Below are 115,343 nucleotides of genomic sequence, written 5' to 3' on the forward strand. Positions count from 1 at the left end.
ACGCCCGGTTACATTTCGAACCCGGAAGCTAAGCCTTTCAGCGCCGATGGTACTGCAGGGGGGACCCTGTGGGAGAGTAGGACGCCGCCGAACAATTTTTCAGCTCCGGTCCCTGAACCTTCTGGTTCAGGGACCGGAGCTTTTTTGTTTTTGCCGTGCAGTCCGTCGCGTAACTTTATGTTCACTTTATGTGGTCAGGATCCGCGGTATGGGGACAGTGGGAACGCTCAGGTCGGCCGGTGTCCGCGGTGGCGACGAAGTGGTGGTGCCGGCGTACGGCAACCCCGAAGTCGCGGAGGCGGTGCTGGAAGTGGGGGCACTGCCGGTCTTCGCCGAGGTCGACGGGGACAGTTACTGCCTCGACCCGGCCGCGGTGGCCGACGCGGTGACCCCGCGGACGGCGGCCGTCGTCGCCGTACACCGCTTCGGGCGGCCGGCGGACACGGGCTGGATCCGGGAGATCGGGCAGCGGCACGGGTTGCTGGTGGTCTTCGCGGACGACGCCGGCGCCGGGCAGGCGGACCAGGACTGCGTACGGCGGCGGCGGGACCGGGCCGCGTACCTGGACGGGCGGTTGACCGGTGTGCTGACGCCGCCGGCCGTCGCGGGGCACACGTACGAGGAGTACGTGGTGCGGGTGCCGGGGAACGGGCGCCCTGACCGGGACGCCTTCGCTCGCGCGCTGCGGGCGCGGGGCGTCTCGTGCCGCGTACCCGTACAGGCCCCCGTGTACCGGCTGCCGGTGATCCGGCGCGATGTGTACCTGCCGCAGACCGAGCGGGCGGTGGACGAGACGCTGGCGCTTCCGGTGCGTGCGGAGCTGTCGCGGCGGGAGCTGCAGCGGATGGCCGCGGCCTGCAACGCGCTCGGCGGACTGCTGCAACCGGCGTTCTGAGTCCGCGGTGGGTACCAGCGGGTCCCCCTTTCGAGGGACCGTGTGTCCCTTTTACGGAGGAGCGGGGTGCTCTCTTTCGGGTGAGTGGGAAGCGATTCGGACTGCGGCCGGAATTCCTGTATGATCTATCCCGTTGCCGCGCCCCAATAGCTCAGTCGGCAGAGCGTCTCCATGGTAAGGAGAAGGTCTACGGTTCGATTCCGTATTGGGGCTCCAGAGCAAAAGGCCCCCGCCGGACGGCGGGGGCCTTTTCGCGTTGCGCGGGGCCCGGCGGGCCCCCGGGGTCACGCGTTGAGCGCGACCTCGGGGACGCGCATGGCGAGGATGGCCATGTCGTCGGACGCCGGTTCGGCGGCGAAGCGTTCCACCGCGCGCAGGATGCGGGCGGCGACGGCGCCGGCGGTCAGGCCCGTACACGTCGTCAGCACGTCCGTGAGGCCGTCGTCGCCGAGCATGCGGGTGCCCTCGCGGCGTTCGGTGACGCCGTCGGTGACGCACAGCAGGACGTCGCCCGGGTCGAGGGTGACGGTCTGCTCGTACAGCTCCAGGTCGTCCATGACGCCCAGCAGGGGCTGCGGCTCGGCGGCCGGCTCGACCGTGCCGTCCTGGCGCAGGCGCAGCGGCAGCGGGTGGCCCGCGCAGACCACCTTCAGGACGGCGCTGCCGTCGCGCTGCGGCCACAGCTCGCCGTACAGGAGCGTCAGGAAACGGCTGCGGGCGCCCTCGTCGAGGATCGCGGCGTTCAGGCGCTCCAGGACGGCGGGGCCGCCGAAGCCCTCGCGGGCGAGCAGCCGCAGCGCGTGCCGGGCCAGGCCCGTGACGGCGGCGGCCTCCGGGCCCGTACCGCAGACGTCGCCGATGGCGAAGCCGTACGCGCCGTCCCGGATGGGGAACAGGTCGTAGAAGTCGCCGCCGACCTCGTTGCCCTCGCCGGCCGCGCGGTAGATGACCTCGACCTCGACGCCGGGGACCTCGGGCAGCTCGGGCGGCAGCAGGCTGCGCTGGAGCGACTGGCTGATGGCCGTGCGCTCCGAGTACAGGCGCGCGTTGTCCAGGGCGAGGGCGGCCCGGCGGGAGAGGTCCTCCGCGAGCTCCAGGATCTCTTGGCGGAAGTGCTCCTCGCTGGGCTTGCCGAGGGTGAGCATGCCGATGACGCGGTTGCGGGCGACCAGCGGCAGCACGACGGTCTCGCCGCCGACCGCGGAGGCGGTGGCGAGGGAGGCGCCGGGGCCCTTGGCGGGGCGGGCGGAGTTGCCCAGGCCCAGGCTGCGCAGCGAGGTGCGCAGGGCCGCGTCGTGGGCGGCGTCGGTCGGCGCGTTCCACAGGCGGGCGCCGGGCGTGGGTACCGGCTCTGGCGGGTCGACCTTCATCAGGAGCGTCTTGAGGCCGTCGATGCGGTCCTCGTCCTCGTGGAGCACGTACGACAGCTCCGGCTCGGACGCCTGGTCGGCGACGGTGTAGACGGCGCACCAGGTGGCGAGGGTGGGGACCGTCATCTGGGCCATCAGGGCCAGCGTCTGGTCGCGGTCGAGGGTGCCGGCGAGCAGGTCGGAGGCCTCGACGAGGAAGGACAGGGAGCCGCGGCGCAGCCGTTCCAGTTCGGTCAGGCGGGCGCGTTCCACGGCGAGCGCGATGCGGTCGGCGGCGAACTGGAGGCGCAGGGCCTCCTCGTTCGTGTAGCGGCCTGAGGCCTCGGCGGCGACGCCCAGGGAGCCGGTCAGGCGGCCCTCGACCTTCAGCGGGACCGTGACGACCGAGCGCATGCCCGTACCGGAGAGCAGGGGGACGGCGCCGGGCACGGCCGTCAGGTCCTCGTGGACGGCCGGCATACGGGCCGAGCCGTAGCGTCCGGACCCTGCTTCGACCGGGACCCGGGCGAAGCGCTGGCGGGCCGAGGGCAGGCCGGTGGAGGCGCGTACTTCCAGCTCGGTCTCGTCGTCGGTGGCCAGCAGGAGGTACGCGGCGTCGCCGTCGAGCATGTCGCGGGCGCGTTCGACCGTGCGCTGGAGCAGGCCGTCCAGGTCGTCGGGGGCCGGCGAGCCGATGAAGACCTCGAACGGGTCGGCGGGGCCGCGGCCCTCGGGCCGCTGCGCCGCGGTGTCGGGCGCGGGGGAGCGCAGCGGGCTCTGCAGGACGGCGCGCTCGTGGTCGCGCACCAGGAGGCAGACCGTGTACGGCTCGCCGTCGGCGTCGCGGACGCGCAGGTGGGAGGCGTACACCGGGACGACCCGGCCGTCGGCGCCTCGTATGCCGTACGAGCCCTCCCAGCGGGAGAGCAGCAGCGCCTCGGCGATGCCGGTGCCGGTGCCGGGGGTGTGCGGCCAGGCGGCGAAGTCGGTGAGCGGTTTGCCGATGACCTGCTCGGGCTCGTAGGCGAAGAGGTCCTTCGCGTCGTCGTTCCAGAAGCTGATGCAGCCGCCGCGGTCGATCTGGACGACGGCGACGCGGACCCGGCTGTCGGCGACGGGCAGCGAGTCCACGGGGAGCGCGGGGCCGGCGGAGCGGGTGCCGGCGGGGCGTTCGGGCAGGTCGAGCTGGAACCAGACGTGTTTCTGCGCCGCGGTGTACTCCACGCCCCAGCGGCTGGCCAGCGCGCCGCACAGCAGCAGTCCGCGGCCGCCCTCGCGGTCCGGGTGGGCGAACGCGCGGCCGGCGTTCTGCAGCGGGATCTCCCGCTCCGGGTAGCGGTCCGCGACCTCGATGCGCACCCCGTCCTCGGAACGCAGGCACAGTACGTCGGCGGCGGTGCCCGCGTGGACGACGGCGTTGGTGACCAGTTCGCTGGTCAGGACGACGGCGTCGTCGACGATGTCGCCGTAGCCCCAGCCCTGGAGGGTGTCCCGCACAAAGGCGCGGGCGGTGGCGACCGAGCGGCCGACCGGCTCGAACGTGGCAGCGGCCCGCGCGGTGATCACTGGTCTCCTCATGCGTGTGTCGGTGATCTGCTCTCCCACCATGGCGGCGCCCCTTACGAAAACCTGGTGTGCTCGCCCACTGCCCGTGCTGGACGGCCAGGGCGGGTGGACAGCCGGATGCCAGGTTACTTACCTTCGCCGCGCGTGCGGATGCCGGTCACGTGTGTTTCCGCCCCGATCGTGCTCGGGACGGTATGCGATGCTGCCGAACTGTTATGGCCTGGTTGGGCCATGGTGAAACACTGGGCAAGCTCAAAGAGAAGGCCCGGGTAGAACGGTCGACCCTGCGGGAGGGACACGGTGGAGTCTGGCGCAGCGGCGCGGGGCACGAGCACGCGCGCGAAAGGCGGACGTTCCCGGAGCAACGGGACGACTGAGGTGGATACGGCTGCGCTGAACCGGCTGCTGGCTGCTCTCGTCTCGATGCGGGACGGGAATTTCCGTAAGCGGTTGACGGTCTCCGGCGACGGAGCGATGTCGGAGATCGCCGCTGTTTTCAACGAGGTGGCGGATCGCAATCTGCACCTGACGGGAGAGCTGGCGCGGGTGCGCCGGGTCGTGGGACGTGAGGGAAAACTCACGGAACGGCTGGAGGTCGGCGCCTGCGAGGGCTCCTGGGCCGCGGCCATCGACGCCTCGAACGCCCTGGTCGACGATCTCGTACGGCCGGTGTCCGAGGTGGGCCGGGTGCTCTCGGCGGTGTCCGAGGGCGACCTGGAGCAGCGGATGGACCTGCGCTCGCGCGGCACGGACGGGACGTCCGCGCATCCGCTGCGCGGCGAGTTCCTGAAGGTGGGCCGGACGGTCAACGGGCTGGTGGACCAGCTCTCGGCCTTCACGGACGAGGTGACGCGGGTCGCCAGCGAGGTCGGTACGGAGGGCAAGCTCGGCGGGCAGGCGCGGGTGCGCGGCATGTCCGGGTCCTGGAAGGACCTGACCGAGTCCGTCAACACGATGGCGTCCCGGCTGACGGCCCAGGTGCGGGACATCGCCCTGGTCACCACCGCGGTGGCCAAGGGTGACCTGTCGCGCAAGGTGACCGTTCACGTCGCCGGCGAGATGCTGGAGCTGAAGAACACCGTCAACACGATGGTGGACCAGCTCTCCTCGTTCGCCTCCGAGGTGACCCGGGTGGCGCGCGAGGTCGGTACGGAGGGCGAGCTGGGCGGCCAGGCGCAGGTGCCGGGCGTCGCGGGGGTCTGGAAGGACCTCACCGACTCGGTCAACCTGATGGCCGGCAACCTCACCGCGCAGGTGCGCGGGATCGCGCAGGTGACCACGGCGGTGGCCAACGGCGATCTGTCGCAGAAGGTCACGGTCAGCGCGCGCGGCGAGGTCGCGCAGCTCGCCGACACGATCAACACGATGACCGAGACGCTGCGGACGTTCGCGGACGAGGTCACGCGGGTCGCCAACGAGGTCGGCGCCGAGGGCCAGCTGGGCGGGCAGGCGCAGGTGCCGGGCGCCGCCGGCACGTGGAAGGACCTCACCGACTCGGTGAACAACGCCTTCCGCAACCTGACGGGCCAGGTGCGCGACATCGCGCAGGTGACGACGGCGGTCGCCAACGGCGATCTGTCGCAGAAGATCACGGTCGACGTCTCCGGCGAGATGCTGGAGCTGAAGAACACCGTCAACACCATGGTCGACCAGCTCTCCTCGTTCGGTGCCGAGGTGACGCGGGTCGCCCGGGAGATCGGCGTCGAGGGCGAGCTGGGCGGCCAGGCGGCGGTGCCGGGCGCGGCGGGCACCTGGAAGGACCTCACGGACTCCGTGAACACCGCCTTCCGCAACCTGACCGGGCAGGTCCGCAATATCGCGCAGGTGACCACGGCGGTGGCCAACGGCGACCTGTCGCAGAAGGTCACGGTCGACGTCTCGGGCGAGATGCTCCAGCTGAAGAACACCGTGAACACGATGGTGGACCAGCTGTCCTCGTTCGCCGACCAGGTGACGCGGATGGCCAGGGACGTGGGCACGGAGGGCCGGCTGGGCGGCCAGGCGCAGGTGCCGGGCGTCAGCGGTACGTGGAAGGAACTGACCGACTCCGTCAACTTCATGGCGGGCAACCTGACGTCCCAGGTGCGGCAGATCGCCCAGGTGACGACGGCGGTCGCGCGCGGCGACCTCTCCCAGAAGATCGACGTGGACGCGCGCGGCGAGATCCTGGAGCTGAAGAACACCATCAACACGATGGTCGACCAGCTCTCGGCCTTCGCCGAGCAGGTCACCAGGGTCGCCCGCGAGGTGGGCACGGACGGCAGGCTGGGCGGCCAGGCGCAGGTGCCCGGCGTCGCGGGCGTCTGGCGGGACCTGACCGACTCGGTGAACGGTATGGCCGGCAACCTGACCGCCCAGGTCCGCAACATCGCGCAGGTCGCGACGGCGGTGGCGCGCGGCGACCTGTCGCAGAAGATCGACGTGGACGCCCGGGGCGAGATCCTGGAGCTGAAGAACACCCTCAACACCATGGTCGACCAGCTCGGCTCGTTCGCCGACCAGGTCACGCGGGTGGCGCGCGAGGTGGGCACCGAGGGCATCCTCGGCGGCCAGGCCGAGGTGCAGGGCGTCAGCGGTACGTGGAAGGACCTCACGCAGTCCGTCAACTTCATGGCGAACAACCTGACGTCCCAGGTGCGCAGCATCGGCGAGGTGACCACCGCGGTCGCGCGCGGCGACCTGTCCAAGAAGATCACCGTGGACGCCAAGGGCGAGATCCTCGAACTGGTCACGACCGTGAACACGATGGTCGACCAGCTGTCCCTGTTCGCCGAACAGGTGCTGCGCGTCGCCCGTGAGGTGGGCACGGAGGGCCAGCTCGGCGGCCAGGCCAGGGTGCCCGGCGTCACCGGCATCTGGAAGGACCTGAGCGACAACGTCAACCTGATGGCCAACAACCTGACCATCCAGGTGCGCAACATCTCCCAGGTCTCGGCGGCGGTCGCCAACGGCGACCTGACCAAGAAGGTCACGGTCGAGGCGCGCGGCGAGGTCGCGCAGCTCGCCGACACGGTCAACACGATGGTCACCACGCTGTCGTCGTTCGCCGACGAGGTCACCCGGGTGGCCCGTGAGGTGGGCACCGACGGCATCCTGGGCGGCCAGGCCCGCGTACCCGGCGTCGCCGGTACGTGGAAGGACCTGACCGAGTCCGTGAACTCGATGGCCAACAACCTGACCGGGCAGGTGCGCAACATCGCGATGGTCACCACGGCCATCGCGAAGGGCGACCTCACCAAGAAGATCGACATCGATGCGCGGGGCGAGATCCTGGCCCTGAAGACGACCATCAACACGATGGTCGACCAGCTCTCCTCCTTCGCCGAGCAGGTCACCCGGGTGGCCCGCGAGGTGGGCACGGACGGCCAGCTCGGCGGCCAGGCCCAGGTGCGCGGCGTGGCCGGCACCTGGAAGGACCTGACGGAGTCGGTGAACGAGATGGCGGGCAACCTGACCCGCCAGGTGCGCGCGATCGCCGCCGTCGCCGCGGCGGTGACCCTCGGCGACCACAACGTCCGCATCGACGTGGACGCGGCGGGCGAGATCCTGGAGCTCCAGGACAACGTCAACACGATGATCGCCACGCTCCGCGAGACGACGCTGGCCAACGAGGAGCAGGACTGGCTCAAGGGCAACCTGGCCCGTATCTCCGGCCTGATGCAGGGCCGCCGCGACCTGAAGGACGTGGCGACGCTCATCATGAGCGAGCTGTCCCCGGCGGTCTCGGCGCAGCACGGCGCGTTCTTCCTCGCCGCGCAGCCCGGCGACAACAGGGAGATCGGGTCGGACGGCGGCGAGTCGGGCGCCTACGAGCTGCGGCTGATGGGCTCGTACGGCTATTCGATGGGTGCCATGCCGACGACGTTCCGGCCGGGGGAGACCCTGATCGGCACGGCGGCGGAGGAGAAGCGCACGATCCTGGTGGAGAACGTGCCCTCCGGGTACCTGAAGATCGCCTCCGGGCTCGGCGAGGCGCCGCCGGCGAACGTGATCGTGCTGCCGGTCCTCTTCGAGGACAAGGTGCTCGGTGTGATCGAGCTGGCCTCCTTCCAGCCGTTCACCCACATCCAGAAGGACTTCCTCAGCCAGATCGCCGAGATGATCGCGACCAGCGTCAACACCATCTCGGTGAACACCAAGACCGAGGTGCTGCTCAAGCAGTCGCAGGAGCTGACCGAGCAACTCAAGGAGCGGTCGGGCGAGTTGGAGAGCCGGCAGAAGGCGCTGGAGCTGTCCAACTCCGAACTGGAGGAGAAGGCCGAGCAACTGCGCGCGCAGAACCGTGACATCGAGGTGAAGAACACCGAGATCGAGGAGGCGCGGCAGGTGCTGGAGGAGCGCGCCGAACAGCTGGCCGTCTCCATGCGCTACAAGTCGGAGTTCCTGGCGAACATGTCGCACGAGCTGCGCACGCCGCTGAACTCGCTGCTGATCCTGGCGAAGCTGCTCGCCGACAACGCCGAGGGGAACCTCTCCCCGAAGCAGGTCGAGTTCGCCGAGACCATCCACGGCGCGGGCTCGGACCTGCTCCAGCTGATCAACGACATCCTGGACCTGTCGAAGGTCGAGGCGGGCAAGATGGACGTCAGCCCGACGCGTATCGCGCTGGTCCAGCTCGTGGACTACGTGGAGGCCACGTTCCGGCCGCTGACCGCGGAGAAGGGGCTCGACTTCTCCGTACGGGTCTCCCCCGAGCTGCCCGCGACGCTGCACACCGACGAGCAGCGGCTGCTGCAGGTGCTGCGCAACCTGCTGGCCAACGCGGTGAAGTTCACCGACAGCGGCGCCGTCGAACTGGTCATCAGGCCGGCCGGCGACGACGTGCCGGCGGCCATCCGCGAACACCTGCTGGAGCACGGCGCGCTGCGCGACCCGGAAGCCGACATGATCGCGTTCTCGGTGACGGACACCGGCATCGGCATCGCCTCCAGCAAGATGCGGGTGATCTTCGAGGCGTTCAAGCAGGCGGACGGCACGACGAGCCGCAAGTACGGCGGCACCGGCCTGGGCCTGTCCATCAGCCGGGAGATCGCGCGGCTGCTCGGCGGCGAGATCCACGCCGCCAGTGAGCCGGGCCGCGGCTCCACCTTCACGCTCTACCTGCCGCACAACCCGGGCGGGCTGCCGCCGCAGGGCTACCCGCAACTGGTCGCGGGCGGGCTCGCGATGGACGCCGAGGCGCGGGACGCGGAGATCGGGCGGGAGCACGCCGAGGAGGCCGCGCAGCCGGCCGAGGCGCCGGCCGCCGACAACGGCTCGGGGCCCGGCCGGCGGCGGCGCCCGGTCGCGGCCGCCGCGCGGCGCCCCGAGCTGCCGGCCAGGAACGCGCCGGCGCCGCAGCCCCCGCAGGCGCCCGCCGAGGAGCCCTGGATCGGCAACGGCCAGGATCTGGTGTCGTCCGGTTTCGAGGGCGGGTTCCACGGGGAGAAGGTGCTGATCGTCGACGACGACATCCGCAACGTCTTCGCGCTCACCAGCGTGCTGGAGCAGAACGGGCTGTCCGTGCTGTACGCGGAGAACGGCCGGGAGGGCATCGAGGTCCTGGAGCAGCACGACGACGTGGTGCTCGTCCTGATGGACATCATGATGCCGGAGATGGACGGCTACGCGACCACGGCCGCGATCCGGCGGATGCCGCAGTTCGCCGGGCTGCCGATCATCGCGCTGACCGCGAAGGCGATGAAGGGCGACCGGGAGAAGAGCATCGAGTCCGGGGCGTCCGACTACGTGACCAAGCCGGTGGACACCGACCACCTGCTGACGGTGATGGAGCAATGGATGCGTACGCGGTGACACGTTCGTCAAATGAGGCTCGTAAGGTTCCCCGCATGTTGACTCAGTGTGGCCGACCACGTGTGGGAGAGCGGTATTCGGGGAACCTTCTGGTCTCTCACTGCGTTTGTGCTACGTGCACAGTGACATCGCGGTGACAGGGTGTGGCGACAGGCGGGGTGCGGCTACCATGACCGGCACAAGGACGGGCGGCAAGACGGAGCCGTCCCCTGGGGCGGCGTCCGGTGCTTCCCCAAGTCCTTCGGACAGGGGAGGCCCCACGCCGGGGCGAGGAGGACGGGCCATGGTGCAGAAGGCCAAGATCCTCCTGGTCGATGACCGGCCGGAGAATCTGCTGGCGCTGGAGGCGATCCTCTCCGCGCTCGATCAGACGCTGGTGCGGGCATCGTCCGGGGAGGAAGCGCTCAAGGCACTGCTCACCGACGATTTCGCGGTGATTCTGCTCGACGTGCAGATGCCGGGGATGGACGGGTTCGAGACGGCCGCGCACATCAAGCGGCGCGAGCGCACCCGCGACATCCCGATCATCTTCCTGACCGCCATCAACCACGGCCCGCACCACACCTTCCGCGGTTACGCGGCGGGTGCGGTCGACTACATCTCCAAGCCCTTCGACCCGTGGGTGCTGCGCGCCAAGGTTTCGGTCTTCGTCGAGCTGTACATGAAGAACTGTCAGCTGCGGGAGCAGGCGACGCTGCTGCGACTCCAGCTGGAGAGCGGTCGCGCGGCGGACGAGAGCAGGGAGCCCGCGGGGCTGCTCGCCGAGCTGTCGGCCCGGCTGGCCGCGGTGGAGGAGCAGGCCGAGGCGCTGTCCAAGCAGCTGGACGAGTCGGCGGACGCGGCGGCCATCGCGACCGCCGCCCATCTGGAGCGCAAGCTCACCGGCTTGCGGCGGGCGCTGGACGCGCTGGAGCCGGGGACGGACAACGGGGCGGCCTGAGAGGCGCTCCAAAGGCCGCTGGGCGGCCTGCGGGCCCGCACGGTGAGGCCTGGCCCCTGGCGGGCCCCTGACGTGCCGTCATGAGCCGCGTGTGCGGCGACCGTAGTGAGCCGTCGGTGTGAAGTCACCGACAGGTGGCGCGACACGAATGGGTGAAGGCCCGAGCGCTCGTGTCACTGTGGCCGTCGCCTGTAATCTCGTCACCATGGCCTCACGTACGTCCGGCAAGGGTTCCCAGAGCACGGCGGGCCCCTCGAAGCAGCGCGCCGGACAGCCCGGGGGCGCCGCCAAGAAGGCCGCCGCGAAGAAAGCACCGGCGAAGAAGGCGCCGGCGCCGGCCAAGAGGGCGCCCGCCAAGAAGACCGCTCCGGCGAAGCGCGCGCCGGCCAAGAAGGCGGCCGCCAAGAAGGCGCCGCCCAGGCCCGCGCCGTCGCCCACCGGCGGCGTCTACCGGCTGGTGCGGGCCTGCTGGCTCGGGGTGGCGCACGGCGTCGGCGCCCTGTTCCGCGGCGTCGGGCGCGGCGCGAAGAACCTGGACCCGGCGCACCGCAAGGACGGCCTGTCGCTGCTGCTGCTCGGCCTCGCCCTGGTCGTCGCGGCCGGCACCTGGTCCAACCTCAGCGGCCCGGTCGGCGACCTCGTCGAGATGCTGGTCACCGGCGCCTTCGGCCGTCTCGACCTGGTCGTACCGGTCCTGCTCGGCGGCATCGCGCTGCGCCTGATCCGCCACCCGGAGCAGCCCGAGGCCAACGGGCGGATCGTCATCGGCCTGTCCGCGCTGGTCATCGGCATCCTGGGGCAGGTCGCCATAGCGTGCGGGTCGCCCGGCCGGGGCGAGGGCATAGCGGCCATGCAGGACGCCGGGGGCTACATCGGCTGGGTGGCGTCCAAGCCGCTGATCTTCACCGTCGGCCAGACCCTGGCGGTGGCGCTGCTCGTGCTGCTCACCGTCTTCGGGCTGCTGGTCGTCACGGCGACGCCGGTCAACGCCATCCCGCAGCGGCTGCGGCAGCTCGGCGCCCGGCTGGGCCTGGTCGAGGTGTACGGGCCCGAGCCGGTGGTCGCGGAGCCGGACGCGTACGCCGAGGAGTGGCGCGCGCAGCCCAAGGGGGGCGCGCGGCGCGCCGCCGCTGAACCGGACCCGAGCGGCGACCCGGACGCCATAGAGGAAGCGGCGCTGGCCAAGCGCCGCCGCGGGCGCCGTACGCCCCTGCAGCCCGGCGAGCGGCCCATGGACGCGGTGGACGTGGCGGCCGCGGCCGCTGCCTCGCTGGACGGCGCCGTCCTGCACGGCGTGCAGCCCTCGCCGCTGGTCGCCGACCTCAGTAGCGGCATCTCCGGCGACCGCGGCGACGACGGCGCGCAGGACGCGTCGGGACCGTGGCAGGACAGCGGCTCGGTGCCGCCTGCCAGGGACGCGGGGCAGGGGCCCGAGGACAGGCCCTCGGGCCCGGTGCCCGACTTCACGAAGGCCGCGCCGGAGCCGTCCGGCGAACTGCCCTCGCGGGCCGAGCAGCTGCTGCTGTCCAACGACATCACCTACTCGCTGCCCTCGCTGGACCTGCTCACCCGCGGCGGCCCCGGCAAGACCCGCAGCGCCGCCAACGACGCCGTCGTCGCGTCGCTGACCACCGTCTTCCAGGAGTTCAAGGTCGACGCGGCCGTCACCGGCTTCACCCGCGGCCCGACGGTGACCCGCTACGAGATCGAGCTGGGCCCCGCGGTCAAGGTCGAGAAGATCACCGCGCTGGCGAAGAACATCGCGTACGCGGTCGCCAGCCCGGACGTACGGATCATCAGCCCGATCCCCGGCAAGTCCGCGGTCGGCATCGAGATCCCCAACAGCGACCGGGAGATGGTCAACCTCGGCGACGTGCTGCGTTCGGCGGAGTCGGTGGGCGAGGACCACCCGCTGCTGGTCGGGCTCGGCAAGGACGTCGAGGGCGGGTACGTGACGGCCAATCTGGCGCGGATGCCGCACATCCTCGTCGCGGGCGCCACCGGCTCCGGCAAGTCGTCCTGTATCAACTGCCTGATCACCTCCGTGATGGCCCGCGCCACCCCGGACGAGGTGCGGATGGTGCTGGTCGACCCCAAGCGCGTCGAGCTGACGGCGTACGAGGGCATCCCGCACCTGATCACCCCGATCATCACCAACCCGAAGAAGGCCGCCGAGGCCCTCCAGTGGGTCGTGCGCGAGATGGACCTGCGCTACGACGACCTGGCGGCGTACGGCTACCGGCACATCGACGACTTCAACGCGGCGGTGCGCAGTGGCAAGGCGAAGCCCCCGGAGGGCAGCGAGCGCGACCTGTCGCCGTACCCGTACCTGCTGGTGATCGTGGACGAGCTGGCGGACCTGATGATGGTCGCGCCGCGCGACGTGGAGGACTCCATCGTCCGCATCACCCAGCTCGCGCGCGCCGCCGGCATCCACCTGGTGCTCGCCACCCAGCGCCCGTCCGTCGACGTCGTGACCGGTCTGATCAAGGCGAACGTGCCGTCCCGGCTGGCGTTCGCGACCTCCTCGCTCGCCGACAGCCGGGTCATCCTCGACCAGCCGGGCGCGGAGAAGCTGATCGGCAAGGGCGACAGCCTGTTCCTGCCGATGGGCGCCAACAAACCGGTGCGCATGCAGGGCGCGTTCGTGCAGGAGGACGAGGTCCAGCAGGTCGTCCAGCACTGCAAGGACCAGATGGCGCCGGTCTTCCGTGAGGACGTCACGGTCGGCACGGCCAAGAAGAAGGAGATCGACGAGGACATCGGCGACGACCTGGACCTGCTGTGCCAGGCCGCCGAGCTGGTGGTGTCCACGCAGTTCGGGTCCACGTCCATGCTCCAGCGCAAGCTGCGGGTGGGCTTCGCGAAGGCCGGGCGGCTGATGGACCTGATGGAGTCGCGCAACATCGTCGGGCCGAGCGAGGGCTCCAAGGCGCGCGACGTGCTGGTCAAGCCGGACGAGTTGGAAGGCGTACTGGCGGTCATCCGGGGGGAGACGCCCTCCTAGGGACCGTCTCCCCCCGGTCCGCCGCCGGGCGGGCGGCGGTCGTGGAAGAAGTCCGGGAGCCGCGCAACCCGATTACTCGAAAGAGGCCTCCGGGTCACTCGTAAGAGATCGTAAGCAACCGTTTCTTCCGTCGATACGTCAAGTTGAGGGAGGTGGTGGGAGGATGTCGCACCATTGGACCCGGACAGGGTGTCCGGCGGCCTCACGTGGCCTTCTGATGGCGTACAAAGTCCGCTCTTCCGCTTGCCCGACCCTTTCGGTACACCCCTAGACTGAACCCCCAGCAGGTGGCTCACGCTCGAAAGGCGCCCCCGTGTCCATCGGCAACTCCTCCGAAGACGACCGGCCCTCCATCGGCCGCGCCATCCAGCAGGCCCGCATCGACGCAGGACTGACCGTCGACGAGGTCAGTACCACCACGCGGGTGCGCGTGCCCATCGTGCAGGGCATCGAACAGGACGACTTCTCGCGCTGCGGCGGCGACGTCTACGCACGGGGGCACATCCGGACGCTCGCGCGCGCCGTCGGCCTCGACCCCGGTCCGCTGATCGCGCGGTTCGACGGGGACCGCGGCGGGCGCCCCGAGCCGACCCCCGCGGCGCCGCTCTTCGAGGCCGAGCGCATCCGGCCCGAGCGGGGCCGCCCGAACTGGACGGCGGCGATGGTCGCGGCCATCGTCGCGGTCGTCGCATTCGTGGGTTTCACCCTCTTCAGCGGCGGCGGCAAGGGGAACGCGGTCGCCGAGGGCGACAACACGGCGGCCCCGGTGCAGCCGTCGAAGTCCCAGCACGCGGGCAAGCCGGGCAAGGCGAGCAAGCCCACCACCGTGCCGGGCCCCGCCCCCTCGGAGAGCGCCGTCGCGGGCGTGCCGAAGGACCGGGTCACCGTCAAGATCACCGCGAAGGACGGGCAGAGCTGGATCTCCGCCAAGGACTCCAACGGACGCCTGCTGGAGGACGGCCTGCTCAAGAAGGGCGAGTCGAAGACCTTCACGGACAAGAAGCGGATCGACCTGGTCGTGGGCAACGCCGGCGCCGTACAGCTGTTCGTCAACGGCAAGGAGGTCGAGAAGGTGGGCGACAAGGGAGCGGTCGAGCGCCTGAGCTACTCGGCGGGCCCGCAGGCGGGCTGATCAGGCCGGGCCCGGGGCGCCGGGCGGACGGGGCAACCCTGGCAGCGATGGAGGTTGCCGGGACAAAGTAGGCTGACTCCATGCCCGAACGCCGTACCGTCGCCCTTGTCACTCTTGGCTGCGCCCGTAACGAGGTGGACTCGGAGGAGCTCGCAGGCCGCCTGGCAGCGGACGGCTGGGACCTCGTCGAGGAAGCCGCCGATGCCGATGTCGCCGTCGTCAACACCTGTGGATTCGTCGAGGCCGCCAAGAAGGATTCCGTCGATGCCCTGCTCGAAGCCAACGATCTGAAGGACCACGGCCGCACCCAGGCCGTCGTGGCCGTCGGCTGCATGGCCGAGCGGTACGGCAAGGAGCTGGCCGAGGCGCTGCCCGAGGCCGACGGCGTGCTCGGCTTCGACGACTACAGCGACATCTCCGACCGGCTGCGGACCATCCTCTCCGGCGGCGTGCACGCGTCGCACACCCCGCGCGACCGCCGCAAGCTGCTGCCGATCAGCCCGGCCGAGCGGCAGGACGCCGCGGGCGTCGCACTGCCGGGACACGGCGCGACGGAGCCGGCCCCGGCCCCCGCCGACCTGCCCGAAGGCGTGGCGCCCGCCTCGGGGCCCCGCGCGCCGCTGCGGCGCCGCCTGGGCACCAGCCCGGTGGCCTCCGTGAAGCTGGCGTCCGGCTGCGACCGGCGCTGCTCCTTCTGCGCCATCCCGTCCTTCCGCGGCTCCTTCATCTCGCGCCGGCCCTCCGACGTGCTCGGGGAGACGCGCTGGCTCGCGGAACAGGGTGTGAAGGAGATCATGCTGGTCTCCGAGAACAACACCTCCTACGGCAAGGACCTGGGCGACATCCGCCTGCTGGAGACGCTGCTGCCGGAGCTGGCGGCCGTCGAAGGACTGGAGCGGATCCGGGTCAGCTACCTGCAGCCCGCCGAGATGCGCCCCGGCCTGATCGACGTGCTGACGCAGACGGAGAAGGTCGCGCCGTACTTCGACCTGTCCTTCCAGCACTCGGCGCCAGGTGTGCTGCGCGCGATGCGGCGCTTCGGCGACACCGACCGCTTCCTGGAGCTGCTGGAGCAGATCCGTACGAAGGCGCCGCAGGCCGGCGCCCGCTCGAACTTCATCGTCGGCTTCCCCGGCGAGACCGAGGACGACGTCGCCGAGCTGGAGCGCTTCCTGACCGGGGCCCGGCTGGACGCGATCGGCGTGTTCGGCTACTCGGACGAGGACGGCACCGAGGCCGCCACGTACGAGAGCAAGGTGGACCCCGAGGAGGTCGCCGAGCGGCTCGCGCGCATCTCGCGGCTGGCCGAGGAGCTGACCGCGCAGCGCGCCGAGGAGCGGCTCGGCGAGACCCTCACGGTGCTGGTGGACAGCGTCGACGAGGAGGACGGTGTCGTGGGCCGGGCCGCTCACCAGGCGCCCGAGACCGACGGTGTCACTTTGCTGCGGACCTCCGCCGGCCTTGCGCCGGGTCGTATGGTCGAAGCAAAGGTCGTGGCCAGTGAAGGCGTCGACCTGGTGGCCGAGGTGGTGTCGGTGGACGACGCACCGTGTTCTGAGGAGGCGGGCAGATGACCGGAGTCCCGGCTTCCGCGGCCGGTGGGCACCAGCGCCCTGCGCCGGCCGTCCGGACGGCCGGGCTGTGGAACATCGCCAACGTCCTGACGATGGTGCGGCTGCTGCTTATACCGGCCTTCGTGCTGCTGCTGATGCACGGCGACGGCTACGACCCGGCCTGGCGCTCGTTCGCCTGGGCGGCCTTCGCCATCGCCATGATCACCGACCTGTTCGACGGCCATCTGGCGCGCCAGTACAACCTCGTCACGGACTTCGGGAAGATCGCCGACCCGATCGCGGACAAAGCGATCATGGGCGCGGCGCTGATCTGCCTGTCCGTCCTGGACGACCTCCCCTGGTGGGTGACGGGCGTCATCCTCTTCCGGGAGCTGGGCATCACGCTGATGCGCTTCTGGGTGATCAGGCACGGTGTCATTCCCGCGAGCCGCGGCGGGAAGCTGAAGACGCTCGCGCAGGGTACTGCGGTGGGCATGTACGTACTCGTGCTGTCCGGGCCGCTGGCGACGTTCCGGTGGTGGGTGATGGCGGTGGCCGTGGTGCTGACCGTCGTGACCGGGCTGGACTACGTACAGCAGGCGATCGTCCTACGGCGGGCCGGGCTGGCCGAGGCACGGGCCGTTCAGGCCGAGGAGCGGGCCAGGACGGCCGCCGAGGCGCGCGGCGAGGGGGAGTCCGCACGGTGAGACCGGTGACGGCCGCCGGGGCGACCTTCCGAAGTGGCTGCGGAAATGCACGCTGAAGCCGGTACGGAGGCGGCCTCCGCGGCCCTGGGCACGGCCGCGCGGGCGCTCGACGCGCTGGTGGCGCGCGGGCAGAGCCTGGCGGTGGCCGAATCCCTGACGGGTGGGCTGGTAGCGGGGGCGCTCACCGGGGTACCCGGAGCCTCACGGGCCTTCCGCGGCTCGGTGACGGCGTACGCGACGCAGCTCAAACGGGACGTTCTGGGCGTGGACGGCCCGCTGCTCGACGCCCGTGGGGCCGTGGACGGGGAAGTTGCCCGGCAGATGGCCCATGGTGTAAGGCGTGTGCTGGGCGCGCACTGGGGTATCGCCACTACAGGGGTCGCCGGCCCCGATCCCCAGGACGGACAGCCCGTCGGCACCGTATTCGTCGCGGCCGCGGGGCCCGGCGGTGCGGGCGCCGTGCTGCGCCTCGCGCTGGACGGCGACCGCGAGCGGATCCGCCGGGACACGGTCGTGGCGGCGCTCCGGCTGCTGGTGAGCGAACTGACAGAGAATGCGGCGGCACAGGATACGGAACAACGGGGGGAATTTTGATGTTTACAGCCCTGAGTGAACACGAACTCGCGCCCCGCACGGCCGAGGCCCGAGGCGGTACGGTGGGGCGAGAAGGATCCGGATCCGAGGTCCGAGGAGGGAGCCAGCGATGATTCTGCTTCGTCGCCTGCTGGGTGACGTGCTGCGCCGACAGCGTCAGCGCCAGGGCCGCACCCTGCGCGAGGTCTCCTCCTCCGCCCGGGTGTCGCTCGGTTACTTGTCCGAGGTCGAGCGGGGGCAGAAGGAAGCCTCTTCCGAACTGCTCTCGGCGATCTGCGACGCGCTGGACGTGCGCATGTCCGAACTGATGCGGGAGGTCAGCGACGAGCTGGCCCTCGCCGAGCTGGCGCGGTCCGCGGCCGCGAGCGACCCGGTGCCCGCACCGGTCCGTCCGAAGCTCAACTCGGTGTCCGTGACCTCGCTTGCCGGGGTCCCAGAGGACCGTGTGACGATCAAGGCGCCCGCGGAGGCCGTCGACGTCGTCGCGGCCTGAGCCCGCGGCCCCGGCGCCGAGCGAGAGCGCCCCACAGACTTCCCCGAGCCCCGTCCGGCAGCAGCCGGGCGGGGCTCGGTGCTGTCCCGGGAGGAACCGGCAGGCCGCCGTGCATTACTGCGGCTGACGCGGGTACCCGATCCGTACAGACAGGAACAATCGTTTGTACGATGGGCGAAGCAGAATCTTTCGCCTGAAAAGGAGTAAATGGATGTCTGTCGTCAAGAGCACGCTGTCCGACGACGACCGCAAGGTCGTCGGGGACGCACTGCAGGGAGCCCTCGTCGACCTGGTGGATCTCTCGCTCGTGGCGAAGCAGGTCCACTGGAACATCATCGGCCCGCGCTTCAGGTCCGTACATCTCCAGCTCGACGATGTCGTGGACACCGCCCGCGCGTACGCCGACACGGTCGCGGAGCGCGCCTCGGCGATCGGCGTGTCCCCGGACGGCCGGGCCGAGACGGTGGCGAAGACCAGCGGCATCGACACGGTCCAGGACGGCTGGATCAAGGACGCGGAGGTCGTACGCGTCGTGACCGACGCGCTCGGCGCCATCATCGCCCGGATGCGCGAGCGCATCCGCGTCACGGACGAGCCCGACCCGGTCTCCCAGGACATCCTCATCGGTCTGACCGCCGACCTGGAGAAGCACCACTGGATGTTCCAGGCCGAGTCCGCCTGAGCCGGCCGCGGCCTCGCGGGCCGTGCGACCCCGGGCGCGGGAAGAGAAGAGACGCCCCCCTGATCGTGGTCAGGGGGGCGTCGGCGGTTCGGCTGCCGCCGTGGGGAACGGTCCGCGGCCGGTTCGCGGGGCGCCGGGTGGCGTGGCGGTGACCCCGCGACGGGGCAGCGGACGATCATGGTGATAGACCCGAACGACAGATCCGCTACGTATGGAGGAGTGTCCGTCATGTCGAAACCCCCGCTGCCGCAAGAGGCGGTCGCGATGCTGAGGGAGGCGAACCCGTCCGTCATCACGACCCTGCGGTCGGACGGGCAGCCGGTCTCCACGGCCACCTGGTACCTCTGGGACGACGGCCGCGTGCTGGTCAACATGGACGAGGGCCGCAAGCGGCTGCAGCACCTGCGCAACGACCCCCGGGTGACGATCAGCGTTCTCGACAAGGACAGCTGGTACACCCACATCAGCATCATCGGCCGGGTCACCGAGTTCCGCGAGGACCGGGACCTGTCGGACATCGACCGGCTGGCCCGCCACTACACGGGCGACCGGTACCCGCAGCGCGACCGCGGGCGGGTCAGTGCCTGGATCGAGATCGACCGCTGGCACGGCTGGGGCTCCCACAAGGACAGCAGCCAGGCCGGGTGACGGCGGCCTGAGGGGCGGCGGGACGGGAACGGACGGCCTGTCCCCGGCGGCACCGCCGGGGACAGGCCGTCCGTGATCGACCGCCCGGCTGAACGGCTGCCGTTGCACAGTTTCACAGGGGTGTCCCGGTGTCGATCAGAGCGCGGGCGCCCTGGGTGAGGAGTTCGGTGGCGGCATGTGCGCCCAGGGCAGCCGGATCGTGCGGCGGGTCGCTGCGCAGGTGCACCTGGGCGAAGGCCGTGCCGTCCGGAGAGAAGACCCTGCCGCGCAGGGAGAGCTGCCCGCCGGGGCCGGTGACGCAGTACCCGGCGATGGGGCTGTTGCAGTGGCCCCGCAGGCCCTGAAGCATGACGCGCTCGGCGGTCGCCTCGGTGAGGGTGGGCTCGTGGTTGAGCTGTTCCAGCAGAGCGGCGACGGCGGTGTCGTGACGGCGGCACTCCAGGGACAGGACACCGGCACCGACGGCGGGCAGCAGCGCGTCGGTTTCGAAGACCTGCACCATCCGGTGGGCCAGGCCGAGCCGGTGCAGCCCGGCCGCCGCCAGAACCAGGGCGTCCAGCCCGGGACCGGCGTCCTCCCGCTTGCCGTCCAGAAGGTCCAGCCGGGTGCCGACGGCGCCGCGTACGGGAACGATCCGCAGGTCGGGTCGGGCGCGCAGGAGCTGGGCCCGGCGGCGTACGGAGGCGGTGCCGACCCGGGCACCGGGCGGGAGGTCGTCGAGGCCGCCGGCCGTCGAGTGTTCGGGCACGACCAGGGCGTCCCGGACGTCGGCGCGCTCCAGATGGGCGGCGACGACCAGGCCCTCGCGCAGCGGAACGTCGCCGGGCACGTCCTTGAGGCAGTGCAGGGCGAGGTCGATCTCGCCGTTCTGCAGCCGGGCGTCGATGGCCTTGACGAACAGTCCCTTGCCCCCGGTGCCGGACAGGTCGCCGTGCCAGAGATCGGCCTCGGTCTGCACCGGGACGGTCTCGATCCGCAGCGCCGGGTCCAGCCGGTGCAGCAGCTGCGCGACGTGGGCGGTCTGGGCGAGGGCCATCGGGCTCGTACGGGTTCCGATGCGCAGCTCGCGGGCGGGGGAATCGGCGCTCACGGACGGTCTCCGTTCAGTGGATGCCAGCTGTGCCTGCCGTCGGGGCGGTGATCACTCAGTGCAGCGTATGAGAAGGCGAACGGCGGACCGGGGAGGTACGGGCCGGAGCCGGAACGGTCCGCGCGCCGGGTCCGGAAGGCAGCCGGTGCGGGCGGTCTGGATGCGGCGCGTGCGGAGCCGGGCGAAAATGCCGGGAAGACAGAGATCAGTGGAGATCAGTGAGGACGGGCCGGGACGAGCAGGCCCCGTCGGTTCGTTCGCGCCGGTTGTGCCCCGGTGCGCCCTCCCGCTGGACGGCTGCGCCCGTCTAGCGTCGACCGGAGGAGGCAGCCATGAACTGGCACGCGTTCTTTGCCCGGTCCGGCATATCCCCGGCCCGGCTGGTGGCCGGGGCCGCTTTCGGGGGCTTGTGGTGGTGGGCGGTACTGCGGCTGACGCTGTGGCCCGGTACGCCCGGGATCGTCGAGGGGGCGGTGGCGGCGGGGGGGTGGGGGCTGAGCCTGTTGCCGGTGCACTGCGTGCCGCGGGCGGAGCGCGGGCGGGCCGGCGGCAGGCACCGGGACGGCGGAGCCCTCGGGCGGGTTCTGGGGCGCGCCGAGGACGTGCTGCGGGACGGCGTCACCAGGGCATGGCGACGCCGCCGTTGGGGCGGAGGATCTGGCCGGTCGTGAAGGCGGAGGCGTCCGAGGCCAAATGCAGGACGGCGTGGGCGACGTCGGCGGCCTCACCCACCCGGCCCAGGGGAGTTCTGCGGATCATGGCACTTTCGGCGTCCTGCCGTTCCCCGGCCGTGCGCCGGGCGGTCATGGGCGTGCGGACCCAGCCCGGTGCGACGGCGTTGACGCGGATGCCGTGCCGCCCGGTCTCGGTGGCGAGGGTCTTGGTGAGCTGGACGACGGCGGCCTTGGCGACGCCGTAGCAGAGCAGGCCGGGGGCGCCGGTGTCGACGGCGCCGGACGCCATGGTGACGATGGATCCCCCGGTGCCCGCGGCGATCATGGCGCGGGCGGCCTCCCGGCAGCAGTGGAGCACGCCCTTGAAGTTGGTGTCCCAGACGCGGTCGAGGTCGGCGTCGTCGGTCTCCAGGACCGGGGCGGTGTGCATGATGCCGGCGATGGCGGCCAGCACGTCCAGGCGCCCGGTGACCCGGACGGCGTCGGTGACCAGGGCGGCTACCTGGGCGCGGTCGGTGACGTCGAGGGGGTACGGGCGGGCGCAGCCGCCTGCCGCGGAGATCTCCTGGGCGGCCGCGCGGGCGCCGGGCTCGTCGCGGTCGGCGCAGTGCACGGTGGCCCCGGCCTCGGCGAGGAGAACGGCCGTGGCGCGGCCGATGCCGCCGGCGGCTCCGGTGACGATCGCGGTGCGGCCGGTGAGGTCGTACGCCGGGAGGCGGGCCTTGGAGGGCATGGCGGGACCGTACGTCGATAACTGATGGGTCGTCAATTAGCCTGCGCGTCAAGGGCCTTACGGGGCGGCGGGTGCGGGCCGCGGCCGTTACGGGGTGCGGCCGCCCGGCGGCGGGGCGACGTCGTCCGGTTGGCAGGCGGGGCACCAGAAGGTGACGCGCTCCTGGGCGGCCGGGCCCTGTTCTCCGGTACGGATCGGTGTGCCGCAGCGGAAGCAGGGGCGGCCGGCGCGGCCGTAGACCCACTGGCGGCGGTCCGGGCGGGCGCTCGGCGTCGTGACGCGGGCGAGCCGGTCCTTGTTGGCTTCCAGGAGCTTCTTGGCGAGGGCGGTCGCGCGCTCCGGGGCGGGCAGGCGGCCGATGGGCAGCCAGGGCGAGGCGCGGAGCAGGAAGCACAGCTCGCACTTGAAGACGTTGCCGATGCCCGCCAGGTTGCGCTGGTCGAGCAGGGCTTCGCCGAGGGTGCGGTCCGGGTCGGCGAGCAGGCGGCGCAGGGCCTCGGCCGGGTCCCAGTCGGGGCCCAGCAGGTCGGGTCCCAGGTGGCCGACGGCGTCCGCCTCGTCGGCGGTGCGCAGGAGTTCGAGGACGGGGAGGCGGTAGCCGACGGCGGTGCGGTCGGCGGTGGCGAGGACCGCGCGGATCTGGTGGGCGGGGCCGCCGCGCCAGCGTTCGGCCGGCGCGTAGATCTTCCAAGCGCCGTCCATGCGCAGGTGCGAGTGGAGGGTCAGGCCGCCCGTGACGCGGGTGAGCAGGTGCTTGCCGCGCGGTACCACTTCCAGGACCGTACGGCCGGACAGGTCGGTGGTGGCGAGCTTCGGCACGCGCAGGTCGCATCGGGTCAGTGGCTTACCGGCCAGCGCTTCGTGCAGACGGCGGGCGGTGCGCCAGACGGTGTCGCCTTCGGGCATGGGGCCATTGTGCCGGGTGCGGGGGCGGGGGAGTCGGTTGCGGGGTGGGCGCCGCCCTGCGGGGTCAGGGGCGGAGGCGGAAGCCGCGCGGGGTGGGGTGGAAGCCGGATTCCTCCAGGGCGGGTGCGAGCGGGGCGGTGAGGGCGGCGGTGCCGTTCACGCGCTCCACGGTGATCGTGCCGAGGGCGCCCGCGCGGGCGGCGTCGGTGAGGGCTTCGAGGGCGAGCCGGAGGCGGGTGCCGGCCGGTGAGCCGCTGTCGGGCGCGGCGTCCGGCGCGGACTGCGTCCAGGCCAGCAGCGTCTTGCCGCCGCGCTCCATGTAGAGCGTCAGCTCGCCGTCGACGAGGACGACGAGCGAGCCCGCCTTGCGGCCCGGTTTGTGCGTCGAGCCGTCGGGCGGCTCGGGCCAGGACAGGGCGGCACCGTACGCGTTCGCCGGGTCGGCGGCGGCCAGCACCAGTGCCCGCCGCGGCCCGGTCGTACGGTGGCCTCCCGCAGCTTCCCGGGGGTACTCGTCGGCGGTGCGCTCCCGGCTGGTGTTGACCGCGCGCAGCCGGTCGACCGCGCCGTCCATCGCGAACTGCGCGGCGCCCAGCCCCTCGACCACATAGCCGCGCCGGGCCTGGCCGGTCTCCTCGAAGGCGGCCAGGACCCGGTACGCGGCGGAGAACCCGCCCTCGACGCCCTCGGCGGCGACGGCGCCGCGGGTGACGACGCCGTGGCGGTCCAGGAGCGTGCGGGCCAGGGCGTGGGCGCGGTGGGTGGGGTCCGGTTCCGCGTCGGGGAGCAGGGACCAGCGTCCGGCGACGGTCGGCGGGCCGGAGCGGGAGGCGGTGGGGCGGCCCGTACGGCCGGTGGCGGCGGACAGGGTGCCGTACCGGCCGCGGGGGGCGGCGCGCTTGGCCCGGTGGGCGGTGGAACCGGACGTGCGGCCCGAGCCGAGGAGCGCGCGGAGCGGGGCGAGGGTGTCGTTGGTGAGACGGCCCGACCAGGCCAGCTCCCACAGGACGTCGGCCAGTTGGGGGTCCGTGCACTCGGGGTGGGTGGTGGCGCGGACCTGGTCGGCGAGCTGGCGGAAGAAGAGGCCGTAGCCGGGGGCGAGGGCCTGGAGGACGGAGTGGTGCAGGGGGGACAGCTCCAGCGGGTGCGGTGGCGGCAGGAGCAGCGGGGCGGTGTCGGCGAGGTACAGGGACACCCAGCCGTCCTTGCCGGGGAGCGCGCCCGCGCCGGCCCACAGCACTTCGCCGGTGGACGTCAGCTCGTCGAGCATCGCCGGGGCGTAGTCGCCGACCCGGGACGGCAGGACCAGCTTTTCGAGGGCGGAGGCGGGCACGGCGGCGCCCTGCAACTGCTCGACGGCGCGCACCAGGCCGTCGATGCCGCGCAGGCTGTACGACCCGCCGCGCCGCGCCCCCGCGCCGTGCTGTGCCGGGGGCAGCAGGGGGCCCGCCTGCTGCCACTGCGGGAGGAAGGACGCCAGCGCGGCGGGCGGCACGGGCTCCAGCTCGTGCCGCAGCGCGGCCAGGGACCGGCGGCGCAGGCGGCGCAGCACCTGGGCGTCGCACCATTCCTGGCCGATGCCGGAGGGGTGGAATTCGCCTTGTACGACGCGGCCGGCCGCGGCCAGGCGGTGCAGGGCGCCGTCCGTGACGGCCGTGCCGAGGCCGAAGCGGGCGGCGGCCTGGTCGGAGGTGAACGGGCCGTGCGTACGGGCGTAGCGGGACAGGAGATCGCCGAGCGGGTCCTTGACGGGCTCGGTGAACGACTCGGGTACGCCCACAGGCAGGGCCGTGCCCAGGGCGTCGCGCAGCCGGCCCGCGTCCTCGATCGCGGCCCAGTGGTCCCGGCCGGCGATCCGCACCGTGATGGCCCGGCGGGCCGACGCCAGCTCCCGGACCCACCCTGACTCGGCGCCGCGCTCGGCCAGCTCCTCGTCGGTGAGCGGGCCGAGCATGCGCAGCAGGTCGGCGACGCCCTCGGTGTCCTTGACACGGCGGTCCTCCGTGCGCCACTGGAGTTCGTCCTCCAGCTCGGCCAGCACGTCGGCGTCGAGCAGCTCGCGCAGTTCGGCTTGGCCGAGCAGCTCGGCGAGCAGCCGGGAGTCCAGGGAGAGGGCGGCGGCCCGGCGCTCGGCGAGCGGGGAGTCGCCCTCGTACAGGAACTGGGCGACGTAGCCGAACAGCAGGGAACGCGCGAAGGGGGACGGCTCCGGGGTGGTGACCTCGACGAGGCGGACCCGGCGGGCCTCCACGTCGCCCATCAGCTCCGTGAGGCCGGGCACGTCGAAGACGTCCTGGAGGCACTCGCGGACGGCCTCCAGGACGATCGGGAAGGAACCGAACTCGCCCGCCACCTGGAGGAGCTGGGAGGCGCGCTGACGCTGCTGCCACAAGGGCGTGCGCTTGCCGGGGGTGCGTCGGGGCAGCAGCAGGGCGCGGGCCGCGCACTCGCGGAACCGGGAGGCGAACAGCGCCGAGCCGCCCACTTGGTCCGTGACCACCCGGTCGACCTCGCCCTTGTCGAAGACGACGTCGGCGGCGCCGACGGGGGACTGCTCGGGGTCGTACTCGATGCCGCGGGCCGCCGGGTCGAAGTCGCCGGTGTCGCTGTCGAGCAGGTCCAGGCCCATCAGGTCCGCGTCCGGCAGGCGCAGCACGATGCCGTCGTCGGCGTGCATGACCTGCGCGTCCATGCCGTACCGCTCGGCGAGGCGCGCGCCGAGGGCGAGTGCCCAGGGAGCGTGCACCTGCGCGCCGAACGGCGAGTGGACCACCACCCGCCAGTCGCCCAGCTCGTCACGGAAGCGCTCGACCACGATGGTGCGGTCGTCCGGCACATGGCCGCAGCTCTGCTTCTGCTCGGTGAGGTACGCGAGGACGTTGCCCGCCGCCCAGTCGTCCAGGCCGGCGGAGGACAGCCGCTCGCGGGCGGCCTCCGGGGCGAGCGAGCCGATCTCGCGCAGGAACGCGCCCAGCGCGCGGCCCAGTTCGAGGGGGCGGCCCAGCTGGTCGCCCTTCCAGAAGGGCAGCCGTCCCGGCACGCCGGGGGCGGGGGAGACCAGCACCCGGTCACGGGTGATGTCCTCGATGCGCCAGGACGTCGTACCGAGCGTGAAGACGTCGCCGACGCGGGACTCGTAGACCATCTCCTCGTCCAGCTCCCCGACCCGGCCGCCGCCCTTCTTCGGGTCGGCGCCGGCGAGGAAGACCCCGAACAGCCCGCGGTCGGGGATCGTGCCGCCGGAGGTGACGGCCAGCCGCTGCGCCCCGGGACGCCCGGTGACCGTCTGCGCCACGCGGTCCCACACGATGCGGGGCCGCAACTCGGCGAAGGCGTCGGAGGGATAGCGGCCCGCGAGCATGTCCAGCACGCCGTTGAACGCCGACTCGGGCAGGGACGCGAAGGAGGCCGCGCGGCGCACCAGGGCCAGCAGCTCCGTCACGTCCCAGGTGTCCATCGCGGTCATCGCGACGAGCTGCTGCGCCAGCACGTCCAGCGGGTTGGCGGGGACGCGCAGGGACTCGATGGAACCCGACCGCATCCGCTCCGTGACCACGGCGGCCTGGACGAGGTCGCCGCGGTACTTGGGGAAGACCACGCCCCGGGAGACCGCGCCGACCTGGTGGCCCGCGCGGCCCACCCGCTGGAGGCCGGAGGCGACCGACGGCGGGGACTCCACCTGGACCACCAGGTCGACTGCGCCCATGTCGATGCCCAGCTCCAGGCTGGACGTGGCGACCACGGCGGGCAGCCGGCCCGCCTTGAGGTCCTCCTCCACCTGGGCGCGCTGCTCCTTGGACACGGAGCCGTGGTGTGCGCGGGCCAGCAGCGCGGGCGCGCCCTTGGCGGCACCCGCCTCGGCCATCAGCTCGGCGGGGGAGTGGTCCTCGGGCAGCGCCTCGCCGGTGGCGCGCTCGTACGCGATCTCGTTGAGCCGGTTGCACAGGCGCTCGGCGAGGCGCCGGGAGTTGGCGAAGACGATCGTGGAGCGGTGGGCCTGGACGAGGTCGGCGATTTTCTCCTCGACATGCGGCCAGATGGAGGGCTTCTCGCCGGTGTCGCCCTCCTTGACGGGGGAGCCGCCCAGCTCGCCCAGGTCCTCGACGGGGACCACGACCGACAGGTCGAACTCCTTGCCGGACGGCGGCTGGACGATCTCCACCCGGCGCTGCGGCGACAGATAGCGGGCGACCTCCTCCACCGGGCGCACCGTCGCCGACAGGCCGATACGGCGGGCCGGGCGCGGCAGCAGCCGGTCGAGCCGCTCCAGGGAGAGCGCGAGGTGGGCGCCGCGCTTCGTGCCGGCGACGGCGTGCACCTCGTCCACGATCACCGTCTCGACGCCCTCCAGCGCCTCCCGGGCCGAGGAGGTCAGCATCAGGAACAGCGACTCGGGGGTCGTGATGAGGATGTCCGGCGGCTTGGTGGCGATCGCACGGCGCTCGGCGGCCGGGGTGTCGCCGGAGCGGATGGCCACCCGGATGTCGGGCTCGGGCAGCCCGAGGCGGACGGACTCCTGGCGGATGCCCGTCAGCGGGCTGCGCAGATTGCGCTCGACGTCGACCGCTAGGGCCTTGAGCGGTGACACGTACAGCACGCGGCAGCGCTTCTTCGGCTCGGCGGGCGGGGGCACGCTCGCGAGCCGGTCGAGCGAGGCGAGGAAGGCGGCCAGGGTCTTGCCGGAGCCGGTCGGCGCGACCACGAGCACGTCGGAGCCCTCGCCGATGGCCTGCCAGGCACCCTCCTGCGCGGCGGTGGGCGCGCGGAACGCCCCCGTGAACCAGTCGCGGGTCGCGGGGGAGAACGAGTCGAGCGCTGCCTTGGCCATGCCCCCCATCGTGCTACGGACCACTGACAATCGGCGGTGACCTGCCGTTGACCAGCGGTGATGCCGGGTGTCGGCCCGTCCGCCGACTGGACGCGCGGACCGTCGGCCGCCGCGCGGGAGCACAATGACGCCATGATCGAACAGGGGGCGCAGGACACCGGACGGGCGGGCGGGGAGTGGGCCCGGCACTGGCAGTACGCAGGGCTGCCGGGCCTGGACCTGCTGCGCGCCCGCTACGTCCGGCACGCCTTCCCCCGCCACTCGCACGACGGTTACGTCCTGGGCGGCGTCACCGGCGGCGTCGAACGGGTCGGGCTGCCGGACGGCGTCCTGGAGGCCGGGCACGGCGGCATCGTCATGATCAACCCCGAGGTGCCGCACACCGCGCGGGCCGGCGCACCGGAGGGCTGGGCGTACTCCACGCTCTACCCTTCCGCGCGGCTCGTCGCCGATATCGCCGCCGAGACGACCACCCTGACCGGCACCGCCGGGTTCGCCGAGACGGTCGCCGACGACCCCGAGGCCGTACGCCTGGTGCACGGAGTGCACCGCGCGGCCGAGGAGGGCAACGCGCTGGCCGCCGACAGCCTGCTGCGGATCGTGGTCGCCCGGCTGCTGCGGCGGCACGGCGGCCCGCTGCCGATGCGTACACCCGCCGCGGCCGGGGCGCGCACGGCCGGACGCGCCAGGGCCCTCCTGGAAGCGCGGCTGACGGCGCCGCCGACCCTGGAGGAGCTGGCGCGTGAGCTGGGCACCAGCCCGTTCGCCCTGCTCCGCGCCTTCAAGAAGGCGTACGGGATGCCGCCGCACGCCTGGCTCACGGACGCCCGGGTACGCCGCGCCCGCCGCCTTCTGGAGGCCGGTACGGCGCCGGCGGACGCGGCCGTCGCCGTCGGCTTCACCGACCAGCCGCACCTGAACCGGCACTTCACCCGGATCGTGGGGGTGCCGCCGGGCGCGTACCGGCGCGAGCGGGCGGCGGGCGCAAGAACGTACAAGACCGCGGGGGACGCGCCTCCCTAGGGTCCGAAGCGTGCCACAACAGACAGAGCAAACAGAGCAAACAGGGCAGATACAGCCCACAGAGCCCACAGAGCAGCCACTGACAACAGCGCGCGAAGCGGGAGGTGAGCCGCTTCGCGCCGCGGGCAAGCCCGGTTCCGCCGTCGTCAGGGACGCGCTCGGCGTCGGGGTCGCCGTCGGGCTCTCCGGCTTCGCCTTCGGAGTGACCTCGGCGGGCGCGGGCCTGACAGTGCTGCAATCCTGCGCGCTGAGCCTGCTGGTGTTCACCGGGGCCTCGCAGTTCGCGCTGGTCGGCGCGCTGGCCGCGGGCGGCAATCCGTTCACCGCGGCGGCCGGGGCGTTCTTCCTGGGTACCCGCAACGCGTTCTACGGGCTGCGGCTGTCCGGCCTCCTCGGCTACCGGGCGGCGGTCCGGCCGTTCGCCGCCCACTGGATCATCGACGAGACCTCGGCCGTCGCCCTGGCCCAACCGGACCGGCGCAGCGCGCGCCTCGGTTTCACGGTCACCGGCCTGTCCCTGTACGCCCTGTGGAACCTCACCACCCTCGCCGGCGCGATGGGGGCGGAGGCCCTCGGCGACACGGACGCCTGGGGGCTGGACGCGGCCGGCCCCGCGGTCTTCGTGGCGCTGCTCGCGCCCATGCTGAAGCAGCCGGTGGAGCGGGTCGCGGCGGGGCTCGCGATCGTGCTCCTTCTGGTCGCGATGCCGCTGCTGCCGGCGGGAGTTCCGGTGCTCGTCGCGGCGCTGGCCGCGCCCGCCGTGCTCTTCCTGGAGGGCCGCGTGACCCGTACGCGTACCCCGGACACGGGACGGCCGGGCGTACGAGAAGCACAGGACGGCGACGCACGAGAGGCGGACGCACGATGAGCGTGTGGATCGCGATCGGCGTCACCGCCGTGGGCTGCTACCTGGTGAAATACCTCGGCCTCCTGGTGCCGGCCGGCGCCCTGGAACGGCCGCTCGTCAAGCGCCTCTCCGCCCTGCTGCCGGTGGCCCTGCTCGCCGCACTCGCCGCGCAGGAGACCTTCAGCGACGGGCAGCACCTCCTGGTCGACGCCAAGGTGGCGGGCATCGGGGCCGCGGTGGTGGCGTTGCTGCTGCGCGCGCCGTTCCTGCTGGTCGTGGCGGTCGCGGTGGCGGTTACGGCGGGAGTGCGGGCGCTGGGCGGGTGACGGCCGCGCAGGACTCCTGTAGGCGCGGGATGGGCCCCGTCCAGGTCTTCTCCTAGGCGGTCTCCCCGGCTCTCGGAAGCGTGGCTTCCGGCACCCCCAACCGCCGTGCGTCCCGCTCGGGACGCAGGAAGAGCGCCACGACCACACCTGCCGCGATCACCAGGCCCGCCATCACCCCGTACGCGCCGAGGTACCCGTCCGCGACCGTCTCCCCGGCGTCCACCAGCCGCCCCGTCAGCGGCGGCGCCAGGATGCCGGCGAGGGCGAAGACGCAGGTCAGCGTGCCGAGGGCGACGCCACGCCGCTCCGCGGGGGAGATCCGGGAAACCGAGGTCTGCGCCACCGTCATGATGATGTCCGAGACGGCCATCGGGCCGAGCAGCAGGACGGCCTTCAGCCACAGCACGTCCGTCGCGGCGAAGGCCAGGGTGGCCACCCCCGAGAAGAGCAGCACCAACCCGTTCTTCACTCCCGGGGGGAGCGGGATGTGGGCGCGCAGGCCGGCTGCCGCGCGTCGGCCCGCCCGCTGTACGAGCAGGCCGTGGACCAGCATCGCGGCGCCCTTGGCCAACGCGGCCAGCATGATCAGCAGGCTGGCCTGCCGCAGCCCGAGCCCGCCGACCTCCTGGAAGTAGTCGGCGGCCCAGGTGAGCGAGGCCGACACCGTCCAGTAGGCGGCGAAGGCACCGGCGGCGGCCGACAGCCAGGTACCGGAGAGCAGCAGCTTCCGGTACGGAACCGGGCCGCCGTCCTCGGAGACGGCACCGGCGGGCCGCCGCCCCACTGGGGGCGCCAGCGGCCCCTCCTTGCCGTACCGGTGCCAGAGCGCCGCCCACAGCAGCCCTGCCAGGCCGACCACGCCGAACGCCCAGCGCCAGCCCCAGGCGTGGGTCACCGCCCCGAGCACCGGCGCCGCGACGGCGACGCCCGCCGTCGCGCCCACCAGGAGCGCGGCGGTGGGGAGCGTACGGTCCCGCTGCTCGAACCAGCCGTGCAGGTGGTGCACGGCCACCGGCGTCGCGGGCCCCTCCGCCGCGCCCAGGAGCACCCGGGTGGCGATCAGGACCCCGAAGCCGGCCGCGGCGAACAGCATCGGCAACTGGGCCGCCGACCAAAGAAGCACCATGCCGAACAGGAGAACCGGCGTGCGTACGGTGCGGGTGAGAAACGCCCCGCCGAGCGCCGCCGGGCTGAACAGCGCGAAGAACGCGGCGGACGCGGTGCCGAACTGCTCGCGGGTGAGGTGCAGATCGGCCATCACCGGGTTCGCGACCAGGCCCATCACCGTCTTGTCGGCGAAGTTGATCAGCATGAAGACGATCAGCAGCCAGGTGGTGCGCCATGCCCCGGCGGCCCGGGGCACGTCCCCGGCGCCACCCGCGTCCGGGCTGTACCGCGTTCTGCCATCCGCCATGCCGAACGGCTCCTCACGTGCGCCGGACACCTGTGCTGGGCCGGGACCCCGGTCGGCCCCGGTGGCACGAGTCTGGTGCCCCGGCGGCCGCGGCGGCATCCGCCGCGCTCGGCGGACTTCGATCGCGTTCCCGCTCCGGGACGTGAACGGCCCCGGCGTGCAGCGCGCTACCGGGCAGTGAGGCGTCCGTAGGCGCGCAGGGTCAGCAGCGCCTTGACCGTCACCATCGGGCGGCCTTCCAGAGCGGTCCCGGGAGCCCACACGCGCCAGTTCAAGGGCCAGCCGCCGTCCTCCTCCTGGAGGGCGGCGAGGTGGCCCAGGGCCCGGTCGATCTCCGCGTCCGTGAACCAACGGCGGGCGAGCGCACCGGGCGCGGCCGCGTAGTCGTAAGCGAAGTGGTGCTCACCTGGTGCGTAGCCCTCGGAGACCGGTGTATGCGCCGCCTCGTCCGGCTCCAGGAGGGCCAGTCCTTGCTCGCGCACCAGAACCCCCAATCGATGCGCTGCCGCCTCGGCGCGCGGCCGGTCCGGCGCGCCCTCCAGGAAGGCGAGCGCCGCCTCGACTTCGTACGGGTGGGTTCTCTCCAGGGACTCCACCGCCTGCCAGCAGAAGTCCGTGGCGCGGAACAGCCAGGCGTGCCACACCTCGTTGCGGTGCAGCAGGCCCACGACGGGCCCGGTGGCCAGCAGATCGCTCGTCGGGACGTCGGGCACCGGGATCCACGGGGCGGCCGGATACCCGCGCAAGGAGGGATGCACGGCGGGTAGCGCGCCCTGCGCGGTCGACACCTCGGTCAGGTAGCGGCAGACCCGTTCGGCCCGCTGCCCGCCGCAGCGCCCGATGAGGTCGAGGACGTACAGGGCGTGCGCCGCGTGCAGCGGCTGGCTGACCGGGCCTCGCAGGTCGGGCTCCAGGGCGTGCCCGTAGCCGCCGTCGGGGTTCGCGTACGCGGCGAGCGCGGCCTCGACGCCGTCCGCCGTCCCGTCCAGGAAGTGGTACGCGAAGCGGCGCTGTTCGAGCACCCTGGCAGTGAGCCAGATGAAGCGCTCGGCTCGCGCCAGTGAGGTCGGCTGTGGTGCTCCGTTTTCCGCCATGCCCCGACGGTAGGGCCGCGGCCGCCCACCGGCAGCGGCAGCGGCGCGGCTGCACTCTCAGGGGCGGGGGGCGGGACGTACGCGGTTGACGGCCTTCCGGCAGCGGGCGCGGCTTCGGCGCGCCGACCCGGGCTTTACGCTGCGTACCTACACGCACTTCATGCCCGACGTGGGGACACGACGTCGCGCCGTCATGGCAGCGGGGGCGGTGCGGTACGAAAACGTGCAGGTCAGAGTGAGTGCGGGAGTGGAGCGTATGCGGTTGACGGTGTTCTGGGAGCGGATGGCGGAGCACTTCGGCGAGTCCTACGCCGACTCCTTCGCGCGTGATCACGTGATGTCGGGACTCGGCGGGCGGACCGTCCACGAGGCGCTGGCGGCCGGGTGGGACGCCAAGGAGGTCTGGCGGGTGGTCTGCGTGACGATGGACGTTCCGTACGACAAGCGCTGAGCCGCGGGGCGCCGGGAGGGCCGGGAGGCGCCCGCACGGAGGTATCGGGCGGTACCGGACGGACGCGGCGAGCGGGGCAGGGCGGGGGTTGTCAGTCCCGTGCGCGACACTTGGCCCGTGCCAGCGACCGAGAATCCCACCAGCCACGACGACCGACGACCCGGCGAGCCCGCAGCGCGGATGCCACGCTGGCTGCCCCGCGCCATGGTGCTGGCGCTCGCCCTCGTGGCCTGCTTCCAGCTCGCGAGCTGGGCGTTCCACCAGCTCATCTCGCTGTTGCTGAACGTGCTGATCGCCTTCTTCCTGGCCCTGGCCGTCGAGCCGGCCGTGGACTGGATGGCCGCCCGCGGCCTGCGGCGCGGGGCCGCCACGGGCCTGGTGTTCCTGGGCATACTCGTCGGTACCGCGGGCTTCTTCGCGCTGCTCGGCTCGATGCTCGCGGGACAGATCGCCACCATGGTGCAGGAGTTCCCGCAGTACCTGGATTCGGTGATCAGCTGGATCAACGCCACCTTCCACACCCACCTTTCGCGGGTCGAGGTGCAGAACAACCTGCTCAAATCCGACTGGTTGCAGAAGTACGTCCAGGACAGCGCCAACAACGTGCTGGCCGTCTCCGCGACCGTCCTGGGCAGCCTGTTCAACCTCCTGACGGTGGCGCTGTTCTCCTTCTACTTCGCCGCCGACGGCCCCCGGCTGCGCCGAGCCCTGTGCTCCGTCCTGCCGCCGTCCCGGCAGGCCGAGGTGCTGCGCGCCTGGGAGATCGCGGTCGCCAAGACCGGCGGGTATCTGTACTCCCGCGGTCTGATGGCGCTGATCTCCGGCATCGCGCACTACGTCCTGCTGGAGATCCTGGGCGTCCCGTACGCCCCCGCGCTCGGCATGTGGGTGGGCCTGGTCTCCCAGTTCATCCCGACCATCGGCACCTACCTCGCGGGCGCGCTGCCGATCCTGATCGCCTTCACCGTCGATCCCTGGTACGCGCTGTGGGTGTTCGGCTTCGTCGTGGTCTACCAGCAGTTCGAGAACTACCTTCTCCAGCCGCGCATCACGGCCAAGACCGTGGACATCCACCCGGCCGTCGCCTTCGGGTCGGTGATCGCCGGTACGGCTCTGATGGGCGCGGTCGGCGCGTTGATCGCCATCCCGGCGACCGCGACGCTGCAGGCGTTCCTCGGGGCGTACGTGAAGCGGTACGAGGTCACGGCCGACGTACGGGTGCAGGGCGGCGGGCGGCGCCGCCGCGCCTCCTCGGCCCTGCGGCGGCTGCGGCGTTCCCTGCACGCCGAGCCGCCGGCCGCGCCGCTGGAGGGGCGCGGGACCGGCGACGAGAGGGACATGGACGGCCGGAACGGAAACGGCCGGGCCGGTGAGGAGGAGGGCAAGGGCGGCAAGGACGTCTAGGGAGGCGCCGCGGGGGCCGCGGCGGCCGTGACGTCCTCGCCGGCGACGGCAGTGCGTCCGTAGTGGTGCGCTTGACACCAAAATCGAACATCTATTCTTATGAGACGTCCGACCCGTGTTTCCGCCCGAGTTCCCGGGAGTTATCCACAGGCCGGAGCCGGGTCCGGGCGCATTGTCAGTGGCAGGCGTTAGCGTCGTGGACGTGAAGCGATCGACTCAAGCAAACCGGGTGGAAGCCATGGCAGGCACTGACCGCGAGAAGGCGTTGGACGCCGCACTCGCACAGATTGAACGGCAATTCGGCAAGGGCGCAGTGATGCGCATGGGCGAGCGCCCGAACGAGCCCATCGAGGTCATCCCCACCGGGTCGACCGCTCTCGATGTGGCGCTCGGCGTGGGCGGCATCCCGCGCGGCCGTGTGGTGGAGGTCTACGGCCCGGAGTCCTCCGGTAAGACGACCCTGACCCTGCACGCGGTGGCGAACGCGCAGAAGGCCGGCGGCTCCGTCGCCTTCATCGACGCCGAGCACGCGCTCGACCCCGAATACGCCAAGAAGCTGGGCGTGGACACGGACGCGCTGATCCTGTCCCAGCCGGACAACGGCGAGCAGGCCCTGGAGATCACGGACATGCTGGTCCGCTCCGGCGCGCTCGACCTCATCGTGATCGACTCGGTCGCCGCGCTGGTGCCCCGGGCCGAGATCGAGGGCGAGATGGGCGACTCCCACGTGGGTCTCCAGGCCCGTCTGATGAGCCAGGCGCTGCGGAAGATCACCAGCGCGCTCAACCAGTCCAAGACCACCGCGATCTTCATCAACCAGCTCCGCGAGAAGATCGGCGTGATGTTCGGCTCGCCGGAGACCACGACCGGTGGCCGCGCCCTGAAGTTCTACGCCTCGGTGCGCATCGACATCCGCCGTATCGAGACCCTCAAGGACGGCACCGAGGCGGTCGGCAACCGCACCCGCTGCAAGGTCGTCAAGAACAAGGTCGCCCCGCCCTTCAAGCAGGCCGAGTTCGACATCCTGTACGGCCAGGGCATCAGCCGCGAGGGCGGCCTGATCGACATGGGCGTGGAGCACGGCTTCATCCGCAAGTCCGGCGCCTGGTACACCTACGAGGGCGACCAGCTCGGCCAGGGCAAGGAGAACGCCCGCAACTTCCTCAAGGACAACCCCGACCTCGCCAACGAGGTGGAGAAGAAGATCAAGGAGAAGCTGGGCATCGGCGTGAAGCCGCAGGACCTGGCGGAGCCCGGCGCGGACGCGGCGGGTGCGGAGGCCGGCGCGGAGGTCCCGGCCAAGTCCGTACCGGCACCGGCCGCCAAGGGCGCCAAGGGTTCCAAGGCCGCCGCGGCCAAGAACTAGTCCACCGTGACGCGGCGAACGGAATGGCCCGACGGCCACGGCTACGGCCACGGCGGCGGAGCCGGTCACGACGGGGGGCGTGACGGCGACGAAGGCCGGGCCGGGAGCGGCGGCGCCGCGGGTGGCGCCGAGAACCGTGGCCAACGCAAGGACGGCGGTGGTTCCTCCTCGTCGAGGGCCGAGGCGGGACCGCCGCGTACGCCCGAGGAGCAGGCGCGGGCCATCTGCCTGCGCCTGCTCACCGGGTCGGCGCGGACGCGCAAGCAGCTCGGGGAGGCCCTGCACCAGCGGGGCATCCCCGAGGAGGCCGCGCAGGAGGTGCTGTCCCGCTTCGAGGAGGTGGGGCTGATCGACGACGCGAAGTTCGCGGACGCCTGGGTGGAGTCCCGCCACCACGGCAGAGGGCTGGCGCGCCGGGCGCTCGCCCGCGAACTGCGGACCAAGGGCGTGGACCCGGCGACGGTGGACACGGCTCTCGGGCAGCTGGACTCCGAGCAGGAGGAGCGCACGGCCCGCGAGCTGGTCGACCGCAAGCTGCGGACGACCCGCGGCCTGGACCGGGAGAAGCGGATACGGCGCCTGGCGGGGATGCTGGCCCGCAAGGGGTACGCCGAGGGGCTGGCCCTGCGCGTGGTCCGGCAGGCGCTGGAGGAGGAGGGGGAGGACCCGGAGCTGATGGAGTATCACCTGCCCGAGGCGTGAGGGCGAGGCCGAGGCCGGTGCGAGTCCGACGTGCGGACGGGGCTCACGCGGACGGAGCGTAGGCGTAGGTGGATACGGCGTACGAAGACGTGGCGTAAGCGGACGCGACGTACTTCGCGGCGCACCGCCGAGCCATGCGCTTCCGGACGTGCACCGTCCCCGTACGGCCCGCTCCGGACGTACCCCTCTCTGGACGTACCTCTGCCCCCGCATGGCCCGCTCCGGGCAGAGATCGGGTCGGGCAGAGATCGGGCCGGGCAGGGACCGGGCCGGAAGGCCGCCCGGTCCCCGTGTGCCTCAGCCGGAGACCGGCAGGCCCGCCGCGCGCCAGGCCTGGAAGCCGCCCGCCAGGTCCGTCGCCCGGTACAGGCCCAGCTGCCGCAGGGACACGGCGGCCAGGCTCGACGCGTAACCCTCGTTGCAGACCACCACGACCGGCCGGTCGTGGCCGGTGGCCTCGGGGGCGCGGTGGTCGCCCGTGGGGTCGAGGCGCCACTCCAGCTCGTTGCGCTCGACGACCAGCGCGCCGGGGATCGTGCCGTCGCGCTCGCGCAGGGCCGCGTAACGGATGTCCACCAGGAGCCCGCCGTCCCGCTGGAGCGCCGCGGCCTGCTGCGGTGTCACCCGTTCCAGTTCGGCGCGCGCCGCCTTCAGAAGTGCGTCGACCGCGCTCACGACCAGTCCTCCGGGCGCTCGACCTCTTCGAGCCGCAGGACCGGGCCGGTGCGGCTGTAGCGCCGCATCAGCGGCAGCGGCGGGTAGTAGGCGTGCACCGAGACGGCGTGGGTGTCCTCGGAGACGTTGAGTACCTGGTGGACGTGGTGGGGACCGAAGGCGCGGCCGCGGCCGTCGGCCAGCTTGCGTTCCCGGTCCACGCCGTCCGCCAGTTCCAGCGTCTTCCAGCCCTCGGTGGGCAGTCGGGCGGTGAGCGACTGCTCGGTCAGTTCGCCCGCGGCGGCGGCGAACGCGCCGTGCGAGCCGCCGTGGTCGTGCCAGCCGGTGCCCGTGCCGGGCGGCCAGCCGATCAGCCACGCCTCGCTGCCGCCGGGCCCGTCCAGGCGGATCCAGGTGCGGCCTTCGGGATCGAGGGGGAGCGAGGCGACGAGTGCGGTGTCCGCGGCGGTGCGGCGGACGAAGTCGAGGAGGTCGGCGGCGCCGGGTCCGCCGGTGGCGGGAGGCCGCGGGCGCGCGGGAGTACGTACGTCGGGCACAGGAACCGTCCTGAATGATCGCTAAAGGGCGCGCGGGCGGCGTGGAACGCGGCGGCGCGCGGGGAAAGAAGGCGGATCAGCAGGACGGACGACATACGCAGCCCGCGTAGCGGACCAGGTCCAGATGGACCCTCCGCCAGAATCGCGAACCGTTCTCCGTCACGTTCCGGAGTCAAGCACGGGGCTTCCCGCAGGGTCAACCGCCGATCGACCGGACCTCGGCCGCGGAAACGTCCCGGGCGGCGTCCCCCTCCACATGCGGAAACGGCTCTCCGGAAGGCGGCGGCAGCTCCTCGGCCGGCCGCACGTCGGAGAACAGTCCCGGGGAAGCCGTACCGGCCGCCCCGCCCGCGGGGACGGCCAGGGCCTCGGCCCGTCCCTCCGGCCCGCCCGGCGCGCTCCCCGGCCCTTCGGGCCCCGCCGCCCCGCCCCGTACCGCGTCCGCGCACGCGTACAGCTCCGCCGGGCGGACGCCGCCCAGCGCCGCGACGAGGTGCCCGTCCGGCCGTACGACCAGCACGGTGTGCGCGACCGCGCCCGGATACGCCTCCGCGACCAGCACCTCGGCCCGCATCGGCAGTGCGGTCACCGTCTTGGACAGCCGTGGCATCAGTCCTGCGGACTTCCAGTGCCGCTGCTCCCACACGCCCGTGCCGGGCGCCACCAGCACTACCAGCAGCCCTCGGCCGAGCCGTTGGCTCAGCGGTACCTGTGAGCCGTCCGGGGCCGTCACCGGGACGTCGGCGACCGGCGCGCCGGGCCGCGTACCGACCGCCACCGTGCAGGCGGGATCGGTGACCGGCGCCAGCGGGGAGCGGGCGTACGCGGGGGGCGCACCGAGCGGCCCGCGCCCCAGGTGCCCGTCGGTGAGCATGGCCGTGTGCCCGCGGGCGGCCCCGGGGAGCACGGCCCGCCAGCGGCCGCCGCGCTCGCCGTCGCGCAGCAGCGGCAGCGCTTGGTCGGCGGCGCGCAGCCGGGCCGTGACCGCGCCCCTGCGCTCCGCCTGGTAGCTGTCCAGCAGGGCTTCGGAAGCGCCCTGGTGCCAGGCCAGCGCCAGCTTCCACGCCAGGTTCTCGGCGTCCCGCAGCCCCTCGTCCAGGCCCTGGGTGCCGAGCGCGCCGAGCAGGTGCGCCGCGTCCCCGGCGAGGAAGGCGCGCCCGCGCCGCCAGCGCCGCGCCAGGCGGTGGTGGACGGTGTGCACGCCGGTGTCGAGCAGTTCGTACGGCGGGACGAGCGGGCCGCCGGAGTCCTTGGGGGCGTGCGCCGGCGCAGCGCCGGCGCGCACTTCCGGGCCCGCGCTCGCGCCCGACCCGGTGCCCGCCGCCGCCTCGGCGGTCCACACCGCCAGCGAATCGCGGATACGGGCCACCAGAGCGTCCGGAGTGACCAGGTCCCGGCCGGGCGGCAGCAGCCAGTCCAGCCGCCACACCCCGCCGGGCAGCGGCCGGGCCGTCACCTCGCCGCCCGAGCCGCCGCCCCCCTGCCGCGCGGGCGCGCGGTGCAGCAACGCCTCTCCGGGCCAGGGGAGTTCGGTGCGCAGTGCCGCCACCGCGTGGCGCTCGACCGCCGTACGGCCGGGGAAGCGGATCTCCAGCAGCTTGCGGACCGTGGAGCGCGGGCCGTCGCAGCCGACCAGGTAACTGCCGCGCCACCAGATCCCGCTGGCGCCGCGGGTGTGGGCGCTGACCCCGCGCTCGTCCTGCCGCAGTTCGTCCAGCCGGCAGCCGCCGACGACCTGGACGAGGGGCTCGCGCGCGAGCGCGGCCCGCAGGGCCTGGGTCAGCGCGTGCTGCGGCACGTGCACGGGGGAGGGGATGTCGGGGCCGAATTCCACCCGTTCCAGCAGCCTGCGGCGGCGCACCGAGCGCCAGGCCGTCCACCGGGTGCCGGCCTGGTCCAGGGCCGGCCCGCAGCCCAGCCGGCTCAGGAGCGCGGTGGTGTCCGGGCGCAGTACGACCGTACGGGCGGGCCGGGGGTCGCCGGGGCCCGCGGCCTCGTCCAGGACGAGGCACGGTACGTCGAGGCGGGCGAGGGAGAGGGCGAGCGCGAGGCCGACGGGCCCGGCCCCGACCACGATCACCGGTTCCACGGCGCGGCCTTCCCGGTCCGCAGGTACTTACTGGACGTACGGGAACTGGCAGTTGGAGCCCGGTGCGCGATCACACAGCGTATGCAACCCATTGCGGGCGCCCGCGTCAAGTGACGGGGGCAGCGGCGCACGCGTCACTGCCCCCGTCCACGGTGTCACACCGTCAGCCTCAGGCGCCGCCGCCCGCGCCGGGGAGGTCCGGTGGCCGCCGGGTGGCGGCCGGTCCTTCCGCGTGGCCGTCGGCCACGTCCAGCGCGTCCGCCGCGGTGACCGGCTCGGCGGCGCCGGCCATCACGATGCCGGTCTTGGCCCGCCGCCCGCGCCGCTCGATCCAGTTGGCCAGCCCGGACAGCGCCAGACACATCGCCACGTAGATCGCACCGGCGACGATGATCATAGGTACGTACGGGTTCTCGTCGTTGACGACGATGGTGCTGGCCATCTGCTGGATCGTGTACAGCAGTTCCTCGAAGGTGATGACGTAGCCGAGCGAGGTGTCCTTGAGGGTCACCACCAGCTGGCTGATGATCGTCGGGAGCATCGCCCGGACGGCCTGCGGGATCAGCACCGTCGTCATGACCTGCGTCTTGCTCATGCCGAGCGCGTACGCCGCCTCGCGCTGGCCCCTGGGCACCGAGTTGATGCCGGCGCGCAGCACCTCCGCCTGCACCGATCCGTTGTAGACGGTCAGGCCGACGACCAGCGCCCAGAACTGCGGGGTGTCGCCGGTCAGGCCCAGCTCCTCCTTGTAGGAGAGCAGGATCACCCACAGGGCGTAGATCGTGATCAGCAGGGGGACGGCACGGAAGAGTTCGACGAACCCGGTCGCCAGCCAGCGCACCGGCTTGTGGTCCGAGAGCCGGGCGACGGCGAGCAGCACGCCGAGCGCCAGGGAGAGCACGGCGGCGACCGCGAAGACCTGGAGGGTCGTCAGGACGCCGTTGCGGATGTTGGTCCGCACGCCCGCGTTGTTGAAGATGTTCCACATCCCCGGCTCGAACTGGCCCTTGGCGGCCAGCCGCAGCACGACGAAGAGGATCAGGCCGAGGACGGCGAGCGCCCCCGCCACGGTGTAGACGCGGTTGCGTACCTTGGCCTTGGGCCCCGGGGCGTCGTACAGGACGCTGGTCATCGGGCCACCTCCAGGCGGCGTTCGAGCAGCCGGAAGATGCCGCTGATGGCGAACGTGATGATCAAGTAGGCGAGGGCGATCCAGAGGAAGATCCAGCCGATCGGCCGGCCCTGGTCGTTGAGGAGCTTGGAGACGTTGAACAGCTCGGTGGTGCTGAAGGCGCCCGCGATGGCCGAGTTCTTGGTGAGCGCGATCAGGATGCTGCTCAGCGGCGGGATCACGGTGCGGGTGGCCTGCGGCAGGATGATCATGCGCAGCGTCTGGATGAAGGTCATCCCGATGCTGCGCGCGGCCTCCGCCTGGCCCAGCGGCACGGTGTTGATGCCCGAGCGCACGGCCTCGCAGACGAACGAGGACGTGTAGAAGCCGAGCGCCAGGGTCGCGAGCACGAACGGGCTGGTGCCAGGGAAGAGGACCTGCGGGACGACGAAGAAGGCCACCAGGAACAGCAGGGTGAGCGGGGTGTTGCGCAGCAGCGTCACCCAGGCTGTCCCGAAGGCACGCAGCGGGGGCACGGGCGAGACCCGGAAACCGGCTATGAGGAGGCCCAGCAGGATGGCGAGCGCCGCGCTGGCCGCGGTGAGCGACACGGTTCCGAGGAACCCGTCGCGGAACTCGGGGAGGTAGTCGAGGAGTACGTTCATGGGTTCTCCGCGGTAGCGGTCAGGGTCAGCGGCGGACGGATGGACGGCCCGGCGTGGGGCGTGCGCGGTGCGCGGCGTACGGGAGTGCGGTCGGGTGTGCGGGTACTTCCGTACGCCGCGTACGGGTGTACGACGGGATACGCGGGGGCCCGGACGGCGGTACGGGTGTGCGGCCGGGGCGGAGCCTCAGGCACCCACGCCCCGTACGCCCGCCGAGGCGGCGTACGGGGCGTGCGGCTACGGAAGGCGGGTGGTGCGGGTGGCGCGGGTCAGTCGCGCGGCAGCGGCGTCTCCGGCGTGACGAAGCTGGTCCCGGACTTGCCGAGGGTGCCTTCGTAGGCCTTCTTGTAGTCGCCGTTCTTGATGTGCTTCTCCAGCGCGTCGGTGATCGCGTCCCGCAGCGCCTTGTCGCCCTTCGTCAGGCCGACGCCGTACGGCTCCTTGGTGAACGGCTTGCCGACGACCCGCAGCTTCTTGGGCCGCTCGGCCGCGTACCCCTTGAGGATCGCGTCGTCCGTGGTGACCGCGTCCACCTGGCCGTCGAGGAGCTGCTTGACGCACAGCGAGTACTTGGCCAGCTCGGTGGTGACCGCGCCGTACTTCGGCTTCTTGATCTCCTGGAGCGGGGTGGAGCCGACGATCGAACAGACCTTCTTGCCCTTGAGGCTGTCCGGGCCGGTGATCGACTTGTCGTCCTTGCGCACCAAGAGGTCGGCGCCCGCGGTGTAGTACGGGCCCGCGAAGTCGATCTGCTTCTTGCGCTCGTCGTTGATCGTGTACGTGCCGACGTAGTAGTCGACCTGGCCCTTGGAGATCGCGGTCTCGCGGACGTTGGAGTCGACCGTCTTGAACTCGATCTGCTTCTCGGAGAAGCCCAGGTCGGCGGCGATCATCTTGGCGATCTCGATGTCGAAGCCGGTCCGCTTGCCGGTGGTGTCCTGGAAGCCGAGGTAGGGCTGGTCGGCCTTGGCGCCGATGACGATCTTCCCGGCCTGCTTGGCCTTCTTCCAGGCCGGCGAGTTCACGTTCGCCTTGTCGTTGACCGGGTACGTCCCGCTGTAGACCTCCCCGCCCGACGCCTTGTCGCCGGCCGTGCCCGACTCGCCGCCGCATGCGGTCGCCGTCGCCGTCAGCGCGAGCACCACCGCACCCGCCGCGGCCGTCTTACGAATCCTCATGGTGAACATCCTTCGATTCAGCGGAAGTTGGCAATCATGATGACCGGCCGCGTGGTCAGTGGTGGAGGATCTTCGAGAGAAAGTCCTTGGCCCGGTCGCTGCGCGGGTTGCTGAAGAACTGGTTCGGCTCGGCCTCTTCGACGATGCGGCCGTCCGCCATGAAGACGACGCGGTGGGCGGCCGAGCGGGCGAAGCCCATCTCGTGCGTGACCACGACCATCGTCATGCCGTCCCGGGCGAGCTGCTGCATGACCTCCAGCACCTCGTTGATCATCTCCGGGTCCAGTGCGGAGGTCGGCTCGTCGAAAAGCATGACCTTGGGGTCCATCGCCAGGGCCCGTGCGATGGCCACCCGCTGCTGCTGGCCGCCGGACAGCTGGGCGGGGTACTTGTCCGCCTGGATGCCGACACCGACCCGGTCCAGCAGGGCCCGCGCCTTCTCCTCGGCCGCCTTCTTGTCGGTGCGGCGCACCTTGGTCTGGCCCAGCATCACGTTCTCCAGCACCGTCTTGTGTGCGAAGAGGTTGAAGGACTGGAAGACCATGCCCACGTCGGCGCGCAGCCGTGCCAGCTCGCGCCCCTCCTGCGGCAACGGCTTGCCGTCGATCGAGATCGAGCCGGAGTCGATGGTCTCCAGGCGGTTGATCGTGCGGCACAGGGTCGATTTGCCGGACCCGGAGGGCCCGATCACCACGACCACCTCACCGCGCCGGATGGTCAGGTCGATGTCCTGGAGTACGTGCAGCGCGCCGAAGTGCTTGTTCACGTTGTCCAGCACGACCAACGGGTCGCCCGCCGGCGCGGGGCCCTTGTCGCTCTTGGTCACCGATACTTCGCTCATCGGCGTACAGCTCCGTCCTCCTCGGTTGGGGAGGACCCTAATAACGCCCTGCGACCAGCGTCATTACATCTGAGCGGGATTTGAGCATAACGATACGGCCGCGGAGGGACACGCGGCGTGAAGGGGGCGCGGCCGCCTCCGCGGGCCGTGGTACCGGCTGGATAACGGAACCGTCCAACCGGGGACAGGCTCTTGACGTGCGCACCGTCCATCGTCCTAGATGCCCTGTGGCCTGTCGCTGGACGGCCGGCGCGCGTACGCCTCCGCGTACGGGCGCACACCTATGCACCCACGCGCCCGGATCTGCGCGTCCGGGTACGCGCTTACGGGAAAGGGGGGCCGATGCGGCTGCTGCTTGTGGAGGACGACGATCATGTCGCGGCCGCCCTGTCCGCGGTGCTGGCCCGGCACGGCTTCGACGTCACGCACGCGCGAAGCGGAGAGGAGGCCCTGCGGGCCCTGCTCCCCGGCGAGCAGGCGCCCTTCGGCGTGGTCCTGCTCGACCTGGGCCTGCCCGACCAGGACGGCTTCGAGGTGTGCGGGCGCATCCGGCGGATCAGCAGCAGCCCCGTGATCATGGTGACCGCGCGCTCCGACGTACGGTCGCGAATCCACGGCCTGAACCTCGGCGCCGACGACTACGTGGTCAAGCCCTACGACACCGGGGAACTGCTGGCCCGCATCCACGCCGTCAGCCGGCGCAACACGACGGCGCCGCCGGCCCCCGGCGAGCCGCCCGCCGAGGAGGGCGCCACCCAGGAGGCGCTGCGGCTGGGCACCGTCACCATCGAACTGCCCACCCGCCAGGTCTCCGTGTGCGGCACCGCCGTACCGCTGACCCGCAAGGAGTTCGACCTGCTCGCCCTGCTCGCGCAGCGTCCCGGCGTGGTCTTCCGGCGGGAGCAGATCATCAGCGAGGTGTGGCGCACGAGCTGGGAGGGGACCGGCCGCACGCTGGAGGTGCACATCGCCTCGCTGCGCGCGAAGCTGCGGATGCCCGCGCTGATCGAGACGGTGCGCGGGGTCGGGTACCGGCTCGTGGCGCCCCCGGCCGCCGTGACGCCGGCCGGCCCGGCGTCCTGAAGGCCCGCGCCGCCCCGTGCGTACCCGACTCCTCCCCCTCCTGATCGTCCTGCTGGCCGGCGTGCTGCTCGCGCTGGGCTTCCCGCTGGCCGGCATCACCGCCGGCGTCGAACAGCAGCGGGTGGTCGTCGACCGGATCGACGACGCGGCGCGCTTCGCCTCCCTCGCCCAGTACGTCACCACCCGTCCGGGCGCCGGCGGCGAGACGCCCGACGAGGACGAGCGCCAGGCGACGCTGAGCGCGGAGCTCAGGCGCTACCACGAGCTGTACGGCATCCGCGCCGGCGTCTTCTTCCGCGACCGCACGCCCATGGCGGCGGCGCCCGCCGACTGGTCCGTGCCGGACACCGGGGAGAGCGACCGGGCCTTCACCGAGGCGGTGGCGGGCCGCCGCAGCCACGACCCGCGGCAGGTCTGGCCCTGGGACGACGGCGGCCGGATCCCCGTCGCCTCGCCCGTCGTGCGGGACGGCGACGTGGTCGCCGTCGTCGTCACCGACTCGCCCACCGGGCAGATGCGCTCGCGCATCCTGCACAGCTGGCTGCTGATCGGCGCGGGGGAGTGCGCCGCCATGCTCGGCGCCGTCGCCGCGGCCTTCCGGCTCACCGGCTGGGTGCTGCGCCCGGTACGCGTCCTGGACGCGGCGAGCCACGACATCGCGACCGGCCGGATGAAGTCCCGCGTCGCCGCCGCCTCCGGGCCGCCGGAACTGCGCCGCCTGGCCCGTTCGTTCAACGAGATGGCCGACAACGTCGAGGACGTGCTGGAGCAGCAGCGCGCCTTCGTCGCCGACGCCTCGCACCAGCTGCGCAACCCGCTCTCCGCGCTGCTGCTGCGCATCGAGCTGCTGGCGCTCGAACTCCCCGAGGGCAACGAGGAGATCGCCTCGGTCCGCACCGAGGGCAAGCGGCTGGCCCGGGTCCTGGACGACCTCCTGGACCTCGCCCTGGCCGAGCACGCCGCCGCCGACCTCCAGCTCGTCGACGTCGCCGCGCTGGCCGCCGAGCGGGTCGACTCCTGGCGCCCGCTGGCCGGCGGCAAAGGGGTGCTGCTGTCCTACGAGGGGCAGCGGGCCGTGACGGGCTGGGCGGACCCCGTCGCCCTGTCCAGCGCCCTGGACGCCGTGGTGGACAACGCGCTGAAGTTCACCCCCGCCGGGGAGCGGGTCACCGTCTCCGCGGCGCCGGACGGCGAGAGCGTACGCATCACCGTCTGCGACCACGGCCCCGGCCTCACCGAGGACGAGCTCGCCCGCGTCGGCGACCGCTTCTGGCGCAGCGGCCGCCACCAGAACGTCTCCGGCTCGGGGCTGGGCCTGTCGATCAGCCGCGCGCTGCTCGCCGCGGGGGGCGCCACCATGACCTTCGCGCCGCACCGGCCGCACGGGCTGCGGGTGACCGTGGAGGTGCCGCGTACCGCGCCGTGACGGCCGTCACCCGCTCCCGGAGCCGCCCCGTCCGTACGGGTCCGACGGGAACACGGACGTGTGTTACCGTTGGCGGTGTTGCAGTTGTGGTACCCATGAACTTTGTGCGCGCCCGGAGGCTGGAAGCCCCGGGCGTTCCTTGTTTTTACCGGACCTTTCTCCGGTGTGGGGCGATCATCTCGGCGACAGGGAGGCCGTGCAGTGCGGTCTCCGGTTTGCGCCCCATGAAGGAGAAAAACATGGCTACCGGCACCGTGAAGTGGTTCAACTCGGAAAAGGGCTTCGGCTTCATCGAGCAGGACGGCGGCGGCCCCGACGTCTTCGCCCACTACTCGAACATCCAGTCCCAGGGCTTCCGTGAGCTCCTGGAGGGCCAGAAGGTCAGCTTCGACGTGACCCAGGGCCCGAAGGGCCCGCAGGCGGAGAACATCATCCCCGCCTGACGGACACAGCGTCCGTGGACGGGGCCCGCACCGGCCGGTGCGGGCCCCGTCCGCATCCGTGCGGCCTGAGGCCGTGCCCCCCGCACGTGAGCACCGCAGCCGCACGACCCGCATGCGTACGCCCCGTACCCGTGCGGCCCGAGACGGACGGCCCCATGCCGCTCGCGCTCGGCCCATCCGCCACAGAAGGGCTTTCAGTGACCCGAGCGACCGCACCGCGACAGAGCGCCGCACCGAGGACGTCCGCGCAGACGTCCCCCCAGCCGCCCGCCGTCTCCTTCGACGAGCTGCCGCTGGCCCCGGCCCTTCTCACCGCGCTGCGCGCGCAGGGCGTCACCGAGCCGTTCCCGATCCAGGCCGCCACGCTGCCCGCCACCCTCGCGGGCCGGGACGTCCTCGGCCGCGGCAGGACGGGCTCCGGCAAGACCCTGGCCTTCGGACTCGCGATGCTCAGCCGTACGGCGGGCCGGCGCGCGGACAGCAAGAGCCCCCTGGCGATGGTGCTCGTGCCCACCCGTGAGCTGGCGACCCAGGTCACCCAGGCGCTCGCGCCGTACGCCACGGCGGTCGGGCTGCGTACGACCACGGTCGTCGGCGGCACCTCCATCAACCGCCAGGTCGAGGCGCTGCGCAAGGGCGCCGAGATCCTGGTCGCCACCCCCGGTCGGCTCGCCGACCTGCTGGACCGCCGCGCCTGCAAGCTGGACCAGGTCGCCATCACGGTCCTCGACGAGGCCGACCAGATGACCGACATGGGCTTTCTGCCGCAGGTCACCCGCCTGATGGAGAAGGTGGACCCGAACGGCCAGCGGATGCTGTTCTCCGCGACCCTCGATCGCAATGTCGACAAGCTCGTCCGCCGGTTCCTGACCGACCCGGTCACCCACTCCGTGGACCCGTCGGCCGCGACCGTCACCACCATGGAGCACCACGTCCTGTACGTGGACGACACCGACAAGCGGGCCACCGCGACCGAGATCGCCGCCCGCGACGGCCGCGTGATCATGTTCGTGGACACCAAGCGCGGCGCCGACCGCCTCACCAAGCACCTGCTGGCGCAGGGCGTACGGGCTGCCGCGCTGCACGGCGGCAAGTCCCAGCCGCAGCGCACCCGCACCCTGGAGCAGTTCCGCACCGGGCAGGCCACCGCGCTGATCGCCACCAACGTCGCGGCGCGCGGCATCCACATCGACGGCCTCGACCTCGTGGTCAACGTCGACCCGCCGACCGAGGCCAAGGACTACCTGCACCGCGGCGGCCGTACCGCGCGGGCCGGCGAGTCCGGCACCGTCGTCACGCTGGTCACCCCCGCCCAGCGCCGGGACATGACCCGGCTGATGTCCCGGGCGAAGATCACTCCCGGTACGGCACGGGTCCGGCCGGGCGACAGCGAGCTGATACGCATCACGGGCGCGCAGGCGCCGAGCGGCCGGCCGGTGGTGCTCACCGTCCCCGCGCAGCAGACCCAGCAGAAGCCCGCGGGCTCCGGCGGGCGGCGGCGTCCGCGCCGCGGCGGCTCCGGCGGCGCGGCGGGCACCGGTTCCGGTGCCTCGGGCGGCGGCCGCCCGGCCAGCCGCCCCTCCCGTCCGAAGGGGCCGCGCACCCCGAGGGCGCCCAAGGCATGAGTCGCGCCGGGGCGCGTACGGCTCTCCATACGCGCCCCCGGGCTGCCGATCGGCAGCCACCGCCCTCCTAGGGCTTCTCCGACAGGTAGTAGCGCCGCGCGCCCTCGTGGAGCGGCAGGGGATCGGTGAAGACCGCGGTACGCAGGTCCACGTTCTGCGCGGCGTGCACCTGGTGCCCGATCCAGTCCCGGCTCCTTATGACGGTCTTGGTGATGGCCTCCGTCAGCACCGGGTCCTGCCGGTCGGTGGTCACCAGAAGGTTCGCGACCGCGATCGTCTTGACCGCCTGCCCCTTCTGGACCCGCGGATACGCGTCGGCCGGCATCACGGCCGCCCGGTAGTAGCGGGCGCGCCCGCCCTGCCCGTGCAGCGCCGGAATCAGGTCCGCCAGCTGGACGAGCCGTATCGGCAGCCGCGCGGCCACCTCCTGCAGGGCCGACGTCGGCAGCCCGCCCGACCAGAAGAAGGCGTCCAGCTTCCCTTCCTCCAGCAGCAGCGGCATCTGGTCGATGCCGACCCGCACCGCCTCGATGTCCTGCTCGAAGTCGAGCCCGGCCGCCGCCATCAGCCGCCGGGTGACCAGTTGTACGCCGGAGCCGTCCGCCCCCACGCCGACGCGCAGCTTCTTGAGGTCCTTGGCCGAGGTGACCGGGGAGCCCTTCGGCACCACCAGCTGTATGTAGTCGTCGTACAGCCGCGCGCAGGCCCGCAGCCGGGCCGCCTCCCGCGGGGCGAGGCGCTGCTTTTCGGCCACCGCGTCGGCGGTCGCTATCGCGAACTGCGCCCGCCCGGAGGCCAGGTGCCCCAGGTTGTCCAGCGACCCCGCGGTGTTCATCAACCGCACGTCGACCCGCGGCAGGTCCTTGCGCAGATCGTGTTCGAGCAGCTCGCCGTAGCGCGCGTACACCCCCGACCGCACACCGGTGGCCAGCGTCACCCGCCCGCTCGGGCCGGGCGGGCTGCCCAGCGGCAGCAGCCACCAGAGCAGCAGGCCGAGCGCGGCCAGCGCGGCGGCCGCCGCGAGCAGCGCCCGGCGGCCGCCGGTGCGGGGGAGTGCTGAGACCATGGACGGGATCCTGCCAGCCCCGCAACCGGAAAGGGAGGGGCGAGCCGGTGGCGGGAGCACGTACCCTGGTCGATTGAGATGAGTGCGAAGACATACGAGGTGCGCACCTACGGGTGCCAGATGAACGTCCACGACTCCGAGCGGCTGTCGGGCCTGCTGGAGGACGCCGGATACGTGCCCGCGCCCAAGGACGCCGACGGCGCCGATGTGGTCGTCTTCAACACCTGCGCGGTGCGGGAGAACGCCGACAACCGGCTCTACGGCAACCTCGGCCAGCTCGCGCCGAAGAAGGCCGCGCGGCCCGGCATGCAGATCGCCGTCGGCGGCTGCCTGGCCCAGAAGGACCGCGACACCATCGTCAAGAAGGCCCCCTGGGTCGACGTGGTCTTCGGGACGCACAACATCGGCAAGCTGCCGGTGCTCCTGGAGCGCGCCCGCGTCCAGGAGGAGGCGCAGGTCGAGATCGCCGAGTCGCTGGAGGCGTTCCCCTCCACGCTCCCCACCCGCCGCGAGAGCGCGTACGCGGCGTGGGTCTCCATCTCCGTCGGCTGCAACAACACCTGCACGTTCTGCATCGTCCCGGCCCTGCGCGGCAAGGAGAAGGACCGCCGCCCCGGCGACATCCTCGCCGAGATCGAGGCACTGGTCGGCGAGGGCGTCTCCGAGATCACCCTGCTCGGCCAGAACGTCAACGCGTACGGCTCCGACATCGGCGACCGCGAGGCGTTCAGCAAGCTGCTGCGCGCCTGCGGGAAGATCGAGGGCCTGGAGCGGGTCCGCTTCACCTCGCCGCATCCCCGCGACTTCACCGACGACGTCATCGCCGCGATGGCCGAGACGCCGAACGTGATGCCGCAGCTGCACATGCCGCTGCAGTCCGGTTCGGACACGGTCCTCAAGGCGATGCGCCGCTCGTACCGCCAGGAGCGCTTCCTCGGCATCATCGAGAAGGTGCGCGCCGCGATGCCGGACGCCGCCATCTCCACGGACATCATCGTCGGCTTCCCCGGCGAGACCGAGGAGGACTTCGAGCAGACCCTGCACACGGTCCGCGAGTCCCGCTTCGCGCAGGCCTTCACCTTCCAGTACTCCAAGCGCCCCGGGACCCCGGCCGCCACGATGGAGGGCCAGATCCCCAAGGAGGTCGTCCAGGCGCGCTACGAGCGGCTGGTGGCCCTCCAGGAGGAGATCTCCTGGGAGGAGAACAAGAAGCAGGTCGGCCGCACGCTGGAGGTCATGGTCGCCGAGGGCGAGGGGCGCAAGGACGACGCCACGCGCCGCCTGTCGGGCCGCGCGCCCGACAACCGCCTGGTGCACTTCACCCGCCCCGAGGAGCCGGTACGCCCCGGCGACATGGTGACCGTCGAGATCACCTACGCCGCGCCGCACCACCTGCTCGCCGAGGGCCAGGTCCAGGCCGTCCGCCGTACGCGTGCGGGCGACGCCTGGGAGAAGCGCAACGCCGCGCCGGCCGCCCAGCCGGCCGGTGTCATGCTCGGCCTGCCGACGATCGGCGCGCCCGCCCCGGCGCCGGCCCCCGCGGCGGGCTGCGGCTGCGACTGACGGGCCCGCCGGGGCCCTGCTGCCCCGGCGGCGGCGCGGCGTGCTCCGCGCCGGAGCTTCCGTGGCCGGTACAGCCGCCTTGCTAGGGTTCCAGCCATGCTTGTCGCCGCAGCCGTCTGCCCCTGCCCGCCGGTGCTCGTTCCCGAGGTCGCCTCCGGCGCCGCACCCGAGCTGGACGGCCTGCGGGCCGCCGCCCTCGACGCGGTGGGCGTGCTCGCGGCGGCCCGCCCGGACCGGCTCGTCGTCGTCGGCCCGGCCGAACAGGCGGGCCGCGGACCGCACGGACAGGGCGCGGTGGGCTCGTTCCGCGGCTTCGGCGTGGACCTGGAAGTGAGCCTGGGCGCCGCCGCCGAGCCGGCCCCTGAACGCCGGCTTCCGCCGTCGCTGTCGGTCGGCGCCTGGCTGCTGGCCCGCACGGACTTCGCCGACGCGCCGGTCGAGGGGCTGGGCGTCGGCGAACCGCTGTCCGGCGACCGCTGCGCACAGGTGGGCCGGGAGATCGCGGCCTCGGCCGAGCGGGTCGCCCTGCTGGTCATGGGCGACGGCAGCGCGTGCCGCACGGTCAAGGCGCCGGGCTATTACGACGAGCGTGCCGAGGACTTCGACGCCGCTGTGGCACGCGCACTGGGCGCCGCCGACACGGCCGCGCTGGCCGGCTTGGACGCGGAACTGGCGTACGCGCTGAAGGCGTCGGGGCGGGCCTGCTGGCAGGTCCTGGCGGGCGCCGCCCAGGACGCCGGTCTGCGTGGCGAACTGCTGCGCGAAGAGGCGCCGTACGGTGTGGGCTACTTCGTGGCGGCCTGGTCGTAGGCCGCACGCGCGACGGCCGCGGAGCGCGTCGCTCCGCGGCCGTGGTGCCGCGTCGGCCGCCCGGCACCCCCAGGGCCGGGGCCTACGGGAACATCAGGAAGCCGGCCCCCGGGAGCCGGGGCCGCCGGAGCGGCGGGACTCCTCGGACAGCCGGCCGAGGGCGTCCTTCGCCTTGTCCGCGCCGGTCCCGATCTGGCTGCTGTACTTGCCCTTGGTCCGTTCGTCGACCGCGCGCGCAGCCTTGTCGAGCCCCTGCCCGATCCTGTCCCCGTGCTGCTGCGCCAGGTCACCGGCCTTGCCCTTCAGGGGACCGAGCTTGGCCTTGAGGTTGTCCAGCAGGCCCATGGGCCACCTTCCTTCGTACGCCGTGCTATTTGCGGGCGCCTTCCCCGGCCTCGCTGTCGGCGGCCTCGCCGGCCGACTGCTGCTTCGGGATCTCGACGCCCTCGGCGGCAGCGGCCTCGCCGGCCTCCTCGGCGGACGGCTCCGCGCCCGCCGGCTCGTCCCGTTGCACCGACGGGCCGGCCCCGGCCGCCTCCCGCGCCGCGGCCGCGTCGGTCTCCGCGCCCTCCGGCTCCGCGGTCAGCGTCGCGGCGGACGCTTCCTCGGTGGACGACTCACCCTTACGACGACGAAACCGTGAAAACACACCCATATCTACTCCATACCTTACTCGTGTGGGCGAAATCCCGGGACGCCCGGAGCGTCCCATTGCGCCGCCCGCGGGCTCCGGTCCGTGAACCGGCGGCCGGAACCTCGCAACAGGCAACGAACACGAAGACGAGCCGTAACGTCGCTCGTTCGAGATGTGCCCCGGAGGTTTGCGAGACTGGGCCGGTGAACAACGCAGTTCCCGCACCCCGGGTCATCGCCGTCGTCGGTCCCACCGCGGCCGGAAAGTCCGATCTGGGCGTCGCGCTCGCCCGCCGGCTCGGCGGCGAGGTCGTCAACGCCGACTCCATGCAGCTCTACCGAGGTATGGACATCGGCACCGCCAAGCTGACGGTGCCCGAGCGCCAGGGGGTGCCACACCACCTCCTGGACATCTGGGACGTCACCCGCGCGGCCAACGTCGCCGAGTACCAGCGGCTGGCCCGCGCCGAGATCGACCGGCTGCTCGCCGCCGGCCGCACCCCCGTCCTCGTCGGCGGCTCCGGCCTGTACGTGCGCGGCGCCCTCGACGCCCTCGACTTCCCCGGCACGGACCCCGAGGTACGGGCCCGCCTGGAGGCCGAACTCGAAGAGCAGGGCAGCGGCGCGCTGCACGCCCGGCTCGCCGCCGCCGACCCGGAGGCGGCCCGCGCCATCCTGGCGGGCAACGGGCGCCGCATCGTGCGCGCCCTGGAGGTCATCGAGATCACCGGGCGCCCCTTCACCGCCAACCTCCCGGGGCACGAGTCGGTCTACGACACCGTGCAGATCGGCGTCGACGTGGAGCGCCCCGAACTGGACGAGCGCATCGCGCGGCGGGTGGACCGGATGTGGGACCAGGGCCTGGTGGACGAGGTGCGCCGCCTGGAGGGCGAGGGGCTGCGCGACGGCCGTACCGCCTCGCGCGCCCTCGGCTACCAGCAGGTGCTCGCGCAACTGGCGGGGCAGTGCACGGAAGAGGAGGCCAAGGCCGAGACGGTCCGGGCCACCAAGCGGTTCGCGCGCCGCCAGGACTCCTGGTTCCGCAGGGACCCCCGCGTCCACTGGCTCAGCGGCGCCGCCGCGGACCTCGGGGAACTCCCGGGGCGGGCGCTGGCGTTGGTCGAACGACCGGTCACAGCCTGATCACGTCATGGCATCGGGACGCTCCGCCCGTCATCCGGGCCGCCGGGAGCGTGTCATCATCGACCTTCGATCGAGGCGTGCAGTCGGGAGTGGGGAGGGCGCGTGGCGATGGAGGCCGGCCCTCGCAACAGACCGCAGCAACCGGACGGGCGAAGAGACGGACAGCAGGACGCGACGGAGTCGCTGGCCCAGGACGGGCCCGACGCCGCGCGTCCGGACAGCCCTGCCCTGGACCACACCGCGGCCGGTGCGGCCGACGGGCCCGGCCTCCTCGGCGAACCGGCGCGGCCCGCGTCGCTGGAGGCCGCCGACGGCCCCGAGGAGGCGGCCGAAGGCGGCGAGTCCTTCCGCGAGCTGCGCCCGCCGCGCCGGCTGCGCGTCTGGCAGCTCGCGCCGATCGTGGGACTGGCCATCCTGGGCTCGCTGATGTTCGCCTTCCCGCTCGCCTTCGAGTTCGGCGGCGACGGCGGATCGGTGATCTCCATGCTCGGCCTGCTGCTGTTCGGCTGCGCCGCCGGCTGGGGCATGATGGCCGCCCGCCGGGTCGGCCACACCTGGCCCGGCCTGCCCGCCCGCGGCTCGGGCCGCCGCCCGGACTGGCGCGTGGTGCTCGGGTACGCCGCGCTCGTGGTGGTGCTGGCGCTGCTGGCCGTGTGGCGCGTGGCCCGGCTGCACTGACCCGCGTCCCGCGCCGTACGATGCAGGCATGAGCGACGCACAGGGGACCACGGAGGCCACCGGGACCGCAGCGGACACCGAGCCGACCGCCGCCGGCGGCCCCGGGCGCGGCATCGCCTTCCTCAAGGGACACGGCACGGAGAACGACTTCGTGATCGTCCCCGACCCGGACGGCGTCCTGGAGCTGACCCCCGCCGCCGTCGCGCGGATCTGCGACCGCCGGGCCGGCATCGGCGGCGACGGCCTGCTGCGCGTGGTGCGCTCCGCCGCCGACCCCGAGGCCCGCGCCCTGGCCGGCGAGGCCGAGTGGTTCATGGACTACCGCAACGGCGACGGATCCGTCGCCGAGATGTGCGGCAACGGCGTCCGCGTCTTCGCCCGCTACCTCCAGCACGCGGGCCTGGCCGAGGCCGGCGATCTCGCCATCGCCACCCGGGCCGGCCTCCGCCGCGCCCACCTGGCCAAGACCGGCGAGGTCACGGTCTCCATGGGCCGCGCCGAGCTGCTCCCGGACGGCGTGACGGTCACCGTGGGCGACCGCAGCTGGCCCGCCCGCAACGTGAACATGGGCAACCCGCACGCGGTCGCCTTCGTCGAGGACCTCGGCCACGCCGGGGAGCTGCGCGCCGTCCCGCCGTTCAGCCCAGCCGCCGTCTACCCGGACGGCGTCAACATCGAGTTCGTCGCCGACCGCGGCCCGCGCCACGTGGCGATGCGGGTGCACGAGCGCGGCTCCGGCGAGACCCGCTCCTGTGGCACGGGCGCCTGCGCCGTGGCCGTGGCCGCCGCCCGCCGGGACGGCGCCGACCCCGCGGTCACCGGTTCCCCCGTCACGTACCGGGTCGACGTCCCGGGCGGCAGCCTGGAGATCACCGAGCTGCCCGACGGCACGGTCGAGATGACCGGCCCCGCGGTGATCGTCGCGCAGGGCACGATGGACCCGGCGTGGCTGGTCACGGCCCTGGGCTAGGACTTCGCTCGAATGGGTGATCCGGTTCACGCTGGGCGAGAGCGGGACAGCGCTGCGTGATGGGCTCGGTAGCATCAAGCACCGGCGCGGGCACCTGACTGCGGGCGCCCCACCGCCGGTCGACGCCGCCGGAGGTGCCCATGAGCGCAGAGGCCACGAACCCAGGTAACCCCGCCGCGCCTCCCCAGGCCGCCCCACCCGACCCGGTGGACGCCTCGCACCGCAAGCGCGGCCGCCCCCGCCTGGAGCTGCGCGGGCTGCGCCGCATCGGCCGGGCCGCGCTCCTCGGGCCGGCCCCCCGCGACGGCCTGCCGGACGCCCTGGAGCACGTCGCCAAGGTGCACCGCGCCCACCACCCGGACGCCGACCTGGACACCCTCAGCAGGGCTTACGCGCTCGCCGAGAGCTCGCACCGCGGGCAGCTGCGCAAGAGCGGCGAACCGTACATCACCCACCCGCTCGCGGTGACCCTGATCCTGGCCGAACTGGGCGCCGAGACCACGACCCTGACCGCCTCCCTGCTCCACGACACCGTCGAGGACACCGACGTGACGCTGGATCAGGTGAGCAGCGAGTTCGGCAAGGAGGTCTGCTACCTGGTCGACGGCGTCACCAAGCTGGAGAAGGTCGACTACGGGGCCGCCGCCGAGCCGGAGACCTTCCGCAAGATGCTGGTCGCCACCGGCAACGACGTCCGGGTGATGTCCATCAAGCTGGCCGACCGGCTGCACAACATGCGCACCCTGGGCGTGATGCGCCCCGAGAAGCAGGTCAGGATCGCCAAGGTGACGCGCGACGTGCTGATCCCGCTGGCCGAACGGCTGGGCGTACAGGCTCTCAAGTCCGAGCTGGAGGACCTGGTCTTCGCCATCCTCCATCCCGAGGAGTACGCCACCACGCGCGCCCTCGTCCTGGACCACGCCGGCCGGCCCGACCCGCTCGCCGCCATCGCGGAGCGCGTGCGCGCCGTCCTCGGCGAGGCCGACATCGACGCCGAAGTCCTCATCAGGCCGCGGCACTTCGTCTCCGTGCACCGGGTGCGCCTGGCCCGCGGCACGGTCACCGGAGCCGATCTCGGCCGACTGCTGGTGCTCGTCGCGGAGGACGCCGACTGCTACGCGGTCCTCGGCGAGCTGCACACCTGCTTCACACCGGTGGTCTCGGAGTTCAAGGACTTCATCGCCACGCCGAAGTTCAACCTCTACCAGTCGCTGCACACGGCCGTCACGGACGAGGAGGGCGCGATCGCGGAGACGCTCATCCGCACGCACCAGATGCACCGCGTCGCGGAGGCCGGCGTGATCGCGCTCGGCAACCCGTACGCCCCCGCGGACGGCGCCGACCCCTCCGGCGCCGAGCGCGCGGCCGCCGGCGGGAGCGCGGACGACGAGGGCGAGCGGGTGGACCCGACCCAGCCCGGATGGCTGTGCCGGCTCCTCGAATGGCAGCGCGCCACCCCCGACCCGGACACGTTCTGGACCTCGCTGCGCGCCGACCTCGCCCAGGACCGCGAGGTCACGGTCTTCTGCGCGGCGGGCGGCTTCGACGACGAGAGCGGCACGGCGGAGCCGGACGCCGCCGGCACGGGTACGGCGGTGACCGGCACGGTCGGGCTGCCGGCCGGCGCGAGCTGTGTGGACGCCGCCTACGCGCTGTACGGCGAAGGCGCCCACCACTGCATCGGCGCCCGCGTCAACGGCCGTCTCGCCACGCTCTCCACGGTCCTGTGCGACGGCGACAGCCTGCACCTGCTCATGGCGCCCGATTCCGCCGCCGGCCCCTCGCCTGACTGGCTCGACCACACCCGTACCCCTGCGGCCAGGCTCGCCATCTCCCGGTGGCTGGCGGCGCATCCGGGGGCGGAGACCGCGGCGGCCGGTGCGGCCGGCGCCGGCGCGGCCGGGGCCTTCCAGGCCTGCGCGGCCCCCGGTGCCACCGGTTCCGCCGCCGCGCCCAGGCACCCCGGGCCGAACGCCGCCGGCCTGACGACCGACCTCCCCGACGCGACCGTACGGCTCGCGGGCTGCTGCACGCCCGTACCGCCGGACAACGTCACCGGGTTCGCCGTACGGGGCGGCTTCGTCACCGTGCACCGCACCCTGTGCCCCGTGGTGGCCCGCATGGCGGCGGCCGGGCGGCAGCCGGTCGGCGCCCGCTGGCACGGCGCGGAGGACGGCGCGCAGGGCTGCCGGGTCACCCTCCTCGCGGAGGCGTTCACCCGGCCGCATCTGCTCGCCGACCTCACCGAGGCCATCGCCGCCGAGGGGGCCGCGGTGGTGGCGGCGGCCGTCGAGCCGCCCCGCGAGCAGCGGGTGCGGCACACGTACACGCTGCACCTGCCGGACGCGGCCAAGCTGCCGTCCCTGATGCGGGCGATGCGGCAGGTGCCGGGCGTCTTCGACGTGCTGCGGGCGGGCCGGGCGCAGTCGACGGTGGCGGCGCGCTCCTGAGAGCGACACCGCCACCCACACGTGTCCCTCCAGCCTCGTCGGACGCACGAACCCGCTCGTTCGGGTGCCGTACTGTCGCGCCAGCCACGGGGGAGGGCGCCGCGCTGATAGCCGTTTGTCATGCCGCACTCCTCGTACCCCACCGCCCCAGGCCCCGGGTCCGCCTTCCGCCGCCGGGCCGCGCTCGGCGTGCTCGCCGCCGCCTCCCTGGTCGCCGCCGGGCTGCCCGACGCCGGGCCGCTCGGCGTCGGCGACCGCCTCTACCCGCACCTCGGCAACCCCGGCTACGACGTCCGCGCATACGACATCGCCCTGGCGTACTCCGGGCGCAACGACCGGCCGCTGGACGCCGTCACGAAGATCACCGCGCGCTCCACCGCCCGCCTGGACCGCATCAACCTCGACTTCTCGCACGGCACCGTCCGCTCCGTGGAGGTCAACGGGCGCCCGGCAGGCCACCTCACCAGGGGCGAGGACCTGATCGTCACGCCGCGCGGCACCGTACGCGCCGGCACACCGCTGCGCATCGTCGTCCGGCACACCAGCGACCCGCGCCCCGGCAAGACCGGGAAGGGGCGGGAGGGCGGCTGGCTGCGCACGAAGGACGGGCTGGCGATGGCCAACCAGGTCGACGCCGCGCACCGCGTCTTCCCCGGCAACGACCACCCCTCGGACAAGGCGATGTACACCTTCCGCGTCACCGCGCCCAAGGGCCTGACGGTCGTCGCCAACGGGGTGCGCCTCGCGCGCTACCCGAGCACCGTACGCGGCCTGCCGGACGGCGGGCACGCACCGGCCGCACGGGGCGGTCGGGACGTACGGCAACCGCCGGCGCCCGCGGCCGCCTCCACCTGGGTCTACCGCTCCGCCCACCCCATGGCCACCGAGGTGGCGCAGGTCTCCATCGGACGCTCCGCGGTCGTGCGCCGCGGCGGCCCGCACGGCCTGCCGCTGCGCGACGTCGTACCGGCGGCGGACCGCAAGCGCCTGGAGCCGTGGCTGGCCGAGACACCCGGCCAGCTCGCCTGGATGGAGGGCAAGGTCGGCCGCTATCCCTTCGAGACGTACGGAGTGCTGCTCGCACAGGCCGAGACCGGCTTCGAGCTGGAGACCCAGACCCTGTCGCTCTTCGAGGAGCGGCTCTTCACGACCAAGCAGTACCCCCGCTGGTACATCGAAGCGGTCATGGTCCACGAGCTGGCGCACCAGTGGTTCGGCAACAGCGTCACCCCGCGCACCTGGTCGGACGTCTGGCTCAACGAGGCGCACGCCACCTGGTACGAGGAGCTGTACGCGCACGAGCACTCCAAGGTCTCCATGGACCAGCGGACGCGGCGCGCCTACAGCGTGTCGGACCGGATGCGGGCCGAGGGCGGCCCGCCCGGCTCGCCGAAGGCGCCGGCCCCCGGCAACAAGACCGGCATCTTCCGCCCGGTCATGTACGACGGCAGCGCGCTCGTCCTGTACGCGCTCCGCAACAAGATCGGACCTGCCGCGTTCGACCGGCTGGAGCGCACCTGGGTGACCCGGCACCGCGACGGCGTCGCGGGCACCGCCGACTTCACCGCGCTGGCGTCGCGCATCTCGGGACAGGACCTCACCGCCTTCTTCCGCAGCTGGCTGCACGACGCGAAGACCCCGCCGATGCCGGGACACCCGGACTGGAAGGCCCACTACCGGACCCCGCAGCCACCCGCCAAGGCGCCCGCCGCGAAGCCGGGCAAGCAGCGGCCCGCGGCGGCGGGCCGCGCACCGTCCTAGCCGCCCGCACGGCCCCGGGAAAACCCGCGTGACGGCCCGTGCCGGTCGTGCGACCATCGTCTGGCCGACGCCACGGCGGCCGGGAATCTCCCGGGCGGTCCGGACGTTGTCACGTAACGAGAGCCCCGGGGCCGTACGGCCCCGCCACGGGGCTTCCCAACGACGCAAAGGATCAAATGACCTCCTCTTCTTCCCTTCCGCAGGACCGGCAGCGCCTCCCCGAGAGCCTTCGGGCCGACGCCCTGATGGAAGAGGACGTCGCCTGGAGCCACGAGATCGACGGGGACCGTGACGGCGACCAGTACGACCGCTCGGAGCGTGCGGCGCTGCGCCGCGTCGCGGGACTGTCCACCGAGCTCGAAGACGTCACCGAGGTCGAGTACCGCCAGCTGCGCCTGGAGCGCGTGGTGCTGGTCGGCGTCTGGACCACGGGGACCGTGCAGGACGCGGAGAACTCCCTCGCCGAGCTGGCCGCGCTGGCGGAGACCGCGGGCGCCATGGTGCTCGACGGCGTCATCCAGCGCCGCGACAAGCCCGACCCGGCGACCTACATCGGCTCGGGCAAGGCCATGGAGCTGCGCGACGTCGTGCTCGAATCCGGGGCCGACACCGTCGTGTGCGACGGTGAGCTGAGCCCGGGCCAGCTGATCCACCTCGAAGACGTCGTCAAGGTCAAGGTCGTCGACCGTACGGCCCTGATCCTCGACATCTTCGCGCAGCACGCCAAGTCCCGTGAGGGCAAGGCGCAGGTCTCGCTGGCGCAGATGCAGTACATGCTGCCCAGGCTGCGCGGCTGGGGCCAGTCGCTGTCCCGGCAGATGGGTGGCGGTGGCTCCGGCTCGGCGGGCGGCGGCATGGCCACGCGTGGTCCCGGTGAGACCAAGATCGAGACGGACCGGCGGCGGATCCGCGAGAAGATGGCGAAGATGCGCCGGGAGATCGCGGAGATGAAGACCGGCCGGGACATCAAGCGGCAGGAGCGCCGCCGTCACAAGGTCCCCTCGGTCGCCATCGCCGGGTACACGAACGCGGGCAAGTCCTCGCTGCTCAACCGCCTGACCGGGGCCGGCGTCCTGGTGGAGAACGCGCTGTTCGCCACCCTGGACCCGACCGTGCGCCGGGCCGAGACGCCCAGCGGGCGGCTCTACACCCTCGCCGACACCGTCGGCTTCGTGCGGCACCTCCCGCACCACCTCGTCGAGGCGTTCCGGTCCACGATGGAGGAGGTCGGCGACTCCGACCTGATCCTCCACGTGGTCGACGGCTCGCACCCGGTGCCGGAGGAGCAACTGGCCGCCGTGCGCGAGGTGATCCGCGACGTGGGCGCCACCCACGTACCGGAGATCGTCGTCGTCAACAAGGCGGACGCCGCGGACCCGCTGGTGCTCCAGCGGCTGCTGCGCAACGAGAAGCACGCGCTGCTCGTCTCGGCCCGCACGGGCCAGGGCATCGAGGAACTGCTCGCGCTGATCGACGAGGAGCTGCCCCGACCGCAGGCCGAGATCGAGGCGCTGGTCCCGTACACCCAGGGCGCGCTGGTCTCGCGCGCGCACGCCGAGGGCGAGGTGATCTCCGAGGAGCACGTCGCGGAGGGCACCGTCCTCAAGGCGCGGGTGCACGAGGAACTGGCCGCCGAGTTCCAGCCGTACGTACAGGCGGCGTGACGGCGGCCGCAGCAGTACGAAGGCCCGCCCCCGGTTTCCGGGGGCGGGCCTTCGCCGTGCGTCACCTACCGGCGCGCGCCGGTCACTTCGTGGCGAACTTCTTGCTCATCGCGCCGAACATACTTTTGGCCTCCGGGCCGAGGTGCGGGCCCGCCAGCCAGCCGGCCGGACGCGGGCCGATCGAGGTGTTCGACACCAGGACCGGCTTGCCGTCCGAGCCCTTGGCGAACCAGGGGCCGCCGGAGGAGCCGGCGGTCATCAGGCAGCCGATGCGATACATGGTCGGCTTCTTGGCGTCCAGCGACAGCCGGCCCGGCTTGTCGGTGCACTGCTGCAGCGTCGCGCCGTCGAACGGGGCCTCGGCCGGGTAGCCCTGCGCCGTGAGGCTCGGGATCTGCGGGATCGCCGAGGCGTTGAAGTCGACCTGGTAGGCGCCGCCGGCGACCTCTTCGAGGGACGTGCCGCCCGCCCCCTTCTCCGGCGTCACGTGCATGATCGCGAAGTCGTACGGCGCCATCGGCACGCCGTTGCCCTGCGCACCGCCCTGGCTGATCCACTGGTTCGAGGTCGACGCGCCGTCGGCCCACCACACGCCCTTGGGGAACATCTGCTCACGCGAGGCGTTCTCCAGCTGGGCCGCGGTCTTGCCGGTGTCGTTGAACGACGGGGCGAAGACCATGTTGCGGTACCAGCCGCCGGTCTTGCCGGCGTGCACGCAGTGGCCCGCGGTCCACACCAGGTTCGACTTGCCCGGGTGCGCCGGGTCCTTGACCACCGCGCCGGAGCAGACCGCGTGGCCCTCGGGGGTGTCGAAGAAGATCTTGCCGAGGCCGGGCGCGTTCTGCCCGAACGGCGGCTTGACCGCCTGGGCCCGCACCGCGCGCGGCTCCGGGTCGGTCCGCCCCTGGTCACCGGAGATGTCCTTGGGCGTCGGCTCCTTCGGCGGCTTGGCCTTGCTCGCCCGGTCCGGGTCCCACAGGCCCTTGATGATCGGGTTGATGAAGTCACTGGCCTCGCGGAGCCACTTGTCCTTGTCCCAGTTCTTCCACTCGCCGTTCTTCCACTTGTCCAGGTCGACGCCGTGTTCCTTGAGCTTGTCCTGGATGTCCTTGGGGATCGTGAAGCCACCCCCGCCCGCGCTGCCCTGATCTGCGGACTGGCCGGGCTTGCCGCCCGCCTGGTCACCCTCCGGGCCACAGCCGGTGGCGGTCAGCGCCACCACGGCGGTGAGAGCGGCGGCGGCCAGGACCGGCCGACGTATGGATCGCATGGGTGAACTCCCCCTGGTTTGTTCAAGTTTGCCGTGTGAACTTGTCCGGCCTCGGGAGGCCGTGCCGCGCCTTGGGCTGACTTGCCCGGTCCTGCTCCGATCTGCTGCTTTGTCATGCACCGGAAAGGTGTGGCGCAGGCCCCCACTATGCCGGTGCCGATGGGGACGGCGGCGGGCGGGTCCCCGGTTCCGGCCCGCGGCGGATCTTCGCGGAAGGCCCGTCGCAAGGATCTTCCGGCAGGCCGTGTTCCCCCGTCGGCGGCGTCGTTGGTACGTACGGGGGACAGCTGAGCCGTGGCCTGCGGCCCGGACCGGCGGTCCGCCAGGAGGGCCGGCGGGCCCGCCGGAAGGGGGGCGGGCCCGGTCGTGCCGGAGCGGTCCGGTGACCCCGTGAATCCGCCGCCTGCGGTGTGCGGCCACGGGAGCGCCGGGCCGTCGCCGGCGTGAGCGGCCCGCCCGCAGTCCGGTGGGGCCGTCGGAGCACGGCGGGCCCGCCCGCAGCCCAGCAGCAGAGCTTCAGCAGCAGGAGGACCGAACCGCCGTGGCCGTGACCCAGCCTCAGCCGATGGCACCCCCTCCCGCCCACGAGGGCATCCTGCGGCGGCAGTCGCTCCGCGAGTCCGCCGCCCGCACCTACGCGCGCTCGCTGCCCATCGTCCCGGTGCGGGCCCGCGGGCTGACCATCGAGGGCGCCGACGGCCGCCGCTACCTGGACTGCCTCTCCGGCGCCGGCACCCTGGCGCTCGGGCACAACCACCCCGTCGTCCTGGAGGCGATCCGCTCCGTCCTGGACTCCGGCGCCCCGCTGCACGTCCTCGACCTGGCGACCCCGGTCAAGGACGCCTTCACCACCGAACTGTTCGCCACCCTGCCCCCCGAACTGGCGGACCACGGACGCGTCCAGTTCTGCGGACCGGCCGGCACGGACGCCGTCGAGGCCGCCTTCAAGCTGGTGCGGGCCGCGACCGGCCGGGACGGGCTCGCGGCCTTCACCGGCGCGTACCACGGCATGACGGCGGGGGCGCTCGCGGCGTCCGGGGGCGCGCGCGACACCACCGTGACCCGCCTCCCGTATCCGTACGACTACCGCTGCCCCTTCGGCACGGGCGGCGAGCGCGGCGCCGAGCTGGCCGCGCGCTGGGCCGCGAACGTGCTCGACGACGAGAAGAGCGGCGTCCGCAAGCCGGCCGGGATGATCCTGGAACCGGTCCAGGGCGAGGGCGGCGTGATCCCGGCGCCCGACAGCTGGCTGCGCCGGATGCGCGACCTGACGGCCGAACGGGACATCCCGCTCATCGTGGACGAGGTGCAGACCGGCGTCGGTCGTACCGGCGCGTTCTGGGCCGTCGGACACAGCGGCGTCGTACCCGACGTCCTCGTCCTGTCCAAGGCGATCGGCGGCAGCCTGCCGCTGGCGGTCGTCGTCTACCGCGAGGAACTGGACGCCTGGCCGCCCGGCGCGCACGCGGGCACCTTCCGCGGCAACCAGCTCGCGATGGCGGCGGGCGCCGCCACCCTCGCCTACGTACGGGAGAACGACCTGGCGCGGCGCGCCGGCGACCTCGGCGCCCGCATGCTCTCCCGGCTGGGCGGACTCGCCGCCGAGTACGACTGCGTCGGCGACGTACGGGGCCGCGGCCTGATGCTCGGCCTCGAACTCGTCGACCGGGACGGCGCCACCGACCCCGCGGGCGCCCACCCCGCCGCGCCCGTGCTGGCCGCCGCCGTCCAGGAGGAGTGCCTGGCCCGCGGCCTGATCGTCGAACTGGGCGGCCGGCACGGCGCGGTGGTCCGGCTGCTCCCCCCGCTCACCATCACCGACGAACAGGCGGAAGCGGTCCTGGACCGCCTCGCCGACGCGCTGGGGGCCGCGGTGCGCAGGGGCCGGGGCGGGGCCGGTGCGGCGCGCGCCGGTGGCGAGGCGGGTGCGGCGCTCGCGCCGGGCGCGGCAGAGCGCGCCGCGCAGACCGTGACGCCGCACCGGGCGACACCGCTCGGAGCGGACCGGTGACCGGCGCACCGGCGGCCGGCAGCACCACGGCCGGCACCCCGGCCACCCGCATGTCGAGCCGCTCGGGCCACCGGCCGCCGCCCCCCTTCACGCCCACCGACCACCGCCCCACGATCGCCCAGCGCGCGTGGACCGCGCCGACCCTGCGAGGCACACCCCGATGAACGAACGCCCCGTCCCCGACGGGACCCCGGCCGACGAGCGACGTCTGCCCCGTGAACCCCTGGCCCGGCTGCGGGAGCCGGCCGTACCGCGCCAGAACCGGCGCGGCGGCGCCCACGACACCACCGAGAGCGGCGAGCACGCCGGCCACGCCGCCCGTACGGTCCGTGTGGGACACCTGGAGCGGCACGGACACGAGGAGTGGCTCGGGGCGACCCGCGTCGTCACCGTGCTCTCCGAGGAGGACGAAGCCGATCCCGAAGCCGCCGCGGCCCCCGCCGGGACCGGGACCGAGCGGGAAACCGCCCACCGCGCTCACGGGTCCGACCGGCTGGCACACCCGGACCCGGCCGTCGCCGCCGACGCCGCCGGCACCGAAGGCCTGCTCCGCTGCTGGATCCGCGAGAGCGGCACGCCCCGCCCGGCCGGCGAGCGGCTGCTCGTCCCGCTCGACGCCAGCGCGGCGGCCCTGCGCGTCCCCGTCCTGTACTGGTCCGACACCGGCTGGCACCGCTTCGGCGCACCCGCGCTGGAAGGCGCCCCCGCCGACGCCGCGCCCCTGGACGCGGTGACCCTCGCCGCCCTGCTGCGCCGCGAGGCCGTACACGGTGCCCCGGCGCCGCAGCCCGCCGGAGACCCGCCCGCCGACCAGCCCTGCGGCGCGCCGGACAGCGAGAGCACCGACCTCGTCGGCCGGGTCGCCGACTCCGTACGGCGCACCGCGGCGTTCCTCGCCGACCGGCGCGCCGCTCCGGCCGACGCCCCCGGCGGCTCCCGCTTCCTCGCCGCCGAACAGGCCCTGCTCTTCGGCCACCCCATGCACCCCACCCCCAAGAGCCGGGAGGGACTGACCGACGCCGAGACACGCGCCTACTCCCCGGAGCTGCGCGGCGCCTTCCGCCTCCACTGGATGGCCGTCGACCCGGACGTGTTCACCGCCGACTCGGCCTGGACCGAGCGCGGCCGGACCGTACCCGCCGAGCAGCTGGCCGCGCGGCTCGCCGCCGGAGCGCCCCGCGGCCCCGCCGGGACCCTGCCGCTGCCGCTGCACCCCTGGCAGGCCCACCAGCTCAGCCACCGGCCCGACGTCGCCGAACTGTGCGAGGTGGGCTTCCTCCACGACCTGGGCCCCGGCGGACCCGCCTGGCACCCCACCTCCTCCGTCCGCACCGTCTTCCGCCCCGGCTCCGACGCCATGCTCAAACTCTCCCTGGGCCTGCGCATCACCAACTCCCGGCGGGACAACCTCCGCAAGGAACTGGAGCGCGGCGTCGAGGTGCACCGCCTGCTGCGCACCGGCCTCGCCGCGCAGTGGCGGGCCGCCTTCCCCGGCGCCCAGGGCTTCGACATCGTCCGCGACCCGGCCTGGCTCGGCGTCACCGGGGCCGACGGAGAGCCGGTGCGCGGCCTGGACGTGGTCGTCCGGCACAACCCGTTCGCCGACACCGACGACGCCCTGTGCATCGCCGCGCTCACCTCCCTGCGCCCCTGGCCGGGCCGCACCGGTCTGCGCTCCCGCCTGGCCGGCCTGATCGGCACGCTCACCACCCGCACCGGCCGGCCCGCGGGCGCCGTCGCCACCGAGTGGTTCCTGCGCTACCTCGAAGCGGTGGTGCGCCCCGTCCTCTGGCTCGACGGCACCGCGGGCATCGCCCTCGAAGCCCACCAGCAGAACACGCTCGTCCTGCTGGACGCCGACGGCTGGCCCGCCGGCGGCCGTTACCGGGACAACCAGGGCTACTACTTCCGCGAGTCACGGCGTACGGACCTGGAGCGACGGCTGCCCGGCATCGGCGCCACCAGTGACACCTTCGTCACCGACGAGGTCACCGACGAACGCTTCGCCTACTACCTCGGCATCAACAACGTCCTCGGGCTCATCGGGGCCTTCGGCTCCCAGCGCCTGGCCCGCGAGAACGTGCTCCTCGCGGCCTTCCGGCGCTTCCTGGCCGACGCCGCCGCCGGGCCCGCCGGACACCGCTCACCCCTGCCCCGTCTGCTCCTCGAAGCCCGCACCCTGCGCTGCAAGGCCAACCTGCTGACCCGGCTGCACGGTCTCGACGAACTCGTCGGCCCCGTCGACACCCAGTCCGTCTACGTGACCATCCCCAACCCCCTCCACCCCTGACCCGGCCTCCGCGGCCGCCCCCCCACGCCCCCCACGCCGCCACGTCCCCCACGCCCTTCGCCTCCGGTTCCCGTCCGCCCGCACCGTGACCTCGTGAGGAGGCCCGGAAAGGAGAGAGCGCCGCCGTGCCCCCCACCGAATCCGGCACCAGCTCAGGATCCGAGGAGGCCTTCGCCCACCCCCGCGAAGCCTCTCCGGATGACGCGCTCGACGACACCCTCGACCTGCACCTCCCGCCCGAAGTCACCGCGATGTTCAGCGCCGAGCCGATCACCGCCGAGCCGATCACTGCGGACCCCGCCGGCAGCCCGCGAGCCGGGTTCCTGCTCGACGACGTCGCCGACTGGGGCCCGGCCACTACCCACGCCGGGCCCTTCCAACTCGTACCGGTGCGCCTCGACCGTGACCTGTCGCTGATCTCCGGCTGGATGAACGACCCGGCCGTCGCGGCCTTCTGGGAACTCGCCGGGCCCGAAGAGATCACCGCCGCCCATCTGCGCACCCAGCTGGACGGCGACGGACGCAGCGTGCCCTGCCTCGGCGTCCTGGCCGGCCTTCCCATGAGCTACTGGGAGGTGTACCGCGCCGACCTGGACCCGGTCGCCCGCTACTACCCGGCGCGGCCGCACGACACCGGACTGCACCTGCTGATCGGCGGCGTCGCCGACCGCGGCCGGGGCCTGGGCACCGCACTGCTGCGCGCCACCGCCGACCTGGTCCTGGACCACCGCCCGCAGTGCGGCCGGGTCATCGCCGAGCCAGACCTGCGCAACACGCCCTCCGTCGCCGCGTTCCTCGGCGCCGGATTCCGTTACTGCGACGAGATCGACCTCCCTGGCAAACGCGCGGCCCTCATGGTCCGCGACCGGGCCCACCGTCATCTGCTGTGACCACCGCCGCCAGCCGCGCCTGCCGCCGTCGTCGCCCCGCCGGCGGCGCACGCCTGCCCGCTGCCCGTCACGACCGCACCGGTTTCTCCCTTTCGTCCGCCCGTGCCGTTCGCTTCCCCGCGCCCGTCCCCACGCCCGATCCCCTCTCCTCTCGCACGATCCGTGTTGCCCAGGTCTCGTCCCAAGGAGTCCCGCCTTGCCTCCTTCATCCGAACCTCTCCATAGCCCCGCTCACGGCACTACCGCCCCCGGCGCCGACAGCCCCGGCCCCAACAGTCCCGACACCGGCAACCCCGGCCCCGGCAATCCCGGCCCCGGCGATCCCGGCACCAGCGGCTCTGCCCCCGCTGGCCATGGCTTTCCGGGCGCCGGCGCGCCCGGAGGCGACGCCGACAGCGACCGCGTATGGCGCAGGGCCGCCCGCCGCCTGCTGGCCAAGACCCTGGCGGAGTTCGCGTACGAGGAAGTCATCACCCCCGAACCCGACCCCCGCCCCGCCCCCGGCCACGCTCCCGAGCCACGTCCCGGCCCGGGCACCGTCCACCTCCCGGCCCCCCGCCCCGGCACCCGAGCCGCCAGCCCCGGGCTCCCCGCGCGGCCGGGACAATCGGGCGGACCGGAAGGACCCGGCGGACCGGCACAACGCGGCGGGCCGGCGCAATCGGGCGCGCCGGGAGCCCAGGCCCCGCAGGGCCCGTCTCCCACCCGCACCGAGGGCGAGTACCGGCCCTACCGCCTGAGCCTCACCAAAGACGTCACCTACCGCTTCCGGGCCTGCCGCGGCGCGTACGGACACTGGCGCGTCGACCCCGACTCCATCACCCCCACCGGCGACCCCCTTCACTTCCTCTTCCACGCCCACGACACCGTCCTGGGCCTGTCCGGCGACACCACCGGCCACCTCATCCGCGAGCTGACCGCCACCCTCGCCGCCGACGTCCGCCTCGACACCACGGCCCTCAGTGCCGCGCAGCTCGCCGACCTCGACTACGCCGCACTGGAAGGCCACCAGACCGGCCACCCCTGGCTCGTCGCCAACAAGGGCCGCCTGGGCTTCTCCGCGTCCGACGCCGCCATCTGGTCACCCGAGGCCCGCACCCCGCAGCGCCTGCCCTGGATCGCCGCGCACCGCCGGCTGGCCGTTTACCGGGGCGTCCCCGCCCTGGCCACTCCCGATCGTCTCTACGCCGATGAACTCACCCCCGAAACCCGCGACGCCTTCGCCCGCATCCTCTCCACGCAGGGCCTCGACCCCGCCGACTACCTCTACCTCCCCGTCCATCCCTGGCAGTGGGACGAGACCATCGCGCCCCTCTTCGCCCCCCAGCTCGCCGACAAATCCATCGTCGCACTCACCACTGACAACGACCTGCGACTGCCGCAGCAGTCCATCCGCACCTTCCTCAACACCAGCCGCCCCAGGGCCCGTACGGTCAAGCTCCCGCTCTCCGTCCTCAACACCCTGGTCTGGCGCGGCCTGCCGACCGAACGCACCATCGCCGCCCCCGCCGTCACCGCCTGGGTCCACGGCCTGCGCGACGCCGACCCGTACCTGCGCGACGAGACCCGGGTGGTCCTGCTCGGCGAAACCGCGTCCGTCACCGTCGAACACCCGCTGTACGACCGGCTGCCGGGCGTTCCGTACCAGTACAGGGAACTGCTGGGCTGTATCTGGCGCGAGCCGGTCAGCCGCCACCTGGACCCGGGAGAGCGTGCCCGCACCCTGGCCGCACTCCTCCAGACCGACCCGCACGGGCGCGCTTTAACGGCCGAGCTGGTGCAGCGCTCGGGCCTGGCCCCCAGGGTCTGGCTGCGCCACCTCTTCACCGCCCTGCTGCCGCCGCTGCTGCACTTCCTCTACCAGTACGGCACGGTCTTCTCCCCGCACGGCGAGAACGCCATCGTCGTCTTCGACCAGCAGGACGTCCCCACCCGCCTCGCGGTCAAGGACTTCGTCGACGACGTCAACACCAGCGCCGAGCGCCTGCCCGAGCACGCCACCATGCCCGAGGACGTCCGCGCGGTGCTGCTCACCGAACCACCGGAATTCCTGACCCAGTTCATCCATTCCGGCCTCTTCGCCGGGGTCTTCCGCTACCTCGCCCCGCTGTGCGAGGAGCAACTGGCGGTCCCGGAGGCCGAGTTCTGGTCCCTCGTACGGGCGGAGATCCTGCGCCACCAAGGACGCTTCCCGCACCTGAAGAAACGCCACGAGACCTTCGACCTGCTCACCCCGCGCATCGCCCGGCTGTGCCTGAACCGCAACCGTCTGCACCTGGACGGCTACCGCGACCGCGCCCAGCGCCCGCACGCCGCCGTACACGGCACCGTGCCCAACCCCCTCCATCACCCGTGACCGGGAAGATTGTCAGTGGGCCCGCGTAGGGTGGCAACGCTATGACGAAGCCCTCCCTCCCCGATCTGCTGCACGCCGCCGTCACCGCTGTCGGCGGCACCGAGCGCCCCGGCCAGATCGCCATGGCCGAAGCCGTCGCCGAAGCGGTCGACGACGGCTCCCACCTGCTCGTGCAGGCCGGCACCGGCACCGGAAAGTCCCTCGGCTATCTGGTGCCGGCGCTGGCCCACGGCGACCGTGTGGTCGTCGCCACGGCCACGCTCGCGCTCCAGCGCCAGCTGGTCGAGCGCGACCTGCCGCGCACGGTCGACGCCCTGCATCCGCAGCTGCGCCGCCGCCCCGAGTTCGCCATGCTCAAGGGCCGCTCCAACTACGTCTGCCTGCACCGCCTGCACGAGGGCGTCCCCCAGGAAGAGGAGGAGGGCCTCTTCGACCCCTTCGAGCACGCGACGCCGACCAGCAAGCTGGGCAAGGACCTGCTGCGGCTGCGTGACTGGGCCGACGAGACCGAGACCGGTGACCGCGACGACCTCACCCCCGGCGTCTCCGACCGGGCCTGGGGCCAGGTCTCGGTCTCCTCGCGCGAGTGCCTGGGCGCCTCGAAGTGCGCGTACGGCGCGGAGTGCTTCGCCGAGGCCGCCCGCGAGCGCGCCAAGCTGGCCGACGTGATCGTCACCAACCACGCCCTCCTGGCCATCGACGCCATCGAGGGTGCACCGGTGCTGCCCCAGCACGACGTACTGATCGTCGACGAGGCCCACGAGCTGGTCTCCCGCGTCACCGGCGTGGCCACCGGGGAGCTCACGCCCGGCCAGGTCAACCGGGCCGTCAAGCGCGCCGCCAAGCTGGTCAACGAGAAGGCCGCCGACCAGCTCCAGACCGCCTCGGAGACGTTCGAGCGGCTGATGGAGCTGGCCCTGCCGGGACGCCTCGAAGAGATCCCCGAAGACCTCGGCTACTGCCTGATGGCGCTGCGGGACGCGGCCCGTACGGTCATCTCGGCCCTCGGCACGACCCGCGACAAGTCCGTCCAGGACGAGGACGCCGTGCGCAAGCAGGCCCTCGCCTCCGTGGAGAACGTCCACGCCGTCGCCGAGCGCATCGCCAACGGCTCCGAGTACGACGTCGTCTGGTACGAGCGCCACGACCGCTTCGGCGCGTCCCTGCGCGTCGCACCCCTGTCGGTCTCCGGCCTGCTGCGCGAGAAGCTCTTCGCGGACCGTTCCGTCGTGCTCACGTCGGCCACCCTCAAGCTGGGCGGGGACTTCAACGGCGTCGGCGCCTCGCTCGGCCTCGCCCCGGAGGGCACGGAGGGCGAGGACGTACCGCAGTGGAAGGGCCTGGATGTCGGCTCGCCGTTCGACTACGGCAAGCAGGGCATCCTGTACGTCGCCAAGCACCTCGCCCAGCCGGGCCGCGAGGGCAGCCGTACGGACATGCTCGACGAGCTGGCCGAGCTGATCGAGGCCGCCGGCGGCCGGACCCTCGGCCTGTTCTCCTCCATGCGCGCGGCCCAGGCCGCCGCCGAGAACCTGCGCGGACGGCTGGACATGCCGATCCTCCTCCAGGGCGAGGAGACCCTCGGCGAGCTGATCCGCACCTTCGCCGCTGACGCCCGCACCTGCTTGTTCGGCACGCTGTCCCTGTGGCAGGGCGTCGACGTGCCGGGCCCGAACTGCCAGCTGGTGGTCATGGACCGGGTGCCGTTCCCGCGCCCCGACGACCCCCTGATGAGCGCCCGGCAGAAGGCCGTGGAGGAGGCCGGCGGCAACGGCTTCATGGCGGTCGCGGCGACCCACGCCGCCCTGCTCATGGCCCAGGGGGCGGGCCGCCTGGTCCGCGCCACGGGCGACCGCGGCGTCGTGGCCGTCCTGGACCCCCGCGTCGAGCGCGCCCGCTACGGCTCGTTCCTGCGCAAGTCCATGCCGGACTTCTGGTACACGACGGACCGCAACCAGGTCCGCCGCTCCCTCGCCGCCATCGACGCGGCAGCAAAGGCGGCGGAGGGGTAAGCCCGATCTCACCCGCAGTAACCCGGGCCATCGATTGAGCAACCCTCGCTCCGAGCAACCACTACCGCGAGAGCGGCGTCGGCCCAGGCGCACAGCACAGAGCCCCGGGACCGGCGCAGTGGTCCCGGGGCTCGGTCGTGAGGGGCAGGTCAGACCCGCCGCAGTACCGCCACCACCTTGCCGAGAATCGTGGCCTCGTCGCCGGGGATCGGCTGGTACGCCGAGTTGTGCGGGAGCAGCCACACATGGCCGTCCTCGCGCTTGAAGCGCTTGACCGTGGCCTCGCCGTCCAGCATCGCCGCCACGATGTCGCCGTTCTCCGCCACGGGCTGGCGGCGCACCGTGACCCAGTCGCCGTCGCAGATCGCGGCCTCGACCATCGAGTCGCCGACGACCTTCAGGACGAACAGCTCGCCGTCACCGACCAGCTGCCGGGGCAGCGGGAAGACGTCCTCGACCGACTCCTCGGCGAGGATCGGGCCACCGGCGGCGATCCGGCCCACCAGGGGGACGTACGAGGCGGCGGGCTTGCCGGCCGTGTCGGTCGGGGCGCTGCTCGGCTGGTCGGAGCCGCGGACCTCGTACGCCCGGGGGCGGTGCGGGTCGCGGCGCAGGAAACCCTTGCGCTCCAGAGCCATGAGCTGGTGGGCGACGGAAGAGGTGCTGGACAGCCCCACCGCCTGGCCGATCTCGCGCATGGACGGCGGGTAGCCGCGGCGCTGGACGGAATCCCGGATGACCTCGATGACCCGGCGCTGCCGGTCGGTGAGGCCCGAACTGTCGGCGCGGATGCCTGGAGGACGGCCGGGCAGTGAGCGGGCTGGCTTCTGCCCCTCGGGGGTCATTGCGTCGTCCATCGGCGGTTTCCGGGTCGGCTCGAATCGGCTCTGGGAGTGGCTCTGGGCGGTGATGGTGGCGCTGTCTGCGGTGGTGGTCACGTCGGCCCCTCTCGGAATGTGCTCCCTAGTTAGCCAACGGTAGTTGCTTTCGAAAGGTTGCGCCAAACACACGTTCGAGTGAAAATTTCCGGATTAGCTGACCTGATCACGGGCTGAGGTGTATAGCCGAAAGGCAATTCGGGTCATTGCGGTACTCTTCGCCGCGAGCTTATGGCCGGGCGGTAACGCTCCGGGCCGTCCGGTCGGACGGCCGCCGTGACGCGCCCGATTCTGCCATCCCCGCCCCGCCGGGACCGCTTCCGGGGCTCGTCCCGTACCCTCGTCGGCGGCCCCGCGAGTCGCCGCCCCGGCCACTCGCCGCCGCGACACGCTGGGTGTGTGGATGGCCACCCAACACCACATGTAGTGCTTTGATGACTGCGGCCGCCTAGAAGTAGTGGTGGCTGTGTCTTTCGGGACTCCGTGGATCGCCTATGCTTGGGGCTGCTCCGAGGGGCCCGTGAGGGCCGCCAGGGGCCCATCAGCCGTACGCCGGGACCATGGGCGTACGACCGTAATTTTCGAGGGTGAGGAGGGTGAATTCATGCATTGCCCCTTCTGCAGACACCCCGACAGCCGGGTGGTCGACAGCCGCACCACCGATGACGGCACCTCGATCCGCCGGCGCCGCCAGTGCCCGGACTGCTCCCGCCGTTTCACGACCATCGAGACGGCGTCACTGATGGTGATCAAGCGGAGCGGGGTCACCGAGCCCTTCAGCCGCAACAAGGTCATCGCCGGGGTGCGCAAGGCGTGCCAGGGCCGGCCGGTCACCGAGGACGCCCTCGCCAAGCTGGGTCAGCGGGTCGAGGAAGCGGTGCGCGCCACCGGTAGCGCCGAGCTGTCCACCCATGACGTCGGGCTGGCCATACTGGGCCCGCTGCAGGAACTCGACCTCGTCGCGTACCTGCGTTTCGCGAGCGTCTACCGGGCCTTCGACTCGCTTGAGGACTTCGAGGCGGCCATCGCCGAGCTGCGGGAACAGCGTGAGCAGGGACCGCCCGCGCGGGAGTGCGGGTGCGAAGGGGGCGCCGGACACCCGGCGGTCCCCGTGCCCGCCACCGCCGCCGACTGAGATCGGCACATCACAGACCTGATCAGGGCAACGTGCAGGCGCCCTGGTTCCAGACAGAACACACCGTGCCACGGGAAGAAAGTGCGCACATATGGGCGTTTGCCCGTACAGGGAGGCGGAATGACAGAGACGACGAGCGGCCCGGCACGAGGCTCCCGCGCCAAGGGCAGCAAGGCGAGCAAGGGTCTGCGTATCGAGCGCATCCACACGACTCCCGGCGTGCATCCGTACGACGAGGTGGCGTGGGAGCGCCGTGACGTCGTCATGACCAACTGGCGCGACGGCTCGGTCAACTTCGAGCAGCGTGGCGTCGAGTTCCCCGAATTCTGGTCGGTGAACGCGGTCAACATCGTCACGAGCAAGTACTTCCGCGGTGCGGTGGGCTCCGACACCCGGGAGTCGAGCCTCAAGCAGCTCATCGACCGGGTCGTCAAGACCTACCGCCAGTCCGGTGAGGACAACAACTACTTCGCCTCCCCGGCGGATGCCGAGATCTTCGAGCACGAGCTGGCGTACGCCCTGCTCCACCAGGTCTTCAGCTTCAACTCCCCGGTGTGGTTCAACGTCGGCACGAAGCAGCCGCAGCAGGTCAGCGCGTGCTTCATCCTCTCCGTCGACGACTCCATGGACTCGATCCTGGACTGGTACAAGGAAGAGGGGATGATCTTCAAGGGCGGCTCCGGCGCCGGCCTGAACCTCTCCCGCATCCGCTCCTCCAAGGAACTGCTGTCCTCCGGCGGCAACGCCTCGGGTCCCGTCTCCTTCATGCGCGGCGCCGACGCGTCCGCCGGAACGATCAAGTCGGGCGGCGCCACCCGCCGTGCCGCCAAGATGGTCGTCCTGGACGTGGACCACCCGGACGTCGAGGCCTTCATCGACACCAAGGTGAAGGAGGAGGAGAAGGTCCGCGCGCTGCGCGACGCGGGCTTCGACATGGACCTGGGCGGCGACGACATCACGTCCGTCCAGTACCAGAACGCCAACAACTCGGTCCGTGTGAACGACGAGTTCATGAAGGCCGTCGAGACCGGCTCGAAGTTCGGCCTGCGCGGCCGGATGAACGGCGAGGTCATCGAGGAGATCGACGCCAAGGGCCTGTTCCGCAAGATGGCGGAGGCCGCCTGGGCGTGCGCCGACCCCGGCATCCAGTACGACGACACGATCAACCACTGGCACACCTCGCCGGAGTCGGGCCGGATCACCGCCTCGAACCCGTGCAGCGAGTACATGCACCTGGACAACTCCTCGTGCAACCTGGCCTCGCTGAACCTGATGAAGTTCCTGCGCGACGACGACAAGGGCAACCAGTCGTTCGACGCCGAGCGCTTCGCGAAGGTCGTCGAGCTGGTCATCACCGCGATGGACATCTCCATCTGCTTCGCGGACTTCCCCACCGAGAAGATCGGTGAGACCACCCGCGCCTTCCGCCAGCTGGGCATCGGCTACGCCAACCTCGGCGCCCTGCTGATGGCCACCGGCCACGCGTACGACTCGGACGGCGGCCGCGCCCTGGCCGGTGCCATCACCTCCCTGATGACCGGCACCTCCTACCGGCGCTCCGCCGAGCTGGCCGCGGTCGTCGGCCCGTACGAGGGCTACGCCCGCAACGCCGACGCCCACAAGCGCGTCATGAAGCAGCACTCGGACGCCAACGGCACCGCCAAGCGCATGGACGACCTGGACACCCCCGTCTGGGCCGCGGCCACCGAGGCCTGGCAGGACGTGCTCCGCCTCGGCGAGAAGAACGGCTTCCGCAACGCGCAGGCGTCGGTGCTCGCGCCGACCGGCACCATCGGCCTGATGATGGACTGCGACACCACGGGTGTCGAGCCGGACCTGGCCCTGGTCAAGTTCAAGAAGCTGGTCGGCGGCGGCTCCATGCAGATCGTGAACAACACGGTCCCCAAGGCGCTCAAGCGGCTCGGCTACCAGCCGGAGCAGGTCGAGGCGATCGTCGCCCACATCGCCGACAACGGCAACGTGATCGACGCCCCCGGCCTGGACCCCGCCCACTACGAGGTCTTCGACTGCGCCATGGGCGAGCGCTCCATCTCGGCCATGGGCCACGTACGGATGATGGCGGCGGCCCAGCCGTTCCTGTCCGGCGCGATCTCCAAGACCGTCAACCTCCCCGAGTCGGCCACCGTCGAGGAGGTCGAGGAGGTCTACTTCGAGGGCTGGAAGCTCGGCCTGAAGGCGCTCGCGATCTACCGCGACAACTGCAAGGTCGGCCAGCCGCTCTCCGCCAAGAAGAAGGAGGAGGAGAAGAAGACCGAGGAGAAGCCGGCCGAGAAGGTCGTCGAGTACCGTCCGGTCCGCAAGCGCCTGCCCAAGGGCCGTCCCGGCATCACCACCTCCTTCACGGTCGGCGGCGCCGAGGGCTACATGACCGCCAATTCCTACCCGGACGACGGTCTGGGCGAGGTCTTCCTGAAGATGTCCAAGCAGGGCTCGACCCTCGCGGGCATGATGGACGCCTTCTCCATCGCCGTCTCGGTGGGCCTCCAGTACGGCGTGCCGCTGGAGACGTACGTCTCGAAGTTCACCAACATGCGTTTCGAGCCGGCCGGCATGACGGACGACCCGGACGTGCGGATGGCGCAGTCGATCGTCGACTACATCTTCCGCCGCCTGGCGCTGGACTTCCTGCCCTTCGAGACCCGCTCCGCGCTCGGCATCCACTCCGTCGAGGAGCGCCAGCGTCACCTGGAGACCGGTTCGTACGAGCCGACCGACGAGGAGCTGGACGTCGAGGGCCTGGCCCAGTCGGCGCCGCGCCGCCTGGAGTCGGCGAAGGAGCCCGCGTCGACGACCGAGATCGTCGAGGAGGCCGCGGCTCCGGCCCCCAAGCAGGCGCACACCAACGCCGAACTGGTGGAAATGCAGCTCGGCATCAACGCCGACGCGCCGCTGTGCTTCTCCTGCGGCACGAAGATGCAGCGCGCGGGCAGTTGCTACCTGTGCGAGGGCTGCGGCTCGACCAGCGGTTGCAGCTGAAATACCCAGGAGCCCTCACGGGTGACTGAGTGAGCAGGGTGGGGAACCGGTTTCCGGTTCCCCACCCTGATTTCGTGTGCCGTCGTTTTCTTTCCCGGCCGGCTCAGCCGCCCATGAGAGTGGCGAAAGTCACCGGGTCGGCGTCGAATCCCCTTACGGAGCGGTGGAAGTGCCATTCGCCGAACTCGTCACGGTCGAATTCCGCTATCACCGCGGCGGTGGAACCGGCGACCGAGGAGAAGTCGTCCGCGGTCAGTTCTTCGTATCCTTCGCTGACGCGGACAACGGTATTGGCGACGTCGCCGAACGTCTTGCGTCCGTTGCGCTGCTGAATGGCCACACCGACGACCACCCGCGCGTAGATGTCCGCCAGCCGCTTCAGCTCCAGGGTCATGGCTTCGTCGGTACCCAGGCCGAGGCCGGTCCGGCTGTCCCTGCTGAGGATGATGGTGCCGTCGGGGGAGCGGTTGTCGAAGTGCACGAGGTAGGCGGGCTCACCGCGCGGGTCGTCCCTCGTGTAGGTCGCGGCGACGATGTCCAGATCGTGGGCCGGAGTGCCGTTGGGGCTCGGGTCCCACTTGAGGGTCACTTCGGCTTTGCCGATCCCTTTGTTGAGGCTGCTCACAGAGATCCCTTCCGGTGTTGCAACTCCCGGGCTGTGCAAGGCGACCACCATCGTGTCACGCTCCGCACACCCTGCCCCGGCGGTCGGGGCGACGCCGTCCCGGTCGGCAGGACTGGTACGCGTACTGCCACTCCGACGCTTTTGATAGCACGGGAGTTCCATCGGGGTGCCGTCCGGCCGTCCGGCCGTCCGGCCGTCCGGGCCCATGGCACCGGCCGGAGCGATCAGGTGTCCAAGTCGCCCCAGAGGCGCGTCAGATGGCTGTCCAGGGTGTCCAGGGCCGTCTCGGGGGAGAGGTGGCCGATCAGGACGTGTGTGGTGAGTCCGTCGGTGAGGGCGAGCAGGGTGCGCGCCTCGCGCTCGGCGTCCGGCGTGCCGGTGGCCTCGGTGATGAGACGCGTGAAGAGGCTGTGCAGATCGGCGTAGTTGCCGCGCAGGGTGTCGGCCAGCGGTGGGCTGACCGCGGCCTGGGCGACGAAGGCGAGCCAGACGCGCGCCTCGGCGCGGTGCTCGGGGCGCAGCAGGGAGATCTCCGTGGTCGCGTGCCCGAGTGCCGTACGGGCCGACTGTGCCGGGGACTCGGCGAGCCGGGCCGTCACCCGGGCGGCGATCCGCGTGCCGATGTGGCCGAGCGCGAAGACCAGCATCTCCTCCTTGGTGCGGAAGCACCTCTGGACCGCCCCCATGGACACCTCGGCGCGCGCCGCGACATCGCGCAGGGTGACGCCCTCCAGGCCGTGTTCGTCGGCGAGGCGGCAGACGGCCTCGGCGATCTGCCGGCGGCGGCTCTCGTGATCCACCTGCTTGGGCATGGGGGCTCCCGTTTATGCGATGCGTTCGTATCGAGACAAGGGTACGATGTGATGCAGTTGCATCGGAACGCTGTGCGGCGAGGCCGCGGGACGCGACCGCGGCAGGCGCCGCGCCTGCCGCGGGCCGTCCGGGACGAAGGAGTGCGAAGTGGGAGCGCAGAAGGCGCTGTGGGAGCTGTCGGCCGGGGAACAGGCGGCGGCCGTGCGCAGCGGTGAGGTGACCGCCGTCGAGTTGGTCGACCGTCATCTGGAGCGGATCGCCGAGGTCAATCCGGCCGTCAACGCCGTCACGCAGTTGCTCGCCGACCGGGCGCGCGACGCGGCGGCCGGGGTGGACCGGCGGCGCGCCGCGGGGGAGGACCCGGGGCCGCTCGCCGGGGTGCCCTTCACGGTCAAGGAGACCACGGCCATCGAGGGCGTGCCGACCACGTACGGCGCGGAGCGCTTTCGTCACAACGTCGCGCGCTGCGATGCGCCCCCGGTGGCACGGCTGCGTGCGGCGGGCGCCGTCCCGATCGGGCACAGCAACATGCCCACCCTCGTGCTCGCGGGTGTCCACACCCGCAGCGAGCTGTACGGCGACACCGCCAACCCGTGGTCACGGCGCGTGACGCCGGGCGGCACGAGCGGGGGCGACGGTGCCGCGGTGGCCGGCGGCATGGCGGCGATCGGCCTCGGCAACGACTCCGGAGGATCGGTGCGCCTTCCGGCCTCCTTCTGCGGTGTGGCGGGGCTCAAGCCCACCTACGGGCGCTTTCCCGCCGACCACCGCCTCGGCGCGGACGATCCGGCGCTGGCCACCCAGGAGCTGGTGGTCGACGGTCCGCTGGCACGCACGGTCGGTGACCTGCGGCTGGCGTACGAGGCGCTGGCGGGCACCGATCCGCGCGACCCGAGGGCCGTACCGGCTCCCCTGTACGGTGCGTCCGTTCCGCGGCCGATGAAGGTCGCGATGGTCGCCGATCCGGGCGGCCAGGGCGTGCACCCCTTGGTGCGCAAGGCCGTCGAGGACGCGGCGGGCGCGCTGCGCGACGCCGGGTACGAGGTGTGCGAGGTGCCGGACGTGCCGTGCCTGGAGGAGGCACTGGAGGTGTACGGCTGTATGACCTTGGCCGAATTCGCCCCTTCCTGGCCGGTGGTACGCGACCTCCTCGGCGAGGGCGGGCACCGCTACATCGAACTGTCCATGGCGGCGGCGCGGGATGCCGTGCCGAAGGACGTACCGGCGTACCTGCGGCTGACGGGCCTGCGGCTCGGCATCCGGCGGGCGTGGGCCGAATTCCTGGACACCTACCCGTTGTTGCTGGGCCCGGTGTTCACCGAGCCGCCCTTCGAACCGGGGCTCGACGCGCGCGACCAAGAAGGGCACGCGCGCGTCCAGAAGGCGATGCGGCTGTGTACGGCCACGAGTTTCGCGGGCGTGCCGGCGGTGGCCGTGCCGACCGCGGTGGTGGACGGGCTCCCGTACGGCGTGCAGCTGATCGGCCGCGCCTACCGGGAGGACCTGTGCCTGGAGGCGGCGGAGGCCGTGGAAGCGCGGCTCGGGGTGTTCACGCCCATCGACCCACGGCCCTAGGGGAGTTCGGGGGGTGGGTGCGTGGCGGGCGGTGAGTTCCGGCCTTCCTTGGCCGTACCATGGCGCGGTGCTGGTCAAGTGGATTAGATGCACGGTCGTGGACCGCCGGGGGTTCGAACGGGGGCAGCGGAAATGGGCGGGGCTGCTCGGCGAACCCGGATTCCGGGGGCAGGGCGGCGGTTGGAGCCGGACGCGGCCGTCGGTCGCGCATCTGGTCGCCTTCTGGGAGAGCAGAGCGTTCTACGACTCCTTCATGGCGCGCTCGCACGACCGGCTGGCGGCGGCCCAGGTGGGCACGTTCAAGGACTCCCGGGTGCGCCTGTTCGAGTACGAACTCGACGTGAAGGTGGGCTTCAGGCCCGTGTTCGCGGACGCCGACGTGCTGCGGATCGCCCACTGCCAGGTGCGCGCCGACCGCGTCGAGCACTTCACGCTCATGCAGGAGAAGGTGTGGAATCCGGCCATGGCCGGGTCTCCCGGGATGCTGCGCGGCCTGATGGGACGGGCCCCCGGGGAGGAGTTCCTGATCCTGTCCATGTGGGAGTCGGCGGCCGAGCGGGGCAAGTACCGGCCGGAGCGGGTGGAACGGCTGGCGCTGCGGGCGCAGACGGAGGCCGACGTACGGGCCGTGACGGGGGACGTGACCGATCTCGAACCGTCGTGGACGGTGTGACGGGCGCGTGCCCCGACACGGCCCTGGAGGGCTGACGGGGCACGTGGCCGCCACGGCTCTCGGGTGCGCCGCTGTCACGCTCCGGGAGGGGCGGCGGTTTCCGGCGGGGTGAACGCTCCGGCGCGTGCGGCTGCCAGGGCCGCGGCGGCGGCCTGGTCGGCGCTGTGTCCGTCGACCGGCTCGCGCGTGACGAAGAGCCGGAAGTAGAGCGGCGCGGAGACGGCGCGCACCAGCGCTCCGGCGTCGATGCCCCCCTCCCGTACGCCCGGGAGCTCGCCGCGTTCGACCGCGCGCCGGGCGATGGCCTCGCAGCGCCTGAAGCGTTCGGTGTAGAAGGCGCGCAGCGCGTCGGCGGCCTGCTGCGACTGGAAAGCGGCCGCGATGATCGCGGAGCTGGAGGCCGACATGGCCGGATCGCGGAACGACTCCACCACCTCATGGGCGAGTGCGCGCAGGTCACCCTCCAGTGATCCGGTGTCGGGCGGCGTCCAGTCGTCCTCGCCGGCCAGGTCGAGGGTGTCGGCCAGCAGTCCTTCGAGGCTGCCCCAGCGGCGGTAGAGCGTCGTCTTGTGGACTCCCGAACGCTCCGCGACGTACTCGACGGACAAGCCGGGGTAGCCGTGTTCGGTCAGGCCGGCCAGCACGGCGTCGCGGACGGCGGCGCGGGTGCGGGCGGTGCGTCCGCCCGGCCGGCGGGTGCCGGGACCCGGCGGGCGGGCATCGGCGCTCGGTGCGGAAGAGCCCAGATCGTCAGACAACTGCTACTCCTGTTGCGTTAGGGCGATGAGGTGTGTCATCATCGACGTAATGCAACAAGCGTAGCGTTTGCCTGCGGTGTCGTGCCGCGCCACTGCCCCGGGAGGTCCGCATGGTCACCACTCAGATCGCGCTTCACGAGGTGTCCAAGTCCTACGGTGACCGGCTTCTGCTGGACGGGATCTCCCTGTCGATACGCCCCGGGGACCGGGTCGGGATCGTGGGGGAGAACGGCGCGGGCAAGTCGACGCTGCTGCGTGTCGTCGCGGGCCTGGAGCAGCCGGACGGCGGGCGTGTCGTGCTGACCGCCGACGGCGGGACGGGCTACCTCGGCCAGGTGCCCGACGTGCCCGCCGACTGCACGGTCCAGGAGGCCGTGGACGCGGCGCTCGCAGAAATACGGGTCATGGAGCGCGGACTGCGCGGCTTGGAGGCGCGCCTCGGCGCCGGCAGACCGGAGGACATGGAGGAGTACGGGCGGCTGCTCGGCGTCTACGAGCTGCGTGGCGGCTACGAGGCCGATGTACGGGTCGACAAGGCGCTGTACGGTCTGGGGGTGGGGCATGTCGAGCGGGACCGCCCGTTCGGCAGCCTGTCCGGCGGGGAGCAGGCCCGGCTGGGGCTGGCCTGCCTGATCGCCGCGTCACCCGAGGTGATGCTGCTGGACGAGCCGACCAACCACCTCGACGCGGCAGCGCTGGACTGGCTGGAAGACGCGCTGTCGGCCCACCGCGGAACGGTCCTCGCGGTCTCGCACGACCGCCTTTTCCTGCAGCGCGTGGCGAACACGATCGTCGAGGTCGACGCCGAGCGGCGCGCCGTCGTCCGGTACGGCGGCGGATACGGCACCTTCGTCGCGGCCAAGGCCGCGGCCCGCCGCCGCTGGGAGGCGGAGTACGAACAGTGGCGCGCCGAGACGGAGCGGCTGACGGACTTCGCGGCGGGAGCGGCGCACCACGTCGCCCAGGGCCGGGCGATCAAGGACAACAACAAAATGGCGTACGACCGCGCCGCAGGGCGGGTCCAGTCGTCGGTGGCCGGCCGGGTGCGCAACGCGCAGGAGCGGCTGCGGAGGCTGCGCGCCGACCCGGTGCCCCGGCCGCCGGAGCCGCTCCGCTTCCGCGCCACGCCGGCCTCCGGGGGCACCGAGGGCACGCTCGTCGAGCTGGACGGGGTGCGCGTGGGGTCGCGGCTGGCGGTGGACACGCTGACCGTCGCCGCGGGGGAGCGGCTGCTGGTCCAAGGTGCAAACGGTGCGGGGAAGAGCACGCTGCTGCGGGTCCTGGCGGGCGTGCGGCAGCCCGACGAGGGCGCGGTCACGCGGCGCGGGCGTATCGGCTACCTGGCTCAAGAGATACCGGTGTCCCGGCCCGGGGAGCGGCTGCTGTCGGCCTTCGGCCGGGGTCTGGCCGAAGATCCGGAGGAGCTTTCCGAACTTCTCCTGTCGTTCGGCCTGTTCAGGGAGGGCGATCTGCGGGTGCCAGTGGGCGCGCTCTCCGCCGGCCAGCGGCGCCGGCTGGCCCTGGCCCGGCTGCTGGCCCGCCCCGCCGACCTCCTGCTCCTGGACGAGCCGGCCAACCACCTGGCGCTCGGCCTCGTGGAGGAACTGGACGAGGCGCTGGCCGCCTGGCCCGGCGCGCTGGTCGTCGTCTCGCACGACCGGCTGCTCGGCCGGCGCTTCCGCGGCCGCCGGTGCGAGATGCGGGCCGGGCGGCCGGTGTTCGACGTTCGGTGACCGGGGGAGGAGGCGTTGTGGGCGCAGAGTGACGGTAGGGGGTGGCTGTGGAGGCGGAAGACGGGGGATGGGGCATGTACAGGGCAACCGTTTTAGGGTGGCGGCATGGCACGGCCCCGACGCATCGTCCTCATCCGCCACGGAGAATCGGAGGGGAACGCAGACGACACGGTCTACGAGCGGGAGCCCGACCACGCGCTGAGCCTGACGAAGGACGGACTGCGCCAGGCCGAGGAGGCGGGCGGGTCGCTGCGTGCGCTCTTCGGCGAAGAGCGGGTCTCCGCGTACGTCTCGCCGTACCGGCGCACGCACCAGACGTTCCGCGCCCTCGGTCTGGACATGGACCGGGTCCGGGTCCGCGAGGAACCCCGGCTGCGCGAGCAGGACTGGGGAAACTGGCAGGACCGGGAGGACGTGCGGCTGCAGAAGGTCTACCGCGACGCCTACGGCCACTTCTTCTACCGCTTCGCCCAGGGCGAGTCCGGCGCCGATGTGTACGACCGCGTCGGCGCGTTCCTGGAGAGCCTGTGGCGCAGTTTCGAAGACCCGGACCACCCGCCGAACGTCCTGATCGTCACGCACGGCCTGACCATGCGGCTCTTCTGCATGCGGTGGTTCCACTGGACCGTGGCCGAATTCGAGTCCCTGTCCAATCCGGGCAACGCGGAGTGGCGCTCGCTGCTCCTGGGCCCGGACGGCCGGTATGCGCTGGACCGGCCGTTCGAGCGCTGGTGTGAACCGGAGTCGTACGGCATCACCGGTTAGAGTGCACACCGATGAGCGCCGACCACCGTGACGCAGACCGCTTCGAGCGGGCCCTTACGAGCCTGCGCGGACTTTCCCTGGGCGATGCCCTCGGCTCCCAGTTCTTCGTTCCCGCCAACTACCCCGCCCTCAAGCGCCGCGAACTGCCGCCCGCACCGTGGCAGTGGACCGACGACACCGAGATGGCCTGCTCGGTACTGGCCGTACTCGCACGTCACGGCCGTATCGACCAGGACGCGCTCGCCCGGTCCTTCGCCGATCACCACGACTTCGACCGCGGCTACGGTCCGGCCGTGAACCGTATGCTCCGGCTGATCAGAGAAGGCGGCGACTGGCGCGAGCTGGCCTCGGCGCTCTTCAACGGCCAGGGCTCATGGGGTAACGGCGCGGCCATGCGCATCGCGCCGCTCGGCGCCTGGTACGGCGACGACCCCGAGCAGGCGACGCACCAGGCGGAGATCTCCGCCTACACCACCCACCAGCACCGCGAAGCGGTGGTCGGGGCGATGGCGGTGGCCGCGGCGGCCGCGCTGGCCGCCGCTCCCGGTCGTACGGCCGGGCCTGAGGCGCTGCTGGACGGCGTGCTGGAGCTGATCCCGCGCAGCGCCGTACAGGCCGGGCTGCGGCGTGCCCGGGACATGCTCGACTACGGGAACCCCGGCACGGTCGCCGCCGTGCTGGGCTGCGGACGCCGGACCAGTGCCCACGACACGGTGCCGTTCGCGCTGTGGGCGGCCGCACGCCACCTCGGAGACTACGAGGGAGCCTTCTGGGCCACCGCCCAGGCAGGCGGGGACGTGGACACCACCTGCGCCATCGTCGGCGGGATCGTCGCCGCCGGTGGCGGCACCCCGCCCCAAGACTGGCTGGACCGCGCGGAACCGCTCCCAGGCTGGGTTCCGGAGCTTTCCGGCTGAAGCGTTCGGCGGACGGCTTGCCGGGCGGCGGGCCGTGTGGGCTTCTGCGCGGGCTACCGGGCTACCGGGCTACCGGGCAGCCAAGGAGGCCGCCCGGGCGCGTAGTTGATCTTGGCGTGCGCCGAGCCCCGGGGGCGTCGGACGGTCCGCCGGGGGCCGGCAGTGGCGCCCCCGCCGCCCGCGACCGCGAAGCCGCTGATCAGCTCGCGTGCCGTCGTCGCCGAAGCCCGGCCGAGGGGCGGCGGCGGTATGCGCCGCGGCCAGGCGGTACCCGGTGCGCACGGCTGCTCCGGTTAGGCGTACGCTTGCTGGCGCCATGCCGTACGAGCCCCCAACCCACACCGTCGAGCGATCGCTTCGCGCCACCACGGGCGCCAAGATCATCGCTGGGGTGGACGAAGTCGGGCGCGGCGCCTGGGCCGGTCCGGTCAGCGTCTGCGCAGCCATCACCGGACTGCGCCGCCCGCCGGCCGGACTCACCGATTCCAAGCTGCTGACACCCAAGCGACGCACCGAGCTCGCCGAAGTGCTCGACGGCTGGGTCACGGCGCACGCCCTGGGGCACGCCTCTCCGGAGGAGATCGACGAGCTGGGCATGACCGCGGCACTGCGACTGGCGGCCGTGCGAGCCCTGGAGGCGCTGCCGGTCCGCCCGGACGCGGTCATCCTCGACGGCAAGCACGACTACCTCGGCGGTCCCTGGAAGGTCCGTACGGTCATCAAGGGCGACCAGTCCTGCATCGCGGTGGCCGCGGCCTCCGTGCTCGCCAAGGTCCGTCGCGACGCGATGATGGGTGAACTGGTGGGCGTACACGCCGACTTCGCCTTCGCGGAGAACGCCGGCTATCCGTCGCCCGCGCACCGTACGGCGCTGGAGGAGTACGGCCCCACCGCGTACCACCGGGTGTCGTGGTCCTACATGGACGCCTTGCCCCGCTGGCGCCACCTGAAGAAGGTGCGCAGCACCCCCGAAGCAGCCGCTCTGGAGGCCGGTGGCCAACTCGGCTTCGACTTCTGAGCGGTGCGGGCATCAATTCGGTACCCGATGACGTGTCCCGCACCTACGTTTGATAGACATCCTTTTATGCCTCTCATCCCCGAGGAGCCTCAGATTCACGAGAGTGTCCCGGGTCCCCGCGCAACTCCGGCCGCCGGCCGCACCGCGTCGACCCCCCGTCCTGTTCCTGGCCCCGGTCCCCGCCCCGCGCCTCCGCGCGGCGCCCCCGCGGCCAGCGCCCGCCCCGGCAAGCCCGGACCCGCCGCGCCGCCCCGTGGGCCGGCCGGCACTCCTCCGGCGCAGCGCTCGGGCCCCAAGCCCGATGCTGCCGGTGCTGCTTCCGGAGCGCAGCTCCAGCTGATCCCGGCCTCGGAGTCCGGCGCTCTCGACGCCGCCGACGAGGCCGTGGACCTGCTGCTGGACTCCGGACGCGCGCCGGGTGAAGTTCTGGTGCTCACCACCGGCGAGACCCACCCCTGGGCCGCGCACGAACTGTCCTTCGGCGAGACGTCCTACTGGGCGCAGCAGGACGCCGCTGACGACGTGTTCTACGCGGACGCCACCGCCGAGCGTGCGACCGGGCGGCCCGTTGTGGTCGTCGCGGTCAACGGCGGTGCCGAGGAGACCGTCGCCCGGGCCCTGCCCGCCGCGATGGCCCGCGCCGGGGCGCTCCTGGTCGTGTGCGGTGACCCGCAGCGGATCAACGCCCTCCTGGGCGTGAACGCCTGACGGACGCCGGCAGGGGGAGCCCGGCGGCCCGTGGGCCGGCCGGGCGTCTCACGCCGGGTGCCCGCGGGTCGTCAACGAGCCGCGGAACGCCGGCGGGACTCCGCCGTGCCTTGCCGTCGGCCGGCCGTCGTTGCGCGACGGCTCCGCGGGAGGGCGCGACTCCGCCGGGTACGGCTGCGGTGCGGTCGCACACGGCCGTTCCGCCGGACTGAACCGTTCCGGTGAACCGGACGGCGTCGGCCCCGGCCGTCGCGCCGCTTCGGCGTGTCCGGGTGCTCCGGACTGCCCCGCGCTGTCGGCATGCCCGGGTTCCTGCGTACCGGACCGCCCGGACGCTTCCTTCCGTTCCGAAGGACCGGCCCGCGCCGTCCGGTTCGCCGACTGCGTACGCAGCGACGGGGCCGGCCGCCCCGTGCCGGCCGGCTGCCCCATCGGAAAGGATCGTTCCGCCGTGGCAGGCCATCCTGCCGGACCGGGCTGTTCCGGAACGCGCCCACGCGGCGGCTGCTCCGCCGCACGCGCGCGCTCGGTGCGGACGACCGAGCGCGGCCGCCGGCCACCACGGCCCTCTCCCAGCACCTGCCAGCCGCTGCGGGTCAGCGTGATGTACGCGCCACAGCGAAGTCCGTGCAGGGTGCAAGCGTCGCGCAGTCCCCACATCCATGCGCCGTCCGCCTCGGTCCAACGCGGGTCGCCCTCGCGGCAGTAGAGCAGCACGGCCGTACGGACCGGTACCCGCAGCCGCAGGTCGTGCGGGACGACCAGCCGCAACCGCGCCAGAAGCGCGTTGCGGAACTCCCAGCCGTCCGGAGCCGAGGCGTGCTGGACGAACGACGCGCTGGCGGTGACGCGCTCCTCGGGGCCGAGCACCGCCACGATGGCCGTCGAGAGTCCCGGCAGGTGGCGGTCGTGCAGACCGGTGACGACCTCACGCGGATTGCGCAGCAGGGGAATCCCCGCCGACGCCCACTCGGAGGGCTCCAGCATGCGGCTCAGCCGGGCGGCGGAATCGGCGGAGGTGGGCAGGGACACACCCGGGGGCTGGGCGAAGCCGAAGGTCACGGCCCTCCCTTCGTCTACGCGTCCACGCCCGACGGCGGACGGCCGTGCGGGCACGGCGCGGTACCGCCGTACCTGACCGCGGACGGCGGGTACGGGGAAGCGGTCCAATTCTTACGTTCGTACAGGCATGCGGCAATGAACCGTGGGCGTGCACGGCTGGAATCCTCTGGTGCGCCTTCCCCATACCTGCCCGCCGCACGGGCCCCTGACGCCCGACCGCCCCCTTCACCTCACCCCTGTACGGCAAGGACCAGCGGAAACACCCCCGTGGCACCCGCCTTGCGCACCAGCCGCGCGGCCACGGCCAGGGTCCACCCCGTATCCGCGTAGTCGTCGACCAACAGGACAGGGCCCCCTGCCGCCGCCAGGGCCTGAGCCAGCTCCGGCGGCACGCCCAACGAGCCGTGCAGCGACCGCAGTCGCTGCGCGCTGTTGCTCCGCGGCACGCGGGCGTCCTCCGCGTGCTCCCCGTACGTCACCGTCCCCAGGAACGGCATCCGCCCGACGGCGGCGATGCGCTCCCCGAGGGAACGCACCAGCTGAGGACGGGTGCGCGAGTCGAGTGTCACGACCCCCACCGGCCGCGCCGGGGCGTCCGGAGCCCCGGACGCCCAGCCCCCGGGGCCCTTCGCCCAGTCGGCGAGAACGGTGACGACCGCGGAGGCGACGTCGTCCGGAATCGGACCGTCCGAGGCCTGCGCGGCGAGCATCGGACGCAGCCGGTTCCCCCAGCCGATGTCGGAGAGCCGTCCCAGGGCACGCCCGGCGGACGCCTGCTCACCCGCCGGGATGCGCCCCTTGAGGTCGACACCGATGGCGGGCAGGCCCGTCGGCCACATCCGCCGCGGCTCCACTTCCACACCCGGCCGCCCCAGCTCGCCGCGCGCCGCGTCCAGCGACGCCGCCGACACCTCGGTGGTGAAGCGCGCTCCCGCGCAGTTGTCGCAGCGTCCGCACGGCGCTGCCGCCTCGTCGTCCAACTGCCGCCGCAGGAACTCCATCCGGCAGCCGGTCGTCGTGGCGTAGTCCCGCATGGCCTGCTGCTCGGCCTCGCGCTGCCGCGCCACCCACGCGTACCGCTCGGCGTCGTACGCCCACGGCCGCCCGGTCGCGGTCCAGCCGCCCTTGACGCGGTGCACCGCGCCGTCCACGTCGAGCACCTTCAGCATGGTCTCCAGGCGCGAGCGGCGCAGCTCGACCAGCGGCTCCAGGGCGGGCAGCGACAGCGGCCGGTCCGCGCCCGCCAGCACGTCCAGCGTCCGGCGCACCTGCTCCTCGGGCGGGAACGCCAGCGAGGCGAAGTACTTCCAGATCGCCTCGTCCTCGCGGCCGGGCAGCAGCAGCACCTCCGCGTGCTCGACGCCGCGGCCGGCGCGCCCCACCTGCTGGTAGTAGGCGATCGGGGAGGACGGCGAGCCCAGGTGCACCACGAACCCGAGGTCCGGCTTGTCGAAGCCCATGCCGAGCGCGGAGGTGGCGACCAGCGCCTTGACGCGGTTGCCGAGCAGATCGTCCTCGGCCTGCTGGCGGTCCGCGTTTTCGGTCTTCCCGGTGTACGAGGCCACCGTGTGGCCGCGCTGCCGCAGGAAGGCGGTGACCTCCTCGGCCGCGGCGACCGTGAGCGTGTAGATGATCCCCGAGCCCGGCAGCTCGTGCAGATGGTCGGCCAGCCAGGCCAGCCGGTGCGCGGCGTCCGGCAGCGGGAGCACGCCCAGGCTCAGGCTCTCCCGGTCGAGCGGGCCGCGCAGGACGAGCGCCTCGGCGGCGCCCTCGCCCGTACCCAGCTGCTCGGCCACGTCGGCCGTGACCCGCGCGTTGGCCGTCGCCGTGGTGGCGAGCACGGGGACGCCGGGCGGCAGGTCGGCGAGCATCGTGCGCAGCCGCCGGTAGTCGGGCCGGAAGTCGTGGCCCCAGTCCGAGATGCAGTGCGCCTCGTCGACCACCAGCAGTCCGGTGGCCGCGGCCAGCTTCGGGAGCACCTGGTCGCGGAAGTCGGGGTTGTTCAGCCGCTCCGGGCTGACGAGCAGGACGTCGACCTCGCCCGCCGCCACCTCGGCCTGGACCGTGTCCCATTCCTCGGTGTTGGAGGAGTTGATCGTGCGCGCGCGGATCCCGGCCCGGGCCGCCGCGTCGACCTGGTTGCGCATCAGCGCGAGCAGCGGGGAGACGATCACGGTCGGTCCGGCGCCGCGCTCGCGCAGCAGCGCGGTGGCGACGAAGTAGACCGCCGACTTGCCCCAGCCCGTGCGCTGCACCACCAGCGCGCGGCGGTGGTCGGCGACCAGCGCCTCGATCGCCCGCCACTGGTCCTCGCGCAGCCGGGCGGTGCCGCCGGGGTCCCCGACGAGGCGGGAGAGGACGGCATCGGCCGAGGCACGCAGGTCTTCGTTGCTCATGGCTCCATGCAACCCGATGCCACTGACAACGCGCGAACTGCCGCCCGATGCTGTGGATAACTCGCGTCACCCGCGAGTTATCCACAGGGGTCGCGGCGATGCGGCGTTCCGCGGGATCTTCGAGCCATGAACCAGCACGGCGACACGCCTCATCACCCCGACCGGCCCGCCCGGTCCCACCCGTCCGTACCGACCCACCCGGCCGCCGGATCCGGGTCCGCCACACCGCCCTCGCCCGACGCCGCGGCAGCGGCGGAAGAGACCAGGGTCACCCTGCGCGGGCCGGGCGAGCTGGCCGACGCGCTGCCGTATCTCCTCGGCTTCTACCCGGACGACAGCATCGTCCTCGTCGGCCTGCACGGTGAGCGGGGCCGCTTCGGCGGCCGTGCCCGCCTCGGCATCCCCGCCGAGCGCGGGCAGTGGCCGTACGTGTCCGACCAGCTCGCGAGCTGTCTCGTGGCAGCAGGCCAGGAGCGCGGCTCCCGGCCCGAAGGCATCATCGTCTACCTCTGCCAGGATCCCGCGGAGGGGGAGAACGGCCGGGACGTTATGGAGCGCCTCCGCCCGCTCGCACAACGGCTGCGGGTCGCCTGCGGAGCACTGGACGTCCCGGTGCTCGAAGCACTGTGCATCTCCAGGGGCCGCTTCTGGTCCTACTGCTGCCCTGACTACCGCTGCTGCCCCGCCGAGGGCACGCCCATGGCCCTTCCCGGCACGTCGGTGATGGCCGCCGCCGCTGCGTATGCGGGTATCCAGGTGCGCGGCTCACTGCGGGAGATGGAAGCCCGGCTGGCCGCGCGCACTGGACCGCGCGCCGCGGAACAGACGGGCGCGCTGGACGCGGTGGCCGGCGCGCTCGTCACGCGCATGGTCCAGGAGGAGACGGCGGCGCCCGTGCGGACGGAGACCCTGGCGCACGCGAGCCGTCTGATCCGCCGGTTCCGCGAGGACCCGCCCACGGGCAGCCGCCGGGCCCGGGACGCCTGCGACGACGCGCTCCTGACCGATGCCGAGGCCGCCCGCCTCATCGTCGGGCTCCAGGACCGCGTCGCCAGGGACCGGGCTGCGGAGTGGATGGAGGGCCCGGACGCCGAACCCGCGCTGCGCCTGTGGCAAGCGCTGTCCCGCCGCTGTGTCGGCGGCTACGCCGAGTACGCAGTGGCCCCGCTGGCGCTGGCCGGCTGGGTCGCCTGGGCGACGGGCGACCAGCCGTCCGCCCGCGTCGCGCTCGGCCGGGCGCTGACCCTCGACCCCGAATGCCTCTTCGCCCAGCTGCTGCACCGGGGAGTCAACGCGGGGCTGGACCCGGAGTCGCTGCGACGCTGCCTGCGGGAGGAGCGCGCGGAGCGGAGCACTTCGGACCCATCGCTCGCACTGGCGCCCGGGTGTGACTCCGTACCGGTGCTTGTCGACGGGCCCGTGCCGGTGCCCGGAGTCCCGTCCGAGGCGGCCGGACCGGGCGAGGCGGCCCGTGCCGGCCGGCCCGGGCAGACCACCGCGGACGGCGGCCCCCGCGGGACGGCCCGCCCCGGCGGCAGCGGCCGTTGCGGCGGATCGGACCGCCCCGGCGGCCCGCGTGGCAGTACGCGTCCCGGGTCGCGTACGGGAACCGGCCGGACCAAGCGGCGTACCGGTCGCAACGGTGACCGGAGCCGGCCGTGAGCCCGCCGTCGCCGCGGTGCCGGCGTGACCTGCGCGCCCGCCTCGCCGTTCACCACTGTGGCGCAGTCCGTTTGGAGCCCAGACCCCAGCAGGGAGCGCAGAGAGTGTCAGGCATGGTTCCCACTACTCAGCCGGCCCGCCGGGCCCCCGGAGAACACCGCTCCGGGGTGCCCAGGCCCCCGGAACCGCAGCCTGTCCACGGGGCGCTCATCTGCGTGGCCCTGCCGGCCCTCGCCATCTCCTCCGAACAGGGCCAGCTCACCGGCCGGGGCACGGACGGTTTCTACCGCGCCGGGCGCCGCGTCCTGTCGCGGTGCCAGCTGAGTGCCGGAGGCGCCGAACCCGTCGTGGTGCAGGGCAGGTTGATCGCGACGGACCGCGCGCGGTTCGTCGGTACGGTCCGTACGGCCGTCGACCGCGGCCCCGACCCGGAGATCCGCGTCGAACGGCTGCGGTGCGCCGACGGCGTCGAACGGCTCACGTTCCACAGCAGTGCCCCCCGGCGGGTGCGGCTGCCCGTGGAGCTGCGGCTCGGCACGGACCTCGCCGAACTCGGCGCGATCGCCGTCGGGTTCACCGGGCCCGAACTGCCCGCCAGCGTCCACGGCTCAGGGCTGCGCTGGTCCGCCGCGGGGGCGCACGCCGTCGTCGCGGCGTCCCCCGCGCCCTCGGACGTCATGGCCTCGGCCGGGCTGCTGTGCTGGGAACTGGACCTCCCGCCCGGCGGCCACCACACCATCGAGGTGCGCGTCCGGCTGGAGCACGCCGCCCAAGGAGCCTTCTCCGGCGGACCGGGGTCGCTGCTCCCGGCTACCCGCGGTGGCGAACAGCCGCCCCGCCCCTGGTCGGCGGCGCGGCTCCAGTGCGACGACCCCCGGGCCGACGCGCTGCTGGCGACGGGGCTCGACGATCTCCACGGCCTGCTGATGCGCGGCCCCGGAGCCCTCACGGACATGTACGTCGCGGGTGGTGTCCCCTGGCGCTGCGGCCTCTCGCCCGCCGAGGCCCTCTGGGCCGCCCGCATGCTGCTGCCCCTGGGCACCCGGCTCGCGGCGAACACTCTGCGCGCCCTCGCCCGACTCCAACTGGGCGGGCCAGGGGCGGATTCCGGCCGAATTCCCGGCGCGCTGCGGGACGCGGGACCGTACGCGCCCCCCAGCTGCACCGGCGTCGAGGCCACGCTGCTGTTCCCCACGGTCCTCGCAGAAGCCCGCCGGTGGGGGCTGCCCGAACGCGAGGCCGAGCAGCTGCTCCCCGCCGCGGAGCGCTGCCTGGGCTGGCTGCGCACCACCGCCGGTGACGGGCGCGCCTCCGGGGACGGAGCCCTGAGCGGAGGCAGCGGCTACGTCCCCGACCCCGTGCCCGGAGGGCCGTACCGCTGTGCGACCCAGGCCCACGCGCACCGTGCCGCGCTGCTCGGTGCCGACCTCCTCGACGCCTACGGGCGACCGGGCGCGCCGGAACTGCGCGACTGGGCGGCAGGCCTGCGGGCGCGGTTCCGTGAGGAGTTCTGGGTGGAGAGCCGCAGCGGTGGCAGCCCGGCCGCGTTGCGGACCTCCGGCGGGCGCCTGCTGCCGCACCTCGGCTCCACCGCCGCCCACCTGCTGGACACCGGCCTGCTCGGCGGCGGCCGGTCGGCCGTCGGCCTGCTCGACAGGGCGCGTACCGAGCAGCTGGCCCGGCTGCTGGGGAGCCCGGCCATGGACTCGGGCTGGGGCTTGCGGGGTCTCGGGGCGAAGGAGGGCGGCTACAACCCCTTCGGCCATCGCAGCGGCGCCGTACGGGTCCACGAGACGGCGGTCGCCGTCGCGGGCCTGGTCGCCGCGGGCTACGAGAAGGAGGCCGGAGCCCTGGTGCGCGGGCTCCTCGACGCGGCGCAGAGTTTCGCCTACCGGCTCCCGGAGATGTACGCGGGCGAGCAGCGCACCCGCGACGGAGCGCCCGTCCCGCACCCCGCGGCCTGCCGCCCGGCGGCCGTGGCCGCGGCGGGCGCGGTGCACGCCCTGACCGCCCTGGCCGGGGTGCGTCCCGACGTGCCCTCAGGGACCGTGGCGGTCCGCCCGGTCGCCAGCGCGCCGCTCGGAGCCATGCAGTTCACCGGGCTCAGCGTCGCCGAGCAGCCGTTCGCCGTGCGGATCAGCAGGCTGGGCATGGGCCTGGTGGAGGAGGCCGCGAATGGCTTGCAACTGGGGGCGTGAGGTGCGCCGGGGCCTGTTTATCGTCAGGCGGACGACTATGATCGCGCCATGCCTCCCTACGACCCGTCGGCCTTCCCCCCGTTCGCCGTTACCGTCGATCTGGTCGTGCTCACCGTGCGCAGGCACGCGCTGTGCGCGTTGGCCGTGCGCCGTGGCGAGCCGCCGTTCCAGGGGCGCTGGGCCCTGCCGGGCGGTTTCGTACGGCCCGACGAGGACCTGGAGGCGGCCGCGGCGCGCGAGCTGGCCGAGGAGACCGGTCTGCACGCCCACTGCCCGGCCGGTCCTCCGCCGCCGTACGGCGCGCACCTCGAACAGCTCGCCACCTACGGCGACCCCAAGCGCGACCCCCGTATGCGGGTGGTCAGCGTCGCCCACCTGGTGCTCGCGCCCGATCTCCCCGCCCCGACGCCGGGCGGTGACGCCCGCGGCGCGCGCTGGGCCCCCGTCGAGACGTTCCTGGAGCAGGACGGCGGCCTGGGCCGGGACGAGGAGCAGTCCGCGCCGCTCGCCTTCGACCATGCGCGCATCCTCGCGGACGGGGTGGAGCGGGCCCGCTCGAAGATCGAGTACTCCTCGCTCGCCACCGCCTTCTGCCCGCAGGAGTTCACGGTCGGTGAGCTGCGCAGGGTGTACGAAGCGGTGTGGGGCGTGGCGCTGGACCCCCGCAATTTCCACCGCAAGGTCACCGGCACTCCCGGCTTCCTGGTGCCCACCGGCGGCACGACGACCCGTCAGGGAGGCCGCCCTGCCCAGCTGTTCAGAGCCGGCGGCGCCACCCTGCTCAATCCGCCGATGCTGCGTCCCGAGGTCTGAGCGGCGGCCTGTGGGGGAGCGGCGGGCTCTGGCGCCGTGACGGCCGGTGGAGGGCTGATCTCGGGCTGCGGAGGCGCCGTCGGCGGCGGGTCGTGACACGAACGGGCAGTAACCGCTAGGCATTACCGGCAAATCAGACATATGCGGTTACCTTTGGTCGGGTGAGACCCCACCTCCTCCCCCCTGCTTCCGTACGGTCCCGCACCCTGCGGAGGCCGCGATGATCCAGGCCATCGGGCTGACCGGCGGGTCCCGCGAGGGGCAGCGCCCCGCCGTCGACGACCTGAGCTTCGAGGCTCCGGCCGGCCGGATCACCGTTCTGCTCGGCCCCGAGGGCGCCGGCAAGACCACCGCGCTGCGGCTCATGCTCCAGTTGGAGAGCGGCCGGGGCGTCGCGCTCTTCCGCGGCCGTCCGCTGCACCGCGTCCCGAACCCGGCCCGTGAACTCGGCGTGGTCCTCGGAGACGTCCCCGGCCATCCGGCCCGGACGGCGCGTGGGCACCTGCGCATGCTCAGCGCGGCGGCCGGGGTCCCCGCGTCCCGGGCCGACGACGTCCTGGACGTCGTCGGCCTCAGCGGCCTGGCCGACGAACGGCTCGGTGCGTTCTCGCGGGGCATGGACCGCAGGCTGGGCCTGGCCGCGGCCCTCCTCGGCGACCCGCACACCCTCCTCCTCGACGAGCCTTCCGTGGACGTGTCCCCGCGCGAGGCGGCGTGGCTGTACGGCCTGCTCCAGGGGTACGCGGCACAGGGCGGGACCGTACTCCTGACGTCGCGCGACGCCCGGTCCGCCGCCCGGCTCGCCCACCGTGTGGTCACCATCGAGGACGGCAGGCTGATCGCCGACCAGAACGCGGCCGACTTCGCCCGCACCCGGCTGCGCCCCCGCGTCGTGGTCCGCTCGCCACACGCCGACCGGCTCGCGTCACTCCTCGTCGACGAGTCGCAGCGCGCCCGCCCGGCAGCGGACCCGAACGCCGGTCACGCCGTCGAAGTCGTACGGGAGAGCGGCAGCCGTATCGCCGTCTACGGCAGCAACTGCGCCACCGTGGGCGATACCGCCTTCCGGCACGGCATCCTCGTGCACCGGCTCGCCGACGAGGTGGGGGACACCGGCCCGATCACCCCGCTCACCCGCGCCGACGGCCGCGCGCGAAGCCGCACCGCCGTCAACGGCCCGGATAGCCCGGCCCCTGCTGCGCCCGCACCGTCCGCGTCAGGCGAGGGCGCGGTCCACGAAATGGCCGTATTCATTGGCACGGAAGCCCCCGCCGAGCCCGCGGCCTGCGCCGAATCGATCCCGCACGCCACCTCTCCGGCCCCCGCCGCGCCCCCCGCACCGATGCCGCACGCCGAACCGGCCCCGCTCACCGCCACAGGCCGGCTTGCCGGCTCCGCCGCCTTCGTCGAGGCGGTCACCCTGCCCGAAGTGACCAGCGCGGCGGTCTCCCAGCACGCGCTCCCGTCACCCGCGGCCGCCCTCACGTCCCCGGCCCACCCCGAGCCCGCAACCACCTCACCCACCTCCAACACACCACCCACCTCCAACACATCGCCCACTTCCGTCACTTCACCCGCACCGGCGCTCGCCGAAGCACCGACCGCCGAAGCACCGACCTCCCCGCCTTCCCCTGCCGCGACCTCAACCCGGCGCCCGGCATCCACCTTCAAGCCCCTGAAGCCCCTGCGTACCTCTCTCCCCACGGGTTCCCCCGGCCCCGCTCCCGTTTCCGCTGAATCCGCCGCCCTGAAGCTCGCCGGTCTACGGCTTTCCGGGCGCGGCCCGCAGTGGCCGCTGCGCTACGAGCTCCGCCGCGCCTCGACCGACCCCACCGGGCCGATCGTGGCCGTGCTCTCGCTCGTCGTCACCCTGGTCTTCGCGCTGGCGCTGGCCCGCGTCGGCGACACCTCGCGTGTACACGTCATCACCGGATGGCCGCGTCAACTTCCGTTCCCGCCGACCGCACTCGCCGCCGGGCTGATCGGCGCGCTCTCCTTCGGCCAGGAGTTCCGCTATCCCGCGCTCGCCCCCGAGCAGGGGACGGTTCCCCGCCGCCTCGGCCTGCTCGGTGCCAAACTGCTGGTCAGCGGCGGTGCCGCGGTGCTGCTCGCGATCGGCACGCTGCTCCTGGACGGCGTGCTGGTGCGCGGTCTGTTCGGCTCGGCGGGCCTTCCGCAGGGCGGCGACTGGAAGATGCTGGCCGTCAGTTGGACGGCCCTCCTGGTCGGCTGTGCCTGGGCCGGCGTCCTGGCGGCCGGGGTCTTCAGGTCCACCGCGCTGGGGATGGCGGCGGTCCTGGCCGTACCGGTCGGCGTTCTGCCGCTCGTGCAGCAGGTGTTGGCGGTTCCGGCCGCTCGCTCCCTGGTGGGAGTGCCGGCGCGGCTGCGGTCGGCGGCGCTGATCCAGTGGCCGGCCGGGTTCGACCAGGCGGTCGCGGGGGTGCTGCGGCTGGCGGCCCAACCGGTAGGCGGAGCCGTCGCGTTGTCGCTCGCCGCACTGGTCTGCGCCTACGCCCTGATCGCCCTGCGAAGGCGGGCCCGCTGACCGCGTGCGACCCCTGCGGTGGCCCGCTCACCTGGCAACTCTCCGCACCCGCCCGCGAGACGCGTCTTCTTTCCGATAAAGCGTCAATTGGGGAAGGATGGGCGATCACCCTTTCGTGTGCTTTTCACCAAAGACCTCAAGGGGTCCCGGGACGTCGCCGACAAATGATGCGTGAGTACCCTTGCGCACACCATGATGACCGCGGCTCGCCCCGCCGACGCCGGCCTCGCCGGCCCGGGCGAGCTTGACCGCTACTCCTACGCCAACGCCGCGGGCGCGCCCGGCGCCGTCGGCGCCGGCCACGCTCCGGGTGTGGAGCGGGCCGATCGCGTGCCGCCCGTCTGGGACGGCCCCGAGGCCGACATGGCCAGGGCCGGCCGCCGGGCGGCGGGCAACCGCGGCCGCGGACTGCACGGCCAACTCGTCCAGCAGCTCGGGCAGATGATCGTTTCCGGCGACCTGGGCGCCGACCGCCCGCTCGTGCCCGAGGAGATCGGCCAGCGCTTCGAGGTCTCCCGCACCGTGGTGCGCGAGTCCCTGCGCGTCCTCGAAGCCAAGGGCCTGGTCAGCGCCCGGCCGAACGTGGGCACCCGGGTGCGTCCGGTCAGCGACTGGAACCTGCTCGATCCCGACATCATCGAGTGGCGGGCGTACGGACCGCAGCGTGACGACCAGCGCCGGGAACTGTCCGAGCTGCGCTGGACGATCGAACCCCTCGCCGCCCGGCTCGCCGCGGGCCACGGCCGCGACGACATCCAGCAGCGCCTCGCCGACATGGTCGAGATCATGGGGCACGCCGCGGCCCAGGGCGACTCGCTGACCTTCGCCCGCGCCGACTCCGAGTTCCACACCCTGCTGCTCCAGCTCGCCGGCAACCGCATGCTGGAGCACCTCTCCGGAATCGTCTCCTCCGCTCTGCACGTCTCGGGCGGCCCGGCCGGCGGCTGTGAGCGTCCCGCGGAGAAGGCCGTGGGACAGCACATGCGCATCGTCGACGCGATCGGCGCCGGGGACGCCGCGGGCGCCGAGAGCGCGATGCGGACCCTTCTGACCGCCCACGGCGAGGCAGGCGGCCAGAACGCCGGCGGTTCCGGGGACCTCACCGTTCCGCCGCCCCGCGAACACTGAACACCAGAGGCCGCTGAAGGCCTCCGCCCGCCCGGGCCTCGTACCGGCCGGGCGGCACCGGCCGGAGGGTGCGTATGTACGGGGCGGGGCGCGTCCGCGCGGGGCGGACGGCCTGCCTCCCTCACGCGACAGACTGGCCGAGAACGCGCGAAGCACCCGGGGCGCGCGATGCAGACGCCCGGCGCACGAAGCGCACTGGGGCGCACAAGGCGCACAAGGCGTGCGCACGCCATCGGAGCGCACAGGCGCTGCCTGCGGTCCGCGGCAGCGCGCCGCCGCGAGCGTGGCGGCGCCGCACGGCCGTCGCGCGAGCCCGCATACGGAAGGCCGCCGGGCCCGGGAGCATGCTCCGGGCCCGGCGATTGCTTGGGAGGGTTGCGCATCGTAGGGGAGGGAATGTGTGGATATGTGGTGTGACTCGGGCCACGCAGATTGGGCGTAACGCTCGCCGGGGAGGCGCGATGACTTAAGAGGTGATAGCCGAGGAGGGAATGCGAGCGGCGCTTTCGGCGCTGTTCAACTCCCCGGCTTCCCCCGCGCCGTCGGTCCATCCCCGCCGGCGGTCGTCGGCTCCGATCCACAGTGGACGGGGTCGGAAGCCGTTTCCATCGTTCCGAGAGGTTGTTCGTGTCGGCCAGCACATCCCGTACGCTCCCGCCGGAGATCGCCGAGTCCGAGTCAGTGATGGCGCTCATCGAGCGGGGAAAGGCTGATGGGCAGATCGCCGGCGATGACGTGCGTCGGGCCTTCGAGGCTGACCAGATTCCGCCAACCCAGTGGAAGAACGTTCTGCGCAGCCTCAACCAGATCCTCGACGAGGAGGGTGTGACGCTGATGGTCAGTGCCGCAGAGGCGCCCAAGCGCACCCGCAAGAGCGTCGCAGCGAAGAGTCCGGCAAAGCGCACCGCCACCAAGACCGTCGCGGCCAAGACCGCCACGGCGAAGAAGGCCACCACCGCGGCCGCCCCGATGGGCGACAGTCCGTACGGCGAGGCCGAGGGCGCATCCGAGAAGAAGACGGTGGCGAAGAAGACCGCCGCCAAGAAGACGGTCGCGAAGAAGACAGCGGCCAAGAAGACCGTGGCGAAGAAGACAGCGGCCAAGAAGGACGTCGACGAGCTGCTCGAAGACGAGCCGATCGAGGAGACGGCGCCCGCCGGCAAGGGCGGCGACGCCGCGGCCGAGGTGCCCGAGGGCGCCGAGAACGCCGGCTTCGTGCTGTCCGACGACGACGAGGACGACGCCCCCGCGCAGCAGGTCGCGGCGGCCGGTGCCACCGCCGACCCGGTCAAGGACTACCTCAAGCAGATCGGCAAGGTCCCGCTGCTCAACGCCGAGCAGGAGGTCGAGCTCGCCAAGCGCATCGAGGCCGGTCTGTTCGCCGAGGACAAGCTGGCCAACTCCGACAAGCTGGCGCCGAAGCTCAAGCGCGAGCTGGAGATCATCGCCGAGGACGGCCGCCGCGCCAAGAACCACCTGCTGGAGGCCAACCTCCGCCTGGTGGTCTCGCTGGCCAAGCGCTACACCGGCCGCGGCATGCTCTTCCTGGACCTGATCCAGGAGGGCAACCTCGGTCTGATCCGTGCGGTCGAGAAGTTCGACTACACGAAGGGTTACAAGTTCTCCACGTACGCGACGTGGTGGATCCGCCAGGCGATCACCCGCGCCATGGCCGACCAGGCCCGGACGATCCGTATCCCCGTCCACATGGTCGAGGTCATCAACAAGCTGGCGCGCGTGCAGCGCCAGATGCTCCAGGACCTGGGCCGCGAGCCCACCCCGGAGGAGCTGGCCAAGGAACTGGACATGACCCCCGAGAAGGTCATCGAGGTCCAGAAGTACGGCCGCGAGCCGATCTCGCTGCACACTCCGCTGGGCGAGGACGGCGACAGCGAGTTCGGTGACCTGATCGAGGACTCCGAGGCGGTCGTGCCGGCCGACGCGGTGAGCTTCACGTTGCTGCAGGAGCAGCTGCACTCGGTCCTGGACACGCTCAGCGAGCGTGAGGCGGGCGTGGTCTCCATGCGCTTCGGCCTGACCGACGGCCAGCCCAAGACGCTGGACGAGATCGGCAAGGTCTACGGCGTCACGCGTGAGCGGATCCGGCAGATCGAGTCCAAGACGATGTCGAAGCTGCGTCACCCCTCGCGCTCGCAGGTGCTGCGCGACTACCTGGACTGATCCGGGCGGTCGTTTCGGACGGCTGTACGAGGGACTGCGGGCCCGGTCCTCCTTCGGGAGGGCCGGGCCCGCAGTGTGTCCGGGTGCGTGATCAGCGCGGCTGGCTCACCCTGGGTGTGCGAACACTTCCGCACAGTCAGGAGCGTGTATGCGAGCCTACGTCCGGGCCGCCCTCGGGGCCCTAGTCCTGGTCCTCGCCGTACCGGCGACCGCGCAGGCGGACGGGGTGGTGGTGGGAGGACAGCAGGTGAAGCTCTCCAACAGTCCGTGGATGGTGGCCATCAGCTCCCGCTCGCGCTTTGGCTCGGACCGTTCCGGCCAGTTCTGCGGCGGGGTGCTGGTCGGCCGGGCGACGGTGGTCACGGCGGCGCACTGCCTGAGCCGTGCCGTGCTGGGAGTGGAGTGGCAGCATGTCAGGGATCTGCGGATCATCGTGGGCCGCGAGAACATGCGAGGCCGCACGGGGGAGGAACTGGTGCCGCGGCGGGTCTGGGTGAATCCGACGTACGACAGTTACAGCAACGCCGGCGACATCGCGGTGCTCACGCTCGGCAAGCAGCTGCCCAAGGGGCGTTCGCTCCCGATGGCCAAGGCCGGCGACGCCGCGTACAAGGCGGGCACCAAGGCGAACGTGTACGGGTGGGGTGACACCACCGGGAACGGGAGCTACGCCGACGCGCTCCGTACGGCGCAGGTCCAGGTGCTCTCGAACGCGGCGTGCAGCAGGGCGTACCCGGGCAACGCCGACGGTAAGTACATGGCCGATTCCATGCTGTGTGCGGGAGCGCCGGAAGGCGGGCGGGACGCCTGCCAGGGGGATAGTGGTGGTCCGCTGGTGGCGAAAAAGCGCCTCGTGGGGCTGGTCTCCTGGGGGACGGGCTGCGGAAAGGTCGGTAAGCCCGGTGTCTACACGCGCATCTCGACGATGATGAAGCACGTGACCGCCCATGGCGCCGGCTGAGAGCCGCAACGCGGGGCGGAGGCCCCACAGGGCGAGGCGGGGGCCCGCGGAGCCTCAGTGGGCCTCAGAGGGCACGCTGAGCGGCAGCCGTAACGCAGGGCCCGTCGGTCACGGGGGCAGACGCGAGTGCGGGCGGTCTCCCGGGGTACCGGGAGACCGCCCGCTGCACGGCCCTAGGCCGCTGCTCGCTCGTCGTCGGATGCGATGTGTCAGCGTTCCTCGTCGGACGCAGACGCGGGAGAGGCGGTCAGCCGCTCCGTCTCGTCCTGTATTTCCGCGGCGATCTTCTTGAGTTCTGGCTCGAACTTGCGACCGTGGTGGGCGCAGAAGAGCAGTTCGCCGCCGGACATCAGGACGACGCGCAGGTATGCCTGGGCGCCGCAGCGGTCGCAGCGGTCAGCGGCCGTCAGCGGGCTCGCGGGGGTCAGAACAGTAGTCACGTCGCCTCTTCTCTAGCTCGACGAGCTGTCGTACCAGGGTCAACATCCAACCAGGCCGAAAACGTTCCCGCTCGTGCCTATTCCCTGAAAATTTTTTTCCGGGGAAGCCGGGTGTTGCCGGGTGGCGGCGAATGAGCCGTATTGCGTGGTGGTCTGATTCACGTTGGTTGCTGGGATTTTGTCCTCCCGGCTGGCTTGCCGGTTGTTCAAGAGGACGTGCCCGGAGCCTAAATGGTTCATGCCTCGAAGGGAACGTGATGTGCGCGTCACTGGGGACTCACCCCAACGAGGTATCGAACACGTGAGCGAAAGTCTACTACCATGGACATCCTTACGGGTGGCGTCACATCGGCTCTACCGGGCCTCGGTACGCTCTGAGCGGCGACACCGCCACGACCGGGTCCGCGGAATGCGGACCACCAGTAATTCAGCGAGGAGCGAACCGCGTGACCGCCGAGATGTCCGTGCCGTCCACCGCAGTGCTGACCGGGGCAGACCGGGACGGTTCCAACTACACCGCGCGGCACCTGCTCGTCCTGGAGGGGCTGGAGGCCGTCCGCAAGCGCCCCGGCATGTACATCGGCTCGACGGACAGCCGCGGCCTGATGCACTGCCTCTGGGAGATCATCGACAACTCCGTCGACGAGGCGCTGGGCGGCTACTGCGACCACATCGAGGTAGTCCTCCATGAGGACGGTTCGGTGGAGGTGCGGGACAACGGCCGTGGCATCCCGGTCGACGTGGAGCCCAAGACCGGGCTCAGCGGCGTCGAGGTCGTGATGACCAAGCTGCACGCCGGCGGAAAGTTCGGCGGCGGCTCGTACGCGGCCTCCGGCGGTCTGCACGGCGTCGGCGCCTCCGTGGTCAACGCGCTGTCGGCGCGGCTGGACGTGGAGGTGGACCGCAACAGCAAGACCCACTCGATCAGCTTCCGCCGCGGCGTGCCCGGCATCTTCACCGAGTCCGGCCCCGACGCCCCCTTCGATCCGGCCAACGGCCTGCTCAAGGGCAAGCGGATCGCCAAGACGAAGACCGGCACCCGCGTGCGCTACTGGGCCGACCGGCAGATCTTCTTGAAGGACGCCAAGCTCTCCCTGGAGAACCTGCACGCGCGCGCCCGCCAGACCGCCTTCCTGGTGCCGGGCCTGACCCTGGTCGTACGGGACGAGCGCCGCGTCGAGAGCGAGGCGGTGACGGAGGAAACCTTCCGGTACGACGGCGGCATCAGCGAGTTCTGCGAGTACCTGGCGCAGGACAAGGCCGTCTGTGACGTGCTGCGCCTGTCCGGCCAGGGCACCTTCAAGGAGACGGTGCCGGTCCTGGACGACCGCGGCCACATGACGCCCACCGAGGTCACCCGGGAGCTGGGCGTCGACATCGCGCTGCGCTGGGGCACCGGCTACGACACCACCGTCAGGTCCTTCGTCAACATCATCGCCACCCCCAAGGGCGGCACGCACGTGTCCGGATTCGAACGGTCGGTGGCCAAAACCGTCAACGAGGCCCTGCGCGCCACCAAACTGCTGCGCGTCGCCGAGGACGACGTCGTCAAGGACGACGCCATGGAGGGCCTGACCGCGGTCGTCACCGTCCGGCTGGCCGAGCCGCAGTTCGAGGGCCAGACCAAGGAGGTGCTGGGCACCTCGGCGGCTTCCCGCATCGTCGCGCAGGTCGTGGCCAAGGAACTGAAGGCGTTCCTGACCTCCACCAAGCGGGACGCCAAGCAGCAGGCCCGCGCCGTCCTCGACAAGATCGTGGCGGCGGCCCGCACCCGCATCGCGGCCCGCCAGCACAAGGAGGCCCAGCGCCGCAAGACCGCGCTGGAGTCGTCCTCGCTGCCCGCCAAGCTGGCCGACTGCCGCAGTGACGACGTCGAGCGCAGCGAGCTGTTCATCGTCGAGGGCGACTCGGCGCTGGGCACCGCCAAACTGGCGCGCAACTCCGAGTTCCAGGCGCTGCTGCCGATCCGCGGCAAGATCCTCAACGTTCAGAAGGCGTCCGTTTCGGACATGCTCAAGAACGCCGAGTGCGGCGCCATCATCCAGGTCATAGGAGCCGGATCCGGCCGTACCTTCGACATCGACGCCGCCCGCTACGGCAAGGTCATCTTCCTCGCGGACGCCGACGTCGACGGTGCCCACATCCGCACCCTGCTGCTGACCCTCTTCCAGCGCTACATGCGCCCGATGGTCGAGCAGGGCCGGGTGTTCTCGGCCGTGCCGCCGCTGCACCGGGTCGAGCTGACGCAGCCCAAGAAAGGCCAGGACAAGTACATCTACACGTACTCCGACAACGAGCTGCGCCAGACCCTGCTGGAACTGCAGCGCAAGAACGTGCGTTACAAGGACAGCATCCAGCGCTACAAGGGCCTGGGCGAGATGGACGCCGACCAGCTCGCCGAGACCACCATGGACCCCCGCCACCGCACCCTGCGCCGCATCAACATCAGCGACCTGGAAACCGCCGAGAAGACGTTTGACCTGCTCATGGGCAACGACGTCGCGCCGCGCCGGGAGTTCATCACCAGCTCCGCCGCCACCCTGGACCTTTCCCGCATCGACACGTGACGGGAGTCCGCGGGGGCGCGTGAAGCGCCGCACGCGCCGGTACGGGCGCCTGTCCACCCACGGGTGGAGAGGCGCCCTCCGTTTTTCCACCCGCGGCCCACCCGTGCGCCGATCCGGGCGGCGGGGCGCGCTTCGTAGCGTCGACGGCGTTGTTGTTGCCACGCCACGGAGGCCCAGGTCATGAGCGGCTCGCTCAACGTTCTCGTCATCGTCGCGATCATCGCGCTGGTGGTCGTACGGCAGCTCAAACCGCAGCGGCTGGACGCGGACGGCAAGCGCTGGTGGCTGCTGCCCGCCGTCCTCGCCTTCATGGCGGTCCGCGAACCGGGGCTGCTGGACGCCGCGCACCCGGCGGAGTCCGGCGTCCTGCTGGCCGTGGGGGTCGCCATCGGGGCGCTCACGGGCGTGGCCTGGGCGTGGACCATGCGGGTCTGGACCGATCCGGACGGCGCGGTCTGGTCCTCGGGCCGCCCTGTGACCGCCGCGGCCTGGGTTCTCGGCGCGGCACTGCGGTTCGGCCTGTACGGCGTGGGGCTGCTGATGGGGGTCCATCTGGGTACCCAGGCCACGATGCTGTCCGTGGCCGCCACGCTGCTGGCCCGTACGGGCACCATGGTCTGGCGGGCCCAGACGCTGCGGCCGACGTACCGTGTTGCTGCCGGTGGCTGAGACCGAACGCCCCGGGAGCCCGTGCCGGAAGGACCGTTTGTGCAGCTGAGTTCCTGGACGAGCTGGCCCCTGCGGGAGGCGCTCTCCCGAGAGAGATTCAGCGGTTCACGGCTGTGGGTCGGGTGGGCCATCCGCATTCTGGTGCTGGCCGCCCTCCTGTGGAGCGCCGTGGCCGACCGGCAGTTCAGCGGTACGGGCGTGGCGCCTGGCCTGGCCGGGGCCGCGCTGTGCGGGGCCGTTCTGTGGGGCTTCTTCCGCACGACGCTCCAGCACCGGCTGTGGCCGTCGCTGGGCCTGCTGGCGCTTCTGGAGGCGGGCGCGATCGTCTTCCACCTGGAGGGTGCGACGGCGCCGGCCGCCGTGGTGTGGGGCGCCAGCGCCGTCGTCTCGATGCAGCGGCTGCCGCTGGCGGCGGCGGTGCCGTGCGTGGTGTTCTCCCTGGCCGCGTACGCCGTGCGCAGCCCGGACGGCTGGATGTCGGTCGGGACGACCGTCATCGGGCTCGGGCTGGCCGGGTACGTGCTGCGGCTGGACTCCGAGGCGCGCGGCAACGCACAGCGGCTGCTGGCCCAGGACCGGGCCGCCCGCAAGGCCGAGGCCGAGACGGCGGCGCTCGCGGAACGGGGGCGCATCGCCCGTGAGATCCACGACGTACTCGCGCACAGTCTGAGCGCGCAGCTGGTGCACCTGGAAGCGGCGCGGCTGCTCATCCAGGGCAGCGACGACCTGGAGAAGGAGCGCGAACAGATCTTGGCCCGGGTCGTGGCGGCTCGCAGCATGGCCAGGGAAGGGCTGGACGGCACCCGGCAGGCGCTGTCGGCGCTGCGCGGCGAGATGGCCCCGGTGGAGGACTACCTGCGCGATCTGACGGCCGCTGAGAGCGCGCGCCTGGAAGTGACGGGAGAACGCCGCGAACTGTCCCCCGAAGCCGGGCTCGCGCTGCGCAGGGTGGCGCAGGAGGCGCTCACCAACGTACGCAAGCACGCTCCGGGCGCACGGGTGACCGTGCGGCTCGGCTACGGGGAGGACGAGGTAAGCCTGGAAGTACGGGACTCCGGCGCGCGCAGGAAACCCAGATCGGGCAGGCCGGGGCCGCTCCGGGATCTCGGCACGTCCGGTTCCGGGTACGGTCTCCTGGGGATGCGGGAGCGCGCCGAACTCCTCGGCGGAACGCTGGAGTCCGGTCCTGCCGAGGAGGGTTTCGTGGTGCGGTTGAGGGTGCCGGCATGACGGCGCGAGTGGTGGTCGCCGACGACCAGACCGTGGTGCGCGAGGGAATCGTGATGCTGCTGGGGCTGCTGCCGGGGATTGAGGTGGTGGGCTCGGCGGGGGACGGCGAGGAAGCTGTACGGCTCGCCGGCGAACTGGCCCCGGACGTCGTCCTGATGGACCTCCGTATGCCCCGCTGCGACGGCGTCGAGGCGACCCGGCGCATCCGGTCGGAACACCCGGGTACCGAGGTCGTGGTGCTGACGACCTACGCCGACGACGACCACCTCTTCCCGGCCCTGGAGGCAGGGGCGCGCGGCTACCTGACCAAGGACGCGGACGGCGACGAGATCGTACGGGCCATCGAGGACGTCCTGTCGGGGCAGGCGGGACTGTCGCCGAAGGTGCAGCGGCGGCTGCTGGAACGGTTCGCCGAACCCGTACGGAAGCCGGCCGCGGCGGCGCCCGCCCAGCCGCCGGACGGGCTGACCGCGCGCGAGGTGGAGGTGCTGCGGCTGGTCGCCGAGGGGCTGTCCAACCCGGAGATCGCCCGGTCGCTGCACGTCTCGAACGCGACCGTGAAGACGCACATCAACAACCTTTTCGCCAAGGCCGGGCTGCGGGACCGGGCCCAGGCGATCCACTACGCGTACCGGCACGGTCTCGCACAGCCGCCCGGAGCGTCCATCACCTGATGGGGTGATGGTGGAGCAGGAGCCGTGTCCAGCGGCCGTGTTGACCCGGCCGTATCGACCCGTGACGCGAGCCGGTGGGGGCGGCCGTCAGACCCACACGTAGCGGTGCTCCGGGCGGCCGGTCTCGCCGTACCTGAGGCTGAGGCGGACCCGCCCGGCGCGTTCGAGGAGCTTCAGGTAACGCTGGGCGGTCTGTCGGCTCAGGCCCGCCTGCCGGGCCACTTCCTGGGCGGACAGCGGCGCTTCGGCCGACCGCAGGACGGAACGTACCCGGTCGGCGGTCGCCGTCGAGTGCCCCTTGGGCAGCTCTGCGGGCCCGGCGTTGGCGCCGCCCAACGCCCCGAAGATCCGGTCGACTTCCGACTGTTCTGCCTGGCCGCCGCCCTCGAAGGTGCGGTGCAGAGCCGCGTAACCCTCCAGCTTGGAGCGGAGACCGGCGAAAGTGAACGGCTTGACCAGGTACTGCAGCGCGCCCTGGCGCATGGCCGCCTGGACGGTCGCGATGTCGCGGGCCGCGGTCACCATGATCACGTCGGTCTGCAGGCCGCGCTGCCGCAGGTGGGAGACCAACTGGAGGCCGGTTCCGTCGGGCAGGTAGTGGTCCAGGAGGACGAGGTCGACGGGGAGCGTCTCCAAGGCGGCCAGTGCTTCGGCGGCGGAGTGGGCGAGACGGATGACACGGAAGCCCGCGATCTTCGCGACGTAAGCAGCGTTGATCTCGGCGACCCGCACGTCGTCGTCCACGACCAGTACGTCGATCATCGCGCGCCCCCCGGAGCGTCACCGGGCCGTCGACCGTCCGCCACACACCCGCCCGGACCTGCGGTTTCCCCACCCTCGGAATGCCGTGCACCCGCAACGGCGCCATCCACCGTGCCGGGCACACCGGACGGCTGCTCCGGTGGGTCATCGGAAAGCGCGTCGGACAGTGCGTCCGGGAGGGTGACGGTGAACACCGCGCCGCCTCCAGGGCACTCGCCCACCTCGGCAGCACCGCCGTACCGCTCCGCGAGCCGGCGTACGAGCGCGAGACCGATGCCGCGTCGCCCGTGCGCCGGAGGCTCCTTGGTCGTCCAGCCTTCGGTGAAGATCTCCGCGCGCCGGGGCTCGGGCACCCCGGGACCGTTGTCGCGGACCCGGACCACGGCGGTGCGCCCCTCGGCCAGGATCTCCACCTCGACCCGGGCACCGGGCCGCCCGGCCGTGGCGTCCAGGGCGTTGTCGACCAGATTGCCGAGGACGGTGACCAGGCTGTGCGGGTCCACCACGCGGTCGGGCAGCCGGCTGCCGGCGGACATGCTCAACGAGACGCCGCGCTCGGTGGCGACCGTCGCCTTGCCGACGAGGAGGGAAGCGACCAACGGGTCGCGCACCCGCTCGGTGACCTGTTCGGCGGTCGCCCGGTGCACGCCCACGGCCTGGGTGACGAACTCCGCGGCCTCCTCGTGCAGGCCGAGTTCGAGGAGGCCGAGCAGGGTGTGGAGGCGGTTGGCGTGCTCGTGGTCCTGGGCGCGCAGCGCGTCGATGAGCCCGCGGGTGCCGTCCAGCTCACGGCCCAGCCGCTCCAGCTCGGTACGGTCGCGCAACGTCACCACGGCACCGCCGTCGTCGGTCGGCATCCTGTTGACCACCAGGACGCGCTGCCCGCTGACGGCGAGCAGATCGGCACCGCGAACCCGCCCGGCCAGGACCTCGGCGGTACGGCCCGGCGGCAGCGCGTCCTCCAGAGGACGGCCGGTGTCCTCGGCACGCAGGTCGAGGAGGCGCTGCGCCTCGTCGTTCAGCAGCCGGATCCGGCCGCGTTCGTCGAGCGCGATGAACCCCTCGCGGATGCCGTGCAGCATCGCCTCGCGCTCGGTGAGCAGCGCGGAGATGTCGGAGAAGGCCAGGCCATGGGTGCGGCGCTGGAGACGCCGGGCGACGAGGTAGGCGGCCAGCGCGCCGACGGCGAGCGCCCCGCCGGCGTACGCGAGCAGCTGCGGCACCGTGGACAGCAGCCGTTCCTGGACACTCTCGTACGCGATGCCGACCGAGACGGCGCCGACGATGCCGCCCTTCTCGTCGCGCAGCGGTACCTTGCCGCGCGCGGAGCGGCCGAGAGTGCCCTCGTCGATCTGCATGACCTCGTGGCCCGCCAGGACGCCGCTGGGGTCGGTGGAGACGCGCCGCCCGATCTCGTCCGGGTCGGTGTGGGACCAGCGCACGCCCCGTACGTCCATGATCACGACGTATTCCGCCCCCGTGGCACGGCGGATCCGCTCCGCCTCGTTCTGCACGGGGCCGTTGCGGGCGGGGCGGGAGCCCTCCAGCGCGTCGTCGAGGCGGGACTCGGCGGCGGTGGTCTGGGCTATGGCGAGGGCACGGCGCATCGCCTGGTCGTCGAGCTGCGCGCCGAGCGGAGCGAGGAAAAGTCCGGTGACGAGCGCTGTCACACCGGCGGCGATGGCGAGCTGCATCAGCAGCACCTGGGCGAAGACGCGGCGGGGCCAGCCCAGGCGGGGGCGCAGGCCCGACAGCGCGGTGCGAAGCCCGCCGCCGGTGCCCCGGCCGGCACCCTGCCGCGCGTCGATCTCGTCCCTCACGCCCATACGAACGAACAGTAAGCGGGGCGGCGTCCGGCCGGGTAATCCGCCCGGCGAGGGCAGTGGGCAGCGTGACAGACGTCAGCCGACGAAGCCCCGGATGAAGCCCTGACGAAGCCTGTGGATAAGCGCCGCGGAGGTTATCCACAGGCCTTTCGCGACCTTTCCGAGCCCGCCTAATCTCGCAGAGTCACAGCGAAGCTACCGTCCGCGAGAGACGGACGGGTCGGGGGAGGCGACGGCATGAGGCCGACGGGTGCGGTGAGGCGCGTACTGCGCCGATGGCGCGGGCGCTTGGCGAGGCGGACTGGCGCGGGGCGCGAGAGTCCGGCGGAGGGGGCGTCGGGCGGGGCGGCGTCAGGCGAGGCGGCGTATGGACGGCACGGCCATGCGGGATGGCTTGCCGAGCGGGGAGCCGCAGCTGGCGGGGGCCGGGGTGCCGTCTGCGCGCTGCTCGACCGTGACCTGCCAGGACCGGCCGTCGCGATGGGCGACGACGACAGTCCAGACAGGTGTGGAGGTAGCGCGAACGCGCGGCGGTGGGCCCGCAGAGGCCGGTGCGCCCGCGGGGGACGGTGCGACCGAGGGAAACGGTGCGGCTTCGGTGTGCACGACGTCGAGCGCATCTGCTCGGTCCTCGCGTATCAGCTCACGGACCGCGAGATCGGCGGCTTGCGCCGGCCGCTCCCAGGTCGACCGGCCCCGGCAGTGGTCCAACAGGATCCGGCCCTCGCGCGCCGATTCCACGGCGTCCTTGACCAGGGGAGCGGAAGCCCGCCCATAGGCGTATCCGTAGGGCAGGACGAAGAGGGTGGGGGAGAAGCGGTGACCGCCGATGTGGGTCACTTCCCACGCCTCGACCCCGCTGGCGGCAAGCTCCGCGGCCAGCGGCCGCCCAAGCACGGCGCAGCAGCGGTCACGCTTGCCGTTGGTGCAGACGAAGACCAGCGGCTCACCGACATATGGCCCCCAGAGCCCGTCGTGCTCGCCGCCACCCAGCCGGACGAAGTCGAGGCCCAGCAATGGTTCTGTGTTGGCGAGAGTGGTGGTGCGGATCCAGGCACGGCCTGGCGCAGTGTGCGCGACAAAGACCCGGCGGCCGTTGGCGCCACGACCATCCGCGTGCCGACCCGGCCGGCGGATCAGGGCGACACGTACGCCCGTGCCGCCCGCCGCCGCCTCCAGGGCGCGGCCGATACGCGGTTCGAGGTGGCTTTCGGTCAGCGCATTGGTGCCCCAGGGCCCGGCCTGTTCGACGAGCAGCCAGGTCCGGGCCGTGGCCGAAGTGCCCGCGACGGGCTCGGCGCCATCGCGGGAAGCGGCTGCGCAGTTGCTCACATAGGTAAGCCTAACCTCAATTGATACGCCCGCGACCCCGGAATGGAGCTAATGGAACCAACGAGAACTACGAGAACTACTGGAGGCCTGAATCGGGATCGATTTGGTTCGGTGGTGCACTCGTCACGGCTGGGCCGCGCTCGCCGTGGAGGTGCGGGGTGGTGGCGCGAGCGAGGACCGTAACCACTCGTATCCGGCTCCGCTGTAGAGGAGTTGGGGCCTGGCGGTACATAGCTACGCCACCTGGCCCGGCAAGGGGGTGTGGCAGCCAAGGCCCGTCGAACGCGACGCACAAGGAGCAGCGAGGGGCCTGCTCCGCTCGCGGGTGGGCGTAGTCAACACCGCGGGGGAGCAATCGCCTTGGCGGCTTCGGGGGTGGCGGGCTGGAACCCGGCCATGAAGGGAGGGTGGCGGGTTGCGCCCAGTCCACACCGAGGACCTAGTTGTATTGATCACGAGCGTTGTTGACACTCGCGGGGCTTGATCAATGGCGAAGACCTCCGGTGTGGTGGAGATGTCTAGGCTTCACCGCACAACGGAGGTCTTCGTGTCCCACCGTAATGCCCGACTGACCGTTCATGGCAGGCGGCTGCTGGTCGAGCGGGTCCGTCTTGGCCGTCCGGTCGCGCATGTCGCGGCCGAGATGGGTGTCTCACGGACCACCGCACACAAGTGGATCCGACGGTTTGCGGCCGAGGGCGAGGCCGGCCTGCTGGATCGGACCAGCAGGCCGCACCGGACCCCGCACCGCACCGCGGATTGCCTGGAGGACCGGGTCTGCCGACTGCGGACGACCCGCACACTCGGTCCGGCCCGGCTGGGTCCGATCCTGGGCCTGCCGCCCTCCACCGTCCACCGGATACTGGTCCGGCACGGTCTGAACCGTCTCGCCTTCCTGGACCGGTCCACCAAAACCGTGATCCGCCGCTATGAGCGCAACCGCCCCGGCGAACTGGTCCACGTCGATGTCAAGAAACTCGGCCGCATTCCCGCCGGCGGCGGCTGGCGCGTCCACGGCCGGGCCGGCAGCCGGCTCACCAAGACCGGCGTCGGCTTCGACTACATCCACTCCGCCGTCGATGACCACAGCCGCCTGGCCTACAGCGAAGTCCACCCCGACGAGAAGGTCGCCACCTGCGCCGGCTTTCTGCGCCGAGCAGCCGCCCACTTTGCCCGCCACGGCATCTCCCGCATCGAGCGGGTCCTGACGGACAACGCCTGGTCCTACCGCAAAGCCGCCGCCTGGCGGCAAGCCCTGGCCGAACCCGGCGCGACCGGCAAACGCACCCGCGCCTACCGGCCGCAGACCAACGGCAAAGTCGAACGCTTCAACCGCACCCTGCTCGACGAGTGGGCCTACCTCCGGCCCTACGCCAGCAACGAAGAACGCACCGCGACCCTGGACGACTTCCTGCACACCTACAACTACCATCGCTGCCACACCGCACTCGGAGGCCAGCCACCCATCACCCGCGTGAACAACCCTGCGGGTCAATACACCTAGGACCAGGTCCAGGGTCCCAGGTCCTTGGCAGGCCGTACCTTGACGCGCGCAGCGGCCGAAGGTGGCGCCGTCGGCTCGCTCGTCCGCTCGTTGACACCAACCGTTGAGGCCAACGTCTGGAGGGCGATGAGCACTTCCGCCTGGTGCTCGCGGGGGGCGATGACGGATGCGATGGCGGTGGTGGGGCTCAGGGGCGGTGGTCTTGGCGGGTGCCCGGCGTCGGTGCTCGGCGTCGGTGCCTGGCGGCGGTGGCGGTGCCCCGGGCGTCGTGGGCTGAGCCTTGGTGACTGCGCCTGACGGAACGCTGGACGGAGGGGAGGGGCGGGGGCGGGGGGCGGGGGGAGGTAAGGAAGCGTTTGCTCGGGCCCCACCTTGAGGTGCCGCCCGCCGGTTGCCACCCGCCGATCGCCCCCCCCGGGCACCGCAGCCCCACCCCTCCCACGCACCCCCGTCCCCGTCCTCACGCACCCCCGTCCCCCTGTGCCCCCGCGTCCCCGCGCCCCCGCCCCCCCACTCCCCTTAAGGCAGTGGCCGCGGTGGGCGAGGTCCCTGGTAGTGGCCGCTGGGGCGGATGCGCATGGGGTGTTCCTGGTACTCCTCCAGCGCGTGGGCGATCCAGCCCGCGGTGCGGGCTACCGCGAAGACCGTTTCGCCGGCCTCGGTGGCCATGCCCGTCGATACGGTCAGTACGGACAGGGCGAGGTCCACGTTGGGGTGCAGGGGGGTGTGCCGGGCGGTTGTCGCGGCCACATCGCGTGCCGCGCGTAGTGCCGTAGCGGCTTGCGGCACGTCCTCCAGGAGGCGGAACAGGGCGCGGGCGCGCGGGTCTTCGCCTGGGTAAAGGCGGTGGCCCAGTCCGGGCACGCGGTGTCCGGCGCGCAGGTGGTCCGCGACGACGGCTGCCGCGCTGCCTCGTTCCAGTACCTCCAGCAGCATGCGGTGTGCGAGGCCGCTGGCGGCGCCGTGCAGAGGGCCGTCGAGGGCGCCGAAGCCGGCCGACACGACCGCGTACGGGTGGGCCCTCGCCGAGGCGGCCACCCGGGCGGCCAGGGTGGAGGAGGCGAGGTCGTGGTCGATGAGGAGGACGAGGGCCGCGTTCAGTACGTGGAGTGATGCCTCGTCGGGCGGTTCCGGGGTGAGGCGCGACCAGAGACGGTGGGCGAGCGGGATCGGGTCCGTTGCGCGGCCCTCCCGGCCTACGCTGCTCTCCCAGCCCTGCCGGCCCTCGCGGCTCTCCCGGCCCGCGCCGCCCTCTTGGCCCTCCCGGCTCTCCCTGCCGTCCAACCGAGGCAAAGCCTCGACGAGTACCGGGATCAGAGCGCGTGCCGTGTCCAGTACGGCGTCTTCGGACAGGTCGAAGCGGAGTGGGTCGGCGGCGGCCGCGGCCACGACTGCTACCCGCAACCGGTCCATCGGGCCGCTGTGGGCGGGGAGTGCCGCGACGGCCTGGCGGGCGGCGTCGAGGGCTTCGTCGGGGGCGGTGAAGCGGATGCCGGGGCGCAGGGTGCCGGTCCAGAGCCAGTCGGCGACCTCTTCGTAGCCGTAGTGGTCGGCCAGTTCGGCGGTGTCCACGCCGCGGTAGTAGCAGTGGTCCTTGTCGATGAGGGTGATGCCGGTGCGGATCGCCAGGTCGCCGCCGGAAGCGGGCGGTTCGCGGCGCGCGGCGCGCCGGGCGAGTGCGTCCACCTCCTTGGCGTCGAAGGTGCTGCCTCGTCCGCCGGGGGCCCGTCGGCTGGTCAGCTGGCCGCGGCTGACGTACGCGTAGACCGTCTCCGGCTTCACGCCGAGCCGTTCGGCCGCCTCGCGGGTGCTCAGCCTCCGGGTGCCGCCGTCGCCGCTGTCCGTTTCGTGATCCGCCATGGGGCTCACCGTATCGACTCCCGACCGCATCGACATTGATTCAATCAACATTGACACCTGTTGAGTCAAGGATAGACAGTCGGATCAATATCCGGGAGCCCGCAGTAACGCGGACTCGGAGTGAAGGAGGACCGTCATGCCGATGGCCGAGGCCGTCACGACCGTCGACGTGCCCCGCGGGCTCGCGGGCGTGATCGTCACCGAGACCGAGCTGGGGGACGTACGGGGCGGGGAGGGCTTTTATCACTACCGCCAGTACTCCGCCGTCGAGCTCGCGCAGAGCCGTACCTTCGAGGACGTCTGGCACCTGATGTTCCGCGGCTTCCTGCCGGACGCGGAGCAGCGCGTCGCCTTCGCCGCGGAGACCGCGCGGCTCCGCCACCTGCCCGCGTCCGTGCAGGACGCGCTGCCCGGCATCGCCCGCGCCGGTGCCCGCAGCGGCCCGCTCGCCGGTCTGCGTACCGCGCTCTCACTGCTCGGCGCCGCCGCGGGTTTCCAGCCCCTGTACGACATCGACCGCGGGCAGCGCGGTGCGGACGCGCTCGTCGCGAGCGCCGCGGTGCCCACCGTGCTCACCGCTCTGTACCGCCTCGGCCGGGGCCTGACGCCCGTCGAGCCGCGGGACGACCTCCCGTACGCCGCCAACTACCTCTACATGCTCACCGGCGAGGAGCCGGAGCCCGCGCGTGCCGGTGCCGTCGAGCGGTATCTGATCTCCACCATCGACCACGGGTTCAATGCCTCGACCTTCACCGCCCGGGTCATCGCCTCCACCGGCGCCGATCTCGCGGCATGCCTGGCCGGCGCGGTGGGCGCGCTCTCCGGGCCGCTGCACGGCGGGGCACCCAGCCGCGCCCTGGACGCCCTCGACGCCATCGGAAGCCCGGACCGTATCGACGAGTGGATCCGCGAACGGGTGCGGAAGGGCGAGCGGATCATGGGCTTCGGGCACCCGGTCTACCGCACCGAGGACCCGCGTTCGCGCATGCTGCGCGACATCGCCCGGGGCTTCGGCGGGCTGCTCGTGGACTTCGCGGTGCGGGTGGAGGAGCGGGTCGAGGCGCTCCTCGCCGAGCTGAAGCCCGGACGGGAACTGCACACCAACGTCGAGTTCTACGCGGGCGTGGTCATGGAGCTGTGCGGTCTGCCGCGTGAGATGTTCACCCCCACGTTCTGTGCGGCCCGGGTGATCGGGTGGAGCGCCAATATCCTGGAGCAGGCGGACGACTCGAAGATCATCCGACCGGCGGCCCGCTATGTGGGTCCGCCCCCGCCGCAGCCGGTGCCCGCCGCGCTGAACTGACGGCGCGCCGGACCGACGGCGCGCCGCCGTACCGACGAACGACGATGGAGGCGCCCCCTTGGCCCCGCAGGCCCCGCCACAGATCCCGGTCATCGTGCTCGCCGGATTTCTCGGATCCGGTAAGACGACCCTGCTCAACCACCTGCTGGGCCGCAGCGGCGGCAGCCGCGTCGGCGCGG

The 115,343-nt window shown here is 72.6% G+C and carries 88 protein-coding genes, 1 tRNA gene, 1 rRNA gene and 1 pseudogene (1 of these 91 running past the window's edge); 61 read left to right on the top strand and 30 right to left on the bottom strand.

The genetic code is table 11. The features are described 5' to 3' along the window. The 3 genes from rrf to ACH4K4_RS28805 form a co-directional block, all read left to right on the top strand. Nucleotides 1-93 (top strand): 5S ribosomal RNA (gene rrf, locus ACH4K4_RS28795); the annotation flags it as partial. Between the two features lie 115 nt (nucleotides 94-208). Then, nucleotides 209-895, top strand: coding sequence for a DegT/DnrJ/EryC1/StrS family aminotransferase (locus ACH4K4_RS28800; RefSeq protein WP_398171338.1), 687 nt, complete (start codon nucleotides 209-211; stop codon nucleotides 893-895). A 140-nt stretch (nucleotides 896-1,035) separates the two neighbouring features. Then, a tRNA-Thr gene (locus ACH4K4_RS28805) sits at nucleotides 1,036-1,111 on the top strand. Nucleotides 1,112-1,179: 68 nt separating this feature from the next. On the opposite strand, the gene ACH4K4_RS28810 is transcribed toward ACH4K4_RS28805, so the two are convergent. Then, nucleotides 1,180-3,822, bottom strand: coding sequence for a SpoIIE family protein phosphatase (locus tag ACH4K4_RS28810; RefSeq protein WP_398171339.1), 2,643 nt, complete (start codon nucleotides 3,820-3,822; stop codon nucleotides 1,180-1,182). 288 nt (nucleotides 3,823-4,110) lie between these two features. On the opposite strand from ACH4K4_RS28810, the gene ACH4K4_RS28815 reads away from it, so the two are divergent. The 10 genes from ACH4K4_RS28815 to ACH4K4_RS28860 all read left to right on the top strand — a co-directional run bounded on the left by ACH4K4_RS28815 (nucleotide 4,111) and on the right by ACH4K4_RS28860 (nucleotide 19,359). Next, nucleotides 4,111-9,603, top strand: coding sequence for a HAMP domain-containing protein (locus ACH4K4_RS28815; protein ID WP_398171340.1), 5,493 nt, complete (start codon nucleotides 4,111-4,113; stop codon nucleotides 9,601-9,603). Between the two features lie 283 nt (nucleotides 9,604-9,886). Then, a complete protein-coding gene (locus ACH4K4_RS28820; protein WP_398171342.1) occupies nucleotides 9,887-10,543 on the top strand; it encodes a two-component system response regulator in 657 nt (218 codons plus the stop codon). 205 nt (nucleotides 10,544-10,748) lie between these two features. Further along, nucleotides 10,749-13,550 (top strand): DNA translocase FtsK, encoded by a 2,802-nt coding sequence (locus ACH4K4_RS28825; RefSeq protein WP_398171343.1) that lies wholly within the window; start codon nucleotides 10,749-10,751, stop codon nucleotides 13,548-13,550. Nucleotides 13,551-13,863: 313 nt separating this feature from the next. Next, a complete protein-coding gene (locus ACH4K4_RS28830) occupies nucleotides 13,864-14,682 on the top strand; it encodes a RodZ domain-containing protein (RefSeq protein WP_398171345.1) in 819 nt (272 codons plus the stop codon). Between the two features lie 80 nt (nucleotides 14,683-14,762). Continuing rightward, nucleotides 14,763-16,256, top strand: a complete 1,494-nt coding sequence (gene rimO / locus ACH4K4_RS28835; RefSeq protein ID WP_398171346.1) for a 30S ribosomal protein S12 methylthiotransferase RimO — start codon at nucleotides 14,763-14,765, stop codon at nucleotides 16,254-16,256. Further along, nucleotides 16,253-16,942, top strand: a complete 690-nt coding sequence (gene pgsA / locus ACH4K4_RS28840; protein ID WP_398171348.1) for a CDP-diacylglycerol--glycerol-3-phosphate 3-phosphatidyltransferase — start codon at nucleotides 16,253-16,255, stop codon at nucleotides 16,940-16,942. Before rimO ends, pgsA begins: the two co-directional genes overlap by 4 nt. A 45-nt stretch (nucleotides 16,943-16,987) precedes the next feature. Further along, nucleotides 16,988-17,536, top strand: coding sequence for a CinA family protein (locus tag ACH4K4_RS28845; protein ID WP_398171350.1), 549 nt, complete (start codon nucleotides 16,988-16,990; stop codon nucleotides 17,534-17,536). Nucleotides 17,537-17,645: 109 nt separating this feature from the next. Further along, on the top strand, nucleotides 17,646-18,029 hold the full coding sequence (locus ACH4K4_RS28850; RefSeq protein ID WP_030024638.1) for a helix-turn-helix domain-containing protein: 384 nt from the start codon (nucleotides 17,646-17,648) through the stop codon (nucleotides 18,027-18,029). Between the two features lie 211 nt (nucleotides 18,030-18,240). Beyond that, nucleotides 18,241-18,711: a DNA starvation/stationary phase protection protein gene (locus ACH4K4_RS28855; protein WP_360138760.1), complete on the top strand. Its 471-nt coding sequence runs from the start codon at nucleotides 18,241-18,243 to the stop codon at nucleotides 18,709-18,711. 228 nt (nucleotides 18,712-18,939) lie between these two features. Then, the gene (locus tag ACH4K4_RS28860) at nucleotides 18,940-19,359 is read left to right on the top strand and encodes a PPOX class F420-dependent oxidoreductase (RefSeq protein WP_398171352.1); all 420 of its coding nucleotides are present in this window, start codon (nucleotides 18,940-18,942) and stop codon (nucleotides 19,357-19,359) included. A gap of 112 nt (nucleotides 19,360-19,471) precedes the next feature. On the opposite strand, the gene hemC is transcribed toward ACH4K4_RS28860, so the two are convergent. After that, entirely contained in the window at nucleotides 19,472-20,449 is a 978-nt protein-coding gene (gene hemC, locus ACH4K4_RS28865; RefSeq protein WP_398171353.1) for a hydroxymethylbilane synthase, read from the bottom strand. 332 nt (nucleotides 20,450-20,781) lie between these two features. Here hemC and ACH4K4_RS28870 point away from each other — a divergent pair, with 332 nt between their 5' ends. Further along, nucleotides 20,782-21,120, top strand: a complete 339-nt coding sequence (locus tag ACH4K4_RS28870; RefSeq protein WP_398171355.1) for a hypothetical protein — start codon at nucleotides 20,782-20,784, stop codon at nucleotides 21,118-21,120. Here ACH4K4_RS28870 and ACH4K4_RS28875 read toward each other — a convergent pair. The 3 genes from ACH4K4_RS28875 to ACH4K4_RS28885 all read right to left on the bottom strand — a co-directional run bounded on the left by ACH4K4_RS28875 (nucleotide 21,068) and on the right by ACH4K4_RS28885 (nucleotide 27,590). After that, nucleotides 21,068-21,856, bottom strand: coding sequence for an SDR family NAD(P)-dependent oxidoreductase (locus tag ACH4K4_RS28875; RefSeq protein ID WP_398171356.1), 789 nt, complete (start codon nucleotides 21,854-21,856; stop codon nucleotides 21,068-21,070). The two genes, ACH4K4_RS28870 and ACH4K4_RS28875, sit on opposite strands and share 53 nt — an antisense overlap. 87 nt (nucleotides 21,857-21,943) lie before the next feature. Continuing rightward, complete coding sequence (locus ACH4K4_RS28880) at nucleotides 21,944-22,762, bottom strand: Fpg/Nei family DNA glycosylase (protein WP_398171357.1); 819 nt, start codon at nucleotides 22,760-22,762, stop codon at nucleotides 21,944-21,946. A gap of 64 nt (nucleotides 22,763-22,826) precedes the next feature. Continuing rightward, on the bottom strand, nucleotides 22,827-27,590 hold the full coding sequence (locus tag ACH4K4_RS28885) for an ATP-dependent helicase (RefSeq protein WP_398171359.1): 4,764 nt from the start codon (nucleotides 27,588-27,590) through the stop codon (nucleotides 22,827-22,829). A 132-nt stretch (nucleotides 27,591-27,722) separates the two neighbouring features. On the opposite strand from ACH4K4_RS28885, the gene ACH4K4_RS28890 reads away from it, so the two are divergent. The 3 genes from ACH4K4_RS28890 to ACH4K4_RS28900 all read left to right on the top strand — a co-directional run bounded on the left by ACH4K4_RS28890 (nucleotide 27,723) and on the right by ACH4K4_RS28900 (nucleotide 29,786). Continuing rightward, nucleotides 27,723-28,613 (top strand): AraC family transcriptional regulator, encoded by an 891-nt coding sequence (locus tag ACH4K4_RS28890; RefSeq protein WP_398171361.1) that lies wholly within the window; start codon nucleotides 27,723-27,725, stop codon nucleotides 28,611-28,613. A 79-nt stretch (nucleotides 28,614-28,692) separates the two neighbouring features. After that, on the top strand, nucleotides 28,693-29,481 hold the full coding sequence (locus ACH4K4_RS28895; RefSeq protein WP_398171501.1) for an AzlC family ABC transporter permease: 789 nt from the start codon (nucleotides 28,693-28,695) through the stop codon (nucleotides 29,479-29,481). Continuing rightward, a complete protein-coding gene (locus ACH4K4_RS28900) occupies nucleotides 29,478-29,786 on the top strand; it encodes an AzlD domain-containing protein (protein WP_398171362.1) in 309 nt (102 codons plus the stop codon). Before ACH4K4_RS28895 ends, ACH4K4_RS28900 begins: the two co-directional genes overlap by 4 nt. A gap of 52 nt (nucleotides 29,787-29,838) precedes the next feature. Here ACH4K4_RS28900 and ACH4K4_RS28905 read toward each other — a convergent pair whose 3' ends face one another. Together ACH4K4_RS28905 and ACH4K4_RS28910 are read right to left on the bottom strand one after the other, a co-directional pair. Continuing rightward, nucleotides 29,839-31,200: an MFS transporter gene (locus ACH4K4_RS28905; RefSeq protein ID WP_398171364.1), complete on the bottom strand. Its 1,362-nt coding sequence runs from the start codon at nucleotides 31,198-31,200 to the stop codon at nucleotides 29,839-29,841. A 167-nt stretch (nucleotides 31,201-31,367) separates the two neighbouring features. Continuing rightward, the gene (locus ACH4K4_RS28910; RefSeq protein WP_398171366.1) at nucleotides 31,368-32,294 is read right to left on the bottom strand and encodes a hypothetical protein; all 927 of its coding nucleotides are present in this window, start codon (nucleotides 32,292-32,294) and stop codon (nucleotides 31,368-31,370) included. Between the two features lie 256 nt (nucleotides 32,295-32,550). Between ACH4K4_RS28910 and ACH4K4_RS28915 the strand changes: the two genes are divergently transcribed. The 4 genes from ACH4K4_RS28915 to recX all read left to right on the top strand — a co-directional run bounded on the left by ACH4K4_RS28915 (nucleotide 32,551) and on the right by recX (nucleotide 36,217). Next, nucleotides 32,551-32,745: a DUF3046 domain-containing protein gene (locus ACH4K4_RS28915; RefSeq protein ID WP_398171367.1), complete on the top strand. Its 195-nt coding sequence runs from the start codon at nucleotides 32,551-32,553 to the stop codon at nucleotides 32,743-32,745. A 117-nt stretch (nucleotides 32,746-32,862) separates the two neighbouring features. Further along, entirely contained in the window at nucleotides 32,863-34,149 is a 1,287-nt protein-coding gene (locus ACH4K4_RS28920) for an AI-2E family transporter (protein WP_398171368.1), read from the top strand. Nucleotides 34,150-34,387: 238 nt separating this feature from the next. After that, on the top strand, nucleotides 34,388-35,515 hold the full coding sequence (gene recA, locus ACH4K4_RS28925; protein WP_398171370.1) for a recombinase RecA: 1,128 nt from the start codon (nucleotides 34,388-34,390) through the stop codon (nucleotides 35,513-35,515). A 6-nt stretch (nucleotides 35,516-35,521) separates the two neighbouring features. Further along, nucleotides 35,522-36,217: a recombination regulator RecX gene (gene recX / locus ACH4K4_RS28930; RefSeq protein ID WP_398171371.1), complete on the top strand. Its 696-nt coding sequence runs from the start codon at nucleotides 35,522-35,524 to the stop codon at nucleotides 36,215-36,217. Nucleotides 36,218-36,514: 297 nt separating this feature from the next. Here recX and ACH4K4_RS28935 read toward each other — a convergent pair whose 3' ends face one another. The 8 genes from ACH4K4_RS28935 to ACH4K4_RS28970 all read right to left on the bottom strand — a co-directional run bounded on the left by ACH4K4_RS28935 (nucleotide 36,515) and on the right by ACH4K4_RS28970 (nucleotide 43,312). After that, complete coding sequence (locus tag ACH4K4_RS28935; protein ID WP_398171373.1) at nucleotides 36,515-36,892, bottom strand: rhodanese-like domain-containing protein; 378 nt, start codon at nucleotides 36,890-36,892, stop codon at nucleotides 36,515-36,517. After that, nucleotides 36,889-37,428: a cysteine dioxygenase gene (locus ACH4K4_RS28940; RefSeq protein WP_398171374.1), complete on the bottom strand. Its 540-nt coding sequence runs from the start codon at nucleotides 37,426-37,428 to the stop codon at nucleotides 36,889-36,891. The genes ACH4K4_RS28935 and ACH4K4_RS28940 overlap by 4 nt, the downstream gene beginning before the upstream one ends. A gap of 76 nt (nucleotides 37,429-37,504) precedes the next feature. Beyond that, the gene (locus ACH4K4_RS28945; protein ID WP_324607239.1) at nucleotides 37,505-37,591 is read right to left on the bottom strand and encodes a putative leader peptide; all 87 of its coding nucleotides are present in this window, start codon (nucleotides 37,589-37,591) and stop codon (nucleotides 37,505-37,507) included. Nucleotides 37,592-37,624: 33 nt separating this feature from the next. After that, nucleotides 37,625-39,517, bottom strand: coding sequence for an FAD-dependent monooxygenase (locus tag ACH4K4_RS28950; protein WP_398171375.1), 1,893 nt, complete (start codon nucleotides 39,515-39,517; stop codon nucleotides 37,625-37,627). 169 nt (nucleotides 39,518-39,686) lie between these two features. After that, entirely contained in the window at nucleotides 39,687-40,649 is a 963-nt protein-coding gene (locus ACH4K4_RS28955; protein WP_398171377.1) for an amino acid ABC transporter permease, read from the bottom strand. Further along, a complete protein-coding gene (locus tag ACH4K4_RS28960) occupies nucleotides 40,646-41,293 on the bottom strand; it encodes an amino acid ABC transporter permease (protein WP_398171379.1) in 648 nt (215 codons plus the stop codon). Before ACH4K4_RS28960 ends, ACH4K4_RS28955 begins: the two co-directional genes overlap by 4 nt. 269 nt (nucleotides 41,294-41,562) lie before the next feature. After that, entirely contained in the window at nucleotides 41,563-42,471 is a 909-nt protein-coding gene (locus tag ACH4K4_RS28965) for a glutamate ABC transporter substrate-binding protein (RefSeq protein WP_398171381.1), read from the bottom strand. A 55-nt stretch (nucleotides 42,472-42,526) separates the two neighbouring features. After that, nucleotides 42,527-43,312: an amino acid ABC transporter ATP-binding protein gene (locus ACH4K4_RS28970; protein ID WP_398171383.1), complete on the bottom strand. Its 786-nt coding sequence runs from the start codon at nucleotides 43,310-43,312 to the stop codon at nucleotides 42,527-42,529. A gap of 342 nt (nucleotides 43,313-43,654) precedes the next feature. Here ACH4K4_RS28970 and ACH4K4_RS28975 point away from each other — a divergent pair, with 342 nt between their 5' ends. The 4 genes from ACH4K4_RS28975 to ACH4K4_RS28990 all read left to right on the top strand — a co-directional run bounded on the left by ACH4K4_RS28975 (nucleotide 43,655) and on the right by ACH4K4_RS28990 (nucleotide 47,889). After that, the gene (locus tag ACH4K4_RS28975) at nucleotides 43,655-44,395 is read left to right on the top strand and encodes a response regulator transcription factor (RefSeq protein WP_398171385.1); all 741 of its coding nucleotides are present in this window, start codon (nucleotides 43,655-43,657) and stop codon (nucleotides 44,393-44,395) included. Between the two features lie 16 nt (nucleotides 44,396-44,411). Next, nucleotides 44,412-45,821 (top strand): sensor histidine kinase, encoded by a 1,410-nt coding sequence (locus ACH4K4_RS28980; RefSeq protein ID WP_398171387.1) that lies wholly within the window; start codon nucleotides 44,412-44,414, stop codon nucleotides 45,819-45,821. A 239-nt stretch (nucleotides 45,822-46,060) separates the two neighbouring features. Further along, the gene (locus ACH4K4_RS28985) at nucleotides 46,061-46,264 is read left to right on the top strand and encodes a cold-shock protein (RefSeq protein WP_030070756.1); all 204 of its coding nucleotides are present in this window, start codon (nucleotides 46,061-46,063) and stop codon (nucleotides 46,262-46,264) included. Between the two features lie 155 nt (nucleotides 46,265-46,419). Next, the gene (locus ACH4K4_RS28990; RefSeq protein WP_398171502.1) at nucleotides 46,420-47,889 is read left to right on the top strand and encodes a DEAD/DEAH box helicase; all 1,470 of its coding nucleotides are present in this window, start codon (nucleotides 46,420-46,422) and stop codon (nucleotides 47,887-47,889) included. 67 nt (nucleotides 47,890-47,956) lie between these two features. Here ACH4K4_RS28990 and ACH4K4_RS28995 read toward each other — a convergent pair whose 3' ends face one another. Next, on the bottom strand, nucleotides 47,957-48,955 hold the full coding sequence (locus tag ACH4K4_RS28995) for a TAXI family TRAP transporter solute-binding subunit (protein WP_398171389.1): 999 nt from the start codon (nucleotides 48,953-48,955) through the stop codon (nucleotides 47,957-47,959). Nucleotides 48,956-49,033: 78 nt separating this feature from the next. Here ACH4K4_RS28995 and miaB point away from each other — a divergent pair, with 78 nt between their 5' ends. Both miaB and ACH4K4_RS29005 read left to right on the top strand, forming a co-directional pair. Further along, nucleotides 49,034-50,518: a tRNA (N6-isopentenyl adenosine(37)-C2)-methylthiotransferase MiaB gene (gene miaB, locus ACH4K4_RS29000; protein WP_398171391.1), complete on the top strand. Its 1,485-nt coding sequence runs from the start codon at nucleotides 49,034-49,036 to the stop codon at nucleotides 50,516-50,518. Nucleotides 50,519-50,614: 96 nt separating this feature from the next. After that, on the top strand, nucleotides 50,615-51,328 hold the full coding sequence (locus ACH4K4_RS29005; RefSeq protein ID WP_398171393.1) for a class III extradiol dioxygenase subunit B-like domain-containing protein: 714 nt from the start codon (nucleotides 50,615-50,617) through the stop codon (nucleotides 51,326-51,328). 93 nt (nucleotides 51,329-51,421) lie between these two features. Here ACH4K4_RS29005 and ACH4K4_RS29010 read toward each other — a convergent pair whose 3' ends face one another. Both ACH4K4_RS29010 and ACH4K4_RS29015 read right to left on the bottom strand, forming a co-directional pair. Further along, entirely contained in the window at nucleotides 51,422-51,673 is a 252-nt protein-coding gene (locus ACH4K4_RS29010; RefSeq protein WP_398171395.1) for an antitoxin, read from the bottom strand. Between the two features lie 25 nt (nucleotides 51,674-51,698). Beyond that, complete coding sequence (locus tag ACH4K4_RS29015; RefSeq protein WP_398171397.1) at nucleotides 51,699-51,983, bottom strand: gliding motility protein; 285 nt, start codon at nucleotides 51,981-51,983, stop codon at nucleotides 51,699-51,701. A 182-nt stretch (nucleotides 51,984-52,165) separates the two neighbouring features. Here ACH4K4_RS29015 and miaA point away from each other — a divergent pair, with 182 nt between their 5' ends. The 6 genes from miaA to hflX all read left to right on the top strand — a co-directional run bounded on the left by miaA (nucleotide 52,166) and on the right by hflX (nucleotide 60,627). Beyond that, nucleotides 52,166-53,104: a tRNA (adenosine(37)-N6)-dimethylallyltransferase MiaA gene (gene miaA, locus ACH4K4_RS29020; RefSeq protein WP_398171399.1), complete on the top strand. Its 939-nt coding sequence runs from the start codon at nucleotides 52,166-52,168 to the stop codon at nucleotides 53,102-53,104. 108 nt (nucleotides 53,105-53,212) lie between these two features. Then, nucleotides 53,213-53,782, top strand: a complete 570-nt coding sequence (locus tag ACH4K4_RS29025) for a hypothetical protein (protein ID WP_398171503.1) — start codon at nucleotides 53,213-53,215, stop codon at nucleotides 53,780-53,782. Between the two features lie 28 nt (nucleotides 53,783-53,810). Then, nucleotides 53,811-54,752: a diaminopimelate epimerase gene (gene dapF / locus ACH4K4_RS29030; protein WP_398171401.1), complete on the top strand. Its 942-nt coding sequence runs from the start codon at nucleotides 53,811-53,813 to the stop codon at nucleotides 54,750-54,752. A gap of 140 nt (nucleotides 54,753-54,892) precedes the next feature. Next, nucleotides 54,893-57,202: a RelA/SpoT family protein gene (locus ACH4K4_RS29035; RefSeq protein WP_398171403.1), complete on the top strand. Its 2,310-nt coding sequence runs from the start codon at nucleotides 54,893-54,895 to the stop codon at nucleotides 57,200-57,202. Nucleotides 57,203-57,322: 120 nt separating this feature from the next. Next, complete coding sequence (locus tag ACH4K4_RS29040; protein WP_398171405.1) at nucleotides 57,323-58,963, top strand: M1 family metallopeptidase; 1,641 nt, start codon at nucleotides 57,323-57,325, stop codon at nucleotides 58,961-58,963. A gap of 176 nt (nucleotides 58,964-59,139) precedes the next feature. Next, the gene (hflX, locus tag ACH4K4_RS29045; RefSeq protein ID WP_398171406.1) at nucleotides 59,140-60,627 is read left to right on the top strand and encodes a GTPase HflX; all 1,488 of its coding nucleotides are present in this window, start codon (nucleotides 59,140-59,142) and stop codon (nucleotides 60,625-60,627) included. An 82-nt stretch (nucleotides 60,628-60,709) separates the two neighbouring features. Here hflX and ACH4K4_RS29050 read toward each other — a convergent pair whose 3' ends face one another. Beyond that, nucleotides 60,710-61,897, bottom strand: coding sequence for a trypsin-like serine peptidase (locus ACH4K4_RS29050; protein WP_398171408.1), 1,188 nt, complete (start codon nucleotides 61,895-61,897; stop codon nucleotides 60,710-60,712). 541 nt (nucleotides 61,898-62,438) lie between these two features. Between ACH4K4_RS29050 and ACH4K4_RS29055 the strand changes: the two genes are divergently transcribed. The 5 genes from ACH4K4_RS29055 to ACH4K4_RS29075 all read left to right on the top strand — a co-directional run bounded on the left by ACH4K4_RS29055 (nucleotide 62,439) and on the right by ACH4K4_RS29075 (nucleotide 71,456). Beyond that, nucleotides 62,439-63,908 carry a diaminobutyrate--2-oxoglutarate transaminase family protein gene (locus ACH4K4_RS29055; RefSeq protein ID WP_398171409.1) on the top strand — a complete coding sequence of 490 codons (1,470 nt, stop codon included), beginning with the start codon at nucleotides 62,439-62,441 and terminating at the stop codon, nucleotides 63,906-63,908. Nucleotides 63,909-64,068: 160 nt separating this feature from the next. Then, nucleotides 64,069-66,198 carry an IucA/IucC family protein gene (locus tag ACH4K4_RS29060; protein WP_398171411.1) on the top strand — a complete coding sequence of 710 codons (2,130 nt, stop codon included), beginning with the start codon at nucleotides 64,069-64,071 and terminating at the stop codon, nucleotides 66,196-66,198. 125 nt (nucleotides 66,199-66,323) lie between these two features. Continuing rightward, nucleotides 66,324-67,088: a GNAT family N-acetyltransferase gene (locus tag ACH4K4_RS29065; protein ID WP_398171413.1), complete on the top strand. Its 765-nt coding sequence runs from the start codon at nucleotides 66,324-66,326 to the stop codon at nucleotides 67,086-67,088. Between the two features lie 427 nt (nucleotides 67,089-67,515). Continuing rightward, nucleotides 67,516-69,444, top strand: coding sequence for an IucA/IucC family protein (locus ACH4K4_RS29070; RefSeq protein WP_398171504.1), 1,929 nt, complete (start codon nucleotides 67,516-67,518; stop codon nucleotides 69,442-69,444). A 41-nt stretch (nucleotides 69,445-69,485) separates the two neighbouring features. Beyond that, nucleotides 69,486-71,456: an ATP-dependent DNA helicase gene (locus tag ACH4K4_RS29075; protein ID WP_398171415.1), complete on the top strand. Its 1,971-nt coding sequence runs from the start codon at nucleotides 69,486-69,488 to the stop codon at nucleotides 71,454-71,456. Nucleotides 71,457-71,605: 149 nt separating this feature from the next. Here ACH4K4_RS29075 and lexA read toward each other — a convergent pair whose 3' ends face one another. Next, the gene (gene lexA / locus ACH4K4_RS29080; RefSeq protein WP_398171417.1) at nucleotides 71,606-72,394 is read right to left on the bottom strand and encodes a transcriptional repressor LexA; all 789 of its coding nucleotides are present in this window, start codon (nucleotides 72,392-72,394) and stop codon (nucleotides 71,606-71,608) included. Between the two features lie 544 nt (nucleotides 72,395-72,938). Here lexA and nrdR point away from each other — a divergent pair. Both nrdR and ACH4K4_RS29090 read left to right on the top strand, forming a co-directional pair. Beyond that, nucleotides 72,939-73,469, top strand: a complete 531-nt coding sequence (gene nrdR, locus ACH4K4_RS29085; protein WP_030679420.1) for a transcriptional regulator NrdR — start codon at nucleotides 72,939-72,941, stop codon at nucleotides 73,467-73,469. A gap of 120 nt (nucleotides 73,470-73,589) precedes the next feature. Further along, nucleotides 73,590-76,466: a vitamin B12-dependent ribonucleotide reductase gene (locus ACH4K4_RS29090; protein ID WP_398171419.1), complete on the top strand. Its 2,877-nt coding sequence runs from the start codon at nucleotides 73,590-73,592 to the stop codon at nucleotides 76,464-76,466. Between the two features lie 103 nt (nucleotides 76,467-76,569). Here the strand turns inward: ACH4K4_RS29090 and ACH4K4_RS29095 are convergent, their stop codons facing one another. After that, complete coding sequence (locus ACH4K4_RS29095; protein WP_398171420.1) at nucleotides 76,570-77,091, bottom strand: TerD family protein; 522 nt, start codon at nucleotides 77,089-77,091, stop codon at nucleotides 76,570-76,572. Between the two features lie 224 nt (nucleotides 77,092-77,315). Beyond that, nucleotides 77,316-77,903: a TetR/AcrR family transcriptional regulator gene (locus tag ACH4K4_RS29100; RefSeq protein WP_398171422.1), complete on the bottom strand. Its 588-nt coding sequence runs from the start codon at nucleotides 77,901-77,903 to the stop codon at nucleotides 77,316-77,318. A gap of 148 nt (nucleotides 77,904-78,051) precedes the next feature. On the opposite strand from ACH4K4_RS29100, the gene ACH4K4_RS29105 reads away from it, so the two are divergent. Both ACH4K4_RS29105 and ACH4K4_RS29110 read left to right on the top strand, forming a co-directional pair. Beyond that, nucleotides 78,052-79,479 carry an amidase gene (locus ACH4K4_RS29105; protein WP_398171423.1) on the top strand — a complete coding sequence of 476 codons (1,428 nt, stop codon included), beginning with the start codon at nucleotides 78,052-78,054 and terminating at the stop codon, nucleotides 79,477-79,479. A 67-nt stretch (nucleotides 79,480-79,546) separates the two neighbouring features. Beyond that, on the top strand, nucleotides 79,547-80,152 hold the full coding sequence (locus ACH4K4_RS29110; protein WP_398171425.1) for a YdbC family protein: 606 nt from the start codon (nucleotides 79,547-79,549) through the stop codon (nucleotides 80,150-80,152). Nucleotides 80,153-80,226: 74 nt separating this feature from the next. Here the strand turns inward: ACH4K4_RS29110 and ACH4K4_RS29115 are convergent, their stop codons facing one another. After that, on the bottom strand, nucleotides 80,227-80,910 hold the full coding sequence (locus tag ACH4K4_RS29115) for a TetR/AcrR family transcriptional regulator (protein ID WP_398171426.1): 684 nt from the start codon (nucleotides 80,908-80,910) through the stop codon (nucleotides 80,227-80,229). A 110-nt stretch (nucleotides 80,911-81,020) separates the two neighbouring features. Here ACH4K4_RS29115 and abc-f point away from each other — a divergent pair, with 110 nt between their 5' ends. The 5 genes from abc-f to ACH4K4_RS29140 all read left to right on the top strand — a co-directional run bounded on the left by abc-f (nucleotide 81,021) and on the right by ACH4K4_RS29140 (nucleotide 86,051). Then, nucleotides 81,021-82,643 (top strand): ribosomal protection-like ABC-F family protein, encoded by a 1,623-nt coding sequence (gene abc-f, locus ACH4K4_RS29120; protein WP_398171427.1) that lies wholly within the window; start codon nucleotides 81,021-81,023, stop codon nucleotides 82,641-82,643. Between the two features lie 105 nt (nucleotides 82,644-82,748). Then, on the top strand, nucleotides 82,749-83,408 hold the full coding sequence (locus ACH4K4_RS29125; RefSeq protein WP_398171429.1) for a histidine phosphatase family protein: 660 nt from the start codon (nucleotides 82,749-82,751) through the stop codon (nucleotides 83,406-83,408). Nucleotides 83,409-83,419: 11 nt separating this feature from the next. After that, nucleotides 83,420-84,325 (top strand): ADP-ribosylglycohydrolase family protein, encoded by a 906-nt coding sequence (locus ACH4K4_RS29130; protein ID WP_398171430.1) that lies wholly within the window; start codon nucleotides 83,420-83,422, stop codon nucleotides 84,323-84,325. Between the two features lie 316 nt (nucleotides 84,326-84,641). Then, nucleotides 84,642-85,343: a ribonuclease HII gene (locus ACH4K4_RS29135; protein WP_398171431.1), complete on the top strand. Its 702-nt coding sequence runs from the start codon at nucleotides 84,642-84,644 to the stop codon at nucleotides 85,341-85,343. Nucleotides 85,344-85,409: 66 nt separating this feature from the next. After that, nucleotides 85,410-86,051, top strand: a complete 642-nt coding sequence (locus ACH4K4_RS29140) for a hypothetical protein (protein ID WP_398171433.1) — start codon at nucleotides 85,410-85,412, stop codon at nucleotides 86,049-86,051. A 498-nt stretch (nucleotides 86,052-86,549) separates the two neighbouring features. Here ACH4K4_RS29140 and ACH4K4_RS29145 read toward each other — a convergent pair. Then, nucleotides 86,550-87,113, bottom strand: a pseudogene (locus tag ACH4K4_RS29145) (hypothetical protein); the annotation flags it as partial. 230 nt (nucleotides 87,114-87,343) lie between these two features. Beyond that, nucleotides 87,344-89,509 carry a RecQ family ATP-dependent DNA helicase gene (locus ACH4K4_RS29150; protein ID WP_398171435.1) on the bottom strand — a complete coding sequence of 722 codons (2,166 nt, stop codon included), beginning with the start codon at nucleotides 89,507-89,509 and terminating at the stop codon, nucleotides 87,344-87,346. Between the two features lie 126 nt (nucleotides 89,510-89,635). On the opposite strand from ACH4K4_RS29150, the gene ACH4K4_RS29155 reads away from it, so the two are divergent. The 7 genes from ACH4K4_RS29155 to ACH4K4_RS29185 all read left to right on the top strand — a co-directional run bounded on the left by ACH4K4_RS29155 (nucleotide 89,636) and on the right by ACH4K4_RS29185 (nucleotide 100,997). Next, nucleotides 89,636-91,171, top strand: coding sequence for a DUF4192 family protein (locus tag ACH4K4_RS29155; protein ID WP_398171437.1), 1,536 nt, complete (start codon nucleotides 89,636-89,638; stop codon nucleotides 91,169-91,171). A gap of 113 nt (nucleotides 91,172-91,284) precedes the next feature. After that, the gene (locus tag ACH4K4_RS29160) at nucleotides 91,285-93,369 is read left to right on the top strand and encodes a glycogen debranching N-terminal domain-containing protein (protein WP_398171439.1); all 2,085 of its coding nucleotides are present in this window, start codon (nucleotides 91,285-91,287) and stop codon (nucleotides 93,367-93,369) included. Nucleotides 93,370-93,417: 48 nt separating this feature from the next. Beyond that, on the top strand, nucleotides 93,418-94,182 hold the full coding sequence (locus ACH4K4_RS29165) for an NUDIX hydrolase (RefSeq protein WP_398171441.1): 765 nt from the start codon (nucleotides 93,418-93,420) through the stop codon (nucleotides 94,180-94,182). A gap of 220 nt (nucleotides 94,183-94,402) precedes the next feature. Then, entirely contained in the window at nucleotides 94,403-96,727 is a 2,325-nt protein-coding gene (locus ACH4K4_RS29170; protein ID WP_398171443.1) for an ATP-binding cassette domain-containing protein, read from the top strand. A 192-nt stretch (nucleotides 96,728-96,919) separates the two neighbouring features. Continuing rightward, nucleotides 96,920-97,855, top strand: coding sequence for a FadR/GntR family transcriptional regulator (locus tag ACH4K4_RS29175; protein ID WP_398171505.1), 936 nt, complete (start codon nucleotides 96,920-96,922; stop codon nucleotides 97,853-97,855). A 627-nt stretch (nucleotides 97,856-98,482) separates the two neighbouring features. Beyond that, nucleotides 98,483-100,036 carry an RNA polymerase sigma factor gene (locus ACH4K4_RS29180; protein ID WP_398171445.1) on the top strand — a complete coding sequence of 518 codons (1,554 nt, stop codon included), beginning with the start codon at nucleotides 98,483-98,485 and terminating at the stop codon, nucleotides 100,034-100,036. 148 nt (nucleotides 100,037-100,184) lie between these two features. After that, nucleotides 100,185-100,997 (top strand): S1 family peptidase, encoded by an 813-nt coding sequence (locus ACH4K4_RS29185; protein WP_398171447.1) that lies wholly within the window; start codon nucleotides 100,185-100,187, stop codon nucleotides 100,995-100,997. Nucleotides 100,998-101,206: 209 nt separating this feature from the next. On the opposite strand, the gene ACH4K4_RS29190 is transcribed toward ACH4K4_RS29185, so the two are convergent. Beyond that, nucleotides 101,207-101,437, bottom strand: coding sequence for a hypothetical protein (locus tag ACH4K4_RS29190; RefSeq protein ID WP_003981845.1), 231 nt, complete (start codon nucleotides 101,435-101,437; stop codon nucleotides 101,207-101,209). 446 nt (nucleotides 101,438-101,883) lie between these two features. Between ACH4K4_RS29190 and ACH4K4_RS29195 the strand changes: the two genes are divergently transcribed. The 4 genes from ACH4K4_RS29195 (at nucleotide 101,884) to ACH4K4_RS29210 (ending at nucleotide 106,577) form a co-directional block, all read left to right on the top strand. Continuing rightward, the gene (locus ACH4K4_RS29195) at nucleotides 101,884-104,004 is read left to right on the top strand and encodes a type IIA DNA topoisomerase subunit B (protein WP_398171449.1); all 2,121 of its coding nucleotides are present in this window, start codon (nucleotides 101,884-101,886) and stop codon (nucleotides 104,002-104,004) included. 180 nt (nucleotides 104,005-104,184) lie between these two features. Then, complete coding sequence (locus ACH4K4_RS29200; protein WP_398171451.1) at nucleotides 104,185-104,673, top strand: DUF1453 domain-containing protein; 489 nt, start codon at nucleotides 104,185-104,187, stop codon at nucleotides 104,671-104,673. A 39-nt stretch (nucleotides 104,674-104,712) separates the two neighbouring features. Next, nucleotides 104,713-105,903 carry a sensor histidine kinase gene (locus tag ACH4K4_RS29205; protein WP_398171453.1) on the top strand — a complete coding sequence of 397 codons (1,191 nt, stop codon included), beginning with the start codon at nucleotides 104,713-104,715 and terminating at the stop codon, nucleotides 105,901-105,903. Further along, the gene (locus tag ACH4K4_RS29210; RefSeq protein ID WP_398171454.1) at nucleotides 105,900-106,577 is read left to right on the top strand and encodes a response regulator; all 678 of its coding nucleotides are present in this window, start codon (nucleotides 105,900-105,902) and stop codon (nucleotides 106,575-106,577) included. The genes ACH4K4_RS29205 and ACH4K4_RS29210 overlap by 4 nt, the downstream gene beginning before the upstream one ends. An 87-nt stretch (nucleotides 106,578-106,664) precedes the next feature. Here the strand turns inward: ACH4K4_RS29210 and ACH4K4_RS29215 are convergent, their stop codons facing one another. The 3 genes from ACH4K4_RS29215 to ACH4K4_RS29225 form a co-directional block, all read right to left on the bottom strand. After that, a complete protein-coding gene (locus tag ACH4K4_RS29215; protein WP_398171455.1) occupies nucleotides 106,665-107,339 on the bottom strand; it encodes a response regulator in 675 nt (224 codons plus the stop codon). Continuing rightward, on the bottom strand, nucleotides 107,336-109,033 hold the full coding sequence (locus ACH4K4_RS29220) for an ATP-binding protein (RefSeq protein WP_398171506.1): 1,698 nt from the start codon (nucleotides 109,031-109,033) through the stop codon (nucleotides 107,336-107,338). Before ACH4K4_RS29220 ends, ACH4K4_RS29215 begins: the two co-directional genes overlap by 4 nt. A gap of 483 nt (nucleotides 109,034-109,516) precedes the next feature. Further along, nucleotides 109,517-110,497: a sucrase ferredoxin gene (locus tag ACH4K4_RS29225; RefSeq protein ID WP_398171456.1), complete on the bottom strand. Its 981-nt coding sequence runs from the start codon at nucleotides 110,495-110,497 to the stop codon at nucleotides 109,517-109,519. 547 nt (nucleotides 110,498-111,044) lie between these two features. Between ACH4K4_RS29225 and ACH4K4_RS29230 the strand changes: the two genes are divergently transcribed. Further along, on the top strand, nucleotides 111,045-112,001 hold the full coding sequence (locus tag ACH4K4_RS29230) for an IS481 family transposase (protein WP_398171507.1): 957 nt from the start codon (nucleotides 111,045-111,047) through the stop codon (nucleotides 111,999-112,001). Nucleotides 112,002-112,520: 519 nt separating this feature from the next. Here ACH4K4_RS29230 and ACH4K4_RS29235 read toward each other — a convergent pair. Next, a complete protein-coding gene (locus tag ACH4K4_RS29235; protein WP_398171458.1) occupies nucleotides 112,521-113,861 on the bottom strand; it encodes a citrate/2-methylcitrate synthase in 1,341 nt (446 codons plus the stop codon). A gap of 136 nt (nucleotides 113,862-113,997) precedes the next feature. Between ACH4K4_RS29235 and ACH4K4_RS29240 the strand changes: the two genes are divergently transcribed. Beyond that, on the top strand, nucleotides 113,998-115,164 hold the full coding sequence (locus ACH4K4_RS29240) for a citrate synthase (protein ID WP_398171460.1): 1,167 nt from the start codon (nucleotides 113,998-114,000) through the stop codon (nucleotides 115,162-115,164). 58 nt (nucleotides 115,165-115,222) lie between these two features. Next, nucleotides 115,223-115,343, top strand: the beginning of a protein-coding gene (locus ACH4K4_RS29245; RefSeq protein WP_398171461.1) for a CobW family GTP-binding protein. Its footprint extends 1,130 nt past the window's final position; only the first 121 of its 1,251 coding nucleotides appear in the window; its start codon is at nucleotides 115,223-115,225; the stop codon falls past the right edge of the window.

Source organism: Streptomyces sp. NPDC017529 (genome assembly GCF_044329785.1).
Classification (GTDB): Bacteria; Actinomycetota; Actinomycetes; order Streptomycetales; family Streptomycetaceae; genus Streptomyces.

Coding starts and splice junctions, on each gene's coding strand:
- ACH4K4_RS28800 (WP_398171338.1), top strand. CDS start 209: ATGGGGACAGTGGGAACGCTCAGGTCGGCCGGTGTCCGCGGTGGCGAC.
- ACH4K4_RS28810 (WP_398171339.1), bottom strand. CDS start 3,822: ATGAGGAGACCAGTGATCACCGCGCGGGCCGCTGCCACGTTCGAGCCG.
- ACH4K4_RS28820 (WP_398171342.1), top strand. CDS start 9,887: ATGGTGCAGAAGGCCAAGATCCTCCTGGTCGATGACCGGCCGGAGAAT.
- ACH4K4_RS28825 (WP_398171343.1), top strand. CDS start 10,749: ATGGCCTCACGTACGTCCGGCAAGGGTTCCCAGAGCACGGCGGGCCCC.
- rimO (WP_398171346.1), top strand. CDS start 14,763: ATGCCCGAACGCCGTACCGTCGCCCTTGTCACTCTTGGCTGCGCCCGT.
- pgsA (WP_398171348.1), top strand. CDS start 16,253: ATGACCGGAGTCCCGGCTTCCGCGGCCGGTGGGCACCAGCGCCCTGCG.
- ACH4K4_RS28845 (WP_398171350.1), top strand. CDS start 16,988: ATGCACGCTGAAGCCGGTACGGAGGCGGCCTCCGCGGCCCTGGGCACG.
- ACH4K4_RS28850 (WP_030024638.1), top strand. CDS start 17,646: ATGATTCTGCTTCGTCGCCTGCTGGGTGACGTGCTGCGCCGACAGCGT.
- ACH4K4_RS28855 (WP_360138760.1), top strand. CDS start 18,241: ATGTCTGTCGTCAAGAGCACGCTGTCCGACGACGACCGCAAGGTCGTC.
- ACH4K4_RS28860 (WP_398171352.1), top strand. CDS start 18,940: ATGTCGAAACCCCCGCTGCCGCAAGAGGCGGTCGCGATGCTGAGGGAG.
- ACH4K4_RS28870 (WP_398171355.1), top strand. CDS start 20,782: ATGAACTGGCACGCGTTCTTTGCCCGGTCCGGCATATCCCCGGCCCGG.
- ACH4K4_RS28875 (WP_398171356.1), bottom strand. CDS start 21,856: ATGCCCTCCAAGGCCCGCCTCCCGGCGTACGACCTCACCGGCCGCACC.
- ACH4K4_RS28880 (WP_398171357.1), bottom strand. CDS start 22,762: ATGCCCGAAGGCGACACCGTCTGGCGCACCGCCCGCCGTCTGCACGAA.
- ACH4K4_RS28885 (WP_398171359.1), bottom strand. CDS start 27,590: ATGGCCAAGGCAGCGCTCGACTCGTTCTCCCCCGCGACCCGCGACTGG.
- ACH4K4_RS28890 (WP_398171361.1), top strand. CDS start 27,723: ATGATCGAACAGGGGGCGCAGGACACCGGACGGGCGGGCGGGGAGTGG.
- ACH4K4_RS28900 (WP_398171362.1), top strand. CDS start 29,478: ATGAGCGTGTGGATCGCGATCGGCGTCACCGCCGTGGGCTGCTACCTG.
- ACH4K4_RS28905 (WP_398171364.1), bottom strand. CDS start 31,200: ATGGCGGATGGCAGAACGCGGTACAGCCCGGACGCGGGTGGCGCCGGG.
- ACH4K4_RS28910 (WP_398171366.1), bottom strand. CDS start 32,294: ATGGCGGAAAACGGAGCACCACAGCCGACCTCACTGGCGCGAGCCGAG.
- ACH4K4_RS28915 (WP_398171367.1), top strand. CDS start 32,551: ATGCGGTTGACGGTGTTCTGGGAGCGGATGGCGGAGCACTTCGGCGAG.
- recA (WP_398171370.1), top strand. CDS start 34,388: ATGGCAGGCACTGACCGCGAGAAGGCGTTGGACGCCGCACTCGCACAG.
- ACH4K4_RS28955 (WP_398171377.1), bottom strand. CDS start 40,649: ATGACCAGCGTCCTGTACGACGCCCCGGGGCCCAAGGCCAAGGTACGC.
- ACH4K4_RS28960 (WP_398171379.1), bottom strand. CDS start 41,293: ATGAACGTACTCCTCGACTACCTCCCCGAGTTCCGCGACGGGTTCCTC.
- ACH4K4_RS28965 (WP_398171381.1), bottom strand. CDS start 42,471: ATGAGGATTCGTAAGACGGCCGCGGCGGGTGCGGTGGTGCTCGCGCTG.
- ACH4K4_RS28970 (WP_398171383.1), bottom strand. CDS start 43,312: ATGAGCGAAGTATCGGTGACCAAGAGCGACAAGGGCCCCGCGCCGGCG.
- ACH4K4_RS28975 (WP_398171385.1), top strand. CDS start 43,655: ATGCGGCTGCTGCTTGTGGAGGACGACGATCATGTCGCGGCCGCCCTG.
- ACH4K4_RS28985 (WP_030070756.1), top strand. CDS start 46,061: ATGGCTACCGGCACCGTGAAGTGGTTCAACTCGGAAAAGGGCTTCGGC.
- ACH4K4_RS28990 (WP_398171502.1), top strand. CDS start 46,420: ATGCCGCTCGCGCTCGGCCCATCCGCCACAGAAGGGCTTTCAGTGACC.
- ACH4K4_RS28995 (WP_398171389.1), bottom strand. CDS start 48,955: ATGGTCTCAGCACTCCCCCGCACCGGCGGCCGCCGGGCGCTGCTCGCG.
- miaB (WP_398171391.1), top strand. CDS start 49,034: ATGAGTGCGAAGACATACGAGGTGCGCACCTACGGGTGCCAGATGAAC.
- ACH4K4_RS29005 (WP_398171393.1), top strand. CDS start 50,615: ATGCTTGTCGCCGCAGCCGTCTGCCCCTGCCCGCCGGTGCTCGTTCCC.
- ACH4K4_RS29010 (WP_398171395.1), bottom strand. CDS start 51,673: ATGGGCCTGCTGGACAACCTCAAGGCCAAGCTCGGTCCCCTGAAGGGC.
- ACH4K4_RS29015 (WP_398171397.1), bottom strand. CDS start 51,983: ATGGGTGTGTTTTCACGGTTTCGTCGTCGTAAGGGTGAGTCGTCCACC.
- ACH4K4_RS29025 (WP_398171503.1), top strand. CDS start 53,213: ATGGAGGCCGGCCCTCGCAACAGACCGCAGCAACCGGACGGGCGAAGA.
- dapF (WP_398171401.1), top strand. CDS start 53,811: ATGAGCGACGCACAGGGGACCACGGAGGCCACCGGGACCGCAGCGGAC.
- ACH4K4_RS29035 (WP_398171403.1), top strand. CDS start 54,893: ATGAGCGCAGAGGCCACGAACCCAGGTAACCCCGCCGCGCCTCCCCAG.
- ACH4K4_RS29040 (WP_398171405.1), top strand. CDS start 57,323: ATGCCGCACTCCTCGTACCCCACCGCCCCAGGCCCCGGGTCCGCCTTC.
- hflX (WP_398171406.1), top strand. CDS start 59,140: ATGACCTCCTCTTCTTCCCTTCCGCAGGACCGGCAGCGCCTCCCCGAG.
- ACH4K4_RS29050 (WP_398171408.1), bottom strand. CDS start 61,897: ATGCGATCCATACGTCGGCCGGTCCTGGCCGCCGCCGCTCTCACCGCC.
- ACH4K4_RS29060 (WP_398171411.1), top strand. CDS start 64,069: ATGAACGAACGCCCCGTCCCCGACGGGACCCCGGCCGACGAGCGACGT.
- ACH4K4_RS29075 (WP_398171415.1), top strand. CDS start 69,486: ATGACGAAGCCCTCCCTCCCCGATCTGCTGCACGCCGCCGTCACCGCT.
- nrdR (WP_030679420.1), top strand. CDS start 72,939: ATGCATTGCCCCTTCTGCAGACACCCCGACAGCCGGGTGGTCGACAGC.
- ACH4K4_RS29090 (WP_398171419.1), top strand. CDS start 73,590: ATGACAGAGACGACGAGCGGCCCGGCACGAGGCTCCCGCGCCAAGGGC.
- ACH4K4_RS29100 (WP_398171422.1), bottom strand. CDS start 77,903: ATGCCCAAGCAGGTGGATCACGAGAGCCGCCGCCGGCAGATCGCCGAG.
- abc-f (WP_398171427.1), top strand. CDS start 81,021: ATGGTCACCACTCAGATCGCGCTTCACGAGGTGTCCAAGTCCTACGGT.
- ACH4K4_RS29125 (WP_398171429.1), top strand. CDS start 82,749: ATGGCACGGCCCCGACGCATCGTCCTCATCCGCCACGGAGAATCGGAG.
- ACH4K4_RS29130 (WP_398171430.1), top strand. CDS start 83,420: ATGAGCGCCGACCACCGTGACGCAGACCGCTTCGAGCGGGCCCTTACG.
- ACH4K4_RS29135 (WP_398171431.1), top strand. CDS start 84,642: ATGCCGTACGAGCCCCCAACCCACACCGTCGAGCGATCGCTTCGCGCC.
- ACH4K4_RS29140 (WP_398171433.1), top strand. CDS start 85,410: ATGCCTCTCATCCCCGAGGAGCCTCAGATTCACGAGAGTGTCCCGGGT.
- ACH4K4_RS29150 (WP_398171435.1), bottom strand. CDS start 89,509: ATGAGCAACGAAGACCTGCGTGCCTCGGCCGATGCCGTCCTCTCCCGC.
- ACH4K4_RS29155 (WP_398171437.1), top strand. CDS start 89,636: ATGAACCAGCACGGCGACACGCCTCATCACCCCGACCGGCCCGCCCGG.
- ACH4K4_RS29160 (WP_398171439.1), top strand. CDS start 91,285: ATGGTTCCCACTACTCAGCCGGCCCGCCGGGCCCCCGGAGAACACCGC.
- ACH4K4_RS29165 (WP_398171441.1), top strand. CDS start 93,418: ATGCCTCCCTACGACCCGTCGGCCTTCCCCCCGTTCGCCGTTACCGTC.
- ACH4K4_RS29170 (WP_398171443.1), top strand. CDS start 94,403: ATGATCCAGGCCATCGGGCTGACCGGCGGGTCCCGCGAGGGGCAGCGC.
- ACH4K4_RS29175 (WP_398171505.1), top strand. CDS start 96,920: ATGATGACCGCGGCTCGCCCCGCCGACGCCGGCCTCGCCGGCCCGGGC.
- ACH4K4_RS29185 (WP_398171447.1), top strand. CDS start 100,185: ATGCGAGCCTACGTCCGGGCCGCCCTCGGGGCCCTAGTCCTGGTCCTC.
- ACH4K4_RS29200 (WP_398171451.1), top strand. CDS start 104,185: ATGAGCGGCTCGCTCAACGTTCTCGTCATCGTCGCGATCATCGCGCTG.
- ACH4K4_RS29210 (WP_398171454.1), top strand. CDS start 105,900: ATGACGGCGCGAGTGGTGGTCGCCGACGACCAGACCGTGGTGCGCGAG.
- ACH4K4_RS29215 (WP_398171455.1), bottom strand. CDS start 107,339: ATGATCGACGTACTGGTCGTGGACGACGACGTGCGGGTCGCCGAGATC.
- ACH4K4_RS29220 (WP_398171506.1), bottom strand. CDS start 109,033: ATGCAGCTCGCCATCGCCGCCGGTGTGACAGCGCTCGTCACCGGACTT.
- ACH4K4_RS29235 (WP_398171458.1), bottom strand. CDS start 113,861: ATGGCGGATCACGAAACGGACAGCGGCGACGGCGGCACCCGGAGGCTG.
- ACH4K4_RS29240 (WP_398171460.1), top strand. CDS start 113,998: ATGCCGATGGCCGAGGCCGTCACGACCGTCGACGTGCCCCGCGGGCTC.